A 113,197-nucleotide genomic window follows, 5' to 3' on the forward strand; every position below is an offset into this window, starting at 1 on the left:
GGGTGGGCGCCGTCCAGGCGTCGAGTCCGGCGTCGCGTGCCATCGTCCGCGTCCGCAGCGAATGCCACGGGTCGCTGACCAGGACCGCCGAATCGATGCCCTGCGCCCCCATCGCCTCACTCACCGCCTCGATGCTGAGCAGGGTGTCGGACCCTTCCTCGACCGCGGTGATGCTGTCGGCGGGGACGCCGCGCGAGATCAGATAGTTCTTGCCGGACGCCGCCTCGGTGTACTCGTCGCCCTCCTGCTTGCCGCCGACGGTGATGACCTCGGGGGCCACCCCTCGCTCGTACAGCTTGTACGCCTGCTCGAGCCGGGCCTCGAACACCGACGACGGGATTCCCGAGTACTGGGCGGCGCCGAGCACGACGATCGCGTCGGCGGCCGACGTGTCGTCGATCCGCGCGACCTGCCACACCCGGACCGCGGTGCCCAGCACCAGCGCGGCGGCGAGGAGGACCACGCCGGCGATGATGCGGCGGGTCCACCGGGCCAGCGTGCCGGCGAACCCCAGGCGCGCAGGACGGCGCGGGAGGTCGTGGCGTTCGCGGCTCGGTGCAGAATTCACTCCCTGATTCTGCCAGCTGTCGCCGAACTGTCCCGATGACGACTCGCCACACCCGATAGATTTGCTGCCATGCCACTCGCACCGCGCCTCGAGCAGACGCCGTCGTCCCGCCCCCGACTTCCCCGTGCTCGGCGGTTCGCCGCCCTCGGCGCCGTCTCCGCGCTCCTGACTCTCGTGGCGATCCTGTTCTCTCCCGCGATCGCCGCGGCGGACGCACCGTTCCGTCTTCCCGGTCAGATCACGGACACCGTCGGAGTGCTCGACGCCGACCAGCAGAGCGACGTCCAGGCCGCGATCGACCAGCTGTACGACGAGCACAAGGTGCGGTTGTGGGTGGTGTACGTGCCCGACTTCAACGGTCTCGGCGCCGGTCCGTGGGCGGATCAGACTGCGCAGGCCTCCTCGCTCGGCGACCGCGACGCCCTGCTCGCGGTCGCGACGGTCGACCGCGAGTACGCCCTCATCGCGCCGGACGGACTGTCGGAGATCACCAGCGACGAGGCCGAGTCGATCCGGGTGGATGCGGTGGAACCCGCCCTGCGCGAGGAGGATTGGGCCGGAGGCGCCATCGCAGCGGCGGGTGGCCTGGGCGACGCGATGACTCCGGGCGAAGGAATGTCGGTGCGCACTCTGCTGATCGGCGGCGGTGTCGTCGTCGTGGGTGCGGGGGGTGTCGTGCTGTATTCGCGGAAGAAGAAGCACGACCGCACCCGGGCCGGTGTCGAGGCGGCGCGCAGCATCAGCCCCGAGGACACCGCCGCGTTGACGGCGCTCCCGCTGCCGACCCTGGACGAGCGCGCCAAGGAGGTGCTCGTCGAGACCGACGACGCGCTGCGCACGAGCCAGGAGGAACTCGAACTGGCCCGCGGCGAATTCGGCGAGCAGGCCACGGCGTCGTTCACGGCGGCGTTCGACACGGCGAAGGCGACACTCGCGGCCGCGTTCACCGTACGTCAGCGGCTCGACGACGCGATCCCCGAGACCCCGCAGCAGCAGCGGGAAATGCTCATCGACATCATCACCTCGTGCGGGCGCGCCGACCGCGAACTCAACGAGCGGGTCCAGGAGTTCGACGGGCTCCGGGACCTGCTGATCAACGCCCCCGACCGGCTCGACGCGCTCACCCGCGACATGGTCGCGCTGACCGTGCGGATCCCCGACTCCACGCAGACTCTCGCCACCCTGCAGACCGAATTCCCGGCCGCTGCACTCGCTTCCGTCGCCCACAACGTGACGATGGCGGAGGAGCGGCTCGCGTTCGCGGAACGGGCCGTGGCCGACGGCCGGGACGCGATCGCCCTGCCGCCCGGGAAGCAGGGACCGGCGGTGTCGGCGATCCGCGGAGCCGAGGGCGCCCTCGAACAGGCCCGGACTCTACTCGACGCCGTCGACCACGCCGCGGAGAACATCCGGCACGCCATCGCCACGCTGCCGGCCGCGATCGCCGACGTGGAGGCCGGAATCGCGGCCGCGGCCCAGTTCACCGAGCAGGGCGGGGACCGGCTCGCCTCGGCACGCGCCGCGGCCGAGGCAGCACTGGCGGCGGCCCGCACCGCCGCGGACACCGACCCGCTCGGCAGCTTCACCCAGATCGTCACGGCAGACGCGGAACTCGACGCCGTCCTCGCCGAGGCGCAGGAATCCCGGCAGCAGGCCGAGCGTGCGCAGCAGCGTCTCGAGCAGGACATCGTGGCCGCGCAGTCGCAGGTCACGGCAGCGTCGGACTTCATCGGCACCCGACGCGGCGCGGTGGGAGCGGACGCCCGGACCCGCCTCACCGAGGCGCAGCGGCACCTGGCGGGCGCGCAGCAACTCCGCGCCACCGACGCCTCCCGCGCGCTTCAGCACGCCCAGGCCGCGGCCGGCCTGGCCGCCGACGCACTGCGCCTGGCGCAGAACGACGTGAGCCGCTGGGAGTCCCGCCAGCACCCCGGACCCGGAAGCGGTGGCGGGAATGCCACCGGAGCGATCCTCGGCGGCATCCTGATCGACAGCATCCTGCGCGGCGGATTCAGCGGCGGCGGGAATTGGGGAAGCCGGGGCTCCGGCGGCGGCCGCAGCAGCGGCCCGCGGTCCTTCGGCGGGCCGAGCAGCTCCGGCCGGATCAGTGGGGGCGGCCGATTCTGACGTCCTCCCGAGTCTTCGTCGCACTCGCCTGCGTCGCGGCCACCGCCTGCGGCGGCCTGTCGGGCTGCGCGGTCGGGGACCCGGCCGAGGACGACGTGATCCCGCTATCGGCTGAGGCCTATCGCAGCCGGGAGGACGACGCGGCGGGTGGGCGGATTCACGTGCGGATCGCGAACACCGGCGATGCGCCCGTCGCCGTGACATCCGTGGCGTTGGACAGTCCCGGCTTCGAGGCGGCGCCCGCGACCCGGCGCGAGGTCGAACTCGGCCCCGGCAACCGGATCGATGTCGAGACCGAGTACGGCCCGGTGCGCTGCGACACGTCCCCGGAGTCGGCGTACGCCCTGATCGGTGTCGCCGATCGGGACGGCTCACCCGTGCGGGTGCCGCTCGCCGCCCCGTACGACGTCCTCGCCCGCATTCACGACGGCGACTGCGCCGCAAAGGATCTGGCGCGGGCCGTACCGGTGACACTGGTCCCGGCGGCGGCTCCGCCCGAGCCGACCGCGCCCCTCCCCGCCCAGCTGATCGTGAGCCGGGGAACGGCATCGGGTGACGTCCGGGTGGACGAGATCGGCGGCAGCGTCCTGTATGCGCTGCACGGCGCGCTGCCCGCCACCATGCGGGCGGACGAGGACCGGCTGAGCGTCGACATCACGATCGACGCGGCGCGCTGCGACCCCCATGCCCTCGCGGAGGCGAAGAAGCCCTTCGTCTTTCCGCTGTGGATCGCCGTCGGCTCCTCGGCACCGGAATACTCGCGCATCCCGGTGTCCGAGGAGAACCGGCGAATCCTGACGAACTATCTGACCGCCACCTGCGACGCGCGCAGGTGACAGCGGATCAGGAACCGATGAGGCGCTGCGCCAGGTAACCCTCGACCTGGTCGAGCGCGACCCGCTCCTGAGCCATGGAGTCACGCTCACGCACGGTCACGGCGTGGTCCTCGAGCGTGTCGAAGTCCACGGTGATGCAGAACGGTGTGCCGATCTCGTCCTGACGGCGGTAGCGGCGGCCGATCGCGCCGGCGTCGTCGAACTCGACGTTCCAGTGCTGACGGAGCGTCGCGGCGAGATCCTTGGCCTTCGGCGTCAGGTCCGCGTTACGCGACAGCGGCAGCACCGCGGCCTTCACCGGCGCGAGACGACGGTCCAGACGCAGCACGGTGCGCTTGTCGACGCCGCCCTTCGCGTTCGGCGCCTCGTCCTCGGTGTACGCGTCGACGAGGAACGCCATCAGCGACCGCGTGAGACCGGCTGCCGGCTCGATGACGTACGGCGTGTAGCGCTCACCGGTGGCCTGGTCGTAGTAGTTGAGGTCGGTGCCGGAGTGCTTCGAGTGGGTCGACAGGTCGAAGTCGGTGCGGTTGGCCACACCCTCGAGCTCGCCCCACTCGCTGCCCTGGAAGTGGAAGCGGTACTCGATGTCGACGGTGCGCTTGGAGTAGTGCGACAGCTTGTCCTGGGCGTGCTCGTAGAGGCGCAGGTTGTCCTTGTTGATGCCGAGCCCGGTGTACCAGTCCATGCGGTAGTCGATCCAGTACTGGTGCCACTCTTCGTCCTCGCCGGGCTTGACGAAGAATTCCATCTCCATCTGCTCGAACTCGCGGGTGCGGAAGATGAAGTTTCCGGGCGTGATCTCGTTGCGGAAGCTCTTGCCGATCTGGCCGATACCGAACGGCGGCTTCTTGCGCGACGTGGTGAGCACGTTCGCGAAGTTCACGAAGATGCCCTGCGCGGTCTCCGGGCGGAGGTAGTGCATGCCCTCTTCGCTCTCGACCGGGCCGAGGTACGTCTTGAGCATCATGTTGAAGTCGCGGGGCTCGGTCCACTGACCGACCGTGCCGCAGTCGGGGCAGGCCACGACGTCCATCGGGACGTCGTCCGGGTTGTCGAGGCCCTTCTTCTCCGCGTACGCCTCCTGCAGGTGGTCCTGACGGTGGCGCTTGTGACAGTTGAGGCACTCGACCAGCGGGTCGTTGAACACGCCGACGTGACCGGACGCCACCCACACCTCGCGGGGCAGGATGACAGAGGAGTCGAGGCCGACGACGTCCTCGCGGCTGGTGACCATGTTGCGCCACCACTGCTTCTTGATGTTCTCCTTGAGCTCGACGCCCAAGGGGCCGTAGTCCCAGGCCGACTTCGTGCCTCCGTAGATCTCACCGCACGGGTAGACCAGGCCACGACGCTTGGCGAGATTGACGACGGTTTCGACTTTGGACTTCGGTGCCACTCGGGTGCTCTCCATCTGGGTAATAGATGCATGGTTCACGTGCGCTTTTCGGAGCCCAGCCTATCTGCCCGACCGCGGTCGGTTCACCCACCCGGTTGACATGCGTATTCGTGCATATCAAAATGGAATCGATTTGCAATAAGGTGAGGGTGATCCTCCCGGGCCGACGGCCTCGCGGCCACGGTCCCGTCCATTGTCCGGCACACCGAAGGAGATCACTGGTGAGCGTCATCGATCCCGGGGATCTGCATCCGTTCGAGGCGGCGGCGCCCGCTCCCGTGCCGTCGAAGGAGACCCTTGCGGCGGCCGGCGACATCCTGCGCGCCCTCGCGGCCCCCGTCCGGATCGCGATCGTCCTCCAGCTCCGCGAATCGGAACGGTGCGTGCACGAACTCGTCGGGGCACTCGGAGTCACCCAGCCACTGATCAGCCAGCATCTTCGCGTGCTCAAAGCCGCGGGCGTCGTCCGCGGCGAACGCACGGGACGTGAGGTCCTCTACCGCCTGGTGGACGACCACCTCGCCCACATCGTCGTGGACGCCGTCGCGCACGCCGAGGAAGGACAGAAGCCTTGACCCAGAACACCGGCCAGCGCAAGCCCGTCGTCGTGGGAGTCCGCGCTACCAAGCAGCGCAGCGCTATCTCCGCGCTCCTCGACGACATCGAGGAGTTCCGGTCGGCGCAGGAACTGCACGACGAACTCCGCAAGCGCGGCGAGGGCATCGGGCTGACCACCGTCTACCGCACCCTGCAGACTCTCGCCGACGCCGGAACGGTCGACGTCCTGCGCACCGACACCGGTGAATCCGTGTACCGGCGCTGCTCGTCCGGACATCACCATCACCTCGTCTGCCGCGCCTGCGGCTACACGGTCGAGGTCGAGGGACCGACCGTCGAGCAGTGGTCGCAGTCGATCGCCGACGCCCACGGCTTCTCGGACGTCAGCCACACCATCGAGATCTTCGGCCTCTGCAAGGACTGCATCGCGACGCAGTGAGCGTCAGGGGATCAGCCCCTGACGGGCGGTGTCGGCCCCGCTCAGCACGAGAAGCAGCATCGTGGTCAGCGCCTCGTCCTCGAGCCCGGCGGCGGGGAACGTGTAGCGCAGGATGACGTCCGCGAGCCGGCCGTGACCGAACACCGCGATCGAACCGAACTGCAGTGCGCTGTTGCGTTCCGCGACCTTCTTGTGCAGCGACGCGCTGACCGGACGATCCCAGGCCAGCACGCACGTCATCGACAGCACGTCGAGGCCCTCGGTGAGGGTCATCGCACTGATCGAGCACAGCGCCCCGGCGTACTCGAAACTCAGCGAACCGTCCTCCGCCCGGGTGACGGTGGCGAAGTGCTCGAGCGCGTCCGCCGCCCGCGCCAGCAGCGCGGGCGCCCCGTCGACGGTCATTTCACCCCACCGAACCGACGGTCACGCGACGCGTACTCGACACACGCCGCCCACAGGTCCCGGCGGTCGAAATCGGGAAACAGCTTCTCCTGGTACACCATCTCGGCGTAGGCCGACTGCCAGATCAGGAAGTTGGACGTGCGCTGCTCGCCGGACGGCCGGAGGAACAGGTCGACGTCCGGCATGTCCGGCTCGTCGAGGTACCGGGCCACGGTCGCCTCGGTGATCTTCTCCGGATCGAGTTGCCCCGCCGCGACCCGCCTGCCGATCTCCTTCGCCGCGTCCGCGATCTCCGCGCGGCCGCCGTAGTTGACGCACATGGTCAGGTTCATGACCGTGTTGTGCTTCGTGAACTCCTCGGCGATCTCGAGTTCCTTGATGACGCTGCGCCACAGCTTGGGCCGGCGGCCCGCCCACCGTACGCGCACCCCCATCTCGTGCATCTCGTCGCGACGACGGCGGATCACGTCGCGGTTGAAGCCCATCAGGAAGCGGACCTCCTCGGGGCTGCGCTTCCAGTTCTCGGTGGAGAACGCGTAGGCCGACAACCATTCGACGCCCATCTCGATGCACCCGCAGACGGCGTCCATCAACACGGCCTCGCCGCGTTCGTGGCCCGCGGTCCGGGGCAGTCCCCGCTCCTGCGCCCAGCGGCCGTTGCCGTCCATCACCAGCGCGATGTGCCGGGGCACGAGTTCGGGTTGCAGGCCCGGCGGGCGGGCGCCCGAGGGGTGCGGGTCCGGCGGCCGGATCTGGCGCTCGGCCCCGGAATCATGCGGGGCTCGAGGTTCGCGTCGTCGAATCACGGTCCCCATCCTGCCTGACCGAATCCTGCACCCCTACCGCCGCATGCGGTCGTGCGCGTTCGATCAGCGGGAGAGTGCGGAGTTGCCGTTCGAGGTGCCACTGCAGGTGCGCCGCGACCAGACCGCTGGCCTGCCCCCGCAACGACTCGGGCACGTCCTCCGTGCTCGCCCAGTCGCCGCGGATCAGCGCATCCATCAGGTCGAGGACACCCGGTGACGGCGTGGCGGCGCCCGGCGGCCGGCAATGGACGCACACCGCTCCCCCGGCGGCCACGTGGAATGCCCGGTGCGGTCCGGGGGCGCTGCACCGCGCGCAGTCGTCGAGGGCGGGAGCCCATCCCGCAAAACCCATGGCCCGCAACAGGAAGGCGTCGAGGATCAGCTCGCACGGGCGGTTGTGCTCGGCGACGGCCCGCAGCGCCCCGACCGTCAGGCGATGCAGTTGCGGCGCCGGGGCCCGTTCCTCACCGGCGAGTCGCTCAGCGGTCTCGAGGATCGCGCACGCCGTGGTGTACCGGGAGTAGTCGTCGACGATGTCGGTCGCGAACGCGTCGACCGTCTGGACCTGGGTGACGATGTCGAGGTTGCGGCCCGGGTAGAGCTGCACGTCGATGTGCGCGAACGGCTCGAGCCGGGCGCCGAACTTGGACTTCGTGCGGCGCACCCCCTTGGCGACCGCGCGCACCAGACCGTGCTGCCGGGTGAGGAGTGTGACGATACGGTCGGCCTCGCCCAGCTTGTGCTGGCGCAGGACCACCGCATTGTCTCGATACAACCTCACCGGTCCAGTCTCCCACGTCGAGGCGACCGCATTCCGCAGGCCGAGCCGCGTGCGACGGTCAGGGTTCGGTGCGCCCGTCGTGCACGGCGTCGACGACGTCGCGGACTCCGTCGATGACGAGTTGCGGCTGCTCGATGTTGATGTTGTGGCCGCTGTTCGTGTTCGTGACATGCGTGGCACCCGGGACGAGTTGTGCCAGATCCGCCTGCGCCTTCGGCTGCACGGCGTCGAGGGCCGGGCCGTAGCCGGGATCGATGTCGGCGGGGAGGCTTCCGTTCGCAATGCCCTCCGCGATCTGCGGCGCCACCGAACGGTCGGCGGAGAGGACGACGAGCGGCTGGGGCCGAATCGGTTCGGCGGCGCGGATCTCGTCGAAGCTGCGGACGAAGTCGACACGCTCGAGGTCCGGGTACTCGTCGAGACTGTCCTGCTGCGGGGTGTTGAGCCGCAGGAACTCCTCGAACTGCTCCGGCGGCAGGAGTGTCTGCAACTCCTCCGACTGCGCGTCGATCAGCACCATGCCCGCTACCTCGTCGGGATGGGTGCCGGCGAAGAGTCTCGCGATCTGACCGCCGTAGGAGTGGGCGGCCAGCACGTAGGGGCCGGGGCCGGCCTCGCCGGTGGCGCCCAGCAGCGACCGGAGGTCGGCGACCGCGTCCGTGGTGGTGATCGGCTGCGGAACCGGGTCGCTGCGGCTCAATGCGTCGTCGCCCAGCACGACTCCCGGCCGGTCGTACGAGCAGACTCGGGTGAACTCGGCGACCCCGTCGAAGGCCGAGGTGCTCGCCGGATCGGCCGTCGTCGTCCACTGGTCGGCACCGAACCGGAGACCGGACACGAACACGACGGTCGGTGCGCCTGTGCCCGCACACTCGAGATGGATGTGCCTACCCCCGCCGATGTCGACGGTGCCGGCGAAATTTTCGCTCGTGCCGCCGTCGTCGCTCGCTCCACACGCGGCGACGAGCACCACGACCCCCAGAGTGGGGAGCCACCCCGACAACCGCGGCCACATCGGCACGACACACCTCGAAACCCGTTCGGAAACGCAGACCGCTTCCGGGTGATCCGTACCCCGCTCTCCCCGGATCAAACCCGGACGCCGCCCGGCGTCAGCTGAAACGCTGCTCGAGGTGCACCGTCACCTCCTCCCCGGCACTGTCCTTACCGATCAGCGTGCACAGTGCGATCTTCAGGGGAAGCCAGTGCGGACCTTCACCCGAGGGCATCAGGGTCGCATTGAACGGGTGGCCGTCCATGGTCCCGCCGACCTTCACCGGCCGCCGCGTTCCGAGAAGTTCGGCGGAGTCCGGCACGGTCACGTACGTCGCGAACGCCCCGTCCTTCTGGATCGGCGCCGTGAAGGTGTGCGCGAGTGGTTGCGGGGTCTTCGGTGCGGGCATTCGTGGCTCCTCCGGTCAAGTGTGATGGTGCGGTCGAAGGTAGGACTCCCGGAGCCGGCCGGAATCATCGGTCGTGAGCAGGATCACGTCGCCCGGTCACACCTGGAACCGGTACCCCATCCCGGCCTCGGTGATGAGGTGACGCGGATGGGACGGGTCGTCCTCGAGTTTGCGCCTCAGCTGCGCCAGATACACCCGCAGATAGTGGGTCTCGGTGGCGTACGCCGGCCCCCACACCTCCCGCAGCAGTTCCTTCTGTCCCACCAGCTTGCCCTTGTTGCGCACGAGCATCTCGAGCATTCCCCACTCGGTGGGTGTCAGGTGCACCTCGGCCCCCGCCCGCCGCACCGTCTTCGCCGCCAGATCGACCGTGAACGAATCCGTCTCCACCACAGGTTCACTCGTGTCGACGACCGTCGTCGCCCGGCGGGCGGCCGCACGCACCCGGGCCAGGAACTCGTCCATCCCGAACGGCTTGGTGACGTAGTCGTCGGCGCCGGCGTCGAGGGCTTCGACCTTGTCGGCGGAGTCCGTCCGCGCCGACAGCACGATCACCGGTGCGGGGCACCATCCGCGGAGGCCGGCCAGCACCTCGGTGCCGTCCATGTCGGGTAGCCCGAGGTCCAGCACGATCACGTCCGGCGGCCGCTCGGCCGCGGCGCGCAGGGCGGCCGCACCGGACGCGGCCGTCACCACGTCGTACCCGCGCACGCTCAGATTGATCCGCAGGGCGCGGAGAATCTGCGGTTCGTCGTCGACGACGAGGACCCTCGTCATGAATGCTCCCCTCCCGCCCGGGCCAGTTCCACCACCATCGTCAGACCGCCGCCGGGGGTGTCGGTGGCGCTGATGGTCCCGCCCATCGCGTCGACGAATCCGCGGACGACGGAGAGTCCGAGCCCGACTCCCGTGGTCGTGTCGCGGTCCCCCAGCCGCTGGAACGGGGCGAACAACTCGTCTGCCCGCCCACGCGGAATTCCCGGCCCCGTGTCGGCGACGGTGATGACGGCGCGGTCTCCCACCGCCGCGGCACCGACCCGGATCACGGAGTCCTCACCGTAGCGGAGTGCGTTGTCGATCAGATTGGCGAGCACCCGCTCGAGCAGGCCCGAATCCGCCATCGCCGTGACCGTTCCGACGTCGACTTCCACCCTTTCCCGGGCCCTGGTCCCGGTCCGGCCGCCGATTCCCAGACCCACCAGCGCCCGGTGCACCACCTCGTCGAGGTACACCGGCCGCAGCGTCGGGGTCACCACTCCCGCCGCGAGGCGGGAGGAGTCGAGCAGGTTGCCGACGAGAGAGGTCAGCACGTCGGCCGATTCCTCGATGGTCGCGAGCAGTTCGGCGGTGTCCTCCGGGGAGAAGTCGACGTCGTCGCTGCGCAGGCTGGACGCGGCGGCCTTGACCGCGGCCAGCGGGGTCCGGAGGTCGTGGCTGACGGCGGACAGCAGCGACCGCCGCAACCGGTCGGCCTCGGCCAGCGCCTGCGCCTGACCCGCCTCCTGCGCGAGTTCGGTCTGGCGGATCATGCCCACCGCCTGGTTGGCGACGGCGAGCAGCACCCGACGGTCCCGGGCGTGCAGTTCGCTGCCGCGCAGGGCGAGCGCGTATTCCCCTTCCCCCACCTCGCAGACGGTGTCGGCGTCGTCGGCGCTCACCGGTGGGTGCGGCCCGACGGACCCCACCGGACCGCGGTCGCGGTGCAGCACGCTGACCGAATCCTGGCTGTAGGTCTCGCGCACCTTCTCGAGCAGCGTGTCGAGGTCGGCGCCGCGCAGCACCGACCCGGCGAACAGTGCCAGCAACTCGGCTTCCTGCGACGCCCGGCGGGCTTCCCGTGACCGCTTGGCGGCCGCGTCGACCAGGACCGCGACGGCGACGGCCACCACGAGCAGCACGACCGTGGTGATGAAGTTGTCCGGTTCGGCGATGGTGAAGCTCCGCACCGGCGGCGTGAAGAAGTAGTTGAGGAACAGACCCGAGATCAGCGCGGAGAACGCGGCGGGGGCGACACCGCCGAGCAGCGAGACGAGCAGCACCACGATGAAGAACAGGGCCCCCTCGCCGACCAATCCGAGCCGACGGTCGACGGCACTCATCACCAGCGTGGCCACGGTCGGTACGAGGACCGCGGCGATCCAGGCGATCGCCGTGCGCGAACGGGATCCCACCGGCGACAACCGCCTCGGGCGGTGGGATTCGCCGTGCGTCACCATGTGCACGTCGATCGACCCGGACTGTTGCACCACGCTTGCGCCGATGCCCTCGTCGAAGATCCGCGCCCACCGTGAGCGTCTCGACGTGCCCAGCACCAGTTGTGTGGCGTTCGCGGTCCGGGCGAAGTCGAGCAACGTGGTCGGGACGTCGTCGCCGACGACGCTGTGCAGACTCGCGCCGATATTCGCGGCGAGGGTCCGTACCTTGCCCATCTCCGGGGCCGAGACACCCGCGAGGCCGTCGCCGCGCACCACGTGCACGACGATCAGTTCGGCGCTGGATCTCGACGCGATCCGGCCGGCGCGCCGAACCAGCGTCTCCGATTCCGGTCCGCCCGTCACCGCGACCACCACCCGTTCCCGGGCCTCCCACGTGTCGGTGATCTTGTTCTCCGCACGATATTTCGCGAGTGCGGCATCCACCTGGTCGGCCACCCACAGCAGCGCGAGTTCGCGGAGTGCGGTGAGATTCCCTTTCCGGAAGTAGTTGCTCAGCGCCGCGTCGACTTTGTCCGCGGCATAGATGTTGCCGTGGGACAGCCTGCGGCGCAGAGCCTCCGGCGTGATGTCGACCAATTCGACCTGGGTGGCGGCGCGCACAACCTCGTCGGGAACCGTTTCCTGCTGCACCACGCCGGTGATCCGTTGGACCACGTCGTTGAGGCTTTCGAGGTGCTGGACGTTGAGCGTCGAGAGGACGTCGATCCCCGCGGCGAGGAGTATCTCCACGTCCTGCCAGCGTTTCTCGTGGACGCTGCCCGGCGTGTTCGTGTGCGCGAGCTCGTCGACGAGGACCAGCGCCGGTCTGCGGGCAAGTACCGCCTCGACGTCGAGTTCCCGGCCGAGCGTGCCCCGGTAGGCGATCAGCTTGGGCGGAATCAGTTCGAGGTCGCCGAGCTGCGCCGCCGTGCGGTCGCGGCCGTGGGTCTCCACCACGGCCGCGACCACGTCGCACCCCCGCTCCCGGCGGCGGTGCGCCTCACCGAGCATCGCGAACGTCTTGCCGACGCCCGGTGCGGCTCCGAGATAGATGCGCAGTTCACCGCGGCGGCGTTCGACGTCCCGGCGCTCGCCGTCGGTTCCGGTACCACTCACCTCGCCATCATCCACCAGCGGTCGCGGCCGTGCACTCAGGAGCGGTCCGGCCGAGGGCCAGGTTCAATTCGAGGACGTTCACCCGTTCCTCACCGAGGAAGCCGAGTTGCCTTCCCTCGGTGTTCTCGTCGACGAGTTGCCGAACCCGGGTCTCGCTGAGGCCGTTCTCCGCCGCCACCCTCGGCACCTGCAACGCCGCATATGCGGGGCTGATGTGCGGGTCGATGCCCGAGCCGGAACCGGTGACCGCGTCCGCCGGTACCTCGGCGGGGTCCACCCCTTCCCGGGTGGCGATCACCGTGTGCCGGTCGGCGATGAACGTCGCCAGGATCTCGCTGCTCGGCCCCTGATTGGTGGGCAGGGCGGTGGCGGGGTCTCCCGGCGCGAACGGATCCTGATCGGCCACCGACCCGGTGACCCGGTTGTGGAAGAACGGATCCGGCTCCCCCGCCGGCACCTGCGGGTCGACACCGACCCACCGGCTCCCGACGACGCAGCCGGTGCTGTCGCGCACCGGAGACCCCTCGGCCGCTCCGGCGCCGATCCTGCTCACCCCCCACACTGCGGCGGGATAGAGCACACCGAGGACTGCGGTGAGTGCGAGCAGGACGAGTAGTCCGGCCCAGGTCTGCCGGAGCAGGCCGATGAGAAATCGCATGCGGGATCACCCAATTCCGGGAATGAGACGAACGACGAGGTCGATGAGCCAGATACCGGCGAAGGGTGTGATCACACCGCCGAGGCCGTAGATCAGCAGGTTGCGGCCCAGCAGCGTCGACGCGGACGACGGACGGTAGCGAACGCCTTTCAGCGACAACGGGATCAGCGCGACGATCACCACGGCGTTGAAGATCACCGCCGACAGGATGGCCGATTCCGGGGTGGCCAGCCGCATGATATTCAGCGTGTCCAGCTGCGGATAGATGCCGCTGAACAGGGCGGGGAGAATCGCGAAGTATTTGGCCAGGTCGTTGGCGAGCGAGAACGTGGTGAGCGCACCGCGCGTGATGAGCAGTTGCTTGCCGATCTCGACCACCTCGATGAGCTTGGTGGGATCCGAATCGAGATCCACCATGTTCCCGGCTTCTTTCGCCGCCGACGTGCCGGTGTTCATCGCCACCCCGACGTCCGCCTGGGCCAGCGCCGGAGCGTCGTTGGTGCCGTCCCCGGTCATCGCGACGAGCCGGCCGCCCTCCTGTTCTTTGCGGATCAGCGCGAGCTTGTCCTCGGGTGTCGCCTCGGCCATGAAGTCGTCGACTCCGGCCTCGGCCGCGATGGCCTTTGCCGTCAACGGGTTGTCGCCGGTGATCATCACCGTGCGAATCCCCATGGCCCGCAGTTCCGCGAACCTCTCGGCGATGCCCGGTTTCACCACGTCCGACAGCGCGATCACGCCGAGGACGGTCGCCGTGTCTCCGCGGACGGTGGCGACCACCAACGGCGTTCCCCCGGCCTGCGCGATCTGGTTCACGCTGTCGGTGACCGCGGGCGCCGCGTGCCCGCCGAGCGCCTGCACCCAGGTCAGCACGGCGTCGCTCGCGCCCTTGCGGATCCGGGCGCCGTCGATGTCGAGTCCGCTCATCCGGGTCTGCGCCGTGAACGGCACGAACTCCGCTGCTCTCTCCACCTCGGACGGTGCCGGGTCCAGCCCGAAGTCGCGGGCGCACAGGTCCACGATGCTGCGACCCTCGGGGGTGCCGTCCGCGAGGCTGGACAACCGTGCGGCCGTGGCCAACTCGATCGCGGAAACCCCCGGTGCGGGATGCAAGGCCGTGGCCTGCCGGTTACCGAACGTGATGGTGCCGGTCTTGTCCATCAGCAGTGTGTCGATGTCGCCGGCGGCTTCCACCGCCCGCCCCGACATCGCCAGGACGTTCCGCTGCACCAGCCGGTCCATCCCGGCGATGCCGATGGCCGACAGCAGGGCCCCGATCGTGGTGGGGATCAGGCACACCAGCAGCGCGATCAGCTTGATCGGATCCTGCTCCTGGCCCGCGTACAGGCCCATCGGACCGATCGCGACGACGGCCAGCAGGAAGATGATCGTCAGCGACGCCAGCAGGATGTTCAGCGCGATCTCGTTCGGCGTCTTCTGCCGTGCCGCCCCCTCCACGAGGGCGATCATCCGGTCCACGAACGACTGTCCGGGGGCCGCGGTGATGCGGACGACGATCCGGTCGGAGAGCACGGTCGTGCCACCGGTGACGGCACACCGGTCGCCGCCGGATTCGCGGACGACGGGCGCCGATTCGCCGGTGATGGCCGACTCGTCCACGGTCGCAATGCCGTCGACGACGTCGCCGTCGCCGGGTATCACCTCCCCCGCCTCGACGACGACCCGGTCACCGACGGTGAGTTCGGTACCCGCCACCGACTCCACCCGGCCGCTCACCGTGATCCGGTGGGCGACCGTGTCCTGCTTCACCTTCCGCAGGCTCGCCGCCTGCGCCTTGCCCCGCCCCTCCGCGACCGACTCGGCCAGATTCGCGAACAACACGGTGAACCACAACCAGGCGACGACAGCCCACGAGAACACCGACGGGTCGGCGACGGCCATGACGGTGGTGACGACGGAACCGACGAACACCACGAACATCACCGGGTTGCGGGCGAGGTGCCGGGGGTCGAGTTTGCGCAGGGCGCCCGGTAGCGCCGTCACCAGCTGAGCGGGGCTGAAGATTCCCGCCTTCACGGGCGCCGGGTCGTGGCCGCCCCCGGGCGTCGTGGTAGCCGCCTCGTTCTCGGGACGACTGGTCACGTTCACACTCACTGCAGAGCCTCCGCGATCGGTCCCAGCGCGAGGGCCGGGAAGAATGTCAACGCCGCGACGAGCACGACGGTGCCGGTGAGGAGCCCGGTGAACATCGGGCCCGCCGTCGGCAGGGTTCCGGCGCCCGCGGCGGTCTTCTTCTGCGACGCCAGGGATCCGGCGAGCGCGAGGACGAAGATGATCGGCAGGAACCGGCCGAACAGCATGCACAGGCCGAGAGCGGTCTGGAACCAGTCGCTCGTCACCGTCAGCCCGCCGAACGCACTGCCGTTGTTGTTCGAGGCCGACGCGAATGCGTACAGCACTTCCGAGAACCCGTGGATGGATCCGGGACTTCCGGGGTCGCCGCTGTTGCCCTGGTAGCCGGTGGTCGAGGACAGGATCACGGTGATCCCGGTGCCGATCAGGACCAGCGCCGGCATCACCAGCACGGACAGGGCGGCGAGCGTGATCTCCCGCTGCCGCAGCTTCTTGCCCAGGTATTCGGGTGTGCGGCCGACGAGGAGTCCGCCGACGAAGACGGCGATCAGGGCGAGGACGAGAATTCCGTAGAGCCCGGTGCCGACACCGCCGGGCGCGATCTCACCGAGCAGCATGTTGAGCAGAACGGCTCCGCCGCCGAGTGGCGACAGGCTGTCGTGCGCCGAATTCACTGCGCCCGTGGACGTTCCGGTGGTGCTCACGGCGAACAGTGCCGTCCCGGGAATTCCGAAACGAACCTCCTTGCCTTCCATCATCGCGCCCGCGGCGGTGGCGGCGACGCCGCGCCTACCCGACTCCGCGGCGAGCGTGACCGCGAGGAGCGACCCCCACAGGATGCCCATCACGGCGAGCAGGGTCAGCCCCTGCTTGCGATCGCCGACCAGGGTGCCGAACGTGCGGGTGAGGGAGACCGGGATCAGCAGGATCGCGAGGATCTCGACGATGTTGCTGACCGGCGTCGGGTTCTCGAACGGATGCGCCGAGTTGGCGGCGAGGATCCCGCCGCCGTTGGTGCCGAGTTCCTTGATCGCTTCCTGTGAGGCGACGGGTGCGAGCGCGTTGGTGACGGAGTTACCGTCCAGACCGGTGGACGCGAAGCCCGGGTGGAAGGACTGGATCACGCCCTGGCTCAGCAGGATCAGTGCGATCACGAAGGAGAGCGGCAGCAGAATGCGCAGGCTGCCGCGGGTGAGGTCCACCCAGAAGTTGCCGATCTCACCGCCGCGCGACACCCGGACGAACCCGCGGATCAGCGCCACTGCGACGGCCATGCCCACCGCTGCGGACACGAAGTTCTGCACGGCGAGCCCGACCGGCTGGGTCAGGTTGCTCATCGTGGTTTCGGGCGCATACGACTGCCAGTTGGTGTTCGTCACGAACGACACGGCGGTGTTGAACGCCACCGCGGGACCGACCCCGGAGAGGTCCCCGGACAGCGGCAGCACTCCCTGGATGCGCTGCAGGGCGTAGAGGAACAGCACACTCGCCACCGAGAATCCCAGCACGCTGCCCGCGTAGCCGTACCAGGTCTGCTCAGTGTGGGGGTTGATGCGGCACAGGCGGTACAGCACGGATTCGACTCGCAGGTGACGGCGTGATTCGTACACGCGCGCCAGGTAGTCGCCCACCGGCACGTACGCGACCGCGAGTACCGCGAGGACGAAGGCGACCTGCAGTCCGGCCGCCAGGGCAGGCGTCATCAGAACCTCTCCGGGTCGATGAGCGCGATCAGGAGGTACACGACGAGCGCGGCGGCGATCGCGACGAGCGCGACCGCGAGGATTCCGGCGCCCGTCATTTCACGCGTCCAGTCTGCAGGGCGCGGAGAACGAGCGCGCAACAGGCGAATCCGCCGAGGACGAGCGCGACGTAGGCCACATCGGCCATGTGAGGATCCCTCTTCGTACTGATCCTGCGGTTCAGCGCAGGCATGACACCCCACGGCTGCGGGGTGTCATGCCAGCATCACGCCGGATCTCGGCGAAAGAGGCGGCGCTGACGATGCGCTTACGGGACTCCTCCGGCTCTTGACGCTTTCCTTACGCCGTCCGGGTCAGCCGCGACACGGACGCGGGCACGGGTGTGCCGCTCGCCACCCACGGTGCCGGGACGGGCGCACCGGCGACCGATCGAACCGGGACCACGCCGGCCCAGGCGCTGCTGGTTTCGGAGGGTTCGCCCGGTGGTGCGTCCCGCACCTTGACGGTCCACTGCCCCGGCGTGATCGGGAGGGCGAGGGCCAGTGTCGCGGCGAGTTCCTTGCGCCGGTGCCCCCGGACCTCCGCGCTGCGGCCGGGGATCAGCACGTCCGACAGCGCATTCAGTGCGTCGGCGGATTCGTCTTCGCCGAGGGTGACGAGGTTGCCCCGCACCACCGCCGAACGGTAGTTGGCGGACGAGTCGAACAGGGTGTCCGCGACGACGATTCCGTCGAGCATCGCGACGCACAGCGCCGCCGGTGCGCCTGCCGCCACCTGCCGCAGCGCGCCGGCCCCGGTGGAACCGTGCAGCAGGATCCTGTCGCCGTCGCGGGCGTACAGCATCGGCACGGCCCACGGCAGCCCGTCGACGACGGTGGCGAGGGTGCCCATGGGCGCGGCGTCGAGGACGGCGTCGAGTTGCGCTCGTTCGGTGCGGGCACGGTCCGGGTATCTCATGATCTTGTCCACGAGACCATCCTCACCCCCATGTGGATCACCATCCAGATCCACAATCACCATTATCGACAGACCAGTATTGTCGGGGTCATGCCCCGGATCAGCCCCGAAGTGCACCTGACGTTGCGACTCCCCGACACCGACTCGCCGCTTCGGCACCGCATCGCGGAGTCGATCCTCGACGAGATCCGCGTGGGTCGCCTGCGGCCCGGCGACCCACTGCCCTCCACGCGGGCGCTGGCCGAACACCTGACGGTCGCGCGGGCGTCGGTGGTCGACGCCTACGACGAACTCTGCTCGTCCGGATACGCGAACGCCCGCGCCGGCTCCGGCACGCGGATCGCACCGGGCGCCGACGTGGCGGCCCGCGCCCACGTCGCCTCGCACACGATCACCCGAACCTCGGAGCGGGCGTCCTCCGCCGCCCCCGAGAAGCCGGCGGCGCTCTGGGATCTCACTCCGGGTCACCCCGATCCCGCCCTGATCTCCACCGTCGACTGGCGCCGGGCGTGGCGGTCGGCCGCCGCCGCGGCCGTGACGTCGGACCTCCCGGGCCCCGGCGCACACCCGGAGCTGCGGCGGTCCCTCGCCGAGCATCTACGCCGCACCCGGGGGATCGCGGCGCACCCCGACGAACTGGTGATCGTCCCCGGAGTGGGCGCCGCGCTCCGCACCCTCGTCGCCGCAGCAGGACTCGGCGGAAGAGACGTGGTGTTCGAGGAGCCCGGCTACAGCCGGGCCCGCACCGTCCTCGACCGCGCGGGGGTGCGGACGCGCTGTGTGTCCGTGGACGGCGACGGCCTCGACCCCGCGCTGCTGCGTGCGTCCGACGCCGCGGCCTACTGCACGCCTGCCCATCAGTATCCGATGGGTGCCCGGATGCCGGTGGGCCGCAGGGCCCGGCTCGTGGCCGACGCCGCGGCGTCCGGAACGGTGATCATCGAGGACGACTACGACGGCGAGTTCCGCTACGACGTGTCGGCGCTGCCCGCCCTGCGCAGCATCGACCGCGGGTCCGAATGCGTGGCGTACGTGGGCACCGCGTCGAAGATCCTCACGCCCTCGATCCGGGTGGCGTGGGTGATCGCCCCTCCGGCGCTGCGGCCGGTACTCGTCCGGGCCCTCGACGCGAGCGGTGAGGCGTGCTGCTCGATCACTGCCCTCGCGCTGGCGCATTTCATCGACTCGGGAGCGCTGTCCCGGCACCTCGCCCGCGCCTCCCGCACCTACTCCGCCCGGCGGGCGGCCTTCGTCACGGCGCTGCAGCGGCAACTGTCCGCGGTCCACACGGGCGGTGTCGGGCTCGCCGGCATCGAGGCCGGTCTCCACGTCGTCCTGACGCTGCCCGGCTCCGTCGACGACGTCGCTCTGTCGGCTGAGCTGCGGGAACACGGTATGACGGTCCCGAGCCTCGCCGACTACCGCACCATCCCGGACGGACCGCGGGGACTGGTGTGCGGGTATGCCCGGCTGCCCGAATCGCGGGCCCGCGGGGCAGCCGAGGCGATCGGCCGGGTAGTCCGGCGACATCTCGGCTGATACTGTTCGTTCGAACGAACAGTCACGGGGAGGGGCGACATGAGCGCGGAACACCTGGACGATCGACGGCAGCGCGACGACGACGGGGATCGGGCCCCGGGACTCGTCGAGCAGGTGACGGCGCTGACCTCCGGCGCCACGACGTCGGTCGCGGCCACCCGCGCCGCCCTCGACCGCATCGACGCGAGCCAGCCGACGCTCAACGCGTTCAAGGTGATCCGTCGGACCAAGGCACTGGCCGAAGCCGCCGAGGCCGACCGCCGGATCGCCGCCGGTGAGCGCCTGCCGCTGCTCGGGGTCCCGATCGCCGTGAAAGACGACGTCGACGTGGCCGGCGAGCCGACCGCGTTCGGGTGCCCGGGCGACTTCCCGCCCGCAGCGCGCGACTCCGAGCTGGTGCGACGGCTGCGCGCCGCCGGCGCCGTGGTCGTGGGCAAGACCAACAGTCCCGAGCTGGGACAGTGGCCGTTCACCGGCGGATCGGCCTTCGGGTACACCCGCAATCCCTGGAACGGTGACCACACCCCCGGAGGGTCGTCCGGCGGCGCCGCGTCGGCCGTGTCCGCCGGTGTGGTGTCCGCGGCGATCGGTTCGGACGGCGCCGGGTCCATCCGCATCCCCGCCGCCTGGACCAACCTCGTCGGGATCAAACCGCAACGCGGCCGAATCTCCACCTGGCCTGCTGCCGAGGCGTTCTACGGCCTCACCGTCAACGGTCCGCTGGCCCGGACGGTCGCCGACGCGGCCCTGCTTCTCGACGTCGCATCGGGACCGCACGAGGGCGACCTACACACGCCCGCACCGGTCACCGTCAGCGACGCGGTCGGCCGCGACCCCGGACCGCTGCGCATCGCGCTGTCGCCGCGGATTCCGTTCACCGCAACCCCCACGTCTCTGCATCCCGAGGTCCGCCAGGGCGTCGCACGGATCGCCGAGGCGCTGCGCCGGCTCGGGCATCGCGTCGTGGTGGACGACCCCGACTACGGGATCATGTTCGGGCTCGGCTTCCTCCCGCGGTCGATGGTCGGCATCGACGACTGGGTGCGGAAGGTCCCGGACCCGTCACTCGTCGACCCCCGCACGAAGGGCAACGCCCGGACCGGACGACTGTTGCGCGGGGCGCCATTACGCGCCGCCCGCGCCGCCGAGCCGAGGATGCAGCGACGGGTCGGGGCGATCTTCGACAAGTACGACCTCGTCCTCGCCCCGACCACCGCGACTCCCCCACCGAGGGTCGAGGGGATCGACGGCATCAGCTCGTGGGCCACGGACAAGGTGATCACCGCGGTCTGCCCGTACGCGTGGCCGTGGAACGTGCTGGGCTGGCCCAGCGTGAACGTCCCGGCCGGGTTCACGTCCGGCCACCTGCCGACCGGAGCCCAGCTGATGGGACACGACGGTGCCGAGCCGCTGCTGGTGTCGGTTGCGGCCCAGCTCGAGTCGGTGCTGCGGTGGGACCTGGAACGTCCCGAGAGGTGGTGGTGACCGATGGCTTCGACGGACGTCCGTGACCGCATCCTCGCGGCGGCGCTGCACATCGTCGGCACGGATGGCATTCCGGGCGTGACCAATCGGCGGATCGCCGCGCAGGCCGGGGTGTCGCTCGGCTCCATCACGTACCACTTCCCCACGCAGACCGACCTGTTGCGCGCCGCGCTGTCCGGGTTCGTGACGGAGGAGACGCAGCGCCTGTCCGATCTGGCGGAAGGATACCGGGACAAGGGGCTGAGCCTCGAGGACGCCGCGGCACTCACCGGGAAGGTCGCGAAGGACCTGGCGTTCTCCGCCGAGCGGATCGCCCCGTTCGAGCTGTACATCCAGGCGGGACGTGACCACGAGCTGCGTCAGGCTGCCGCCGAATGTTTCGCCGCGTACGACGATTTGACGGTGACGATCCTCACCGCCCTCGGCGTCCCGGACGCGGCGTCCGTCGCGCCGACCATCGTCGCCACCATCGCCGGCCTGCAGCTCAGGAGACTCGCGACCGGAATCGACGGCGATCAGGACTTCGCGACGTCGGTGCTCCTCCTTCTGAGGGCCGCTGGCGCTGTGAGTGGTTGACGAGTCCCAGTGCTCGTCAACCGCGCACGGGCGGCGCAGCCGCCTAGAACCCCAGGCGGCCTAGCTGTTTCGGGTCGCGCTGCCAGTCCTTGGCCACCTTGACGTGCAGTTCGAGGAAGATTTTGGTGCCGAGCAGCTTCTCGATCTGCAGCCGGGCCTTGGTCCCGACCTCGCGGAGGCGGGCGCCGCCCTTGCCGATCACGATGCCCTTCTGGGACGGGCGTTCGACGTAGAGCAGGGCGTGGACGTCGAGCAGTTCGCCCTGCTTCTCGGTGCGTCCCTCGCGGGGGATGATCTCCTCGATGACCACGGCCAAAGAGTGCGGGAGTTCGTCGCCGAGCCCCTCGAGTGCGGCCTCGCGGATGAGTTCCGCCATCAGCGTCTCTTCGGGTTCGTCGGTGAGCTCGCCGTCCGGGTAGAACGCCGGGCCCTCCTCCATCTTCGACGCGAGGACGTCGACCAGCACCTCCACCTGCTCACCGGAGGCGGCGGACACGGGCACGACATCCGTCTCGGGACCGAGGAGCTTGGACACGGCCAGCAACTGCTGCCCGACCATGTCCTTGCTGACCTTGTCGATCTTCGTGACGATGCCGACGAGCGTCGTCTTCGGCGCGATCTGACGGACCTGCTGCACGATCCACCGGTCGCCGGGGCCGATCTTCTCGTCCGCCGGGATGCACAGGCAGATCACGTCGACCTCGGAGTAGGTGTCGCGCACGAGGTCGTTGAGGCGCTGGCCGAGGAGCGTCCGGGGGCGGTGCAGACCCGGCGTGTCGACGAGGATCAGCTGCGCGTGGTCGCGGTGCACGATGCCGCGGATGGTGTGGCGGGTGGTCTGCGGACGCGAAGACGTGATCGCGATCTTGCTGCCCACCAGCGCGTTGGTCAGCGTGGACTTGCCCGTGTTGGGCCGTCCGACGAAACAGACGAATCCGGAACGGAATTCGGTTTTACTCATGTTGCTCCTCGATCACGGATCCATCGGTTCGCGCGAAGACGACGGCCGCCTGCGCACTGACTTCGTGTAGGGCGGCGATGCCCGGGTCTTCCGCGCTGCCGCCGATCACGACTGCGGCCTCGAAACCCTCGGCGCCACTCGACACCGCCGCCGCGACGGCCGCCTGCAGCGCGGTCAGCGACAACGCCGCCAGCGCGACCGCGCCCGCCGCGTAGGTGCGGCCGTCGAGATCGCGGACGGCGGCGCCCTGACCACTTCCGGTGCGGCCGAACGCTCCTCGCGCGAGCACGACCAGTTTGGCGTCTTCGTCGCCCAGTTCAGTCATCGTCGTCCTCCCGGTCGCCGTCGCCACTGTCGTCGTCCTCGTCGATGGGGGCGCGTTGCACGAAGACCGTGCTGATGCGCACCCGTCCGCGCACGTCGGGTGAGCCCTCGCCGCGCAGGACGAGACCGTGCGACACGACCTCCGACCCCGGGAGCGGCACCCTGCCGAGTTCGTAACCGATGAGCCCACCGACTGTTTCGACCTCGTCGTTCTCCACCTCGATGCCGAACAGTTCACCGAGATCCTCGATCGGCAGACGCGCGGAGACCCGGTACATGCCGTCGCCGAGATCCTCGACCGGCGGTGTCTCGTCCTGGTCGTATTCGTCGGCGATCTCACCGACGATCTCTTCGATGACGTCCTCGATGGTGACGAGCCCGGCGACCCCGCCGTATTCGTCCACCAGGATGGCCATGTGGTTGCGGTCGCGCTGCATCTCGGCGAGCAGGCTGTCGAGGGGCTTGGAATCGGGCACGAACACGGCGGGCCGCATCACGTCGGCGACGCGGACGCTGCGTCCGCCGTCGCGCGAGTGGTACGTCTCCTGCACGAGATCCTTGAGGTACACCACCCCGAGCACGTCGTCGACGTTCTCCCCGATCACGGGGATCCGCGAATGTCCGCTGCGGACAGCCAGCGACGTCGCCTGTCCGGCGCTCTTGTCGTTCTCGATCCACACCATCTCGGTGCGCGGCACCATCACCTCGCGGGCGGACGTGTCGCCGAGTTCGAACACCGACTGGATCATCCGGCGTTCCTCGTCGGCCACCACGCCGCGTTCCTGCGCCATGTCGACGAGTTCGCGCAGTTCGATCTCGGAGGCGAAGGGGCCGTTGCGAAATCCCTTACCCGGGGTGATCGCGTTACCGATCAGGATCAGGAGGCGGCTGATCGGGCCGAGCAGAGTTCCGATGACCTGCAGGGGAAACGACGTGATCAACGCGATCGAGTAGGCGTGCTGGCGGCCCAGTGTCCGGGGGCCGACCCCGATCACCACGTAGTCGACGAGCACCATGATGATCGCCGTGAACGTGAGCGCCCACACCGGCTCGAGGAGATCGGACAGGCCACCGACGAGCACCACCGTCGCCGTGATCTCGCACAGGATGCGCAGCAACACCATGAGATTCACGTAGCGGGGGCGATCCGACAGGATACGGAGCACGCGGGTGGCGCCGGGGCGATCCTCCTTCGCCATCTCCTCGATGCGCGCGGACGAGATCGTGTTGAGTGCGGAATCGACGGCGGCGAAGACACCACCGAGCGGGACGAGGACGATCGCGAGGACGATCAGCGCGATGGCGCTACTCACAGAAGACCCTTCACGTGGCGGTTACTGGTCGGGTGAGTCGAAGAAGCCGGCCTTGCCGAGCAGCTTCTGATCCCGGGCAGCGAGTGCGGCGTCACGTTCGGCCCTGCGCAGATCCTCGTACCAGTCCTCGAGCAACTGGTTCTGCAGCCCGAACATCTCCTTCTCCTCCTCCGGTTCGGCGTGGTCGTAGCCGAGGAGGTGGAGCACACCGTGCACGGTGAGCAGAGCGAGTTCGTGGGCGAGCGGGTGATCGGCCTTCTCGGCCTGGTCCGCGGCGAAGGACGGGCACAGCACGATGTCACCGAGCATCGACGGTCCGGGTTCGGGCGAGTCCGGGCGACCGCCGGGCTCCAGCTCGTCCATCGGGAACGACATCACGTCGGTGGGACCGGGCAGGTCCATCCACCGCATGTGGAGGTCGGCCATGGTGGCCGAGTCCACGAGGACCATCGACAACTCGGCCGCGGGGTGCACGTCCATCCTCGCGATCACGAAGCGGGCAACGCTGATCAGCTCCTCTTCGGAGACGTCCATGCCCGATTCGTTCGAGACTTCGATGCTCATGTGTGTCGCTTCCTCCTGGTTCCGGCGACACTCACCCTACCGTCGTGGAGAACGCGAGTGCGCCGCTCTCCGCTGTGCGCGGTTCCCGAGCTCGACCTTGCCGTCCCGGTCCGCCTCGAAACGCTCGTACGCGTCGACGATGTCGGACACCAGCCGGTGCCGGACCACGTCGCTGCTGTTGAGTTCGGCGAAGTAGATGTCGTCGATGTCACCGAGGATCTCGGTGGCCGCGCGGAGCCCGGACCGGGCACCGCCCGGCAGGTCCACCTGCGTGACGTCGCCGGTGACCACGACCTTGGAGCCGAAGCCCAGCCGGGTGAGGAACATCTTCATCTGCTCGGCGGTGGTGTTCTGCGCCTCGTCGAGGATGATGAACGCGTCGTTGAGCGTGCGGCCACGCATGTACGCCAGCGGCGCCACCTCGATGACACCCGACTGCATCAGCTTCGGGATGGCCTCGGGGTCCATCATGTCGTGGAGCGCGTCGTGCAGCGGGCGCAGGTACGGATCGATCTTCTCGTGCAGCGTGCCGGGCAGGAACCCGAGCCGCTCGCCCGCCTCGACCGCGGGGCGGGTGAGGATGATCCGCGACACCTGCTTGGTCTGCAGGGCCTGCACCGCCTTCGCCATGGCGAGGTAGGTCTTGCCGGTACCGGCGGGCCCGATGCCGAACACGATGGTGTTGGCGTCGATCGCGTCGACGTAGCGCTTCTGGTTCAGCGTCTTCGGCCGGATCGTCTTGCCGCGCCGCGACAGGATGTCGAGGGTCAGGACCTCGGCGGGTGATTCGCTCAGCCCCTGCGTGAGCATGCCGACCGTGCGACGCACCGCGTCGGGGGTCAGGGGTTGCCCGCGACCGACGATAGAGCCCAGTTCGGCGATGACCCGTTCGGCGAGCGCAACGTCGCCGGGCCGTCCCGTCAGCGTGACGGCGTTGCCGCGTACATGGATGTCTGCGTCCAGGACCCGTTCGAGAGCGCGCAGATTCTCGTCGGAAGAACCGAGGAGAGGCGGGACCGTTTCGGGTGGGAGATCGATACTCGAACGCACGGTGCGTTCCGCCGGACGCGTGGCGCCGAACGTCTCGCCGTTCTGGTCTTGTTCGCTCACGTGAGGAATATGGCCTTCTTCCCGGTTCCTGGTTGGTCACGACGGTCGTCGTGCTGAGGGAAGTCTATCGCTCGCAGGTCACAGCGCCCACCCGATTACGCGACGCCGTCACGACTTCGGGACATTCGGATGCCCGCCCGGTCACTGCCGCGCCTCGCCCGCCGACGCGGACCCCGTCGGCGGGCGTCAGCCCGAGCACTCACCGGCGTCGGACAGCAGGGCGTCCCGCGAGATCTTCCAGCAGTCGGTCTCGGGATTGAGGAACGCGTAGTGGTCTTCGCCCTCGACGACATGCAGCGCGACCGGGTCCCCGGCTGCCTGCGCGGCCTCGCTGTACCGCACACTCACCTTCGCCGGAACCTGCGCGTCCTCCGTGCCGTGCACGCACACCACCGGCACCCCGGTGGGGATGCGGTGCCGTGGGGACGCGGCGCGGTACCGATCGGGATCTTCGTCGAAGGGGACGCCGAGGAGATCCTCGATGTAACCGATCCGCCGGCCCCGCTCCCCCGCGGACGCGAGGTCGAGGGCGCCCGCCTGGGACACGATCCGCTCCGGCCGGACCGTCGTCTGCCTCTCCCCGGCGAGCCACACTGCGAGCTGTCCACCGGCGGAGTGGCCGACGACCCGGACCTTCGACAGGTCGAACGGGACGGACGACTGCTCGGCGACCGGACCGGCGATCGCGTCGAGCGCGGCGAGAACGTCGGCGGACATCTCGTCCCACCGGCCGCCCGCACCGAGCCTGCGGTATTCGATGTTCCAGACGGCGACGCCGTGGCGGGCGAGGTCGACCGCGAAGCTCGTGCCCAGGTTCAGGTGGTACTTCCCGCTCCAGAAACCGCCGTGGACGACCATCACCACTGGGACCGCGGCGGCCACGGGCTCCTCGGGCGGGTAGAAGTGCCCGAACTGCTGCGGTTCGGTTCCGTAGGCGATGCGAATGCGGTCCACGGACAGTCAGGCTAGCGGGGCCGCGCCCCAGCGGTCCGTGAGGACACCGATGGCGCCCAGCGCGACGGCCGCGGCGGTCGAGGTCCGCAGAACGTGCGGACCGAGCAGCACCGGGACGGCGCCGGCGTCCGTCAGTGCGGCGATCTCCTCCTCTGAGATACCGCCCTCCGGACCGACGACGAGCACGATCTCGGCCGCCGAACGCAGCGGCAGCTCGGCGAGGCCCTGGGTGGCCGCCTCGTGCAGCACGGCGACGACGCCGCCCCGGCCGACCACCTCACGGACGACGGCAAGCATTCCCGCGGTGCGGTGCAGTTCCGACACCTCGGGGACGATCGCCCGCCGGGACTGCTTGGCGGCGGCGAGAGCCGCGCTACGCCAGCGAGCGACACCCTTCGCGACCTTGGGGCCCTCCCACCGCGCCACGCAACGCGACGACTGCCACGGCACGATCGCGTCGACCCCGGCCTCGGTGGCCAGCTCGACCGCCAACTCGGACCGCTCCGCCTTCGGAAGCGCTTGCACCACAGTCACACTCGGCGACGGCGCCGACACCTGACGACGCTCGTGAACGGTGAGTTCGAGCCGGTCCTTCCCGGCCCCCGTCACCTCGGTGTCGGCGAGACCACCCCGGCCGTCAGCCAGCACGATCCGCTCCCCGACACCGATCCGGCGCACCGTCGCGGCATGCCTGCCCTCCGGGCCGTCCAGAACCGCGGTACTCCCCACCTCGGGCAGCGGGTCGAGGAAGAAGACCGTCGCCGCCACGGTCAGCGACCGCTGAACGCTTCACGCAGGCGTGAGAACAATCCGCCGCTGTGCTGCGACTGGGTGGAGACCACCTCGGCGACGTCGCGGTCGCGCAGGTCCTTGAGTTCGCGGAGAAGCTTCGTCTCCTTGTGGTCGAGGCGCGACGGAACCACGACCTCGAGGTGGGCGTGCACGTCGCCGCGGATGCCGGAACGCAGCTTCGGCATGCCGTGCCCGCGCAGGACCGTCACCGATCCCGGCTGGGTTCCCGGCTCGATGGTGATCTCCTTGGGTCCGTCGATAATCGTGTCGATCGTCACGGTCGTGCCGAGCGCGGCGTCGATCATCGGAACCCGGATCGTGCAGTGCAGGTCTTCGCCGTCACGCACGAACACCTCGTGTGCCTGCTCGACCACCTCGACGTACAGGTCGCCTGCCGGTCCGCCGCCGGGGCCGACCTCGCCCTGCGCGGCGAGCCGGATCCGCATTCCGCCCGCCACGCCCGCGGGCACCTTCACCGTGATGTCGCGGCGGGCGCGCACCCGGCCGTCGCCGCCACACTTGTGGCAGGGGTCGGGGATCGTCTCGCCGGCGCCGCGGCAGGTGGGGCACGGCCGCGACGTCATGACCTGGCCGAGGAACGAACGCTGCACCGACTGGACCTCGCCCGCACCGCCACAGGTCTCACAGCGCACCGGCTTGGAATCGCCGTTGGTGCCCGCACCGGTGCAGCTGTCGCACAGGATCGCCGTCTCGACGGTGACCTGCTTGCTCACGCCGGTCGCGCATTCCGCCAACGTCAGCCTGGTGCGCAGGAGGGAATCGGCGCCCGGCTGGACGCGGCCGCGCGGCCCGCGGCCTGCACCGCCCCCGCCGCCGAAGAACGCTTCGAACACGTCGCCGAGGCCGCCACCGAAACCACCGCCGAAGCCGGCACCGCCTCCGCCGCCACCCGAGGAGAGGGGGTCGCCGCCGAGGTCGACGATGCGACGCTTCTCCGGATCCGACAGCACCTCGTAGGCCGTCGAGATGTCCCGGAACCGGGCCTGCGCCGCCTCGTCGGGGTTCACGTCGGGATGCAGTTCCCTCGCAAGCTTGCGGTACGCGCGCTTGAGCTCCTGATCGGTCGCCTTCTGATCGACGCCGAGCGTTGCGTAGTAATCCCGTGCCACGTTGAGTCTCTCGTCCTTCTCTACTTCGTTATCTCGCTACCGGTACCTGTGCTCGCCCCGCGGCGGGCTGTCGCCGGGGCCGGCCGTCACCGCTCGGCGAGCACCTGGCCGATGTATCTCGCAACGGCTGCCACCGACGCGATTGTTCCCGGATAGTCCATTCGGGTGGGTCCGAGCACGCCCATTCCGCCGAGCACGGTGCCTGCCGCACCGTAGCCGGTCGAGATGACGGAGGTGCCGCGCATCTGCTCCACCTGGGTTTCCTCACCGATCCGCACCGTCACGGTGCCCGCGTCCTGCGTGGCGGCCAGCAGTTTGAGCACCACCACCTGCTCCTCCAGCGCCTCGAGGACCGCGCGCAGCGAACCGGGGAACCCGCTGATTCCCGAGAAGTCGGCAGCGTTGCGGGTCAGGTTCGCGGTGCCGCCGAGGACCAGCCGCTCCTCGGGATGCTCGACGAGCGTTTCCACCAGCACGGTGGCTGAACGGATCACGGCGTCGCGCAGATCCTCCGGGGCCTCGTCGGCGAGTTCGGAGACGGCGATGGACGCCGCCGCCAGCCGTTTCCCGTCGAGGGCGCCCCCGAGCAGTCCGCGCAGACGCGCCAGGTCCTGGTCGTCGAGCACGTCGCCGAGTTCGACGATGCGCTGATCCACTCGACCCGAATCGGTGATGAGCACCAGCAGCAGTCGGGCGGGCGTCAGCGCGACCACCTCGAGGTGCCGGACCGACGACGCCGAGAGTGTGGGATATTGCACAACCGCGACCTGGCGTGTGAGTTGCGCGAGGAGGCGCACACCGCGCCGGAGAACGTCGTCCAGGTCGACCCCGGACTCGAGGAAATCGAGGATCGCGCGCCGCTCCGCGGTCGACAGCGGCTTCACGTCGGCGATGCGGTCGACGAACTGCCGGTAGCCCTTGTCCGTGGGAACACGGCCGGAACTCGTGTGCGGCTGGGCGATGTAGCCCTCGCTCTCGAGGAACGCCATGTCGTTGCGGACCGTCGCACTGGATACACCCAGGTTGTGCCGCTCGACCAGCGCCTTCGATCCCACCGGCTCCTGGGTCGAGACGTAGTCGGCGACGATGGCGCGGAGAACCTCGAACCGTCTGTCGTCCGTACTCGACATCGCCGTCCACCTCCAGTTCTCGATCATCGCGAGCAGCGGCGTCACCGAACCTTCGTTCGGATCGGCCGCCACATCCCCTGAGCTACGTGCAGCTGCACGTGCATCTCGGCTCGGTCCAGTCTAATCGCCGCGCCGCCGATACCGGTTCAGGCCTTACTGTGGTGACCGGAGACGAGCAGAGGCAACGACCACGGGCGGATGACGAGGCGATGATTTTCAAAGGTGTCATGGACGGCAAGCCGTACCCGGACCACGGGTTGTCGCTGCGCGACTGGTCCAAGATCCCACCCCGCCAGGTGCGGCTCGACGAGATCGTCACCACGACGAAGGTTCTCGAGCTCGATCGGCTGCTGTCGGAGGACTCGACGTTCTACGGCGACCTGTTCCCGCACGCGGTCCAGTGGCACGGGGTGCTCTACCTCGAGGACGGGCTGCACCGGGCCGTGCGCTCGGCACTGCGAAACCGCGTCGTGCTGCACGCCCGCGTCTTCGACTACGACGAGATGCCCGGCATCGTCACGGCCTGAGCGGTCGAGGGCTGAGCGGTCGAGGGCTGAGCGTCAGCGCAGCACCGTCCGGACCACGGCGTCGGCGAGGAGCCGCCCGCGGTCGGTCAGCACCAGGTGCTCGCCCTCGCGCACCAGCAGTCCGTCGGCCACCACGGTTTCGGCGGCGCGCTGCTCCGCGGCATCCAGCTCCGCCACCGGGAGTCCCGTCCGCAGCCGCGCGGTGAGCATCACCCGCTCGACGTGGACGTCCTCCGTGGTCAGCTGTTCGCTCCCACCGACGGGCAGACTTCCCGCCGTCAGCTGGTCCGCGTAGCGCGCCGGGTGCTTGACGTTCCACCAGCGCACACCGCCGACGTGGCTGTGCGCGCCCGGCCCGGCGCCCCACCAGTCCCCGCCGTCCCAGTACCCCAGGTTGTGCCGGCAGCGTGATTCCCCCGTCGCGGCGTCTGCCGATGCCCAGTTCGACACCTCGTACCATGTCAGGCCTGCGTCGGCGAGCCGCGCGTCGATGCGCTCGTACCGCGACGCCAGGACGTCGTCGTCGGGCGCGGGCAGTTCCCCGCGGCGCACCTTCCTCGCCAGCGCGGTGCCGTCCTCGACGATCAGCGCGTAGGCGGATACGTGGTCCACCCCGGCGGACAGCACGGCGTCCAGCGAGAGGTCGAGGTCCTCGTCGCGCTCCCCCGGCGTTCCGTAGATGAGGTCGAGATTGACGTGCTCGAATCCGGCGGCCCGGGCCTCCTGCGCCGCCGCCACCGCACGTCCCGGTGTGTGGGTTCGGTCGAGCACCTTCAGCACGTGTTGCGCCGCCGACTGCATGCCCAGTGAGATCCGCGTGAATCCGCCGGAGAGCAACCGCTCGAAGAACTCCGGCGACGTGGACTCCGGGTTCGACTCGGTGGTCACTTCGGCGCCCTTCGCGAGGCCGAAGCTCGAGCGGACCGCACCGAGAACGTCCGCCAGTCCGTCGCCGCCGAGGAGTGACGGTGTGCCACCGCCGACGAACACCGTGTCGACGGCCGGGGCGCCCGTCATCTGCGCGGCGAGGTCGAGTTCGCGGCGCAACCCCTCCATCCACGACTGCGGCGACGCCGACGTCCCCAGCTCGCCTGCCGTGTATGTGTTGAAATCGCAGTATCCGCAGCGTGTGGCGCAGAAAGGCACGTGCACGTAGATCCCGAACGGGCGGCTCCCCACCCCCGCCAGCGCACTCCCGGGCAGCGCGAATGCCGCCGCCTCGTCGCGTCCGAGCGTGGGGGTATTTGTTCCGTTCACCCTTCCAGTGTCCATGGTCGGCTCACCTCCGGTGTCCACCCGACCGTCGCGGGCCCCTCCTCGTGATATTTCCCGCAAAAATGGTGGAAATCGGTGCCCGGCTCTGCGTGAGCGATCTGACGTGGCACAATGGTCGGCATGACCGGACCCGGAGTGCGACTTGTGGCGCGTCGTCACGTCGATCTCAAGCGTGTCTGCAGCTGTTGTTGTCTGCCCTCTATCGCGCAGTAATTCAGCCTGTCAGCCCGTTCATCATTCTTCTCGACTTCCGGCCGGATTCGAATGCCCCGAGCGAGGACCAGCCCTCCTCCTCGGCCTCAGCCGGTGCATCTTGAGATTCAGGAGTGCTCCATGACGTCGACCACCGACGCCTCCCCCGCTGCCGTCGACGCAGCACCCGCGCGTACGCGCACGGCGAAGCCGGCCCGGCGACGCGCCGAAGGCCAGTGGGCCCTCGGCTATCGCGAGCCCCTCAACGCCAACGAGCAGGCCAAGAAGGACGACAACCCGCTCAACGTCCGGGCCCGCATCGAGAACATCTACTCGAAGCAGGGCTTCGACAGCATCGACAAGGGCGACCTGCGTGGCCGCATGCGCTGGTGGGGTCTCTACACCCAGCGCGAGCAGGGTTACGACGGCACCTTCACCGGTGACGAGAACATCGACCTGCTCGACGCCAGGTACTTCATGATGCGGGTCCGCTGCGACGCGGGCGCCCTCAACGTCGAGCAGCTGCGGACCATCGCCGGGATCTCCACCGAGTTCGCGCGCGACACCGCCGACCTGTCCGACCGCGAAAACGTCCAGTACCACTGGATCGAGGTCGAGAACGTCCCGGAGATCTGGAAGCGCCTCGAAGGCGTCGGGCTCAAGACCACCGAGGCATGTGGTGACTGCCCCCGCGTCGTCCTGGGTTCACCGCTGGCAGGCGAGTCGCTGACCGAGGTCCTCGACCCCACTCCCGCGATCGACGAGATCGTCCGCCGCTACATCGGCAAGCCCGAGTACTCGAATCTGCCGCGCAAGTTCAAGACCGCGATCTCCGGTCAGCAGGACGTGGTGCACGAGATCAACGACGTCGCGTTCGTCGGGGTCAACCACCCCGAGCACGGTCCCGGCCTCGACCTGTGGGTCGGTGGCGGACTGTCCACCAACCCGATGCTGGCGCAGCGGGTCGGCGTCTGGGTGCCGCTCGACGAGGTTCCCGACGTGTGGGAGGCCGTCGTGTCGATCTTCCGCGACTACGGCTACCGCCGGCTGCGGAACAAGGCCCGCCTGAAGTTCCTGGTCAAGGACTGGGGCATCGAGCGGTTCCGCGAGGTCCTCGAAACCGAGTACCTGAAGCGCAAGCTCATCGACGGTCCCGCGCCGGAGAAGCCCACCCGGCCGATCGACCACGTCGGTGTGCAGAAGACCCGCAACGGTCTCAATGCCGTGGGCGTCGCACCGATCGCGGGTCGCGTGTCGGGCACGATCCTGGCCAAGGTCGCGGACGCCGCGGAGCGGGCGGGCAGCGACAAGATCCGCTTCACGCCGTACCAGAAGCTGATCATTCTCGACGTCGCCGACGACAAGCTCGAGCAGCTGATCGCCGACCTGGACGAGGTGGGCCTGCCCGCGCGTCCGTCGCACTGGCGCAAGAACCTGATGGCGTGCTCGGGCATCGAGTTCTGCAAGCTGTCGTTCGCGGAGACGCGGAAGCGCTCGCAGGTGCTCGTCCCCGAACTCGAGCAGCGGCTCGCCGACATCAACGCGCAGCTCGACGTGCCGATCACGATCAACATCAACGGCTGCCCGAACTCCTGCGCCCGCTCACAGGTCGCCGACATCGGGTTCAAGGGGATGCTCGTCGACGACGGCGAGGGCAACCAGGTGGAGGGCTTCCAGGTCCACCTCGGCGGCAGCCTCGGATTCGATTCGGCCTTCGGCCGGAAGCTTCGCCAGCACAAGGTCACCAGCACCGAACTCGGTGACTACATCGATCGCGTCGTCCGCCAGTTCGTGAAGCACCGCAACGAGGGTGAACGCTTCGCGGAATGGGTCGTGCGCGCAGACGAAGGAGACTTGCGTTGAATCTCGCCACAGCCACACAGGACGACCTTCGGCTCCTTGCCGCGCAGGGGGCGGCAAGTCTGGAGGGTGCCTCCGCGCACGAACTGCTGCGATGGACCGAAGAGACGTTCGGGGCCGGGGCGAGCGAAGTGACGGGGTATCGGAACAGCTACATCGTCGCGTCGAACATGCAGGACGGCGTTCTGGTCCACCTCGCCGCCCAGGTCCATCCCGGTGTGGACGTGCTGTTCCTCGACACCGGTTACCACTTCGCGGAGACCATCGGCACCCGCGACGCCGTCGAGCAGGTGTACGGCGTCAACGTGATCAACGCGCGGGCCGAGGCGAGTGTCGCCGAACAGGATGCGGCGGAGGGCAAGGATCTGTTCGCCCGCGAACCCAACCGGTGCTGCGCACTGCGGAAGGTCGCCCCGTTGAAGAAGACCCTCTCCGGCTACAAGGCGTGGGTGACCGGCATCCGGCGCGTCGAGGCGCCCACCCGCGCGAACGCCCCCCTGATCTCGTTCGACGACGCGTTCGGTCTGGTGAAGATCAACCCGATCGCCGCGTGGTCCGACGAAGACATGCAGTCCTACATCGACGAGCACTCGGTTCTGGTGAATCCGCTCGTCGACGAGGGCTATCCGTCCATCGGGTGCGCTCCGTGCACCAGCAAGCCAGCCCCCGGCAGCGATCCGCGCAGCGGCCGCTGGGCCGGTCAGGCCAAGACAGAATGCGGGTTGCACGCCTCATGACCATCGACATCTCCACTTCCCTCGCCGAATCCGCCGTCCGGCCGCAGTTGGACGGGTCGCAGTTCGACACGCTCGACGCGCTCGAGTCGGAAGCCATCCACATCTTCCGTGAGGTCGCGGGCGAGTTCGAACGCCCGGTGATCCTGTTCTCGGGCGGCAAGGACTCCACGGTGCTGCTGCACCTGGCGATCAAGGCGTTCTGGCCTGCGCCGCTGCCGTTCGCGCTGCTGCACGTCGACACCGGACACAACCTGCAGGAGGTCCTCGACTTCCGCGATCACGTCGTGTCCAAGTACAACCTGCGCCTGCACGTGGCGAAGGTCGAGGACTACCTGGCCGACGGCCGGCTCACCGAACGCCCTGACGGGATTCGCAACCCCCTCCAGACCGTTCCCCTGCTCGACGCCATCGCCGAGAACCGTTTCGACGCGGTCTTCGGTGGCGCCCGGCGCGACGAGGAGCGTGCCCGGGCCAAGGAGCGCATCTTCTCGCTGCGCAACAGTTTCGGCCAGTGGGACCCGAAGAAGCAGCGCCCCGAACTGTGGAACCTGTACAACGGCAAGCACTCCCCCGGTGAGCAGGTCCGCGTCTTCCCGCTCAGCAACTTCACCGAACTCGACATCTGGCGGTACATCGCCCGTGACAACGTCGAACTGGCCAGCATCTACTACGCGCACCAGCGCGAGGTGTACCAGCGCGACGGCATGTGGATGACGCCCGGTGTGTGGGGCGGACCGTCCGAGGGTGAGGACCTGCAGACGCTGTCGGTGCGGTACCGCACCGTCGGCGACGGGTCCACCACGGGCGCAGTTCTTTCCGAGGCCGGCGACAACGAGGCGATCCTCGCCGAGGTCGCAGCGTCCCGGCTGACCGAGCGCGGCGCGACCCGTGGTGACGACCGAGTTTCCGAAGCGGCTATGGAAGACCGCAAGCGAGAGGGCTATTTCTGATCATGAGCAACCTCCACGTGCGTAGCCCGCGAAGCACGCAGTTGCTTCGGCTTGCCACCGCCGGCAGTGTGGACGACGGCAAGTCGACCCTCGTCGGCCGTCTGCTGTACGACACGAAATCGGTTCTCGCAGACCAGATCGACGCCGTCACCCGGGCGTCGGTCGACAAGGGGCTGTCCACCCCCGACCTGTCCCTGCTGGTCGACGGCCTGCGCGCGGAGCGTGAACAGGGCATCACGATCGACGTGGCGTACCGCTACTTCGCGACACCCAACCGCACCTTCGTGCTCGCGGACACCCCCGGCCACGTGCAGTACACCCGTAACACCGTCTCCGGCGCCTCCACCGCGCAGTTGGTGATCCTGCTGGTCGACGCGCGTAAGGGCGTCATTTCGCAGACCCGCAAGCACGCCGCCGTGCTCGCGCTGCTCGGCGTGCCGAAGCTGGTGCTCGCCGTCAACAAGATCGACCTGGTCGAGAACCCCGCCCAGGTGTTCGCGGACATCTCCGAGGAGTTCAACGCTCTGACCACCTCGCTGGGGTGGGCGTCCGAGGACGTCGTGGAGATCCCCGTCTCCGCACTGCACGGCGACAACGTGGCCGTCCGCTCCGAGAACACCCCGTACTACGACGGCCCCACCCTGATCGAGCACCTCGAGTCGATCCCGGTGGACGCCGAACCGCACCGCGTCGGCCTCCGTTTCCCCGTGCAGTACGTGATCCGTCCCCGGACGGCGGAGTTCCCGGACTACCGCGGGTACGCCGGGCAGGTCGCCGCCGGTGAGGTGACTCCGGGCGACGAGGTGGTGATCCTGCCGTCCGGTGTTCGCACCACGGTCACCCGCATCGACACCGCGGACGGCGAACTCGACAGCGCCCACGCCGGCCGCAGCGTCACTCTCGTGCTGGCCGACGACGTCGACGTCTCCCGCGGCGACGTCATCGCCTCCCCCGCCGACGCCCCGGAGCCGCTCGGCGAGTTCGACGCGACGGTCTGCTGGCTGGCCGAGAAGCCGCTGCGTCCCGGCGCGCGCCTGCTGCTCAAGCACGGCACCCGCACCACGCAGGCCATCGTCGGCACACTCGTCGAGCGTTTCAACGAGCAGGAGCTCACCTCGGAACCCAGCCCGGAGTCGTTGGAACTCAACGAGATCGGCAAGATCTCGGTGCGCGTCGCCGAGCCGATCGTGGCGGACGACTACACCGTGAACCGCCACACCGGCAGCTTCCTGCTGATCGACCCGGCCGGCGGCAACACGCTCGCGGCCGGCCTCGTCGGAGATGCCATCGCAGCGGTGGAGCTCGGCGAGCGCGTCTAGTGCGATGACCCCGCTGATCGCTGTCGCCCACGGCAGTCGCGACCCCCGCAGTGCGCGGGTGGTGGCGGCTGCCGTGTCGGCGCTCCGGGCGGTGCGACCGGACCTCGACGTCCGGTTGTGCTTCCTCGACCTCAACGCGCCGTCCGTGGACCAGGTGCTCGACGCGGTCGCCGCCGAGGGGCATTCCTCCGCCGTGGTCGTGCCGATGCTTCTGGGTAGCGCGTTCCACGCCCGCGTCGACCTTCCGGCGCTCCTCGACGCCGCCCGCCTCCGTCACCCCCACCTGCACGTCCGCCAGGCGGACGTTCTCGGGCACGATGCGCGGCTGGTCGAGGCGGTCCGTGACCGTATCGGCGAGGCCGGCGGTTCCGTCGGCGAGTCCGGTCTCGGGATCGTCCTCGCCGCGGTCGGCTCGTCCGACCCGGCCGCGAACGACCGAACCCGTGAGCTGACCGAATCGGTCGCCGCGGGCACCCGATGGTCGGGGGCGGTGACGTGTTTCGCGACGTCGGCGGAACCGACGGTGCAGCAGGCGATCTCGATGCTGCGGCAGGCCGGTGCCGCGCGCATCGTGGTCGCACCGTGGTTCCTGGCTCCGGGACTGCTCACGGACCGGTTGAGCCGTGCGGCGGAATCCTGCGGACCGGGCATCACCTACGCGGCCACCATCGGACCGCACCCCCGACTGCTCGACGTCATGCTCGACCGGTACTCGCAGACACACACGGAGCTGCAGCGGTGCCGGGCACTGTCGGCCTGAGCGCGTCGATCACCGCACGCCCGGCGTCCCGGCTCCCGACCGCTATCCGCGCGTCGCCATTGGGGTAGGTGCGCGCGTGGATGCCGGCACGGGTGAGAGCGTCACCGACTTCCGCTCCGGGGATGTACAGGAAGTTGGCCCGACTGCGCGGGACGGGAATTCCCATCGCCCGCACCGTGCGCCACAGTTCCTCCCGTTCGGCGACGATGGCAGCCACCCGGGCGCGGAGCTCGTGCTCGGCGGCGTACGACGCCATGACCGCGGGAACGGCGGCGCTGCCCATCCCGAACGGCAATTGCAGCGTTCGAACCGTCCGCGCCAGAGCCGCATTCGCGAAGCCGAAACCGATACGCAACCCGGCCAGACCGTACGCCTTGGAGAACGTTCGCAGGAACACGACGTTCTGATGTTCGGCGATGATGCGATGCACGTCCAGGACCAGTGGGCGGTCGACGAACTCCACGTAGGCCTCGTCGAGGACGACTATCACCCGGTCCGGCACACGACGGAGGAATTCCGCCAGCTCGGCGGTGTCGACGAGCGTCCCGGTGGGGTTGTGCGGACGGCAGACGACGACGAGCCGGGTGCGGTCGTCGATCGCGGCCGCCATCGCGGCCAGATCCTGCCCGCCGTCCGGGAGAATCGGTACCGGCACCGCGTCGAGTGCCGCGATGCGCGCCATGATCGGGTACCCGTCGAACGTCGGGGCGGTGAACACGATCCGCTCCCCCGGCCCGGCGACCGAGCGCATGATCTGCAGTGCGACGCCGGTGGCACCGGCGCCCACCACCACCTGATCGGCGTCGAGCCCTTCGTGATCCGCGATGACCTCGATCAGCCGGTCGGGCAGGAACTCCGGATACCGATGCGCCCGGCGCATCACACCGTCGAGCGCGTCGAGCACCGAGGGCAACGGGGCGAACGGGTTCTCGCTGAGCGCGAGATCGAATCTCACACCGGGTCCCGCGACGGTCGGCGTCGTCATCTCACACCCCCGCCGGGGCGGCGCCCCATCGAATCGCCCCGGCCCCGGCGAAGTCGCCCGCGTGCGCGAACGCGGACATCATCACCAGCGAACCGTTGGGGATGCGGCCTGCCCGGTTCTCGACGTCGAGGGTGACGGGGATCGCGGCGCCGAACAGGTTCCCGCATTCGTCGAACGTGTCGGGGTGTCGTTCCGCCGGTAGCTCGAGCGCGTCCCGCCAGTTGCGGAGGAACAGCCGGTTGGGCTGGTTGGTGACCAGGGTGTCGATCGCATCCGGGGTGATGCCGATCTGCTTGCACACCGCGAGCGCTACCTCGGGGACGAGCCGGTTCCCGCGGGCGAAGACCTTCGCGATCCTCGATTCGGTGAACCCGATGTGCAGTTGGCCGGTGCCCGCCTCCCAGTACTTGCGGGGCGGATCGACGGCGGCCGTCATGTCCCCGGCGAACTCGGGGTAGGTCCGGCACTCGAGCCCGAGCACCGGCGCGGCCTCCGACTTCACCAGCAGGCATGCGCCCGCGCCGTCACCGGGCACCGCCGACTGTGCCAGCGCGCGCACGTCCGATTGCGTGAAGATCTGGCCGGCGCTGTTCTGCACCGACACGATCAGGGCGGTCGACGCGTCGCCGGTCTGCATGATCTGACGTGCCAGTTTGATCATGTACACGAACGACGCGCAGCCGCCGTTGTGCAGGTCCACCACCCAGTCCGGGGTGATTCCCATCCGGCGCGCGAGTTCTCCGCCGGTGCCCAGGATCGGGACGTCGGGCAGCTGGGTGTGGGTGATGAGAATGTTCACGTTGGCGACGAGTTCGGAGCCGTTCCGCTCGACCAGCGGGGCGATCGCACGTTCCGCCATGTCGACGGCGTTCTCGTCGCTCGCGATGTGGTGGCGGAATTTCGGCGCCCGGAACATGATGTTCTCGGCGAGCCGGTCGGAGGCGGCGAACTGGGCGAAATAGTCTGCTCCCACCCGGTTCTCGGGTAGGTAGCCGGCAATGTCGATCAGGCTGACGGTGTCCATGTCTCACTCGCTCATCCAGGTCGGGGTCACGGGCAGGTCGTTCGCCCACCGGTATTCGCAGATCGCCTTGAGATTGCTCATCTCCAGTTGGTGTCCGGCGGCGAACATGTCCCAGAAGTCGCCCACCCACGGAACCCGGTCCGCGGGGGCGGTCTCGGGGTAGGGATTGTCGTCGTAGAACGGGTGGTGGCAGTTGGTCCACAACACGACGGATCCGTCGACGTCCAGGACCGTGCGCGCGTCCACCACCCGCATCAGATACACCATCCACAGGTGTTTTCCCTGGTCCCAGGCGCAGTGATAGTCGACGGTCATCGCGGCCGGGTGTGCCACGGTGCGCGTGTAGATCTCGGTGGTGTCGCCCAGGCGGTCGTACGCGAGCCACAGCCCGGGTTCCCCGGCCGGGGTGAATCCCCGGAGGCTGTACGTCCATTCCTCGAGGCTGCGGGTGTGGGAGAGGTAGCGGAACACCTCGTCCGGCGGGCAGTCGATGTATTCGTTGACAGTGCAGTACTTTCCGAACACCTGGTCGTGCGGATACACCGACCTCAGCATGTCCATGATGATCGGTGTCGTCGCCTGACGGTCGGAGGTCTCGATGCGGACGAGGCCGGGCAGGTCGGCGGGAAGTTCGGGCAGCGGGGTGATCTCTCGAGCGGTCATCGGCGTACTCCTTCTCGGGATTCGGATCTCTCGGTCGGCTGTCGGGCGGGCAGGAACGGCAGGAACGGCGGCAACTCGTCGGCGTCGCAGGCGACTTCGATGACAGCGGGCCCCGCTGAGTCGGCCGTGGCGCGGAGCGAGTCGGCCAGGCCGGCGTGCGTGTCGACCGTGTGGGACGGCAAGCCGGGAAACAGTGCGCCGACTCCCGCCGCGATGTGTGCGGGACGAAACCGGCTGTAGGTGTAGGTGCCCTCGAAGTACACCTGCTCGCGGGTCAGGCACATCGCGTGGGCGTTGTTGTTGAACACGACGAACGTGACCGGCACGTCGTACTCGACCGCCGTGTGGATCTCGAGCCCGTGCGCGTAGAACGCACCGTCGCCGGCGATCACGAACGTGCGGCGGCCGCGCGAGAAGGCGGAACCGATCGCGGCGCCGAACGTGTAGCCCATCCCGCCCATGCCGAGCGCCACCACGAACCGGCCTCCGGCGGTAACCGGAAGGTGATGCACCACAGCGGCACCCGTGTTTCCTGCGTCCGCGAACACATCGGCGCCCGCGGGCATCACCGCGGCGAGCGCCTTCACCGCGTCCGTGTAGCGCAGACCCGATGTGCCGGACGGCGGCACGTCGATCGGTGTCGGATCGCACTGCGCGACGGGCGCACGCGTCGCCGCCGGTCCGATCTCGGCGACGAGCCCACACAATGTCGCCCGCAGATCCCGCGTCGACACGTGATGGGTCTGCAGATACGGCGTCGCCGAACCGACGCTGTACACCAGCGTCTTCTCGAGCACCGCATCCAGACCTCCCCGTGCCATCACCGGCAGTCGCGTGCCGATGAGCAGGCAGACGTCGGAATCCTGCAGTGCGTCCACGACATCCGGATTCCCCATCGCGCCGGTGACCCCGAGTCGCCCGGGCGCCGCAGGATCGAGCACGTCCCTCGCGTCGGGCGTGACGGCCACCTGGGCACCGAGCACGTGGGCGAGTTCCGCGAGTTCCGTTCGCGCGCCGGCTCGCGCGACCTCGTCGCCGGCGATGACGGTGATGCGTCCGTAGTCGTCGCGCAGCGCTTCGGCGAGCCACGTGAGGTCCGTCGTGGTGGCGCGAGGTGTGGTCGTGACCGTTCGGCGCGGTTCCGGGAACTCGCCGATCGCCTGCTGAATGTCCTTAGGCAGCAGGAGAACCGCCGGTCCGCCGCGGCGCGCGGCGGCCAGCGCCTCGGCGAGTTGGCGTGCGAGGTCGAGCGGCGAGTCGACGCGCGCGCAGTACACGGATACCTCACCGAACAACCGGGACGCATCGATCGACCCCGCCAGTCCACTCGTGTCCTGGAATGCGCCCATCCCTTCGAGCGTCGTCGGCGGTTGCCCGACCAATGCCAGTATCGGCACACGGGACGCGAATGCCTCACCGAGACCGGCGATCACATTGAGCGCACCCCCGCCCGACGTCGCGGCGACCACACCGATCCGGTTCGACGTCCTGGCATACCCGTCGGCCATCGTCGTCGCCGAGAACTCGTGTTTGGCGACGACGCCATCGACGTCGCGGGAGCGATGCAGCGCGTCGTACAGGTCCTCGATGTTCGCGCCTCCCACTCCGAAGACGTGCTCGATACCCTCTGCGGCCAGCGCCGCGACGATGTAGTCGGCGACGCGCATGGTGCGACCGGTTTTCCGTGGCTCGTGATCCGTGAGATTCATCGGCAGACCCCCGTGTCGTGGATCGGACGGGGCGACCTGCGGTCACCCACTGGATATACACACGAACCACGGACCGGCCGGGTTCACCGGTGGCAGAACATTTTTCCGGAAAACGTTCGTGATGAACGAAACACGGCGGTGGGGCGAGCAGGAGGTATGAAAACCGACCCGACTTCCTGGCGGCCCGCTCACAACGCCGTGGTCAGTAATACCTGATGGTCGTCGTCGGATCGGACGTCGATGCTCGCGATCGCGTCGACGGGCAGGCTGGTGGTGGCTGTGGGCCGCACCGTCCTGCCCGCCTCACCGGTCCAGGTGGCCAGTGTGGTGACCACTCCGGAGCGGTCGGTGACAGTCAGCGCGTACCCCTCGGTGTCGGCGCCGTAGCGACCGTCGCCGGGCCACGTGTCCTCGTAGGAGCACTCGACGAAGATGACCGTGCCCCAGGACGTCGACGCGACGGATGCGCTCGCGGTGATCGTCGTCGGGACCACGGGCGTGAACACCGCCTGGGTGTTGTTCGCGGGATTCGGGACGGGCATGGCCGTCACCGGGGCGGCCGGTCGGTGGTCCTGCGTCACCAGCACCCCGACGGGGACTGCGACGGCGACCACGGCGGCCGCCGCGGCGAGGGCCGTCGCCGCTCGCCGGTAGCGTCTGCGCCGCTGCACCGTGCCGACCAACTGGGTCAGCACACGCGGTGCGGGCGACTCCTCGTCCTCGGACGCATCGGTCCCGGGCAGCGTGCCGAACGCCTCTTCCGGTGTGATCAGGGCCAGCAAACCGGGCATGCCCGCCAGTTCGGACACGGCCTGCGAGCACTGTGCGCAGTGGGCGAGGTGGGCCTCGTATTCGCGCCGATCGCTCGGGGACATCGCGCCGAGGACGTATGCGGCGTCCCAGCGGACGTAGGGATCCTCGTGCGACTCGAAGTCGTCGAACGTCATCGGGTCACCCCCATTTCCTGCAGAGCCAATCGAAGGGCCCGCAAGCCGTAATGCATGCGGGATTTCACCGTTCCCTCCGGTATTCCGAGTTCGTCGGCGATCTGGTTGGTCGACATTCCCCGGTAGTAGCCGAGCACGAGGACCGCACGATGGTCGGGGCTGAGCCGGGCCAGCGCATCACCCATCATCCAGGCGTCGAGTGCGCCGTCCGAGCTGTCCGGGGCAGCGCGTTCGGGTGTGGAGCTCATCCCGATCTCACGCTGGGAGCGGGCGCTGCGGTGCTCGTCGAACACGAGGTTCCGGGCGACCGTGAACAACCACGCCCGAGCCGACGACTCCGACTGGTCGAGCACGTTCGGATGCTTCCAGGCTCGCAGCAGTACCTCCTGCACGATGTCCTCGGCGCGGGCGCGGTCGCCGGTCAGCCGCAGGGCATATCGCCACACTGCGGGGGCATGCTCCTCGTACAGGGCGTGCATCAGCTCGGTCTGGGCATCCGGCATCGGTCACCACCTCCCAGCAGTACACACGGTTCAACCGCGCCTCCGGTTCACCGCGCCACCGAAACACGGGAAAACCCCAGGTGAGCCGGGTCGCAACGGCCGAAAACCCTTGGCCCGTAGATTAGGAGGTGTTCAGTGCCACGGCGGCGTGGACGAGCGCCTGGAACGCCTCCTCGTCGATCGTGTCGCCCTCGTGGAAATCGATGGCACGCCGGGTGTTGCCTTCGAGGCTGGAGTTGAAGAGTCCGGACGGGTCGTCCAGCGAAGCACCCTTGGCGAACGTCACCTTCACCGCATTCTTGTACGTCTCACCGGTGCAGATCATTCCGGAGTGCGACCACACCGGAACTCCTCTCCACTTCCACTCCTCGACGATGTCGGGGTCGGCCTTCGTGACGAGGGCGCGGATCCGGGCGAGCGCCTCGCCCCGCCAGTCACCCAGCTCCTCGATGCGCGCATCTATCAACTGCGAGGGCGAGTCGCCTCCGCCTCCCTCGTCCGAGCCGCTCGTCCGCTTCTTCATGGTGGACCGTCGCTCTCCTTCTGGCTGTCGTCACTCGCCGTCACTCGAGTATCCATCGCACATCGTGCCGGGATCGGCTACCGACCGATTTGCCTCTGGCGCGTCGACGCCGTCCTGGACCAAACTGGAATGGAGGTGAGGAGCAGCCCCATGAGCACAGCACGGATTCGACGCGGCATCGTGGCAGGCATCGACGGATCGGACGGCGCGCTGGAGGCGGCGGCGTGGGCGGCATCCGCGGCGAGGCGCTTCGAGGAGCCGCTGCGCCTCGTCCACGTGTTACCCAAGCATCCGAGTTCCGCGGACGGTCACCCCGAAGGAGATGAGTTCCTCGACGCCGCCGAGCGCACCGTCCTGGACGGGCAGCGGGACCTGGACGTGGAGCGCAGTACCCACCCCGGCCCGCCCGCCCACGCGTTGGTGGAACTGTCCAAGACGGCCCGGATGCTGGTTCTCGGGCCCGCGGCCACGAGCGAGATGAAATCGGTGGTTGCCGGTTCCGATGTCGTGCGGGTGTCGAATCGAGCCGAATGCCCGGTCGTCGTCTGGCGCGGCATCCAAGGCCACGAGGTCAGCGAAACCCGGCCCGTCGTGGTGGGGGTGGACGGCAGCGAACTGAGCGACATGGCAGTGGCCCACGCGTTCGAGTTCGCGGCGTTCTTCGGCGCTCCCCTCGTCGCGGTGCACACCTGGGCCGAGCACTCCACCCTCGGTGCGTGGTACTCGGAGGAAAGACGCTTCACCGACTGGTCCGATCTGGTCCAGCACGAGGAGGCGTGGCTCGCCGAGAGCCTCGCCGGGTGGCGCGAGAAATATCCCGATGTCGAGGTCACGCGCTGCCTCGAGCGTGGTGGGCCGATGAAGGTACTCCTCGAGTACTCGTTCGGTGCACAGTTGATCGCGGTCGGCAGCCACGGGCGAAATCCGTTCACCGCGTCGATCGTGGGCTCGACGAGCCAGAGCCTCATCCACCACGCCCGGTGCCCGGTGCTCATCTGCCGAAAAGGCTGAACACCGGATCCGTTTCTCCCCTTCTCGATCAGCCTGATTCATATTCACGCTTCGCGGCGCCATTTCCCCGGCGGGGCGCGACGCGGACCGCGGCCGTTGTACAGCGACCACGGCTCGGGCCGCTGCAAACGCGGCGTGTCAGCGAGCGGAGGTACGGAAACAGACGTCGCTGACCGGCCGTGTTGTGCACGTAGTCGACGAACGCGAGGAACGGCTGGCCCGCGTCCACCGCCTCCAGGCGTCCGGGCACCGTGTCGAGGTTCTCGAGCCCGCCGACCGCCGAGTCGAGGTCTACACCGCGAGCCGCGAAGGCGGCAATCGCCGCCAGTGCGTTGTCCACCTGGTGCACTCCGAGTAGCCGGAGCCGCACCAGTTTCCGTGCCCCGGCGCCGTGAAGTGTGAACGACGTGCCGCCCTCGTCCGCATGCACGGCGGCCGCGTGGAAGTCGGCCGCCGCCGTCCTCGACGAGAACGTCACGCGGGGCACGGCGACGGTGGCGGCGAGGCGGCGTCCGAACTCGTCGTCGATGCCGATGGCTGCCGCGGCGCAGTGCCCCGGTTCGAACAATCTGGCCTTCGCCGCGAAGTACGCGTCCATGTCGGGTGAAAGTCCAGATGGTCGCGGGCGAGGTTGGTGAACACCCCCACCCGGAAGGACGTTCCGTCGATTCGGTGCAGAGCGAGGCCGTGGCTCGACACCTCCACCGCGACGGCGCCGATCCGGTGCTCGGCGAACGCGGCGAGGGTCTGCTGGAGTTCGCACGCCTCGGGAGTCGTCCGGGTCGCGGTGCGTGACCCGTTCGGTCCCCGGACGGTGATCCCCGTCATCATGCCGGTGGCGACACCTGCGGCACGCAGTCCCGCGTCCAGCAGATACGCGGTGCTGGTCTTCCGGTTCGTCCCGGTCACGCCGTAGACGTCGAGTGCCTCGGACGGATTGCCGTAGACCCACGCCGCCAACGGACCGAGGAGAAGCCGCGGATCGTCCACGACGACCGTCGGCAAGACGTCCGACCCGCGGTCGCTGAGCATCGCGACAGCAGCACGCGACGCGGCCTCGACCGCGAACTCGATCCCGTGACGGCGCCGACCCGGCAACGCCGCGTATACGTCGCCGGCCCGGACGAGACGAGAGTCCTGGCTGATCCCCGTCACCGCTGCCTCGCCGGACCCGAACAGAGTCGCCGAGCGGCCGAGGCGGCGCACCATCTCGCGCAGCAGCTTCGGCGGGGTGCACCGCGGGCAGTCGACGCTCACGCTTCCAGTGCACCACTGCCGTGCAGGTCGCGGCGACGGAACCGCATCATCCGGCCGCTACCCGGCGGCTACGTCGCTCCGCGGCTCGTCGAGGATTCCGCGTGCCGAACTGTAGGCCGAGCGCACGTCCGGCACCCGGCCGAGTGTGGCGAGGTATTCCTCCATCGCCTTCCGGGCGTAGGCCGTCCCCTCCGCCTCACTCGGAAGAGAGTCGCCCGTCGCCCGCCGCCACGTCGCGAGTTCCAGCGCCAGCTCGGCCTGTGTCCCGGCGAGGTCCTCGGTGTCGGCCAGGTTGTCGCGCTCGCCGGGATCGGCGACCAGGTCGTAGAGTTCCCGGCTCGGACGTGGCCCGAGATGCTCGGTGCCCAGCGCCGCACCGGACAGACTGTTCTCGATGTCGAGGGGCAGATCGAGCTTGGGCCGGGGTGCGTAGTTCTCGATGTAGCTGAACTGCTTGGTGCGCACCGCGCGAATGGGATCGAAGCTGTCGTGGAAGGTCTTCTCCGTGAACAGGACGTCGCGCGCCGTCGCCTCCGACCGGCCCAGCAACTGCCCGGCGTGGGAGACGCCCTCCACCGCCGCGGGGATCGGGATCCCGAGCAGATCGAGGAGGGTGGGAACCAGATCCACCCCGCTGAACAGGTCGTCGTAGACGCGGGGCGCCGCCCGCAGCCTTCGCGGTGGCCGGATGATCGTCGCAATTCCCGTGCCCGGCGCATACAGTGTCGACTTCGCACCGGGGAACGCCTCGCCGTGGTCGGTGAGGAACACGACCCACGTGCTGTCGTCGAGCCCCTCGTCGTCCAGCGTCTGCAGCAACCTGCCGACGGCCGCGTCGGCCACCTCGATCGACCCGTGGAATCCCGCCAGATCCGCACGGACCTCCGGCCGGTCGGGCAGGTACGACGGAACGTCGAAACCCTCCGGATCGGCGGGGACATACCGGTCGACCGGGTACGGGCGGTGGGTCTCGAAGAAACCCGCGGTCAGCAGGAACGGTTGCGGAGGGAACCGCGCCAGCCACCGCGACGCCCGATCGGTGACGTATTCGCAGTACGAGTTCGTCACGTCGTACTCGTGGAAGCCGAGCCGCTTGGGGTACGCGGTCTCGTGCTGCATCCCGAACAGAGCCGTGTACCAGCCCGCCTCCGCCAGCAGGGACGGCAGCGTTCGGACGTCGTCGTGGTACCGCCAGCCGTGGTGTGCGAGGCCGATCAGACCGTTGCTGTGCGGGTACCGGCCCGAGAACAGGGCGCCACGCGACGGCGAGCACAGCGGCGCCGCCGCATGCGCGTCCGTCAGCAGCACACCCTCCGCGGCGAGCCGGTCCAGGTTCGGACTCCGCACCCCCGACGCGCCGTAACACCCGAGGTGACGGCCCAGGTCGTGCCAATGCACGATCAGAACGTTGTCACGGACGGGATTCACCGGGGTCGCCACAGTCGCCTCCTACATCGGCGGGGAGTTACAGGGAGACCGGAACTTCGGCCTCCGGGAGTTCGGGTGCCCGCGTCGCCCGCGCGTACACGGTCTCGCCTTCCTGCAGGCCGAGCGCCGCGCTGTCGCCGCGAGTCACCTGCGCGGAGAACGGTTCACCGGTCGCCTCGTTACGCAGATCCACCCGCACCTCGAATCCCAGGTGCACCACGCGCTCGACGGTGGCCCGGGTGACGCCGAGCGATTCGGCCGTGCCGGCCTCCCGCGCGAGGGCCAGGTCGGGATCGCGGCCGAGACGGATGTCGTGCGGTCGGACCAGCTGACCGTTGAGCTTGGCCACCGACCCGAGGAACGACATCACGAAGTCGTTGCGCGGACGGTCGTAGAGGTCCTCCGGTTCGCCGATCTGCTCGATCCGGCCCTTGTTGAGGACCGCGATCCGGTCGGCGACGTCGAGCGCCTCCTCCTGGTCGTGGGTGACCAGCACGGTGGTCACGTGGACCTCGTCGTGCAACCGGCGCAGCCACGTACGCAGGTCCGTGCGGACCTTCGCGTCGAGTGCGCCGAACGGCTCGTCGAGGAGAAGCACCTTCGGGTCCACGGCCAGGGCCCGCGCGAGCGCCATCCGCTGACGCTGACCGCCCGACAGTTGCGCCGGATAGCGGTGCTGGAACCCGTCGAGGCCGACGATCTCGAGAAGCTCGTTGACCTTCCTGTCGATCTCCGGCTTGGGCCGCTTGCGGATCTTCAGACCGAACGCGACGTTGTCGCGCACCGTCATGTGCTTGAACGCCGCGTAGTGCTGGAACACGAAGCCTATGTCCCGCTTCTGCGGGGAGACGTCGGTGACGTCGTTCCCGCCGATCACGACGGTGCCGGAGTCGAGGGACTCCAGTCCGGCGATGGACCGGAGCAGCGTCGACTTGCCCGAACCACTGGGCCCGAGGAGCGCGGTCAGCGAACCCGAGGGGATGTCGATGGTGACGTCGTCGAGAGCAGCAAAGGACCCGTAGTTCTTCCGGGCGCCGGTCACGGTAATCATGTGGTGCTCCTCTTGCGGTCGAGCAGAGTCATCAGAAGCAGGGTGATCAGCGCGATGCCCATCAGCAGGGTGGCTGCGGAGTACGCACCGAACGTGTTGTGGTCGTCGATGTAGCGCGAGTGCACGAGCAGGGTCAGGGTCTGCGACACCCCGGGAAAGCCCGAGGACACCATAATCACCGCACCGAACTCGCCCAGCGAGCGGGCGACGGTGAGGACCACACCGTAGGTCAGGCCCCAGCGGATGGCGGGCAGTGTGATCAGCCAGAACGTCTGCCAGCGGCTCGCGCCGAGCGTCGCGGCGGCCTGTTCCTGTTCCTCGCCGATCTCGTGCAGGACGGGTTCCACCTCCCGCACCACGAACGGCAGTGTCACGAAGAGGGTGGCGATGACCATGCCGGGAAGCCCGAAGATCACCTTGAACCCCAGCGATTCGATCCCGCCGAACCAGCCGTTGGCACCCCACAGCAGGATCAGTGACACACCGACCACGATGGGTGAGACGGCGAACGGCAGGTCGACCACCGCCTGCACCAGGCCGCGGCCGGGGAAGCGGCCCCTCACCAGCGCGAGTGCCGTGACGATCCCGAACACCACGTTGACCGGGACGACGATGGCCACGATCAGCAGGGACAGGTTGAGCGCGGAGATCGCGGCGGGGGTGCTGATCGACTGGATGAAGGCGCCGATCCCGTTCTCGAACGTACGGAACAGGATGATGACGATCGGCACCACCAGCAGGCCGAACAGGTAGAGCAGCGCGACTGCGCGCAGGGTGATCCGGGTGGACCCAGAGAGCTTCATTCCGCCTGCTCCTCACGACGCTGCCCCCGGCTGGCGAAGACCCGGAGGGCGAACAACGTCACGAACGCGATGGCCAGGAGAGCCACCGACACGGCCGCCGCGGCGGCCGGCCGATCGATTTCGATCTGCTGTTGAATGTACTGGGAAGCGACCTGTGTCTCTCGGGGAATGTTTCCGCCGATCAGGACGACGGATCCGTACTCGCCGATCGCGCGGGCGAACGCGAGCCCCGCACCGCTGATGATCGCCGGGGTCAGGGTGGGCAGCACGACTCTCCGGAAGATCGTCACGTTGTCCGCGCCGAGTGAGGCCGCGGCCTCCTCGACTTCCCGGTCCACCTCGATGAGCACCGGCTGCACCGAGCGGACGACGAACGGCAGCGTCACGAACGCCAGTGCCACGATCAGACCGGGCTGCGTGGCGTTGAGGTGGACGCCGATCGGGCTCTCCGGGCCGTACAGCGACAACAGCACGATGCTGGCCACGATGGTCGGCAGCGCGAACGGCAGGTCGATCAGCGCGTTGACGGCCCGCTTGCCGGGAAACTCGTCGCGCACCAGAACCCATGCGATGAGCGTGCCCATGATCACGTTGATCACGGCCACCACCACCGACACCACGACGGTGACGCGCAGGGACGCCAAGGCCACGGGCGAGGTGATCGCGTCCACGAAGCCGCCGATTCCGTCGCCGAACGAGGCGACGGTGAGCGCGGCGAGGGGCAGGACCACGATGATGCTCAGCCAGAGCGTCGCGATGCCGATGCCGAGGGGTCCCACCGCACCGGTGACCCGGGCGACCTTCTTGCGCGTAGGCGGAACGGGCGGAGGCTGCACCGTGGTGCCGCGTCCGCCCGTCGCCGTCGTCGTGTCGCTCATGTCGGTCTTACTTGGTTGCGTTGTCGTAGATCACTGCGATGGACCCGGTGTCCTTGGCGAACACCTCGGAGTCGACCTTGGACCAGCCGCCGAGATCGGCGATGGTCCACAGCTTGGCCGGCTCCGGGAACTTGTCGGCGAACTCCGTGGCCACCGCGGGATCGACCGGGCGGAATCCGGCCTCGCCCCACAGCTTCTGCCCGTCGGGGGTGTAGAGGAAGTCCTTGAACGCGTTGGCCTTCTCCAGGTTCTTGCTGTTCGACAGCACCGCGACCGGGTTCTCGATCTTGAACGTGGTCGGCGGGGTCACGTGCTCGACGGGGTCGCCGTTGCCCTCGATGAACAGCGCCTCGTTCTCGTAGCTGAGCAGCACGTCGCCGGTGCCCTGCAGGAACGCCTCCGACGCCTCGCGGCCCGACTTCGGCTGAATCTTCACGTGGTCGTTCACCAGCGAGGTGATGTAGGCCAGACCGGCCTCCGGGTCCTGACCGCCGTTGCTCTTCGCCGCGTACGGTGCGAGCAGGTTCCACTTCGCGGATCCGGAGCTGAACGGGTTGGGGGTCACGACCTCGACGTCGGGACGCAACAGGTCGTCCCAGTCGCGGATGTTCTTCGGGTTGCCCTCACGCACGACGATGGTGACGACCGACCCGAAGGGAATTCCGTTGTAGGCGTCCTGGTTCCAGCTCTTGTCCACCAGGCCGGCGTCGACGAGGCGGGTGATGTCCGGTTCGACGGAGAAGTTGACGAAGTCGGCCTCGGCGCCGTCCTTGACCTTGCGGGACTGGTCACCGGAGGCACCGTAGGACGGCTGGAAGGCCACGCCCTTGCCCTTGTCGGTGGCGTTGAACGCGGGGATCAGCTTGTCGAAGCCCGGCTTCGGCACGGCGTACGCGTACAGGTTGATGGTGCCCGCACTGCCGTCGGCACCGGCCGAGTCGCTGCCGACGGTGTCGCTGGCGCCGCCGCTGCACGCGGTCAGCGCCACAGCTCCGAGCGTCACGAGGGCCGTGAGAAGACTACGAGAACGGCGTTTCATGGGAGAAACCTTCCTGGGGATCTGTCACAGAGGGGTGGTGCACAAACGTGGGAGGGGGTTCGAGAGGAGGAACACAGGGATCGCCCGAGCGGGCATCAGGAATGCGAACGAAAATCAGCAGCGCGAGACCGATCGAACGGGTGCGGTGTCACCCGTACGCATTGCTGTGTGCGAGGAGAAATCAACAACAGTCGATGTCGGCGACTGCGAGCATGCCGACAGCGATCAACGCCAATTCATGGCGGACCTGGTGTACAGCGGCTTCAGACACGCCGTGGACTGTAGCAGAGGCTGAACCAACCGCCCACATCGAACGGGATCTACCGGGTGACCAGCCATGCGACGACGACGAGGACGAGCAGCGCGAGCAGCGCGAGTGTGACGCGTGAGCGCGGCATCAGGGTTCCTCCACCTTCGAGACGTCCCGCCTGAGCAGGACGAAGACTGCGGCCAGGCCTCGATCGAGCAGCCACGCCAGTCCTCGGCACACCGGCACCATCACCAGCAGCACGAGAGCGACCTGCGGAACGAACGGGAGCCCGGCGATCCACAGCTCGAAGCCGTCCCACCAACTCGCCATCCGGTCCACGGTGCCACCCTATCGTTCGCCGGCACCGAGTCGGCGCACAGGTGGACGCCGCGACGACGACAGCCGATGATAAGCAGATGGTGTCTCTCGATGCGCACTCGGACGACCAGCCCCGCTCCGCCGCGCATCGTCACCGTCGCGCGTTTCCGCCGATCGACGATTACGCATTCCTGTCGGACTGCGAGAACACGTGCCTGATCGCACGGAACGGCGCGGTCGAGTGGATGTGTATCCCCCGGCCCGACTCCCCCAGCGTCTTCGGCGCCGTCCTCGACCGCAGCGCCGGCCACTTCCGGATCGCACCGTACGGGCAGAACGTGCCCGCCGCCCGCCGCTACCTGCCCGGGGGACTGATCGTCGAGACGACGTGGCAGACCCCGACAGGGTGGCTCATCGTCCGCGACGCACTCGTGCTCGGCCCGTGGCACAACGTGGAGCAGCGGTCCCGCTCCCGCCGCCGCACCCCCACGGACTGGGATGCCGAACACATCCTGCTGCGGACCGTCAAATGCGTGAACGGCACCGTGGACCTCGAGATGAGCTGCGAGCCCGCGTTCGACTACCACCGCGGCGACGCAGTGTGGGAGTACACCGGCAAGGTCTACGAGGAAGCCACCGCCACCTGCACGTCGAGCGGTCCGGGCGACCACCCGACACTCCGGCTGACCAGCAACATGAAGCTCGGGCTGGAAGGGCGCGAGGCCCGCGCCCGGACCCGGATGGTCGAGGACGACAACGTGTTCGTGGCACTGTCCTGGTCGCACCTGCCTGCGCCGCAGACGTACGACGAGGCTGCCGAGAAGATGTGGCAGACGGCGAAGTTCTGGCGGGAATGGATCACGACCGGCCGCTTCCCCGACCACAAGTGGCGTGGCTACCTGCAGCGCAGCGCCCTGGCCCTGAAGGGGTTGACGTACGCCCCCACCGGCGCGCTGCTCGCCGCGTCGACCACGTCGCTTCCGGAAACCCCGGGCGGTGAACGGAACTGGGACTACCGCTACGCGTGGGTCCGCGATTCGACGTTCGCGCTGTGGGGTCTGTACAGCCTCGGACTCGACCGGGAGGCCGACGATTTCTTCGCGTTCCTCTACGACGTGTCCAGTGCCGACGACGGCAAGTACCGGCCGCTGCAGGTGATGTACGGCGTCGGCGGCGAGCGGACCCTCGTCGAGGAGGAGCTGCCGCATCTGTCCGGCTACGACGGCGCGCGTCCGGTCCGGGTCGGAAACGGCGCGTACGACCAGGATCAGCACGACATCTGGGGAACGATTCTCGATTCCGTGTACCTGCACGTGCGATCGCGCGAGCGGGTGCCGGAAACGCTGTGGCCGATGCTCAAACGTCAGGTCGAGGAGGCGATCGAGCACTGGCAGCTCCCCGACCGCGGCATCTGGGAGGTGCGCGGCGAACCACAGCACTTCACGTCGTCGAAGATCATGTGCTGGGTGGCGCTCGACCGGGGCGCGAAACTCGCCGAGCAGCAGGGCGAGACGAGTTACGCGGACCAGTGGGCCGAACTCGCCGACGAGATCAAGGCCGACATTCTCGAGCACGGCGTCGACGCACGCGGAGTCCTCACGCAGCGGTACGGCAGCGACGAACTCGACGCCTCACTCCTCCTCGCTCCGCTCCTGCGGTTCCTGCCCGCCGACGACGCGCGTATCCGCGCGACCGTGCTCGCCATCGCGGACGAGCTGACCGAGGGCGGGCTGGTGTTGCGCTACCGGGTGGAGACCACGGACGACGGGCTGACGGGCAAGGAGGGCACGTTCACGATCTGTTCGTTCTGGCTCGTGTCGGCGCTCGTGGAGATCGGTGAGCTCGACCGCGCGAAGCGCCTGTGCGAGCGGCTCCTCGGGTTCGCCAGCCCCCTCGAGTTGTACGCGGAGGAGATCGATCCCGGGTCGGGACGGCACCTGGGCAATTTCCCGCAGGCGTTCACCCATCTGGCGTTGATCAACGCGGTCGTTCACGTCATCCGCGCCGAGGAGGCCGCGGCGAGCGGCTTCCACCCTGCCCACTACGCGGTGTGATCAGGCCGAGGACCTGCGACTGCGGTTACTCCGCGAAACGGTGTAGCAACCGCTCCGCGTCGGCCGCGATCTGCCGCACCACGACACCGGCCGGCCGCTCCGACGTGACGAGACCAGCCGCCTCCCCGGCGTACACGACACCGAGGTCGGGATTCGCGGGGTCGTAGGCGGCGGCGAGTTCGGTGTCGGGGGCGTGTGCGCCGTGCCAGCGGGACGTGAACTCGTTGCTCAGGGCCCGCCCACCCCATCGGGCCGGCCACGGCTGGCTGCGCGCCTGGTCGAACACCGACGTGTACACGGTGTCGGCGCTGCCCGCCGCGATCAGCTTGTCGCGGGCGTACTCCGGTCCGATGGTTTCGGGGCTGGCCAGCAACGCGGTCCCGATCATCGCGCCTTCCGCGCCTGCAGCGAGAACAGCGGCGAGACCGCGGCCGGTCGCGATGCCGCCGGCCGCGAGCACGGGCAGCGCGGTGGCGTCCAGGATCTCCTGCAGCAGCGGCAACGTCCCGATCCGGCCGGTGTGGCCGCCCGCCTCGGCGCCCTGGGCGATGACGAAGTCGACGCCCGCCGCCTCCACGACCCGCAGATCGTCGACCGTGTTCACCTGCGACATCACGAGCGCCCCGGTGGCGTGCACCCGCTCCACGTAGGGGGCGGGATCACCGAACGACAGCGACACGACCCGCGGCTTCTCCGCCAGCGCGGCGTCGAGCAGAGCGTCGTCGTCGTCGAGCGCCCAGGTCATCAACCCGATACCGAAGGCGTCGCCGCCGATGCTCCGCGCGACCGCCGTCTCCTTCGCCACCCACTCCGGGGTGGCGTAGCGCGCCGCGCCGAGCAGGCCGAGCCCACCCGCCTTCGACACCTCGCCGACGAGGGCCCCGCCGGCCCGTCCGCCCATCGGGGCGCCGAAGATCGGTACCTCGATTCCCAGTGTCCGGGTGAGCCAGGTTTCGAGGGCCACGTGCCGCACCTACTTTCGATCAGACGTCGACGGAGGAGAACCAACCGAGCGATCGCGCTACTTCTTCGGCTTGTCCCCGACCGATTCGGACGACAACGCGGCCACGAAGGCCTCCTGCGGAACCTCGACCCGGCCGATGGTCTTCATCCGCTTCTTGCCTTCCTTCTGCTTCTCGAGCAGCTTGCGCTTACGGCTGATGTCGCCGCCGTAGCACTTGGCGAGCACGTCCTTGCGGATCGCGCGGATGTTCTCACGCGAGATGATCTTCGAGCCGATCGCCGCCTGGATCGGCACCTCGAACTGCTGCCGGGGAATCAGCTCACGCAGCTTCGACGTCATCCGTCCGCCGTACGCGCCGGCCGCGGAGCGGTGCACGATCGACGAGAACGCGTCGACCGCCTCACCCTGCAGCAGGATGTCCACCTTCACCAGGTCGGCCTGCTGCTCGCCGGCCTCCTCGTAGTCGAGGCTGGCGTACCCCTTGGTCCGCGACTTCAGGGCGTCGAAGAAGTCGAACATGATCTCGCCCATGGGCATCTCGTAGCGAAGCTCGACCCGGGTCTCGGACAGGTAGTCCATGCCGCCGAGTTCACCGCGCCGGTTCTGGCAGAGCTCCATGATCGCGCCGATGAACTCGCTCGGCGCGATGACGGTGCACTTCACCATCGGCTCGTAGACCTCGCGGATCTTGCCCTCCGGCCAGTACGACGGGTTGGTGACGACGTGCTCGGAGCCGTCCTCCATCACCACCCGGTACACCACGTTCGGCGAGGTCGAGATCAGTTCGAGCCCGAATTCGCGCTCGAGGCGGTCGCGGGTGATCTCCATGTGCAGCAGTCCGAGGAATCCGCAACGGAAACCGAACCCGAGCGCCACCGACGTCTCCGGCTCGTAGGCCAGGGCGGCGTCGTTGAGCCGCAACTTGTCCAGGGCGTCGCGCAGCACCGGATAATCCGAACCGTCGAGCGGATAGAGGCCGGAGTAGACCATCGGCTTGGGGTCGCGGTAGCCCACGAGGGGTTCCGTCGCACCGCCGCGCGCGGCGGTGACCGTGTCGCCGACCCGCGACTGCCGGACGTCCTTCACACCGGTGATGAGGTAACCCACCTCGCCGACGCCGAGGCCGATACTGGCCTTCGGTTCGGGCGAGATGATGCCGACCTCGATCAGATCGTGGGTGGTGCCCGTCGACATCATGGTGATCTTCTCGCGCGGCGAGATCCGGCCGTCGACGACGCGCACGTAGGTGACGACTCCGCGGTAGGCGTCGTACACGGAGTCGAAGATCATGGCGCGCGCCGGACCGTCGGGGTCGCCGACGGGGGCGGGGATCTGCCGCACGACCTCGTCGAGCAGTTCCTTCACACCCACGCCGGTCTTGCCGGACACGCGCAGCACGTCACCCGGTTCGCACCCGGTGATGTGCGCGATCTCCTCGGCGTACCGGTCGGGGTCGGCGGCGGGCAGGTCGATCTTGTTGAGCACCGGGATGATGGTGAGGTCCTTCTCCATCGCCAGGTACAGGTTGGCGAGAGTCTGGGCCTCGATACCCTGCGCGGCATCCACCAGCAGGACCGCACCCTCGCAGGCCTCGAGTGCGCGCGAGACCTCGTACGTGAAGTCGACGTGCCCGGGGGTGTCGATGAGGTGGATGACGAACTCCTCGTCGCCCACCTTCCACGGGAGCCGCACGTTCTGCGCCTTGATCGTGATGCCACGCTCGCGTTCGATGTCCATGCGGTCGAGGTACTGGGCACGCATCTGCCGCTCCTCGACCACACCGGTGAGCTGCAGCATGCGGTCGGCCAGCGTCGACTTGCCGTGATCGATGTGCGCGATGATGCAGAAATTCCGGATCCGGGCAGGATCCGTGAACGTCTTGTCGGCGAAACTGCTGATGGGGGACCCCTTACCTGGACCGGCACCGGCCCGGTTCCGGACCACTGTCACCTGTCAGGATATCCAAGCCACCGCGTTGCGGCTGCCGCGGCATACACGCACTAAGCTCGGCGGCCATGGCGAGCACGTGGAGCAGCATCGGGAAGACGTTGGGCCGACTTGCCCGGGACAAGGGCCCGCAGCTTCTCCAGCAGCTGCAGAAGTCCGGCGCGCTGGACCGCGCGGCCGGTGTCCTGACCGGGTCGACGGCCGCCGCGCCGAAGCCGGCCCCGGGTCGTCCGGTCACCGCGAACTCCGCCCCGACAGCCCATCGGGCACGGAGGGTGGAGTACTCCCCCGACCTGGACGGTCGCGCGGATCCCGGCGAAATCGTCTGGACGTGGGTGGCCTACGAGGGGGATCCGAGCCAGGGCAAGGACCGCCCGGTGCTCGTCGTCGGACGCGACGGCGACACCCTGCTGGGGTTGATGCTGTCCTCGCAGAGCAAGCACGACGGCGACCGGGACTGGATCGGGGTCGGCGCGGGGGCGTGGGATGCGGAGGGCCGTCCGAGCTGGATCCGCCTGGACCGGGTGCTGGACGTGCCGGAGGCGGGGATCCGCCGGGAGGGTGCCGTGATGGCCCGGGACACGTTCGAGATCGTGGCACGCCGTCTGCGGGCGGACTTCAGCTGGCAGTGACGCGGTCACCGGCCGAGATCTTCGGCGATCATCTCGGCGATCGCGGTCATCGCGAGCGCGTTGGGGTGTGCCGGTTCGGCGGGTGACTGCGGCAGGATGCCCTCGAACCATCGCTGTCCCGCCGGCGCGCAGGCGTCGTGCCCACCGTCCACGGCGGCCGTCGCGATGTCGACGTAGTGCACGCCGTACCTGGCCGCGGCCTGGGCGTAGATCTGGTTGAACCGTGCGAAGTATCGCTCGAGCCAGACCGCGTCCGCGTCGGACACGGGCAGGTTCGGCCAGCAGCCGCGTCGTCCGACGGAGCCGCCGTGCCCGATCAGGTAGACCTCGGCGTTCGGCGCCTTCGCGACGATCGCAGCCACCACGGCGTCGACCTGGGGCGCCATCTGCGCGATCCCCTCGACCGTGAGTTCCTCCGCCCGTGGGTTGTTGCGGCAACCGGCATCTGCGCCGGGAACGACGGCGCCGCAGCGCACCGACACGGGCAGGTGATTGGAACCGCCCCCGCCGATGCTGAGCGTCACGACGTCGGTGTCCGGGCGGAGCGCGTCGATCTGCGGCGGAGCGAATCCCGTCCCCACGAACTGCGGCGTGCTGATCACGTGGGCGGGTTTCGCGGCGGAACAGGTGACGTCGATGACGGTGGCCGCGCCGATCAGCCGCGCCAGCTTCGCCGGGTAGTTCAGGTCCGGTGATCGCAGGCACAGGTCGCGGTGCTCGGAGAACTCGATGAGCGGCCCGGCCGCCCGGGAGTCGCCGAGTGCCACATATGTCGGTCCCCGCTGCGGCGCGTCCTCGGCGGACGCGGTCGCCGGGACCGCCCCGGTGAGCGCGAGAACGACGCACGTGGAAATTGCGGCTCGCAGAGCGCGCCGGTCCGGGACGGGTCGGTGGGTGCTCAGCTCTGCAGTCGGTCGTACCGGCCGAACAGCGACCGGTACACCAGCGCTCCCACCGCGCCACCGATCAACGGGAACACGATGAACAGCCAGACCTGAGCGAGCGCGCCGTTCTGGTACGGCGCGACGGCGAGACTGCGGGCGGGGTTGACGGACGTGTTGTCGATCGGGATCGACACGAGGTGGATCACGGCGAGCGTGAATCCGATGGAGACACCGGCGAGGGGGACGTCGGAGATCTGGTCGGTGGATGCGAGGACCACGAACACGAGCAGCGCGGTGAGCAGGACTTCGATGATCATCGCCGCACCGATGCCGTACCCGTTCTCGATGACCCCGCCGAGCGGCCCCTTGATGGCGGACGGGCTGTGGGCGCCCCAGCCGTTGGCGCCGAGACCGTCGGTGGCCCGGTTGTACGAGGGCAGGCTCTGCGCGATCGCGTAGACCACCACTCCGGCGACGAGACCGCCGATGACCTGTGCCACGACGTACAACCCCGCCTTCGCGACGGACAACCGGCCGAGCGCGAGGTGTCCGACGGTGACGGCCGGGTTGACGTGGCAGCCCGAGATCGGGCCGATGGCGTAGACGAGGAAGAGGAGCGTCAGTCCGAATGCCAGTGCCACACCGAGGTTTCCGACCTTGGCTCCGGCGAAGACCGCCGTACCCACCGCCGCGAAGACCAGTACGAACGTACCGACCGCCTCTGCTACGTATTTCTTGAGATCCGAGATCGGTTCGACTTCTACGTATTCCTGTGCGGTTGGAGACATTGAACCCACCTTCGTCGAAATGGATCGTTAGTCATGCTTTCCACAGAGAGATCTGGCTGGCACTTTACGCCAGGCGTGTGATCTCCACGACGACTTCGAGATCTGTCGCCCGGCCACCGGAGAAGATGCCCTTGAGCGGCGGAACGTCCGCGTAGTCCCGTCCGATACCCACCGACACGTGCTGTTCGTTCACCGCGACGGCGTTGGTGGGGTCGTATCCCCACCATGCACCGGTCCACGCCTCGACCCACGCGTGACTCTCCCCCGCCACCGTGTCGTCCACCGCCGCATCGGGTTTCGGGTGCAGATAGCCGGACACGTAGCGACTCGGAATTCCCATACTGCGCAGAAGGACCAGCGTCAGGTGCGCGTAGTCCTGGCACACGCCCTGCCGCTCGGCCCAGGCGTCGACCGCGGACGTGTGGACGCCCGTCGTGCCCGGAACGTAATCCATCTCCCGATGCACCCAGTCCGCCGCCGCGACAACGGCTTCGTCGGGAGTGCGGCCCTTGCGGAGGTCCCGGGCGATCGTGTCGAGCTTGCGGCTGCGCGGCACGAACGTCGTGTTGCTCAGCTGTTCGTTGAACCGGTCGGTGAGCGGAGGGCTGGCCAGCTCGTCCCAGTCCACCTTCTCCTCCGGCTCCCAGAACGGTTCGGTCTCGACCACGGACAGCCCGGTGACCTCGAGTTCCTTGTGCGGCGCATGGAGATCGAACGCGGTGACGGCGGTGCCCCAGTAGTCGGTGTAGCGGTACGACCGCGTCGCCGGCGTCGTCTCGACCCGGTTCAGGATCACCGTCTGCCTGCTGTCACCGCGAGGGGTGAGTCGCGCCTCGTTGTACGAGGACGTGACCGGTGCGTCGTAGGCATACCCGGTGGTGTGCACGACTCTCATACGCCAGCTCACAGCTCTCCCTCCACGACGGCTTCGCCGCCGACGGCCCGTGCATCGGTCCACGCCACCCACGGCGCGGCGTGAAAATACTGCAGCGCGATGGCTTCTCCGAGCTCGCGGCAGGTTTCCTGCAACCCCGCGAGCCGATCCTGGAGATCCTCGAGGAGCACGCCGGGCGGCAGGAACTCGAGTTCGCTGCGGGCCCTGCCGAGGAGACGCTGCGCCTCGGCCCTGGGTCCGACGCGGCTGTCGGGCTGGTGGTCGAGTTCGGCGAGGCACAACTCCGCCTGCCGGATGGCGTGGAACACCGACCGCGGAAACAGCCGGTCCAGCAGGATGAACTCGACCACCCGGTTGGCGTCCAGCGCGCCGCGGTATGTGCGCAGGTAGGTGTCGTGGGCTCCCGCGGAGCGCAGCACCGTCACCCACGCCGGCGAGGACGGGCGGTCGCCCGCACGGGACAACAGCATCCGCGCGAGCATGTCGACGCGTTCGATCGAGCGGCCGAGCAGCAGGAAGCGGTATCCGTCGTCGCGGCTCATCGTCGAATCGGCCAGACCCGCGAACATCGCCGCGCGTTCCTCCACGTACCGGAAGAACTCGTGCGGCCCGAGACGCTTGGACGCCCGCTCCCGTTCGGCGAGGCCGTTGTACGTGGTGTTGAGGCACTCCCACATCTCGCTGGACGTGACCTCCCGGGCACCCCGCGCGTTCTCGCGGGCGCTGGCGAGGGAGTCGATGATCGAGCCCACCTGGTTGCGGCTGAACGCCACCAGTTCCGTCACCGACCGGACGTCGAGTTCGGTGTCGGGCGCTTCGATGCCGAGCACCCGCAGCAGCAACCGGGACGTGCGGTCCGGGTCCACCGAGGCGTCGTCGAGCAGTTGATGCACGGCGACGTCGAGAATGCGGGCCATGTCGTCGGCCCGCTCGACGTACCGGCCGATCCAGTACAGCGATTCCGCGTTCCTCGCGAGCATCAGCGATCACCTCCCTGGCCCTGTTGCTGTTGCTGTTGCTGTTGCTGTTGCTGTTGCTGTTGTTGCTGCAGTTGAGTCGTGCTGAGTTCGGGTCCCTGCTCGGCCTCGGCGGACTGCGCAGGCTCGGCCACGAGCTCCTCACCTGCGAGTTCCCGCTCCTCGTCGGAGCTCCTGCTCGCGAGCACCCACGTGTCCTTGCTGCCGCCGCCCTGGCTGGAGTTCACGACGAGGGACCCCTCGGGCAGGGCCACGCGGGTGAGCCCGCCCGGCAGCACCCACACGTCGTCACCGTCGTTGACCGCGAAGGGCCGCAGATCGACGTGCCGGGGAACCAGTTCGTCCCCGACCTTGGTGGGCACCGTGGACAGCTGGACGACGGGCTGCGCGATCCACCCGCGCGGGTCCGCCTTGATCTTCCGGGCGATCGTGTTCAGTTCCTTGGGTGACGCGTCGGGGCCGAAGACGATGCCGTAGCCGCCGGAACCCTCCACCGGTTTGATCACCAGTTCGTCGACCCGGTCCAGGACCTGTTCGCACTCCTCGTCGAGCCAGCACCGGAATGTGTCGACGTTCGCGAGCAACGGCTTCTCACCGAGGTAGTAGTCGATGATCTGCGGGACGTAGGTGTAGACGAGCTTGTCGTCACCGACCCCGTTGCCGACGGCACTCGAGATGACGACGTTGCCCGCCCGGGCCGCGTTCAGCACGCCGGCCACCCCGAGCACGGAATCCGGGCGGAAATGCATGGGGTCGAGGTAGTCGTCGTCGATGCGGCGGTAGATGACGTCGACCTGGCGTTCGCCCTCGGTCGTACGCATGTAGACCATGTTGTCGCGGCAGAACAGGTCGCGGCCCTCGACCAGTTCGACACCCATCTGGCGCGCGAGCAGCGAATGCTCGAAGTACGCGGAGTTCGCGACCCCGGGCGTCAGCACCACGACGGTCGGGTCGGCCTCGTTGAGGGCGGCGGAAGCGCGCAGCGCCCGCAACAGATGGGAGGCGTAGTCGCCGACGGACCGCACACGGTGTGACATGAACAGGTCGGGGAACACCCGCGCCATCGTGCGGCGGTTCTCCATGACGTACGACACTCCCGACGGCGAACGCAGGTTGTCCTCCAGTACGCGGAACACCCCGTTCTCGTCGCGGACGAGGTCGATTCCGGCGACGTGGATCCGCACCCCGTTCGGCGGGACGATCCCGGAGGCCGCCCGGTGGAAGTGCTCGCACGAGGTGACCAACCGCTTCGGCAGCACGTGGTCACGCAGGATGCGCTGTTCCCCGTACACGTCGTCGAGGAACATCTCGAGCGCCTGCACGCGCTGCTTGATGCCTTTCTCGAGACGCGTCCACTCGGCAGCGGCGATGACCCGAGGAACCAGATCGAGCGGGAAGGGTCGCTCCTGACCGGACAGCGAGAACGTCACGCCCTGGTCGATGAACGCCCTGCCGAGGGCGTCGGATCGGGCGGCGAGATCGGCTCGGTCCGCGGGCTCGAGCGCCTTGAAGACGCCTTTGTAGGGCGGGCGGACGGTGCCGTCGCGGTCGAACATCTCGTCGAACGCCAGCCCGTAGCGCCCGATGTCGGTGTACCCGTCGAACACGTGGGCGGGTTCTGCGGGCTTGCGCGGCCGGGCGGTCACCCGCGTCCGCGGCTGGGTTCCCGATGCCTTCGCACCCGCCTGCGTGCTTCCTCCCGATTTTCGGACGGGGGCTTTCGAGGTTGCCGACGATTTCGTTACTGTTGACGACTTCGATGCTGGGGGCGTCATCCCAGACATGCTGCTACATGTACACCCCTTCAGCAGCACAGCCGCAGGATTTGTCGGCGCGTCCGGCGCCGGTTTGAGATCGGACACCGATCACTGGTAATCTCGCCTGTCGGTGCATATGTGTGCGCCCAGAGCTTTCTCGACCGTAACCAGCTTAAGACGACAGGATTTTACGCGTGGCCAACATCAAGTCCCAGGTGAAGCGGATCCGTACCAACGAGGCGGCCCGACTCCGTAACCAGTCGGTGAAGTCCTCGCTGCGCACGGCGATCCGCTCGTTCCGCGAGGCTGCGGCGGCCGGTGACAAGGACAAGGCCAACGAGCTCCTCGTCGCCACCAGCCGCAAGCTCGACAAGGCAGCGAGCAAGGGCGTCATTCACGCCAACCAGGCTGCCAACAAGAAGTCTGCTCTCGCGCAGGCGATCAACAAGATCTGACGGTTCTTCCGTCGTAGGCTCTCCAACAGCCGCTCGATCCTCGGACCGAGCGGCTGTTGTCGTGTCTCCGTCAGACCTGTCGTAGCCGGGAGACGCGGCCCACGGCACTCTCGACGGCGTAGTCCGCGTCGGCCGACGCGCCCTTGACGTCGGCGTTCAGGGCGGCCACGATGCGCAGCGCCTCCCCCACCGACGTCGGTGTCCAGCCCTTCGCGAGGGCCTGCGCCTTCTTGATCTTCCAGGGCGGCATACCGAGTTCCGACGCCATCCGGAACGGGTCTCCCCGCCCCGCCGGGGCCACCCGGGCGATCGAGTGCACCGCATCGGCCAGCGCGTCCGCCAGCAGCACGTGCGGCACGCCACGCAGCATCGCCCAGCGCAGCGCCTCGATCGCGCCCGCGGTGTCGCCGGCGACGGCCTTGTCCGCGACGTCGAATCCGCTCACCTCGGCCTTGCCCGAGTAGTACCGCTGGACGGCGGCGACGTCGATCTTTCCGCCGGTGTCGGCCGTGAGTTGCGAGCACGCGGCGGCCAGTTCGCGCAGATTCGAGCCGACTCCTTCGAACACGCTCTGCACCACTTCCGGCGACACCCGCACCCCGAGGGTGCGGAACTCGCCGCGAATGAACCCGATCAGGTCGCCCGACTTCAGTTTGGCGCAGGGGTGCACCACGGCTCCGAGTTTCTCCAGCGCCCCGGTCATCGCTTTCGCACGTCCGCCGCCCGAGTGCAGGACCACCAGGACGACGCCCGGTGGCGGGTCGCCGGCCGCGTCCAGGATCAGTGCCACGGCGTCCTTGCCCGCCTCCGCCGCGGCCTCCAGCACCACCACGCGATCTTCGGCGAACAGCGAGGGGCTGAGCAGTTCGGCGAGTTCGGCCGCCCCAGCATCACCCGCCCGCAACCGGTTGACGGGAAGCTCCGCGCCCGCGGCCACGTCCGCGTTCGCGCGGACGTGGCCGATGACCTGCGCCACCGCGCGTTCGACGAGGAATTCCTCGTCACCGAGGACCAGATGGAGCTGTTCGAGCTGAGTTGGAGTGCTCACGCGAAGATCGTGCCACGTGGGGCGGACACGGTCGCCGACACCCCGGGAACCGGGACCGAGCAGGCCGAACACGGGCGATCGCCACGCAGCGGTCGCGTCGGCGGTGGACACTCGATCATATGACCGCGGAAACCGAGGTGGACGGCGTCACCCGCGAAGACTACGCGCACATGATCGACCTCGACGACGATCGCGCGGCAGGGCACCGGTACGAGCTGAGTTTCCGGTACACCTGCCGCGACGGGCTGCTCCTCCGATGGTCGGTGCAACTGGTGACCCGCTGCTCGGCCTCCGGGCACGCCGAGACACTGTTCGCGGGTGGTCGATCCGTCCTCGAACCCGCATCGCCCTCGCATCGCGACGTTGCGGCGGCCGGCTCCGACGGCGACTTCGACACGGCGTGCGACTTCTACGAACACCGGTGGCGGGCCCTGCTCGACCCGGCGGGCGGCAGCCCGCGAGGTGAGAACGAGCAGCGTCACCTGTCCGACGCGCTCACCCTGTACGGGCGTACGTGGCGCAACGCCGCCGGCCGGGCGCTCGCCGACCGGCTCGCGTCGTTCGCCGAGGTCACCGTGCTCGCCCTGGGCACCGACCCCGCGTTCCACGTCATGCGCCGCACCGCCGCCCACTACCCCGATCCGGTCGTCCTCGCCGTCTACCAACCCGTCGGGCAGCGCATCGACCTCACCCTGGTCGACACCGCGACCGTGGAGGCGTTGATCGACGACCCCGGTCCGTTGCGCACCGGACCGGACACCAGCGCAGGCGCCCTGCTCACGGGCATAGGATCCGCCGGACTGCTGCATCCCGGCTATATCGGCTCCACCACCGCCGGTGTCACCGAGCCGACTCCGCCGCCCCCGGTCAGCTGACCACTTCGCGCGTCAGGAGGTCGACCACCGCCGCCAGCGTGCCGACGCGCCCGAACTCGGCCCGTTGCCGCTCGGCGCCCGTGCCCTCCCGCAACACGGTGTCGAGCCCCGACTCGAGGAACGCCCGATCACTCGCGCCGAGCCCCGGGTCCACGTACTCGTTCAGCATTTCCAGCTGCAGGCGGATCGGCTGGGACCGATCCGCGGCCGGGCTCGTGCATTCGCCGTCGAGTCCGTCGCGAGCCGCGCGCCACAACTGCGCCCGCAGCAGCTCGCCGCGCAGCCACGGCACGGTGAGGCCGTCCTCCAGCGACCGCAGCGCCCACCCGACGAGCCCCTTCACGACCACCGCGAAGAGCGCCGCGTGCGCGGCGGTCATGGCGACGTCCGCGATCCGGACCTCGATGGTCGGTTGCTTGTCGGAGAGCCGGACGTGCCAGTAGATCATTCCCCGATCCATGGCGGCACCGGTTCCGATCATTGCGCCGACCGTCGCCTCGTACTGGTCCGCGGAATCGAAGTGGGGCGGCGGTCCCGCCGACGGCCACCGCGACCACATGATGTGCCGCCAACTGTGATACGCGGTGTCGTGCCCACTGTGGAACGGGGAGTTCGCGGCGAGCGCGAGCAGCACGGGCAGCCAACTGCGGACCAGGTTGCTCACCTGCACACCCACGTCGCGGCTCGGGATCCCCACGTGCACGTGGCAGCCGCACGTGGTCACCGTGTCCACGATCGACCCGAAGTGGCGGGCCATCTCCTCGTACCGCGGGCTCGGGGTGATCGCCGGGGGCAATCCCTCGACGATCAGGGACGTCCCGCTGGGCAGCAGCAACAGGTCGCGGCCCGCGGCGGCCTTCGCCAGCCGGCGGCGCAGGCTGCGCAGCTCCTCGTGCAGTTCCTCCCCGGTGTGGCACACACCCGTCGCCGTCTCGATCTGGCATCGGGCGAGTTCACGCTGAAGCCCGTGAATGTCGTGGCCGGCCTCGGCCACCACGTCGGGTCCCGCGGCGGAGAGGTGACCGGACTCGTCGACGAGGAAGAACTCCTCCTCGACTCCCACACTGAGGTCGCGACCCGATTTCGTTGCTGCAGGGCTCATTCAGGAGGTATCCCCCCGTTCCGCGGATACGAAACCGGGCCGCCGCTCAGGTGAAACCGATGACTTCCTCACCCCAGGCCCGGCGGAGTTCCCGGTCGGGATCGGCGACGACCGCGTCGTTCTTGCCGATCAGCAGGGTCGTGCGATCCGCCTCGTCGTACCGCGGCCAGCCGACCTCCTCTCCCGTTCCGTCCGGGGTGCCCTCGGTGGCGAACGACAGCCACCGTCGCTGGATCCGCTCCGACACGTGACCGGCGGTTCGGTGCCCACCGAGCTTGAACGTGGGGTCGTGCGGAACCACGCCGAAGTTCCCGAAGACGTACGGCACCTCGGTGCCGTGGGTGGCGCCGATCCGCGCGGCGCGCAGGAACGGTGTCGCGTAGTCGAAGCGGTACAGCCAGGTCGGGGCGACGCGGCTGTGCGCTTCCGCGATCCACAGCGTCGGCATTCGGAACGCGGCGTCCCGCGAGATCTCCATGGCCGAGCGTTTCTTCGGGTAGTCGGGATATGCGGCCGCCACCTCGTGCTCCTCGTCTGCCGGGAGGTCGGGGTGATCGGCGGCGATCGCCACGAACATCTGGTGCACGGTGTCCGGGGTGATGGGCATCAGGGGCGACTTCATGAGCCGGAACATCGACGCCTCGTCCTTGTTCGTCCCGATCAGCAGCGGAATCCGGTGTGCGAGGCCTGTGCGGAATGCCGCGACAGGGTGGTGCGGGACCACGTCGCCGTCGACGGTCGGGGCAACCGCCAGGGTGCCGGGGACCCGTGCGGGCACCTGCTGGACGAGTTCGACGCAGGCCTTGGTCAGCACGTCGACGGGCAGGTCGCGGAGTCGGCTCGCGTCGGCGGGCGCGATGTCGAGCAGCTCGAGGAACGATTCGGCGATGCTCGCGGCGCGGTCACTGCCGTAGACGGACGTCGCGGGCGAACTCTCGGCGATCGCACGGTGGAACAGTCCCTCCGCCGGTGGGGACGTCATCAGCGTGGTGACCGCGCCGCCACCGGCGGACTCCCCGAACAGGGTCACGTCACCCGGGTCGCCGCCGAACGCCGCGATGTTGTCGCGGACCCAGGTCAGTGCCGCGATCTGATCGCGTAGGCCCAGGTTCGTGTCGAACGGGTGCTTCTCGGTCGAGAACGAGGAGAAGTCCAAGAATCCCAGCGCACCGAGCCGGTAGTTGAATGTGACGACCACGACGTCGCCGCGTTCGACCAGACGAGTCGGATCGAACATGCGCTGTCCGGACGAACCGAGGTAATACGCCCCGCCGTGGATCCACACCATCACCGGCCGCGGTCGCTCCGTGTCCGTCGCGGGGGCGAAGACGTTCAGGGTCAGGCAGTCCTCGTCGATGGTCAGTCCGGGGTCGATGGGCAGCGGGCCGTGCTCGTTCTGCGGTGCGATCGAACCGAACCGGGAACAGTCGCGCACCCCGGTGAACGGTTCGGGCGCGCACGGGGCGCGGAGCCGCCACTCGCCGACCGGCGGCGCGGCGTAGGGAATGCCTTTCCATGACCGGACGCCGTCGAGGCGGACACCCCGCAGCGTCGCCTGGCCGATGGTCACCTGTGGGTCCTCGGTGCGCGAAACCATGCCGTCATCTTCGCCCGGGACGACCGCCCCCGGAGTCCGATCGGGAATTCCTCCGGCCCGGGACCTGCAGCGACCGCCCTCTCTGGCAGACTGAATCAGTGAGCCGGGCGCATGCCCGCACGCTGGAGGAACCGATGCGAGACACAGTGCCCGATACGACGCGCTCGCAGGCTGTCGGCAGGTCGGCCGCGACGTTCGCGATCCTCGCCGATCTTCTCTACGCGGGTCAGGATTTCGGGCACGTCCACCAAGCCATCTGCGACGCCGCGCCACTACTCGTCGAGGGCTGTGACCACGCGAGCCTGATGCTCCGGGAGGGATCCCGCTACGTGACGGCCGCGGCCAGCGACGACGTGGCCGCCCGCGTCGACGAGTACGAGCGCGACGAGAACGAGGGACCGTGCGTCGATGCCATCGTCAGCGACACGCCCCAGTTCGAGACGGACCTCTCCACCACGTCGCAGTGGCCGCGGCTGTCGGCGCGGGTGCTGGCCCACACGCCGGTGCGCGGTGCGGCCGGATTTCGCATGGTCATCCTCGGGCGCAAGGTCGGCGCCCTCAATCTGTTCTCCGACACGGCGGGGGCACTCAACACCACGTCCGTCGAGCAGGGCATCATGCTCGCATCGTTCGCGGCGGTGGCGCTGGCGGCCGTCCACGAGCACGCCGAGGCCGAGACACTGCGGGCAGGCCTGGCCAGCAACCGTGAAATCGGGAAGGCCGTGGGTCTGCTGATGGCGTTCCACAACATTGCCGAGACTCAGGCGATGGAGATTCTCCGCACCACCTCGCAGGACATGAATGTCAAACTGGCGAAGGTGGCGCAGGAAATCGTCGCTCACCATCACCGGAAGGTGACCTGACCGCTGTCGGTCAGTCCACCTCCGGCGCATCGGGGTTACCCGCGATGCCGAGCATGGACAGGAGCATGCGGCAGTCTTCGGCGTCGAGTGACTGGGCAGCAACGACCCGCTGCGCCCTCCACACCTGCCCGGCGTCGAGCTCGTCGTCCACATCGAGATCTGTCCGCTCCGATTCCGACATTCGCCCTCCAATGCGGGTGCGTTCCAAGACCGTTCACCTCAGGCATCTGCCACCGGATGGTAGTCGGTGTTTCGGTGTCGCATACGCACATCGGGAATCGAAGTCGAAACGATACGGACGTCGTTCCGCCGCCGTCGCACCGAGCGTGCCGAGCGGCACACTCCGGAGACGAAAGTGACAGCGGCACAACATATATCAGGACGTTGCCAGCGCCCGCAGCGGCTCACTCAACTCGTTGGCGAAGAATTCGAAGAAGCCGTCGACGTCCGGCCCCGCGTTGATCAGCGCCAGATGATCGAACCCGGCATCGACGAAAGTGCCTGCCACCTCGAGGTGCCGCCGGACGTCCGGACCGCACGCCATGGCGTCGCGGACGTCCTCGGTGCGGATCGACGCCGCCGCCGCCTCGAAGTTGATCGGATTCGGCAGTTCCGCTTGAACCTTCCATCCGGTCAACCCGAACCGGAACAACCGATGCGCCGACTCGACCGCGGATTCCTCGTCACGCGCCCATGCGAGGGGCACCTCCCCGTACTTGGGCCCCGACCCACCGGCCCCGGCATAGGCCTTCACGAGGTCCGGATCCGCTTCGGTGGCGAACAGTCCGTCGCCGAGTTCCGCGGCGATCCCGACTGCCTCCGTGCCGCCCGCAGCGACCGCGATCGTGGGCGGCACGTCGGGCAGATCGAAGACGCGTGCGTCGTCGAGGGTGAGGTGCTTGCCCTCGTACGAGTGGTAGCCGCCCGACCACAGCAGGCGGATGATGTCGATCGCCTCACGAAGCATCTGGTGCCGGGTGGTCACCGACGGCCAGCCGCCACCGACGACATGTTCGTTCAGCCGTTCCCCCGAACCGAGTCCCAGGGTGAACCGGCCCTCGCTGAGGACGGCGGTCGTGGCCGCGGCCTGCGCGATGATCGCGGGGTGATATCTGACGAACGGGCAGGTGACACCGGTCGCCAGACCGATCCGGTCGGTCCGTGCCGCGGCGGCCGCCAGCATCGACCACACGAATCCCGAATGTCCGTGACTGTAGAGCCAGGGGTGATAGTGATCGCTCACCTCGACGAAGTCGAAGCCGGCCCGTTCGGCTTCCACCGCCTGCCGCACGATCTCCCGCGGATCGAACGTCTCGGCCATCAGCTTGAACCCCACCTGCATGTCGTCGTCCCTTCCTCGAGTTCTGCGAAGGTTTCCCGGATTCGGGCGCGCTCACACAAGGCGACCCAGCGACGACGGCCAGATCGGCGCCCACAGCACCAGCACGCCGATCGCGATTCCCGCCAGCACCAGCCGGGGTCCGCGTCTGTGTAGCGTGACACCGAGCGCCACCACGGCACCGAGGACGATCGCCGCACCGGCGGGCCCGGAGGGCACCGGAATCGACGCACCCGGAATCCGCGCGCCCCGCTCGGCCACGGTGACGAGCCACCACAGCGGCCACTGGGTCACGCGCACCACCACTTCCGCGACGGGAACACTGACCCCTGCGATCAGCGCGGTGACCGCTCCGGCCACGGTGATCACGCCGACCACGGGGGCGACCAGGATGTTCGCGCAGACGGACACCAGGCTCACCGTCCCCGCCATCGCGGCCACGATCGGAGCGGTGACGGCGAAGGCGGCGACGGACACCGCCACCGTCTCGGCCACTGCCCGCGGCCAGCCGCGGCCCACCAGCACGTCGACCCCCACCGGCGCGATCACGATCAGCCCTGCAGTGGCGGTCGCCGAGAGAACGAAGCCGAAGTCCACCGCCAACCCCGGTGACCACGCCAGCAGGGCGATGACACCCGCTGCCAGCGCGGGCATCGCCTGTTTCCGCCGTCCGGTCACGAGCGCCAGCAGGGCGACCGAGCCCATCGCCGCGGCGCGCAGCACGCTGGGTGACGGTCGCGCGATCACCACGAATGCGATCAGCGCCGCGCCAGCCAGCGCCGCACCCGCGCGGGGACCCAGTCCCACCCCTCGGACCACGAGCAGGACCGCTCCCAGCAGGATGCTGACGTTCGCCCCGGACACCGCCGTGAGATGGGTGAGTCCGGTCGCGGTGAAGTCGTCCTTCACCTCCCGGGGCAGCGCCGAGGTGTCGCCGACCACCAGCCCCGGCAACAGTCCTGCCTCGTCGGCAGGCAGGACGGCGGCGGCAGCGGCGAACCGCGCACGCAGAGCGCCTGCCCACCGCTGATGCGGTGGCGCGGGACCGACGTCCGCGGGCGGTCCGGACACCCGGACCGCGGCCAGGCTCAGGTCCCGGTGCCGCGGAGGGCTCACCTGCCCGCGCAGGACCACAACCTGTCCCGGCAGCAGTCCGAGCCACCCGTCCGCCGGGGCGAGGACGACCACCGCACCGCCCGAGTGGATCGTCTCGGTGGCCCGGCGGATCTCGACGACGTTCGCGTTCACGAGGACGTGTCGTCCGAAGCCGGCGATCTCCCGGGGATCGTCGGCAAGGGTGACGACGAGCGTCACCCACGTCTCGTTCCGGGCGAGTTCGGTCATCGGGTGCCGTTCCGCGGCCTGAACCCGCCAGGCCACCCCTGCAGCGCAGCAGGACCCGAACAGCAGTACCGCCAACGTCCCGGCCGTCCACCGTCCCGGCCCCCGCAGGGCGCATCCCGCGGCGAGGAGAACCGCCGCTCCCGACAGGATCGCCACGAGGACCCCCGCCGCCCGGGAGCCTCCGAGGATACCGATCAGCGTTGCCGCCCAGCACATCCCGGCGAACGGAAGAAGCCGCAAGTCGAGGAGCCGCGGTTCGTTGTTGCGCATCACAGGGTGACCTGGCCGCGCAGTTTCTCCAGCCGCACCGGCCCGATCCCGTCCACCTCCCCCAGTTGCGAGATGTCGGTGAATTTGCCGTTAGTCGTTCGCCACGCGACGATCGCCGCCGCCGTGACGGGTCCGACACCGGGAAGTGCGTCGAGTTCTGTCTCCGTCGCCGTGTTGAGGTTCACGAGCCCTCCGCCCGTGGCGGCCGGTGCGCCGACGGGCCCCGGCGATCCTGCGGAGGCACCCCCCACCGCGCTCGGTGGCGCCTGGGTGGTCGCGGCACCTACGAGCACCTGATCGCCGTCCGAAAGTCGTTGAGCCAGATTCAATCCGAGGGTGTCACCGCCGTCGCGCACTCCCCCGGCAGCGGCGAGAGCGTCCGCGACCCGGGAGCCCGGTGGCAGCCGAACGAGACCGGCCGACGCCACCAGTCCCACGACGCTGACGACGATCTCCTCCGCCGGGGCGGGTGCCGACGCCGCCGCGGCGGGAGTCGTCGTCGCCGGTGCCGGAGTCAGGGAATGCACTCCGGCGGCGGGTAACGACGGAACGGCCTGCGTCTCCGGCCGATCGCTGCGCACGCCGAGCACGGTGGCCGTCGCGACGACGATTCCCACCACGATCAGCACCAACGCCCCGGTCCGCCCGGGATCGAATCGTGCGTCCCGCCATCGGTCCGGCAGCGAGAATCCGCCCCGGTGGCGGTCGGCGGACCACGTCGTGTCGCCGTCGAGGACGTTTCCGCTCGGCTCGGCCAGCCACTCCGGCGCCGCCGGTGTGTCGGGCGGCACCGCATCGCGTTCCCCCGACGTCAGGAACGCGAGCCGGGTCCGGCCCCTCGAACGTTCTTCCCTGATGCCCATGGAGTCGACGGTAAAGTGCGCCGCCCACAGAATCGCCGCGACGACCAGGCTTTCCGAATCGGCCTGTGGATCAGTGCGAAGTTGTGGATGAATCGCGGTCTTCGTGGTGCAGGGCGGGTTCCGGGCACAGCACGATGCCGATGGCGCCCACGCCCACGTGGGCGCCGATCACCGAGCTGAAATCGGTGACGACGAGGTCACTGACCTGCGGAATCCGGTCCTTCAGCTGCTGCGCCACCGCTTCGGCGCGCTGCCGGGCGTGCATGTGATGCACAGCGACGGCCGTCCTGTCCAGACCTGCCAGCTCCACCGCGGCGTCGACCATCCTGGCCATCGCCTTGGTCGACGTGCGCGTCTTCTCCTTCAGGACCAGCCGGCCGTCTACGAGATGCAGCACCGGTTTCATCGCCAGTGCGGTACCGAGCAGTGCGGCGGCGGTGCCGATGCGTCCTCCGCGTCGCAACTGATCGAGCCTGTCCACGACGATCAGGCAACGCCCGCGGCTCGCGACGTCGACCGCCCGCCGGTACGCCGTCTCGAGGTTCGCACCGTCCTTCGCGGCCCGCGCGGCCTCGAGGACCGGGTAGCCCAATCCCATTCCGGCGGACTGGGAGTCGACGATCCGCACCCGGCCGTCGAATTCCTGTGCCGCCTGACGACCTGCCTCCCACGTTCCGGACAGCTGCCGGGAAATGTGCACCGCGAGAACGCCTGCGCCCTCACTCAGCTCCAGCGCTGTCGCGTACGCCTCGGACAGCTCGCTCGGCGACGCGCCCGACGTGGTGACGCCGGCAAGATCCTCGGGGAGCGCGTCGATTCCCTCCCGGAAATCCTGGCCGCCGCTGAGGACATGGAGTGGGACCACCTGGATCCCGTACTGCTCGACGAGTTCGGGCGGGATGGAGGCCGAGGAATCGGTGACGACGACGACGGGCATCGGACTACTCGGCTCCGCTCGACACCGGGTCGGCCGGAACCGCACCCTCGGCGGAGTCGGGAACGACTCCCGCCGCGCGGAGCGCGGTCAGCATCGCCGCGGCCACCCCGGTGTGTCCGTCCCAGCCCCAGTGGATGCCGTCCGGATTACCCCGATCGCTGAAGACGTTGGCGCGCACCGCCTCCGCCAGGTCGACGAGGGGCACGTTCTTCTCCTCCGACCACGCGGTGATGGCGGCAACGGCACCGGGGCGGCCCGCATGCACCTTGCCGTAGGCCTCGCTGCGATGCACGGACGGCAGGGTCCCGATGACGGGCAACTCGGGGCGCATGTACTCGAGCGCCGCCCGTGAGCTCTCCAGATATTCGACACTCAGCCGCGGGGGCAACGCCACCGGCCATCCCAGCGGGGACAGCCTGGGCTGAAGCCACTGGTAGCCGGCCCGCACGACGCGGCGCAGCGCGGGCGGGCGGACGTAACGCAACTGTTCCCGAAGCGCCGTCGGGAGCGGGGACGGAAGGGAGTCCATGCCGCCGACCGCGAACACAACGGCACCGGCGCGGGGAACCGCCGACCACACGCGTGGGTCCTGGGTAAGCGCCCACCACACGTCGCGGCTGGTCCAGCCGATCCGCGCCACCAACTCGACATCCCAACCGAGTTGACGTGCAACGATATTGGGCCAGATGTCGGGGTGGTCGGACGGGAGACCGCCCTTGGGTCCGTAGTACGACAGCGAATCGGCGAGCACGAGCAGGACGGGGCGTTCCCCCGAGCCGGCATCCACGTCAGAGGACGTCACTGGCCACACTCGCAGAAGCGTTCCACACGTCGAGGCGCCAGTTGAGCGAATCGGGGTTTCCGTACGCGCTCAGCTGCACCCAGCTGGTGTTGCCCAGCCCGCCCAGCACCGGCCATCGGTCGACGGGCAGATCCAGCAGGGCGGCGGTCAGCGCGGCGATCACACCGCCGTGCGCAACCAGGACCACCGGCTTCTCCGCCCAGTCCTCGTGCTTCTCGACGAGTTCGGCGACCACCGGCTTGCTGCGGCGGGCGACGTCGATGCGACTCTCCCCGCCGGGCGGTGCCCACGTCGCGTCGCCGCGCCACGTGGCGCGGGCGCCGGGCGTGCGGGCGTCGACGTCGAGGTGCGTGAGCCCCTGCCAGTCACCGAGATGCGTCTCGCGGAGGCGCTCGTCGATCTGCACCGGCAGACCGGCGTTGTCGCCGACCTCCACCGCGGTGTCGTAGGCCCGCCGCAGATCGGAGGACACGATGGAGATCGGTCTGCGACCGACGAGCGCGGTGGCGGCGGCGCGGGCCTGCGACCGCCCCAGCTCCGACAGTTCGGTGTCGAGCTGACCCTGCATGCGATTGTCGGCGTTGTACTCGGTCTGCCCGTGGCGAAGCAGGATCAGACGTCGCGGGGCGCGGGGGGCATCCGTCACAGCTCGGACTCCTCCGCCTCGGCGGCGGTGCCCGCACCGTTCGCGTCGGCCGGGCCGTGCAGCCCGAGACCCTCGACGGGCACGGTCGGGCAGTCCTTCCACAGCCGGTCGAGTGCGTAGAAGTTGCGCTCCTCGTTGTGCTGGACGTGGATCACGACGTCCACGAAATCGAGCAGTGCCCAACGGCCTTCGCGGGTGCCCTCGCGCCGCACCGGCTTGTGACCTGCCTCACGCAGTCGATCCTCGATGTTCTCGACGATCGCGTTGACCTGTCGCTCGTTGGGGGCGGAGGCGATGACGAAGCAGTCGGTGATGACCAGCTGCTCGGAAACATCGAGCACCACCACATCGGAGGCCAGCTTCTCGTCGGCAGCCACTGCCGCGATGCGTGCCATCTCGATGGCTTCGGTCGTTGCGCTCACGCGATGTTCTCCCAGTTCGGTTCGAAAAGTGCTGACTAACTCTTGGTCTTGTCCGGGGCCGGTTCGGACATCGTCGTCGCGCCGTCGAGGCGCTCGGAGTCCGGTGGCCGGTACAGGTTCCGTTTGGAGATGTACTGGACCACACCGTCCGGCACGAGGTACCACACAGGACGGTGTCGACTGGCACGCCGCCGACATTCCGTCGAGGAGATCGCCAGAGCCGGGATCTCGATCAGCGTGACCGCGTCCTCCGGCAACGCGTCCAGGTGACCGGCCAGATGTTCGGTGTTGAGATCGAATCCCGGGCGCGACACCCCGACGAACTTCGCCAGCGAGAACAGTTCCTCCCAGTCCTGCCAGGACAGGATACTCGCCAGGGCGTCCGCACCGGTAATGAAGTACAGCTCGGCGTCCGGGTGGTAGCTGCGCAGATCACGCAGAGTGTCGACGGTGTAGGTGACCTTCTCCCGGTCGACGTCCACCCGGCTGACGGAGAAACGCGGATTCGACGCGGTGGCGATGACCGTCATCAGGTACCGGTCCTCGGCCGGGCTGACGCCCTTGCCCTGCTTCTGCCAGGGCCGGCCGGTGGGCACGAAGACGACCTCGTCGAGGCTGAATCGATCTGCCACCTCACTGGCTGCCACGAGGTGACCGTGATGAATGGGGTCGAAGGTGCCGCCCATGACTCCCAGGCGGCGCCGACGCGCGCCCGCTGCTCCCTGTTCCACGAGTGACGAGCTTACGTGTTCACACCGGCAGCAACCCGGCGACCACCGACGCCAGCTGCTGAGCGGATCGGCATTCGTGCATGCTGATGACCTCGTTGTACACCTTCGCCGCCGAGTCGCCCGTCCCCCACTGACCGCGGGGCTCCGGGTTGAGCCAGTGCGCGTGCTTCGCCACCGACACGAGCCGGGCCAGGGCCTCCAGATTCGGGTCGCGGTAGTTGTTGCGGCCGTCGCCGAGCACCAGCAGCGACGTCCGCGACGTGATGCTCTGGGTGAACCGTTCGGCGAACACCCCGAACGCGTTGCCGTAGTCGGAGTGCCCGTCGTAGCCGACCAGGTCGGCTTCCCGGATCATCCGCGACATGGCGCTGCCGAGGTCGGCTCCCGCGTCGAAGAAGCGGGTGACCTCGTCGGTGGTGTCGATGAACGCGAACACCCGCACCCGGGAGAACTGCTCGCGCAGCGCATGGACGAGCAGCAGGGTGAAGTGGCTGAAACCCGCGACCGAACCCGACACGTCGCACATGACGACCAGTTCGGGGCGCGCCCGCCGGGGCTTGCGCTGGACGAGGTCGATGGGCACACCGCCGGTGGACATCGACTTGCGCAGGGTCCGGCGCAGGTCGATCGAACCGGTTCGGTTGCGGCTGCGCCGCACGGCCAGGCGGCTGGCGAGCAACCGGGCCAGCGGGGTGACGTTGCGTTTCAGCGCCGTCAGTTCGGCGTCGGACGCGCGCAGGAAGTCCACTTCCTCGGCCAGCCGGGGCACGCCGTACGACGCCACCCGTTCCTTGCCGAGGTTCTCGGCCGACCGTCGCCGCGTCTCCGTCTCGATCATCTTCCGGAAGTCGGCGATCCGCTGGGCGGCGGTGCGCTTGGCCACCTCGGATTCGTAGCTTTCCGTCGTTCGGGCTTCGCCGTCCTGCTGATTGCCCAGGAGTCCGTCGAGGATCTTCTTCAGCAGGGTTTCCGGTGCGACGTCCCGCAGCGCCTGGTACGCGGAGAACGACGGGCCGTTCGCCGACTGGTACTGCCCGAGTTCCTCGACCATCTGCGCGGTCAGGAGTTCGGTGAGCTCGATCGCCTCCGGCGACCCGTCGGTGAGGAGTTCGACGATCAGCTCGCGCAGTGCCTCGTAGTCGATCTCACCCTTGGCGTTCCGCGGCAGACTCGTGTCGATGGCCCCGTCCGCCCGGCTTCCGACAGCCGCCGGGAACCAGAGTTCGAACAGCGCGTCGAACGTGGGCCGGTGGGTGGGTCGCCGCAGCAGCGCGCACGCGAGACCCTCGCGCAGTGATTCGCGGTCGAGCAGGTCGAGGACCGACATCACGCGACCGGCGTCGACAGTCTCGGACGGTCCGACCATGATGCCGCGCCGCCGCAACGCCTCGACGAAGTCGACGAGATGCCCCGGCAGCCCGTGCGGCGCCGCGGGACCGCCCGGCTTCGACCGGGACGCGAGTGGACCACCAGCAGCCATGGGGAGTCCTTCAGTTCAGTCGCAGCTCGGCAGCGGCCCGTAGCTGGTCGGATTGGTGTTTGAGGACGACACCCATCGTGGCGCGGACGGCGTCGTCGTCGAGGGTGTCGAGCCCGAGCGCCAGGAGTGTGCGACCCCAGTCGATGGTCTCGGCGACCGACGGCAGCTTCTTCAGCTGCATGCCGCGCAGCACGCGGATGGTCCGGACCAGCTGCTCGGCCACAGCCTCGGGCAGCTCCGGTACCCGGCTCGCGAGGATCCGCCGCTCGAGTTCGGCGTCGGGGAAGTCGAGATGCAGGAACAGGCAGCGGCGCTTGAGTGCCTCCGACAATTCGCGGGTGGCGTTCGAGGTGAGGACGACGAACGGCTTCCGCGTAGCCGTGATGGTGCCCAGTTCGGGGACGGTGACCGCGAAATCGCTGAGCACCTCGAGGAGCAGGCCCTCGATCTCGACGTCGGCCTTGTCGGTCTCGTCGATCAGCAGCACCGTCGGGTCCTCGCGCCGGATCGCGGTCAGCAGCGGCCGCGACAGCAGGAACTCCTCCGAGAAGACGTCCGCCTTGGTGGAGTCCCAGCTGTGGTCGCTGCCCGCCTGGATGCGCAGGATCTGCTTCGCGTGGTTCCACTCGTACAGCGCGCGTGCCTCGTCGACACCCTCGTAGCACTGCAACCGCACCAGCTCGGCGCCGGTGGTCTCGGCGACGGCGCGGGCGAGTTCGGTCTTACCGACTCCGGCGGGACCCTCGATGAGTAGGGGTTTTCCGAGCCTGTCCGCGAGGAACACCGCGGTCGCGGTGCCCTTGTCGGACAGGTACCCGGTTTCGGCGAGCCGAGCGATGACGTCGTCGACGCTCGCGAAGAACGGCGTCGTGGTGGGAAGTGCGCGATCCACGCTCGCTCCTTTCAGAAGGGGTGACGGGCAGAGGGGGCTGAGGGAAAGGGGTGGGCGAAGGTCTAGACCGGGCGGGTGTGCCCGTCACCCCAGACGATCCACTTGGTGGAGGTCAGTTCGGGGAGCCCCATCGGGCCACGCGCGTGCAGTTTCTGCGTGGAGATCCCGATCTCGGCGCCGAATCCGAACTGCTCGCCGTCGGTGAAGGCGGTGGACGCGTTGACCATGACGGCGGCGGCATCGACCCGGGCGGTGAACTCGCGGGCGGCGGCGAGGTCGGAAGTCACGATGGCCTCGGTGTGGCCGGTTCCGTAGCGGTCGATGTGCTCGACCGCGGCATTCAGGTCGTCGACGACCTTGAGCGCCACGTCCAGGGTGAGGTACTCCTCCGACCAGTCCGACTCGGTCGCGGGCACCAGTCCGGGCAGGTCCCCGTGGACCGTCACGCTGTGCGTCTGCAGGGCCTGCAGCAGCTTCGGCACCGCCGTCTCGGCGATCGCGGCGTCGATCAGCACCGTCTCCGCGGTGTTGCAGACACTCGGTCGCCGCGTCTTGGAATTGAGCAGGATCCGTTCGGCCATCTCGAGGTCGGCTGCCGAGTGGACGTAGACGTGGCAATTGCCGACGCCCGTCTCGATGGTCGGGACTGTCGCGTCACGCACCACGGCGCTGATCAGGCCGGCGCCGCCGCGGGGAATGACGACGTCCACGAGGCCGCGGGCCTGGATCAGGTGCGTCACGCTGGAGCGGTCGTCGCTCGGCAGCAACTGCACCGCGTCCTCCGGCAGCTGCTGCGCCGCCAGCGAGGCCCGCAACGCCACCACCAGCGCCGCGTTCGACTTCGCCGCGGACGAGGAGCCGCGCAGCAGGGCCGCGTTGCCGGACTTCAGTGCCAGCCCGAACGCGTCGACGGTGACGTTGGGGCGGGCCTCGTACACCATGCCCACCACGCCGAGCGGGACCCGCAGCTGACGAAGTTCGAGACCGTTGGGGAGCGTCGAGCCGCGCACCACTTCACCGACCGGGTCGGGCAGACCGGCCACCTGGCGCAGTCCGGACGCGATCCCCTCGATCCGCTCCGGGGTCAGCCGCAGGCGGTCGAGCAAGGAGTCCTCGGTGCCCGACGCCCTGGCCGTCTCGATGTCGGCCGCGTTGGCGGCGAGGATGTCGGCGGAGGCGGCGAGCACGGCGTCGGCCGCCGCGTGGAGCGCCGCATCCTTCTGCGCGGTGGTGAGCAGCGCGAGGACCCGCGACGCGGTGCGGGCGCGACGGGCCGCTGCGTGGACGGCTTCACGGGTATCCACCGTGGCACCGGCCGACGAGGTGGAAGTCACTGCAGTCATGAAGACAGCCTATATACAGGGGCCTGTACACCGCGGAGCGGGAACGACCGGGAATGATTTGGTCCCCCGCGCAGGTTGCGACTGGTCGAGACCATCAGAGGCAGGAGTGCTGAAGTGAGCGTGTTGTTCGAACCCATCACCTTCCGCGGAGTCACCGTCCCCAATCGGGTGTGGATGGCGCCGATGTGCCAGTACTCGGCCGACGTGACGGGCCGCGATGTGGGAGTGCCGGGCGACTGGCACCGGACGCACCTCGTGACGCGCGCTATCGGCGGCGCCGGCCTGATCCTCACCGAGGCGACGGCCGTCAGCCCGGAGGGCCGCATCAGTCCCGCCGACCTCGGCATCTGGAACGACACCCAGACCGAGGCCTTTGCGGAGATCAACGCACAACTCGAGTACTTCGGCGCGGTCCCGGGCATCCAGCTCGGTCACGCCGGGCGCAAGGGCTCCGCGCACGTCCCGTGGCGCGGGGGCGGGAGCCTCGACGGCGACGATCGGCTGTCCTGGCAGACGGTGGCGCCGAGCGCGATCGGTTTCGGCGACCACACCCCGCCGGCCGCGGCGACGACCGACGACATCCGGAAGGTGGTCGCCGATTTCGCGGCCGCCGCCGAGCGGGCGTCGCGGGCCGGTTTCAAGGTGGTGGAAATCCATGCGGCACACGGCTATCTGCTGCACCAGTTCCTCTCACCGGTCAGCAATCGTCGCACCGACGAGTACGGCGGCAGCTTCGCGGGCCGTATTCGCCTCCTGCTCGAGGTCGTCGACGCGGTACGCGGGGTCTGGCCGGCCGAGTTGCCCGTCTTCGTCCGGGTCTCGGCCACCGACTGGCTGTCCGAGGAGCCCGGCCTCGACGCGGACAGCTGGACGCCGGATCAGACCGTTTCCCTCGTGCAGGCCCTCGCCGATCTCGGCGTCGACCTGGTCGACGTCTCCAGCGGCGGCGTCGCGTCCGCCCGGATCCCGATCGGGCCCGGCTACCAGGTCCCGTTCGCCCGCCGCATCCAGAACGAGACCACGGTCCCGGCCGCCGCCGTCGGGCTCATCACCGAGCCGGAGCAGGCCGAGCGGATCGTGGAGTCGGGAGAAGCCGTCGCCGTGTTCCTCGGGCGCGAACTGCTGCGCGACCCGTACTGGCCGCGAAAAGCCGCACTGGTATTGAATGCCCAGGTGACGCCGCAGATTCCGGCGCAGTACGCACGGGCGTACTGAGGCTCGGGCCGACAAGCCCGCACATCCTTTGCTACGGTAATCGCTCTTACAGCTGGTAGTCCCGCACCCCGGACGGTGGGGCGGGACCGAGCCACGAGCCAGAGCCGATCGGCGGGGGCCGCATCGCGCCGAAGGGCCGTGGGTTGCCGAACCCGACCAGCAATCGCCGTGCGGGCGACGAAAAGATGCGTGCATCAGGTACGTGCCCCGCGCGGGTGATAACTGCGCTGGGGAGCGCACGACATGAATGCACCAGATCACTCGATCACGTCGGCCGAGGTGGCCGAATCACCTGATGTCACGGTCACCGACGAGGCCTCCGTCAAACGAGCCGTCAAGGCCACCATGCTCGGTAACGCCATGGAGTGGTTCGACTTCGGCGTGTATGCCTACCTCGCGACCACCATCGGCAAGGTGTTCTTTCCCGAGGCCAGCGGTACCGCACAGCTGCTGTCGACGTTCGCGATCTTCGCCGCGGCGTTCATCGTCCGTCCCCTCGGTGGGCTGTTCTTCGGGCCGCTCGGTGACCGGATCGGCCGCAAGAAGGTGCTCGCCACCACGATCATCCTGATGGCGGGCAGCACGTTCGCCATCGGCCTGATCCCGAGTTACGGATCCATCGGGCTCGCGGCGCCGATTCTGCTGGTGCTGTTCCGGCTCGTGCAGGGATTCTCGACGGGCGGCGAGTACGGCGGTGCCAGCACGTTCGTCGCCGAGTACGCGCCGGACAAGCGCCGCGGGTTCTTCTCGAGCTTCCTCGAATTCGGAACCCTCGCGGGGTATGTCGCGGCCGCGGGCCTGGTCACCATCATCAGCACCGTGGTCAGCGCCGACGCGCTGGTGGACTGGGCGTGGCGAATTCCGTTCCTGCTCGCCGGTCCGCTCGGCCTGATCGGCCTCTACCTGCGGCTGCGGCTCGAGGAGACGCCTGCGTTCCAGCAGATGGAGCAGGCCGAAGAGCGTTCGCTCGCAGACGAATCCACGGGACGCAAACTGCGCGAGACCCTGGTGGAGAACTGGCGTCCGCTGGTGCTGTGCGTCATCCTGGTCGCCACGTACAACATCGCGCACTACGGCCTGCTCAGCTACATGCCGACGTACCTGTCGAACACGCTCGGCTACGACGAGTCGCACGGCCTCGTCCTCACGATCATCGTGATGCTCATCATGATGGTGTGCATCAGCTTCGTCGGAAAGCTGTCCGACCGGGTGGGTCGTAAACCGTTGCTGCTGGCCGGTTTCGTCGGATTCTTCGCGCTGTCGCTGCCCGCGTACCTGCTGATCGGTGTCGGGCACTACTTCACCGTCTTCGTCGGCCTCGCGATCCTCGGCGGGCTGCTGCTGCTATTCGTCGGCGTCTTCCCGTCGGTCCTTCCCGCGCTGTTCCCCACCGGAATCCGCTACGGCGGGCTGGCGATCGGATACAACCTCGCGGTGTCGATCTTCGGTGGCACCACCCCCCTCGTCCTCACGGCGCTGCAGGACGCGACGGGCAGTGACCTCGTCGCGCCGATGTACATGATGGTCGCGGCCGTCATCGGCGGTATCGCGGTTCTGCTCATCTCCGAGACCGCCCGGAAGCCGCTGGAGGGTTCGCCGCCCGCCGTGGCCACGGACGCCGAGGCCCGCCGCATCCTGAAGCGTCTCCGCCGCACCAAGGGCGACGCGTCCGCGACACCCGCACAGGAGACGGCAGCCGCCGACGCGGGTTAGTCTCGGGACATGTCCGCTCCCAGGGTCGCCGTGGTCGGCAGCATCAACATGGACCTGCTGACGGCGGCCGAGCGGTTGCCCGCGCCGGGAGAAACGATCCTGGGCAGCGCCTTTGCCGCCACCCCCGGTGGCAAGGGCGCCAATCAGGCGATCGCCGCGGCGCGGGCCGGTGGCGCCGTGACGTTCATCGGCGCCGTCGGCTCCGACGTGTTCGCTCTCGACCTGCGGCAGGCCCTGGTGGACGCCGAGGTCGACACGCGGTACCTGCGCGAAGTGGACGGGCCGAGCGGGATCGCGGCGATCACCGTCGACGCCGCCGGTGAGAACAGCATCGTCGTGGTTGCGGGCGCCAACAGCACCGTGGTGGATCTGACGACGGCCGAACTCGCGGCCGTCGCGGACGCCGACGTCCTGCTCTGCCAACTCGAGATACCCCTGGGCACCGTGCTGGCCGCGGCGGCGCACGCCGCGGCACACGGTACCGTCGTGATGTTGAATCCCTCACCGGCGCAGACACTTCCGCCCGAACTCGTCGAGCTGGTCGACGTACTCCTCGTCAATCAGACCGAGGCCGGGCAACTCGGCGCCGAGGTCATCGGCGCCGTCGCCCACGTCGTGACCACGCGGGGGTCGTCCGGCGCGGACTACGCAGGCAGCGACGGCACCGCGATCCACGCCGACTCCCCCGAAGTCGAGGTCGTCGACACGACCGGGGCGGGCGACGCGTTCGCCGGCGCCCTGGCCGTCTCGTGGCGGCGCGGGCCCGCGGCCGCCGTCCCGTTCGCATGCACGGCGGGCGCGCTCGCCACCACCCGCAGAGGCGCGTCCACGTCGTCACCGACCCTGGCCGAGATCGAGGCGGCACTGCCCGGCTGAGCGCTCCTACCGCCGCCCGGATCCTCCGTGTCACCCGTGTCGGGCACCATGGGGGCATGACGACCGCCACCGAACCCGCACTACGTGACGAGGCCGAACGGCTGCTCCGCGAGCTGGCAGGCGAGCACGCCACCCTCCGCGACGACCAGTGGACGGCGATCGAGGCGCTCGTGGTGGGCCGCAGACGGGCGCTGGTCGTCCAGCGGACGGGCTGGGGCAAGTCGGCGGTCTACTTCATCGCGGCGAAGCTCCTGCGGGCGCACGGGCACGGCCCCACGGTCATCGTGTCGCCGCTCCTGGCCCTCATGCGGAACCAGGTGGCCTCCGCCGAGCGGGCGGGCGTGCGCGCCGCCACCATCAATTCCGGCAACGTCACCGAGTGGGACGACATCCACGCCCGGGTCGCGGACAACGAACTCGACGTGTTGCTGGTCAGCCCCGAGCGTCTCAACAATCCCGACTTCCGCGACCAGGTGCTCCCCTCCCTCGCCGCCGACGCGGGCCTCGTCGTGGTCGACGAGGCGCACTGCGTGTCGGACTGGGGTCACGACTTCCGTCCCGACTATCGGCGGATCCGCACGCTGATCGCCGAACTGGGCGAGGGAATCCCCGTCCTGGCCACCACGGCCACGGCGAACGACCGCGTCGTCTCCGACGTCTCCACGCAGCTCGGGGTGGGTGGCGCCGAAACCCTCGTCCTCCGCGGCGGCCTCGAACGCGAGTCGCTGCACCTGTCGGTCGTGCAGATTCCGGAGGCCACCGCCCGGGCCGCGTGGCTCGCCCAGAAGCTCGACAGCCTGCCCGGCTCGGGCATCATCTACGCACTCACCGTGTCGGCGGCCCGGGATCTGGCGAGCCTGCTGTCCGAGCAGGGCCACACGGTCGCCGCATACACCGGGCAAACCGACGCCGCCGAGCGCGAGACCCTCGAGCAGGACCTGCTCGGCAACCGGGTCAAGGCCCTCGTGGCGACGTCCGCGCTCGGCATGGGATTCGACAAGCCCGACCTGGGGTTCGTCGTGCACCTCGGTGCGCCGTCGTCCCCCATCTCCTACTACCAGCAGGTCGGGCGTGCCGGACGGTCCACCGACCGCGCCGAGGTCATCCTGCTGCCCGGATCCGAGGACAGGCAGATCTGGAGTTATTTCGCCTCGGTGGCGTTCCCCCGGGAGCACGTGGTGCGGCGGGTGATCGAGGTCCTCGACACCGAGCGGCCGCAGTCCACGCAGGCGCTCGAGCCGCTGGTGGAGCTGGGCCGCACCCGGCTCGAGATGGTCCTGAAGGTCCTCGACGTGGACGGTGCCGTACGCCGGGTGCGCGGCGGCTGGGTGGGCACCGGGGAGCCCTGGACGTACGACGCCGACCGGTACGAACGCCTCGAACGCGCCCGCGAGTCCGAGCAGCAGGCGATGATCGACTACCAGCGGATCACCACGTGCCGGATGGCGTTCCTGCGCGAGCAGCTCGACGATCCGGGTCTGGCGGCGGGCGCCTCGGAGTGCGGGCGGTGCGACAACTGCACCGGAGTGCGCCACGACGCGACCGTGGACGCCGAGGCGGTACAACAGACCAGAACGCGCCTCGAGCGCCCAGGCGTGGACCTGGCGCCCCGTAAACAGTGGCCCACGGGCCTCGCGAAGCTCGGCGTGACGCTGTCCGGGAAGATCACGGATGGCCCCGAACCGGGGCGTGTCCTGGGCCGGCTGTCCGACCTGGGCTGGGGTCAGCGGCTGCGTTCCCTGCTCGACGAACCGGACGGGCCCGCCCCCGACGCCGTCCTGAAGGCCTGCATCCAGGTGCTGGCCTCCTGGGACTGGACCGAGCGGCCCACCGCTGTCATGGCCGTCGAATCCGCCACCCATCCTCTCCTGTCGGCGTCGATCGCGGGGCAACTCGCCGCCGTCGGACGCCTCACCGACCTGGGAGTTCTGCGGCTGCGCCCGGAGCATCCGCCGGTGTCCGCGGCCAACTCCGCCTACCGGGTGGCCGGGCTCGTCGACGCCTGGGAGGTCCCCGGCCTTCCCGACGGCGCCGGCCCGGTGCTACTCGTCGACACCCTCACGGACACCGGCTGGACCCTCACGATGGCCGCCAGGACGCTGCGCGCGGCGGGTGCCGCGTCGGTCCTCCCCTTCGCGCTCGCGAGTCTCAAATAGGCGAAGTGTGTCGCTTGCGGTTCACCCAAAAGTTACATAATGTGATGAGCATCACTTTGCACGTCTCACCTGCAAGGCTCCGCCACCTGAACTGTCCAATTTCGCGAGGCACGTGAAATCGAAGGGGATGGTTGTTAGGTTCGAATTTCCAATGACGCCTGTTCAGAAGAGTGCCATCCCGACCACCGCGCCGGACGCGGTGTTGTTCAGAAGTCCAGAGATCACTGACGGAGTCCGGCTCTGGGAGATCGCCAGGAACACGGAAGTGCTCGACCTCAATTCGAGCTACGCATACCTGTTGTGGTGTAGAGATTTCAGCCGCTCGTCGGTCGTCGCAGTCGTCGACGAGCGCGTCGTGGGTTTCGTATCAGGGTTCATCCGCCCCGAAGCCCCAGCGACGCTGTTCGTCTGGCAAGTAGCCGTAGACGCAGACCAGCGCGGCAAGGGAATTGCAGGTCGCATGCTGAGCGCGCTGCTCGACCGACTTGCACCCGAAGGGATTACCCATCTCGAAACGACGATCAGCCCCGACAACGAGGCCTCGATCGCGCTGTTCACAGCATTGGCGCGTCGCCGAGATACGGCGATCAACAAGCAAGAACTGTTCTCCCCAAACGATTTTCCCGATGGACACGAAGCCGAAGATCTGTACACGATCGGCTAAGAGCATGCCCCGGAGGAATGCAGCAACATGACTAACTTCGATACGAACATTTTCGACAACCTCGAATCCGAGGTTCGCAGCTACAGCCGCGGCTGGCCCGCCGTCTTCGAGTCGGCGTCCGGATCGTGGATCCGTGACGAGAACGGCCGCGACTACCTCGACTTCTTCGCCGGTGCCGGTTCGCTGAACTACGGCCACAACAACCCGGTCCTGAAGTCGGCGCTCGTCGACTACATCGTCAGCGACGGCATCACGCACGGTCTCGACATGTCGACCGTGGCCAAACGCGACCTGCTCCAGACATTCCAGGACAAAATCCTGAAACCCCGCGGTCTCGACTACAAGGTCCAGTTCCCCGGACCCACCGGAACCAACACGGTCGAGGCCGCACTGAAACTGGCGCGCAAGGTGACGGGTCGTTCGTCGATCATCAACTTCACCAACGCTTTCCACGGCATGACGCTCGGCGCCCTGTCGGTCACCGGCAACTCGATGAAGCGCGCCGGCGCCGGAATCCCGCTGGTGCACGCCACCCCGATGCCGTTCGACAACTACTTCGACGGAGTCACCGAGGACTTCCACTGGTTCTCCCGCGTGCTCGACGACTCGGGCAGTGGCCTGAACCGTCCGGCCGCCGTGATCGTCGAGACCGTGCAGGGTGAGGGCGGCGTCAACGTCGCTCGTCCCGAGTGGCTGCGCGCCCTCGCGGACCTGTGCGCCGAGCGCGACATCCTGCTGATCATCGACGACGTCCAGATGGGCTGCGGACGCACCGGGCCGTTCTTCTCCTTCGAGATCGCCGGCATCACCCCGGACATCGTCTGCCTGTCGAAGTCGATCGGTGGCTACGGTCTCCCGATGGCGCTGACGCTGTTCAAGCGTGAGCTCGACGTGTGGGGTCCGGGCGAGCACAACGGCACGTTCCGCGGCAACAACCCGGCGTTCGTCACGTCGAAGGTGGCGCTGGACCACTACTGGTCCGACGACACCCTTCACCAGTCGACGCTGAAAAAGGGCGAGAAGATCCACCAGGCGTTCACCGATCTGGCGAACCAGTTCGAGGGCTCCGTCTCCACCCGCGGTCGCGGCCTCGTCCAGGGCCTCGTGTTCGACGAGCCGGAGAACGCGGGCAAGGTCTGCAAGCTCGCCTTCGACGAGGGCCTGCTCGCGGAGACCTCCGGACCGTCGGACGAGGTGGTCAAGCTCCTGCCGGCGCTCACCATCACCGACGAGGAACTGGACCACGGACTCGCGATTCTCGCCGACGCCACCGGCAAGGTTTGCAGCTAGAGAGAGGACTGACACTCACATGATCGTTCGCACCACCGCAGAAATCACCGACACCGAGCGCGACATCACCAGCGAGGACGGAAACTGGCGCAGCAAGCGCATCATCCTCGGCGGCGACAAAGTGGGCTTCTCGTTCCACGAGACCACGATCAAAGCGGGCTCGGTCAACGAGTTCCACTACGCCAACCACGTCGAGGCCGTCTGGCTCGTCGAGGGAACCGGCAAGTTGATCGACCTCGACAACGACAAGGTCTACGAACTCGGCCCCGGTTCGATGTACCTGCTCAACGGTCACGAGCGTCACCGTGTCGAGCCCGACACCGAAATGCGCATGCTGTGCGTGTTCAACCCGCCCGTCACCGGGCGTGAGGTCCACGACGAAAACGGTGTCTACCCGTTGGTCGAGGTTCCCGCGTAAGTTCGACCCCATGGCCGACGACGCTGCTGTTCCAGCTATAGCCATCGGACCCGCCCCGGACCCGCTCCTCGAGGATGCGGTGCGCCGGGGCGGCGCCCGTGTGGCACCCCTCGAGTCCGCGGACGCCCTGGTCTGGACCGCGGGTCCGATCGGGTTCCCGGACCCGCTTCCCGAGAACATCCGCTGGGTGCAGTTGAACTCCGCGGGTGTCGAGGAGTGGTTCGCCGCGAAGGTGATCAGACCCGACACCACCGTGCAGTGGACGTCGGCGGCGGGCGCGTTCGCCGCCACCGTCGCCGAGCACGCTCTGACGCTGCTGCTGGCCGGGGTGCGGGCACTACCGGAGCACCTCGAGGCGAAGACCTGGCGTCAGCAGGAGTTCTTCTCGAAGATCGGCACCCTGCGGGGCACCACGGTCGCCATCGTGGGTGCCGGCGGAATCGGCCGGGCACTGATCCCGATGCTCGCGGGTGTCGGGGCCGACGTCATCGCGGTGAATCGCTCCGGAAGCCCGGTGCCGGGCGCGATCGAGACGCTCCCCACCACCCGTCTCGGCGAGGTGTGGGCCCGCGCGGACCACTTCGTGCTCGGGGCTCCCGCCACCGACGCCACGCACCATCTGGTCGGGGCGGCGGAGTTCGCGCAGATGAAGCCGACCGCGTGGGTGATCAACGTCGCGCGCGGCTCGCTCGTCCACACCAACGCACTGGTGAAAGCGCTGCGGGACAGAACGATCGGCGGTGCGGGACTCGACGTCACCGATCCCGAGCCGCTTCCCGACGGCCACCCGCTGTGGGATCTGCCCAACGTGATCATCACCCCCCACGATTCCAACCCGCCTGCGGTCCGGCCCCCGGCGTTCGCCGAGCACGTGGCACTGAACGTCGCCCGCTTCGTCGCAGGTGAGAATCTCACCGCTCTGATCGATCCTGTCGTCGGGTACTGAGCCGGCGCTACCCTGGAGTGCGTGTTCGCCCGACTGATCGACGTACTCGGTGGCCGGCGCCTGTGTGTGATCACCGGCGCCGGCATCTCGACAGACTCCGGAATTCCCGACTACCGGGGTCCGGAGTCGCCGCCGCGCAATCCCATGACGTACCAGCAGTTCACCGGGGACCCCGACTTCCGCCGCCACTACTGGGCGCGCAACCACCTCGGCTGGCGGCACATGGACGCCGCCCGGCCCAACACGGGCCACCGCGCGCTGGCGGGGCTCGAACGGGCCGGTGTCGCGCGTGCCGTCATCACCCAGAACGTCGACCTGCTGCACACCAAGGCCGGCAGTCGCCGGGTGATCGACCTGCACGGCACGTACGCCCAAGTCCGGTGCCTGGCGTGCGACGCCCTGATCTCGCGGGCCACGCTCGCCGACCGGCTCGAGCGTGCGAACCCCGGTTTCGCCGAAACCGTCGCTGCCGCACAGGGAGTGGAGATCGCACCGGACGCCGACGCGGTGATCACCAGCACCGAGCATTTCCGGATGGTCGACTGCGAGGCGTGTGGCGGACTTCTCAAACCCGACATCGTGTACTTCGGCGAATCCGTCCCGAAACCGAGGGTCGCCGCCGCCTACGACGTGGTCGACGAGGCCGAGGCGCTCCTGGTGGCCGGCTCGTCGCTCACCGTCATGTCGGGACTGCGGTTCGTCCGGCACGCCGCCAAGCGCGGAATCCCCATCGTCATCGTCAACAGGGGGACGACACGCGGCGACGAGTTCGCCACCCTCACCCTCCACGCCGGTTGCTCGGAGGCACTCACCGCACTGCTCGACGCGTCCTCCGCGCTGCCCGCGTGACCGTCAGAGCGGCACCAGATCGTCCGCGTGGACGACGGGGCGCTGCATCTCCGCGGGCAGTTCCTGGGTCGACTTGCCCAGGATGTCGCTGATCTCGGCGGAGTCGTACGCCACGACACCCCTGGCCACGGGACGCTCGTCGGGGCCGAGGAGCGACACGACGTCGCCGCCGTAGAACCGCCCCGACACCGCGCTGATCCCCGCGGGCAGCAACGACCGCCGTTTGGTGACGACGGCACGCACAGCGCCCTCGTCGATGTGCAGGATCCCCTGCTCGTCCGCGGCGTGGCGTACCCAGAACTTGCGCGCCGACAACCGGGACGGCCGGGCCGCGAATGCCGTCCCCACCCCGGCGTCCCGTAGCGCTGGCCCGGCGTCCGAGGCGGCGGCGAGCAGTACGGGCACGCCGGCATCGGCCGCGAGGCGCGCTGCCGACAGCTTGGACGCCATCCCGCCGGTGCCGAGAGCGCCGCCCGAGCCTGCGACCACCCCGTCGAGATCCTCCGGGCTGTTCACCTCGGGAATCAGCGTCGCATTGCCCTTGCGGGGGTCGCCGTCGTACAGCCCGTCGACATCCGACAGCAGGACCAGCGCGTCGGCGCCGACCAGGTGCGCGACCAGCGCCGCGAGCCGGTCGTTGTCGCCGAAGCGCAGCTCCGCCGTCGCGACGGTGTCGTTCTCGTTGACGATCGCGACCGCGTGCAGCGCGCGCAGGCGGTCGAGAGTGCGTTGCGCGTTGCGGTGCTGCGCGCGGCGGGCGATGTCGTCCGCGGTGAGCAGCACCTGCCCGACGGTGCGCCCGTACCGGGCGAACGACGTGCCCCAGGCGTGGGCCAGCGCCAGCTGGCCGACGCTCGCGGCGGCCTGCTTCGTCGCCAGGTCCCGCGGCCGCTTGGTCAGCCCCAACGGGGCCAGACCCGCGCCCACTGCCCCGGACGACACGACGACCACGTCGGAACCGGCACGCATCCGTGCCTCGATCGCATCGGCCAGCTCGTCGAGGCGACGGACGTCGAGCCCGCCGACCAGACTGGTCAGCGCGGACGATCCGATCTTCACGACAATGCTGCCCGCCGACGCGATCGTGCGCCGGGTGGCGCTCACTGGTCTTCGGGGTCGAGGCCTTCGAGACCGCGACGGACCCTGGATGCGTGCTTGCGTTCGGTCGCGCCGATGCGCTCGACCTGATCCAGACGCGGGTCGGTACCGCGGCCGGTGCGGGTGAGATCGACGCCGGCCGGTGTCTGGGGCTCCCAGTCGAAGCTCACGTTGCCGATCGTGACGGACGCTCCCGGCTCCGCACCCTGCTTGACGAGCTCGGTCTCCACGCCGAGTCGCGCGAGGCGGTCGGCGAGGTAGCCCACGGCCTCGTCGTTGTCGAACTGCGTCTGCCGCACCCAGCGCTCCGGCCGCGTGCCGCGGACGATGAACCCACCGGGGATCTCGGGGTCGGCGACGACGCTGAAGCTGTTCTCGTTCGCGATCACCGGGCGGATCACCTGACGCTTCGGCTCGGCCTTCGGGTGCGCCTCACGGTAGTCCGCAACCAGCTTCGCCAGCGCGAACGTCAACGGGCGCAATCCCTCTCGGCTGACGGCCGAGATCGTGAAGACAGGCCACCCGCGGGCCTCGAGATCGGGGGTGACCATCTCGGCCAGCTCGGCCGCCTCCGGCACGTCCGCCTTGTTCAGGATCACGATGCGGGGCCGGTCCGCGAGGTCACCGAGCCCGGCGTCGCCGGACAGCGCGCCCTTGTACGCGGCGAGTTCCGCCTCGAGTGCGTCGATGTCGGAGATCGGGTCGCGGCCCGGGTCGAGCGTCGCGCAGTCGACGACGTGGGCCAGCACGGCGCACCGCTCGAGGTGGCGCAGAAAGTCCAGTCCGAGCCCGCGGCCGTCGCTCGCGCCGGGGATCAACCCGGGCACGTCGGCCACCGTGAACGTGGTGTCGCCGCTCGATACCACACCGAGGTTCGGCACGAGCGTCGTGAACGGGTAGTCGGCGATCTTCGGCTTCGCCGCCGACAGCACGGACACGAGCGAGGACTTACCCGCCGACGGGAACCCGACCAGCCCGACATCGGCCACGGACTTCAGTTCGAGGACCAGTTCCCGCTCGACGCCGTCCTCACCGAGGAGCGCGAAGCCCGGCGCCTTGCGCGCCTTCGACGACAGGGCCGCGTTGCCGAGTCCGCCGCGGCCACCCTGGGCGGCCTCGAAGCGGGTGCCGACACCGATGAGGTCGGCGAGGATACGCCCGTCCTCGTCGAGGACGACGGTGCCGTCGGGGACCTTCAGGATCAGGTCGTCGCCCTGGGCGCCGTCACGGTTGCTCCCCATCCCCTGCTTGCCGTTGGTGGCCTTCGCGTGGGGGTGGAAATGGAAGTCGAGGAGGGTGTGGACGTTGCCGTCCACCTCGAGCACGACGTCACCGCCACGCCCGCCGTTGCCGCCATCCGGGCCACCGAGTGGTTTGAACTTCTCCCGGTGTACGGAGGCGCAGCCATTGCCGCCTTTTCCGGCGCTGACGTGCAGCACGACGCGGTCAATGAATCGGGACATGACTGCCGGATCCTTCCTCAGCCAATTGTGTTGATCTCACTCTTGAAAAAGACAATAGGGGCGGACCGGGTATCACGACCCAGGTCCGCCCCTATTGGGAGCTTGAAACGTCCCTCACGGGACGATGCATACTCGCGGCAGGACTAGGCCTCTGCCGCCGCCGGAACGATGTTCACGGTCTTGCGTCCACGCTTGGTGCCGAACTCGACGGCACCGGCAGAGAGCGCGAAGAGCGTGTCGTCGCCGCCACGACCGACGTTGACGCCGGGGTGGAAGTGGGTTCCGCGCTGACGCACCAGAATCTCGCCGGCGCTGACGGACTGGCCGCCGAAACGCTTCACGCCGAGTCGCTGAGCATTTGAATCGCGACCGTTACGGGAGCTGGATGCACCCTTCTTATGTGCCATGTTCTTGACCCTCCTCGGGTGAAATCAGCTCTGAAGCTCTAGCTACTTGATGCCGGTGACCTTGAGGACCGTCAGCTTCTGCCTGTGGCCCTGACGCTTGTGGTAGCCGGTCTTGTTCTTGAACTTGTGGATCCGGATCTTCGGGCCCTTGGTGTGCTCGACGACCTCACCCGTGACCGAGATCTTGGCCAGCTTGTCGGCGTCGGTCGTCAGATCGGATCCGTCGACGACGAGAACGGGAGCAAGCGAGACAGCAGTGCCGGGCTCACCCTCGATCTTCTCGACCTTGACGAGGTCACCAACAGCGACCTTGTACTGCTTTCCGCCGGTCTTGACGATCGCGTACGTTGCCATCGGAGGGCTACCCCTTGCTTCTTCGAACTTGCTCGCGCCACAGTGTGCGCGACTGGTCTGGTGTGACGGCTAGCTCGGTCGAGATCGCGCAGCCTTCACAGGTGAGGGCACAGCTGACCTTCATCGCCGAGTAGCGACTGGTCAAGGTTACAGGAAGGCAACCGTTCCGTACAAACCGGCGTCGATTGCCTTCCCGCGCTCCCTCGTCAGTTGTCGGCGTCCACCGGCGGGCCGGCGGGACGTGCCGCCGCCCGGCGGCGCCGCGGCCTACGCGGCGCTGCCTGCGCATCCGCGCCATCGGGCGAGGACGCGGGCGGTCCGCTCACGGCCGAAGCCGACATGGCCGGTTCCGGCTCCGGTGCGTGCTCCGCGCCGGTCTCCGATGTCGGGATCACGAACACGGTACCGGCGCTCGGGGTTTCGGACACCGGCGCTGCCGCTGCCCTCGACACCCGACGACTCCTGCGCCGCGGCGGGGCCACCGGCTCCGGTTGGGGCTCGGGCTCGCGCTCCACGACGGGTTCCGGGGTCTCGGCGACCGGAGCCGCTTCGGCCAGCGCAGGTTCGACGACCGGCTCTTCGGCCACGGCTTCCTCGACGACAGCTTCCTCGACGACGACTTCCTCCGCCTCGGGTGCCACGACGGCTTCCGCGGCGACCGCTGCCGGGGCCTCGGCCACCGCTTCTTCGATGCCGGGCAGGTCAGCCGCCGGCGTCTCCGTCTCGGCGGCGACCGGCTGCTCGGGCTCGGGAACCGCCGCCGCGGGCTGCGCGGCGGATTCCGCCTCGTGTCCGCTGTGTGCCTGCGCGGCCTCCTCCTCGTGATGGTGGTGTGCCATCGCGAGAGCGACCGGGTGGGCCCGCTTGACGGTGGCGTCCACCGTCGGGGTCTCCTCGTGCACGGGAGGCTGCGACGTCTCCCCGCCGGACGACTTGTCGCGTCCGCGCTTCTTGCGGGAGCCACCGGAGTCGCCGCCGCGGGACGACCCGCCGCGCGCACCGTTGTCCTCGGAGGCTTTCACCTCGATCGGCTCGGCGTGGACGATGATGCCCCGGCCGTGGCAGTGCTCACACGTCGTCGAGAACGCCTCGACGAGTCCGGTGCCCAGCTTCTTCCGTGTCATCTGGACCAGGCCGAGCGACGTGACCTCGGACACCTGGTGGCGGGTGCGATCCCGGCCCAGGGCTTCCGTCAGCCGTCGCAGCACGAGGTCGCGGTTCGATTCGAGCACCATGTCGATGAAGTCGACGACGATCATGCCGCCGATGTCGCGCAGGCGCATCTGCCGCACGATCTCCTCGGCCGCCTCGAGGTTGTTCCGGGTGACGGTCTCCTCGAGGTTTCCGCCGGCACCGGTGAACTTGCCGGTGTTGACATCGACCACGGTCATGGCCTCGGTGCGGTCGATCACGAGCGTGCCGCCGGACGGCAACCAGACCTTGCGGTCGAGCGCCTTCGCCAGCTGCTCGTCGATGCGGTGCGCCACGAAGACGTCGACACCGTTGTCCGACGTGTGCTGCTCGAGCCTCGGCATGAGATCGGGGGCCACGGACTTGATGTACGACTCGACCGTCGACCAGGCCTTCTCGCCCTCGATGACGAGCTTGGAGAAGTCCTCGTTGAACAGGTCGCGGATGACCTTCACGAGAAGGTCGGGCTCCTCGTACAGGGCCTGCGGGTTACCGGACTTGCCGGATTCCGCCTTCGCGGCCTGCGCTTCGATCCCGGCCCACTGGTCCTGCAGACGCTTCACGTCGCGAGCGAGTTCCTCCTCGCTCACACCCTCCGACGCGGTCCGGATGATGACTCCGGCGTCCGAGGGCACGATGTCGCGCAGGATGTCCTTGAGGCGCTTGCGCTCCGTGTCGGGCAGTTTGCGGCTGATGCCGGTGGACGTGCCGCCCGGCACGTACACCAGGAAGCGGCCCGCGAGACTGATCTGCGTGGTCAGCCGGGCACCCTTGTGCCCGACCGGGTCCTTGCTGACCTGAACCAGCACCTGATCGCCCGGCTTGAGAGCCTGCTCGATCTTGCGGGAGTTGCCGCCGAGCCCGGCGGCCTCCCAGTTGACCTCACCCGCGTACAGCACGCCGTTGCGGCCGCGGCCGATGTCGATGAACGCGGCTTCCATGCTGGGCAGCACGTTCTGGACGCGTCCGAGGTACACGTTGCCGACCATCGATGCCGACGCCGACGTGGTCACGAAGTGTTCGACGAGGACGCCGTCCTCGAGCACGGCGACCTGCGTCGTCGCGTGCGGTTGCCCGGTGGCGATGCGGTCGCGCACCACCATCACGCGGTCGACGGCCTCGCGGCGGGCCAGGAACTCCGATTCCGTGAGGATCGGCGGACGCCGGCGGCCGGCATCCCGGCCGTCACGGCGACGCTGACGCTTCGCCTCGAGCCGCGTCGAACCGGTGATGCCCTGGACCTCGTCCTTCGAGCGGCTCTTGTTGCGAGGTTCACGCTCGTGGACGACGGTGTTCGGCGGATCGTCCTCGGACGTGGCCTCTCCCGACCCCTCGCCACCGGACTTGCGGCGACGACGGCGACGGCGGCGACGGCTCGACCCGTCGGAGTCGCCCTCACCGGCCTCTTCGTCACCGGACTCCGCCTCGGCCTGCTCGGCCTCAGCGGGCTTCTCCTCGGATTCCTTCTTCGGCTTCTCTTCGAGCTCCCGAGCCGGTGTCTCGGCGGCCTTCTCCTCGCGCGCGGATTCCCGCGCGGATTCCTCGGCCTCGGGACCCTCGGTGTCGGTGTCGGTGTCCTGCTCGTTCTGCTGTTCGCCCCGTCCGCGACCACGGCCGCGGCGGCCGCGGCGACGACGACGCGGCTGATCGCCGTCGACGTCGGACTCGTCCGACTCGGTCTCGGCGGTTCCGGTGTCCGTGGCCTTCGCGGTCTCGGGCACCTCGTCGTGCGATTCGACGACGGGCGGCTGCTCGGTGGTGGGTTCCGGGGTCCCGGCGTCCCGGCGACTGCGGCGGCGACGCGGCGGGGTCTCGACCGCCGCGAGGTCGGGCTGCAGGAAGAGCGGGACCTGCGAGACGGCGGGCGGGGTCTCCACGGCGGGCTCGGCGGCGGGCGCCTCGACCTGGTAGGACGCGGTGGTGAACAGGTCACGTCCGAGGTCGCGCTCGGAAACCGCGGCCTCCTCCGCGACGGGTTCCTGGGCGGGAGTTTCCTCGGCGGGAACCGCCGGAGCGGGAGTCTGCTCGACCGCCGCTTCCTCGACGTCGGCAGCCGCGACCGGTTCCGGCGCGACCTCGACGGCCGGGGTCTCCGCGACCGGTTCGGCCGCTGCGGGTGGCTCGGTGGGAGCGTTCTGCGCAGCGGTGAAAGCTGCGTGCACACGCTCGGCGACCTCGCGTTGCAGGCTCGACTGCGCGCTGCGCAGTTCGGTTCCGAGGGCCGCAGCCTCGGCGAGAACCTGCTTGCTCGTCACGCCCAGCAACTTCGCGAGGGCGTGAACGCGAATCTTCTCCGGAAGAGCGGGAACCGCGCTCCCGGCGGTGGCCGATTCGTTCGGCTCTGAATTTGTGGGCGGCGCTTGATCGGCCACGTAGTCTCCTCAGCCCCCGGGCGCGTCCACTCCCGTGTCTGGGGGTGTCACGCGGCCACGCGAGGGCGCAGTATGTGTACTCGCGCCCCAGATGTGAGCGCGAGATTGTCTGGTCTCGCTCCACACAGCGCGTGCAGTGTCCGTTTTCACTGCACACCCATGTAGTGCCTTGCGGATGGCCGTCGTCCGCGGCGCGAGCGCCTGATCATCCAGCGTGCCGAAACGCCCAGGTATTTCCTGTTGACGCAGGGGCAGCGATGAAGGGCATCGAGCCGTGGTGTCATCCGGTCGAAGCCACGTGGTGCACAAATTGCGGTCCGACCACCCTCAGTATCCCACACGTGTGCCGCAGTCCGTGCCAGCGGCGCACGTATCGGTCTGGAACATGTTCCGCACGCGAGGGCGCCGCCGGCCCGGAGGGCAGGCCGGTGGGTCGAGGGGTGGGTGGAGAGGTAGATCAGTTGGCGGCGAGGTGCGGGAACCAGAGGGCGATCTCGCGCTCGGCCGACTCGACCGAGTCGGAGCCGTGCACCAGGTTCTCCTGGGCTTCGAGCCCGAAGTCACCGCGAATCGTGCCCGGAACGGCCTTCTCGACGGGGTCGGTGCCGCCGGCGAGCTGACGGAACGCCGCGATCGCCCGCGGACCTTCGAGCACTGCCGCGACGAGCGGGCCGCCCGTGATGAATTCCAGCAGGCCCGGGTAGAACGGGCGGCCTTCGTGCTCGGCGTAGTGGGCGGCTGCGATGTCGCCGGGAGCGGTGCGCAGGTCGAGCGCGGAGATCGTCAGACCTTTCCGCTCGATACGACCGAGGATTTCTCCTACATATCCGCGGGCAACGGCATCGGGCTTGATCAGTACAAGGGTGCGCTCAGTCACGGCGCACAGCCTAAATGGTCAGCCCCGCTGCCCCGGCAGCAGGCCCCGCTCCATTCGCTGGCGGACATTCCGGCGGAAGTAGAGAAGGTATCCCCACAGGATGGCGAAGACCACTCCGACCGAGCCGATCGACACGTGGACGAAGAACCCGAGCAGGAGCCCCACCTGCAACAACAGGTTGTACTTCATCGCCCAGGGGCGGCCCTGCAGGCCCGCCCCGAGAATCATGAGCACCGCCAGCCCCACGAGGTACGTTCCGGACCACCAGGTCAGTCCGCCGCCGACCGTCGCGACGACCGGCAGGGCGAGAAGCACCACGATCGCTTCCAGAATCAGAGATCCCGCGACCACACCGCGGAATCCCTTCCACGGGTCCTTGGTCGGCGGCCCGAACTCCGGTTCCGAAGCACTCGAGTCTGGCTCGCTCACGCTGGGTCCTTTCCGAAGAGGGTGCGGGCCGCACCGGCGGTCACCACGGATCCGGTGACCACGACGCCCGCCCCCGATACTGCTTCACCGGGCTCGGCGACCTCCTCGGCCAGTCCGATGGCCGTTTCCAGCGCGTCCGCGAGTGTGGGCGCCACGACGACGCGTTCGTCGCCGAACTTGGCGACCGCGAGATTGGCGAGATCGTCGACGTCCATGGCCCGCGCCGAACCGTTGTTCGTCACGACGAGCTCGTCGAACACCGGTTCCAGCGCCGACAGGATGCCGTCGACGTCCTTGTCCCCCATCACGCTGACGACGCCGACCAGCTTGCGGAAGTCGAACTCGGCGGTCAGGGCGGCGGCGAGCGCACGAGCCCCGTCCGGGTTGTGCGCGGCGTCGAGGAAGACGGTCGGGGCGCTGCGCACACGTTCGAGCCTGCCCGGATTGACGACCGACGCGAACGCCTCCCGGATGGCCTCCTGGTCGAGCTGCCGTTCCGGGCCCGCACCGAAGAACGCCTCCACGGCCGCGAGCGCGAGCGACGCGTTACGCGCCTGGTGCTCCCCGTGCAGGGGCAGGAAGATGTCGGTGTAGACCCCGCCGAGGCCCTGGAGTTCGAGCTGCTGGCCGCCGACCGCGATCTGCCGGGCCAGCACCGTGAACTCGGAGCCCTCCCGCGCGACCGCGGCATCCACCTCGACGGCCCGGCGGAGCAGCACCTCCATCACTTCCGGCGTCTGCTCGGCGAGGATCGCGACGGCGTCGCGGGGCACGAGCGCGTCCTCGCGGCCCTTCTTGATGATGCCGGCCTTCTCCTCGGCGATCCCGGCCAGGTCGTCGCCGAGATACTCGGCATGATCGAGGCTGATCGGGGTGATCACCGCGATCTCGCCGTCGATGACATTGGTTGCGTCCCAACGCCCGCCGAGACCCACCTCGACGACGGCGACGTCGACAGGTGCCTCCGCGAACGCGGCGTACGCCATCGCGGTGAGCACCTCGAACTTGCTCATCGCCGGGCCGCCGGCCGCCTGCGACTGCTGGTCGATCATCTGCACGTACGGTTCGATCTCCCGGTACGTGTCGACGTACCGGCGGGGCGACACCGGGCGCCCGTCGATGCTGATGCGCTCGGTGGCGAGCTGCAGGTGCGGGCTGGTGGTGCGGCCGGTGCGCCGGTGCAGCGCCGTGAGCAGCGCGTCGATCATCCGCGTCACCGACGTCTTACCGTTGGTGCCGGTGACGTGGATGGCGGGATAGCCGTGCTGCGGCGAACCCAGCACGTCCATCAGGGCCGCGATCCGGGTGAGGGACGGCTCGATCTTCGTCTCGGGCCACCGCTTGTCGAGTTCCGCCTCGACCAGTGTCAGCTCCGCGAGGTCGACAGGACTGACTTCCTCCGGCGTGAAGTCGGGCGAGGTCACGCGCCTTCCAGCTCCTTCAATCGCTTGGTGATGCGTTCGATTTCTTCCGTCGCGATCTGCTGACGCGTACGGATCTTCTCCTTGACGGCGTCGGGGGCCTTGGCCAGGAACGCCTCGTTGGACAGCTTCACGGTGGTTCCGGCGAGTTCCTTCTGCGCGGCCGCGAGATCTTTCTCCAGCCGCGCCTTCTCGGCGCCCAGGTCGACGTTGCCCGACGTGTCGAGATCGACGGTGACGGTCGCCTTGCTCAAGCGCACCTCCACCGACGCGGACACCGCGAAACCGTCCTCCGGGTCCGTCAGACGCGCCAGCGACGTGACCGCGGCGAGCTGCGTGTCCAGATCGGCCTCGGCGATGCCGCTGATCCGCGCGGGCACCCGCTGCGAGGGCTTGAGCCCCTGGTCGCTGCGGAATCGGCGCACCTCGGTCACCAGTCGCTGCATGTCCTCGACACGCTGCGCCGCAACCGCATCCGCGGCGGTCTCGCTCGACTGCGGCCAATCCGCCACGACGACGGATTCGTTCTCGGTGAGCGCCTTCCACAGGGTCTCCGTGACGAACGGGATCACCGGGTGGAGCAGGCGCAACAGGGCGTCGAGGACGTTGCCGAGCACGGCCCGCGTGTTCGCCGCGACCGTGTCGTTCTCGGCGAACTGCACCTTGGCCAGCTCGAGGTACCAGTCGCAGACCTCGTCCCACGCGAAGTGGAACAGTGCCTCGCACGCCTTGCTGAACTCGTACCGGTCGAATGCGGCGTCGACCTCCCCGCGCACCTGCTCGAGGCGGTCGAGGATCCACCGGTCGGCGTCGGTCAGTTCGCCGCGTCCGGGCAGTGGTGCCGGCGCGGCCCCGTTCATGAGGGCGAACTTGGTCGCGTTGAACAGTTTGGTCGCGAAGTTCCGCGACGATTGCGCGTGGTCCTCGCCGACGGACAGGTCGCTGCCGGGGTTGGCGCCGCGGGCCAGCGTGAAGCGGAGCGCATCGGCGCCGAAGCGGTCGACCCAGTCGAGCGGGTCGATGCCGTTGCCCCGCGACTTCGACATCTTCTTACCGAACTGGTCGCGGACGAGGCCGTGCAGGAACACGTCCTGGAACGGCATCTGCGGTCCGGACTTGCCTTCGCTGAACACCCCGTCGCTTCGCTCGCCCCGCCCAGTGATGGCGTCGTCCTCCGACACATACGTGCCGAACATCATCATCCGCGCCACCCAGAAGAACAGGATGTCGTAACCGGTGACGAGAACACTTGTGGGATAGAACTTCTCGAGCTCGGGCGTCTTCTCGGGCCAGCCCATGGTCGAGAACGGCCACAACCCGGAGGAGAACCAGGTGTCGAGGACGTCGGGATCCTGCACCCAGCCCTCGGGCGCGGTCTCGTCCGGTCCGAAGCATGCGACCTCGCCGTCGGGGCCGTACCAGATCGGGATCCGGTGACCCCACCACAGCTGACGCGAGATGCACCAGTCGTGCATGTCGTCGACCCAGGCGAACCATCGCGGTTCCTGACTGGCCGGGTGAATGACCGTGTCACCGTTGCGCACCGCGTCGCCGGCGGCCTTCGCGAGGGACTCGACCTTCACCCACCACTGCAACGACAGGCGCGGCTCGATGGACTCACCGGTGCGCTCGGAATGTCCGACACTGTGCAGGTAGGGCCGCTTCTCCGCGACCACGCGACCCTGCTCGGCGAGCGCCTCACGCACCTTGACCCGTGCCTCGAAGCGGTCGAGACCGTCGAATTGCGTTCCCGTGTCGGCGATCTTGCCGGTCTTGTCCATGATGGTCGGCATGGGCAGGTTGTGCCGCAGGCCCATCTCGAAGTCGTTGGGGTCGTGCGCAGGCGTGATCTTGACGGCGCCGGTGCCGAACTCGGGATCGACGTACTCGTCCGCGATGATCGGGATGTCGCGCCCGGTGAAGGGGTGCTCGAGCGTCGTTCCGATCAGGTGCCTGTAGCGCTCGTCGTCGGGGTGGACGGCCACGGCGGTGTCGCCGAGCATCGTCTCGACACGGGTGGTCGCGACCACGACGTGCGGCTCGTCGTCGTTCAGGGAGCCGTACCGCAGCGAGACCAGCTCGCCCTCGACGTCCTCGAACTTCACCTCGATGTCGGAGATCGCCGTCTGCAGCACTGGCGACCAGTTGACGAGACGCTCGGCCCGGTAGATCAGGCCGTCGTCGTACATGCGCTTGAAGATGGTCTGGACGGCGCGGGACAGCCCATCGTCCATGGTGAACCGGTCGCGGCTCCAGTCGACGCTGTCACCGATGCGGCGCATCTGGCCGCCGATGGTGCCACCGGACTCGCGCTTCCAGTCCCACACCTTGTCGATGAACAGCTCGCGGCCGAAGTCTTCCTTCGTCTTGCCGTCGACGGCGAGCTGCTTCTCGACCACGGTCTGCGTCGCGATGCCCGCGTGGTCCATGCCGGGCAGCCACAGCACCTCGTAGCCCTGCATCCGCTTGCGGCGGCTCAGCGCGTCCATCAACGTGTGGTCGAGCGCGTGACCCATGTGCAGGCTGCCGGTCACATTGGGCGGCGGCAGGACGATGGAGTAGCCCGGCTTGTCGCTGTGCGGGTCCGCGCGGAAGTAACCGGCGTCTACCCAGCCCTGATACAGATCGTCCTCGACGGAACTGGGGTCCCAGCTCTTCGGGAGGGCATCGGCACGGTTCTGGGGATTTTCTGGAGCTGCACTGGTCACCCGTCGAGTCTAATGAACGCACGGACGACCGACGACGGGGCTACCGTCCGCCTCGCTACTGGTCGCTGAACAGCGCGCGGTGCACCTCGGTGGCGGTGCGATGCTCCGGGTCGACGGGGCGCAGCGCCTCGCCTGCGTCCTCGCCGCCTGCCTGGGATCCTGCGGTGGTGTGCAGCTCGGAGAAGAGCTGCACGTGGTGGTCGTTCAAGGGATTCCTCCGGTTCGTCTGCCGCATCCAGTGCAGCAACCACTCGAGAGTGTCGAGTATGCATCGAGAATGCCGCCGATCGGCGGCGACACGGCGATCGGCGCGCCGGTGGTGTTCACCCACACGCCGGCTGAAGGCTCAGCCGGCCCGCCGCGCCACCACACAGGCGAGGTAGAGCGTCATGCCCAGACCCGGTTCGTCCAGCGGGCGACCGAGGAGCCGGGCGATCTTGTCGAGCCGGTTGGCGAGGGTATTGCGGTGGACGTGCAGCCGCTTCGCCGCCCGGCTGGAGTTGAACCCGCACTCCCCCCAGGCGATCAGCGTCTCCTGCAACTGCGGCCAGTCGTTGTCGGTGGCCAACGCGCCGAGCACGGCCCGTGACAGCCTGTCACGGGTCTCCGCAGGTATCACCGAGACGGCCTGATGGAGGCGGAACCGGTCGATGTCGTAGACCTGGCCGCGTGGGTCGAGAACCGCGCCGAGCCGGAGCGCGTCGTACGCGTCCTGGGACGACAGATTGAGTTGCTCGACCCCGTGCGCGATCGAGCCGATCCCCACTCGGGTGTCCCATCCTCGTTCCCGGATCTGGGACACATACTTCCGGCACCGGTCCGTCAAAGCCGCATCCGCAGCCGGGATCGGTGCGGTCACCACGGTGGTGACCGCGATGACCTGCCGGGCGAGCGGTGCGACCAGATCGGTCGCGGAGTCGAACGTGTCCTGCACGGCGCGCAGGACCTCGAGGGACACGGACTGTCCCTCCACGGCGGCGTCGTCGGTGTGACTGTCGTAGCTGATCAGCACCATGACCCGGGGACGGCGCAGGTCGTATCCCAGACCCGTTGCCCGCCGGGAGATCTGGGCCTCGGTGAACGTGGAGCGATGCCAGTCACAGATGTCGCGGAGCAATTCTTCCGCTGCCCGCTCGTAGGTCAGCCGGGTACCGATCCGCGAGGCCTCCTGCATCAGGATTTCGGTCTGCCGCTTGACCACCAGCCCGAACTGTTCGACCTGCTCGGGTGAACCGGACAGCCCGATGGTGCCCACCACGTCACCGTCGATGACGAGCGGAATGGTGACGCCGGGCAGACTGCCGACGAGGTCGCGGACGTCCGCTGCCGAGTGCGCGATCATGCGCCGTGCACGGATCACCTCGATCGATGCCTCGTGGAACTGGCCGATGCGACGTTCGTCCCCGCTGCCGACCACCGTTCCGGCCGCATCCGTGATGAGCACGTTGAACCCGATGACGTCGGTGATCTCGTTCGCGATCTGTTGCGCCAGAGCCTCACTCAGCATCGACTGCCCTTCCGAACGCTTGTGGGAGTTGTGCACATCGCACAATTGGGTATCGATCTCAGTGTAGATCAAGGGCAACTCGCCTAGTGACTACGGTCACACGACGTTCCTACGATGGGTTCATCCCAACTAGGAGTTCACATGGCAATCCTCGACTGGATACTTCTCGGTGCCTACTTCCTGCTACTCGTCCTGATCGGCGTCCAGACCATGCGACGCGTCAAGTCGCCGGACGATTTCGCCGTGGCAGGCAACCGGATCATCTGGCCGGTCTTCTTCGGCAGCCTGGCCGCAGCCTTCCTCGGCGGCGGAGCATCGCTCGGCGTCGCCGGCGCCGCCATGCGTGACGGATACGTGTACATGTTCGCCTTCTGCGCGTTCGGCGTTCAGACGGTGCTCGTCGGCTACTTCGTCGCGCCCAGACTCAAGAACTACATCGGCGCCCACACCCTCGGCGACATCATGGAGACCCACTACGGCCGGCCTGCGAGACTGGTCACCGGCGTACTGTCCGTCGTCCTGTGCGCCGGCATCCTCGGCGCCCAGGCCCTGGCCATCGGCACCGTCGTCAACGCCACCCTCGACGTGCCCACCGTGCCCGCGGTGATCATCGGGATGGGAGTGGTCATTCTCTACTCCTCGTTCGGTGGGGCGTGGGCGGTGATCCAGACCGACCTGCTGCAGTTCGTCTTCCTCGGAGTGCTCCTGCCGGTGGCGCTCCTCATCGGGCTCGACGCCGTCGGCGGACCGTCGGCTCTCCTGGACAGCGTTCCCGCCGAGCATCTTTCGTTCATGGGCGACTACTCCCCCGCACAGTTCCTCACGCTCTTCGCGGCACTACTGCTCGGCGAGACGCTGGTCCCGCCGTACGCGCAGCGGACGTTCTCCACCCCCGACTCGCGGCACGCCCGTAAGGGCTACGCACTGGCCGGGTTCTTCTCGTTCTTCTTCTTCTTCACCTCGGCGTCTCTCGGGTTGATCGCACTCGTCCTGTACCCGGACATCGAAAGCGATCAGGCGCTTCCGACCGTGGTGATGAATCTGATGCCGGTCGGCGTTCTCGGATTGGTGGTGGCGGCGCTGATGGCGGTCGTGATGTCGACGGCCAGTTCCTACCTCAATTCCACCGCCGTCGTCCTGACCAAGGACATCTACCAGCCGCTCAGCCCCACCGAGCTGCCACCGTCGAGGCGGCTCACCGTCGAGCGGGCCACCAGCGTCGTCGTCGGTGCCGGAGCGACCATCTTCGCCCTCAGCGTCCCGTCCATCGTCGACGCCCTTCTCTACAGCTACACCCTGTGGGCTCCGACGGTCATCGTCCCGTTGTTCGGCGCCGTGCTGTTCGGCGTGCGGTCCGCTCCGGCGGCACTCTCGGCGATCACGGCGGGCGCGATCGTCACCGCGGTGTGGCAGTGGGGCCTCGACGCTCCGTTCGGACTGGACGGGCTGGTGCCCGGCGTCGTCGCCAACCTGCTCGTCTTCGTCACGGTCGCCATGGCCACCTCGTCCCGCTATCCGCGCCGGCAGCAGCCTGCCGTCCGCGTCACCGAAGGAGAATTCGCATGATTCCCACCCTCCTCTATTACGGGGTGCCCACCGCCGTCGTCACCGTCACCCTCTGGGTCGGATTTCTCGGCTGGCGCTTCTACGTCAAGGAAGTGCTGCGCGGCGACAGCGGCGACACCACAGCGGGTGAGCCCGACCATGGGTGACATCGTGGACGTTCCCGGGGTGACCACCGGCACCAGCCCGTACCCGTCGGCGCGCAGGGTCGGCGACCTCGTGTTCGTCTCCGGCCAGGTCTCGTTCGACGACACCGGCAACGTCGTCGGCACCGATGTGGTGGAGCAGACCCGCCACTCCCTCACACGACTCGACAGGGTCCTCGCCGCGGCAGGCGCCACCCTGCACGACATCGCCTCGGCCACGGTGTATCTCGCGAACGCCGACGACGCCCCGGGCTTCAACGAGGAATGGAAGCGCTGGTTCGCCGCCGAGCACCGCCCGGCCAGGGCCACCGTGGTCGCGGCCCTGCTGGACCCGCAGCTGCTCGTGGAGATACAGGCCGTCGCCGTCACGGGCCGGGGTTCGACCGAAGAAAAGGAAGCGGAATGAAGGTGGCAGTACTCGGAGCAGGGGTCGTGGGAGTCGCGACCGCCCACGCTCTCGCCGAACGCGGACACGAGGTTCATGTGTACGACCGACGCAGCGAGGTCGCGTCCGACACCAGCGCGAGCACCGCCGGACTGATCGCCCCCGGTCACTCCTACGCGTGGGCGTCGCCGTCGGCTCCCACCATGCTGGTCCGATCGTTGCTCGGCGCGTCGACCTCGATCCGCGTCCGTCCCCGGGCGGACGCCGAACTCGCCCGGTGGGGTGTGCGATTCCTCCGCGAGTGCACGGCCTCCCGGGCGCGGTCGAACACTCTCGCGAAGCTCCGCCTGGCCCGGTACAGCCAGCAGCTGATGGACGAACTCACCGCCCGCGAGAACCTGGAGTACTGCCAGACACGGAACGGCGTGCTGTACCTGTACCGGGAGGAAGCGGAACTCGAGCAAGCGCGGGTGAACTCGCAGCTGCTCCGCGACCACGGACAGCTGCAGGACGTGCTGGGACCCGAGGAGATCGCGGCCGCGGAGCCCGCCCTCCGGCACGGGACGGCCACGTTCGCCGGGGCGATCCACGACCGCACCGACGGCACCGGCGACCCGCACCGATTTGCGGTGGGGCTCGCCGAGGAAGGCGGTCGGCTGGGGGTCCGGTTCCACCTGGGCACGTCCGTCGTGGCCCTCGAGTCCGACGGTGCGGCCATCACGTCGGCCGTCACCGATCGGGGCCACATCCGCGCGGATGCCTTCGTCCTCGCCGCCGGGGCCGCGAGTGCTCTCGTCGCGAGGAGTGTCGGTCTGCGACTGCCCGTCTACCCTGCCAAGGGATACACGCTGACCGCGACCGTCAAGGACCCCGAACGCGCGCCGGTGGTGGGCGGCATCGACGAGAAGACACTCGTCGCCTGGTCGCGGTTCGGTGACGAGCTGAGAATGTCGGCCACCGCGGAATTCGTCGGGTACGACCGCAGTCACTCGCCCGCCGACTACGCGGGCATCGTGGACGCCGGGAACGAACTGTTCCCCGGCGCGGTGGACTGGGACACGGCCAGATACCGGACGGGCCTTCGCCCGATGACGCCCGACGGCCCGCCGATGATCGGGCTGGGGCGTCACGACAATCTCTACTTCAACACCGGTCACGGTCACGTCGGCTGGACCATGGCGGTCGGCTCGGCCCGCATCCTCGCGGATCTCGTGGACGAACGGCGACCGGACATCGACCCGAGTCCGTACTCCCCGATTTCGTCGCGCCGGCATCCGAGCGGACGAGGCGCGTAACGAAGTGCACTGACCCGACGACTATCCGAGCGTGCCTCCGGAAACGGCGGCGCACCGACCTCGCTGACCGCAACCCCCGACTGCGGTCAGCGAGGTCGACACGACAGATGCTCTATTCGCCGCGTTCGGCGTGACGCTTGGCGAACGCCAGTTGCATTTCCCAGCCCGCGACATTGCCTTCGTAGGCGGCCGCGCGGCGCTCGGCATTCGGGTACAGGGCAGCGAATCCGGTCTCGACGACGCGGAGGAGCGTGCCGCCGTCCCGCTCCGACAGGAAGAACTCGACCAGGGTGGACGTGCCCTCCACGAGCGGCTGCGCGGGATCGTCTCCCCCACGGAACGAGACGTAGTGCGGTGCGTCGGACTTGACGGGAAGTATCGGGAAGCGCCCGTACGGGGGAAAGTCCACGACGAAGACGTCGCCTTCGTGTGTGATGGTCGTCTTGCCGGGTTCGCCGTCGCCGATGAACCAGCCGGGTTCACTCACCAGCCGGAACACCCGCTCGATGGGGGCGTCGATCTGGATCTCGCGCTCGATCCTGTCCTGGGATGCGTCCGGAACGCTCATGATCATCCTCACCTCTCGACAATGTGCTACCTCACGGTTGCATATCGGCGGCTACTTGCGCAACCTTCTGGTTGCACTAGCGGGGTGGGGGCAGGAAAGACGCGTCCGGGCGCCCGCCCGTCGCCGGAAGGCGATGGGGCGGGCACCCGGGGAACGTGTCAGCTGAAGTGCGCCAGCAGGGCGTCGCGCTGACGGTCGCCGAGGCCACGGAGGCGGCGGGTCGGAGCGATCTCCAGGTTGGCCATGATCTCCTGGGCCTTCACCTTGCCGATCTTCGGCAGGGCTTCCAGAATGGCGCTGACCTTGGTCTTTCCGATGATGTCGTCGACATCTGCCTTGGAAAGGACCTGCTTGAGGGTGATGTCACCGGACTTGAGCTTGTCCTTGAGCTCTGCGCGTGCCTTACGAGCGGCGGCGGCCTTCTCGAGAGCTGCTGCCCGCTGTTCGTCAGTGAGCTGGGGAAGTGCCACGATGTCTCCTTCATTCGGGGTACGTATCGAACACCGTAGCGAGAGAACCGCTACTTCACCGCATCCATCGGACGTGTCGCGCGTCCTGTCCGATTCGACACGCCCCGGCTCACGGGTCCGACGACGCGGAAAATGCCAGGACGCGGGCGGCGCGCTGTGTCATGCTCGACGTGTTCCGTTCGGTTCACACATCGAGTTCAGGAAGGACGTAGCGATGCGCGCACTGCCCGCAGCCCACGCACCCCGGTTGCAGCCGTCACGCACGGGCGCCGCCTCCTCCTTCCCCGCCGGCCGGCAAGGCGAATGCGGGATCATGCCCGCCCCGAAGACTTACCGCTCCACCCGGCACGCCTGACTCGACTTCCGTTGCCCGGCGTGCCCCCACCGCCGCGAACCGACGACAGAACCGAGATCTCCCGTGAGGCACTTCTCCCGTAACCCGTCCGGCAGCACCCTCGACGCCCGCAGTTGGTCGCGCGCGGATGTGCTGGTCCTCAATGTCACGTACGAGGCCCTCTGCGAGATCCCCGCGGAGCGCGCCGTCGTGCTGATCAGTGTCGGTGCGGCCGAGACGGTCGCGGATCGGGAGCCGCCGTTCCCGATCCGCTCGCAGCACGTCGAGATCAGCCTGCCGCGGACCATTCGTCTGCTGCGCTACGTCCACGTCCCGCATTCCGTGCTGGTGACCGACAGCAGCCGCGCGACGTTCGCGGGCGTGTTCCGGCGCGACCGCAATCGGTGCGGCTACTGCGCCGAGCCGGTCGCGACGACCATCGACCACGTGCTGCCGAGGAGCCGCGGCGGCCCGAACACGTGGGCCAACCTCGTGGCCTGCTGCATCCCCTGCAACCAGAGGAAGGCCGACCGCACACCGGAGGAGGCGGGAATGCCGCTCCTCTGGGAGCCGAAGGCGCCCCGGCACATCGAAAAGGCGCAGCGGCAGATCTGGAGGGAGCTCGCGGCGGTCTAGCCGCGAGCTCCCCGCACCCGATCGATCTTCTCCCGGGAAGGGGAGATTTCCCGATGACCGACGTCCTGGACACGACCCTGTCCACCCTGCTGCCTGCCTCCGACGACCCCGCGGGCTGGGTCGCCGCCGCCTGCCGCGCCGACCCCGAGCCGGACCGGTGGTTCCCGTTCCCGACAGAGGATTTCGCGTACGCCCGCGACGTCTGTCATCACTGCGCACTGCGGATGCGCTGTGAGTTGTTCGCCAGGGCCACCGGTCAGACCGGCGTGTGGGGTGGCAAGGAATTCGATCGGGGCCGCGAGAAGCGGACGTGAATCCACCTGGGCGCGGCCCCGGTCCGCCGGCTACCGGCCCCGGTCCGCCGGCTACCGGCCCCGGTCCGCCGGCTACCGGCCCCGGTCCGCCGGCTACCGGCCCAGGATCTCGGGCAGCGCGACGTCCTCGCCCCGCACGTGCTCGGACAGGAACGACAGCACCACCTGGTACCAGACCTTCGCGTTCTGCGGGGTGAGGATCCAGTGGTTCTCGTCCGGGAAGTAGAGGAAGCGGTGTTCGGTGCGACCGTCGTCGTCCGCGGGCAACCCCGACTCGGACAGCAGCTCGAACCACAGCCGCAACCCCTCGCCGATCGGTACGCGAAAGTCCTTGTCGCCGTGAATGACCAGCATCGGGGTCACGATGTCCGCGACGTACAGGTGCGGCGAGTTCTCCACCGCCATCTCGGGCGTCATCTCCCGCTGCCAGTACCAGGCGGCGTCGGTGGTGGGGCCGAACTGGTCCAGCGCCCAGAGGCTGGCGTGGGTGACGATCGCCTTGAACCGGTCGGTGTGTCCGGCGATCCAGTTGGCCATGTATCCGCCGAACGATCCGCCCATCACCGCGGTGCGCTTCTCGTCGATCTCCGGCAGTGCCACCGCGGCATCGGTGATCGCCATGAGATCGGTGAACGGGGCCTTGCCCCACTTACCCCAGCCCCGCTCGACGAATTCCTGCCCGTAGCCGGTGGACAACGCCGGATCCGGCAGCAGCACGGCGTACCCCCGCGCGACCAGGAGCCACGGGTTCCATCGCCACGACCAGGTGTTCCACGAACCCAGGGGGCCGCCGTGCACCCACAGCGCGAGAGGCACCGGCGCGTGGGCGGAGGCGCCGGTCGGCACCGCGAGCCATGCGCGCAGCGCCGCGCCGTCAGCGGCGACCGTCTCGACCTCGGTCAGCGTGCCCGGCAGCTCGGGGAGGTCGGCGGGCGCCTTCAGCAGTGACACGGCACCGGTGGTGATGTCGATGCGCACCGGGTGCGGCGGCGCCGCGTACGACGCCCGCAGCGCGAACACCGTCGACCCGTCGGGGGCCACCTGCAGGTCGGTGTACGCGCAGTCGTCGGTCGTCACCCGCGTGGGGTCCGCGCCGTCACGGAGCAGGAAGATCGGTGCGCGCCCACGGTCGTCGGCGGTGACGAGGAGCCCCGAACCGTCGGACAGCCAGACCACGGACGTGGCCCACCGATCCCACCCCGGCGCCACCTCGGTGACGATGCCACTGTCGAAGCTGTAGCGGTGCAGCGTGAATCGGGGCGCGGAGTCGGGGGTCGCATGCGATTCCCGCGTGAATACGACGTGCCGTCCGTCCGGGGAGATCACCGGGTCCGACAGATCGGCGTCGGCGTCGTCGACGAGGACCGTGCGCGCCCCCGTCTCGGTGTCGACGCGCACCAGGATGTTCCGGATCGACGCGAGCGGACCGGGAACCGTCCACGACGTCACGACGAACGCGCCGTCGTCGCTCAGCGCGTAGTTGGCCTCCCGCAGTGCCGGACCCGGCATCGGGGTGAGGTCGGTCAGCTCCGGCTCCTGCCCGTTCTCCGCGAGCGCGTCCAGTGGGGCGGACAGGAGGTGGGGCACGTCGGGACCGAGATCGTGGTCCCAGTAGCGGATCGGGTAGCCCGTGTGCAGGATCGCCGAGACCTTCTTCTCCTTGCGCTCGGTGCGCACCCGCTCGTCGTCGGCGGACTCGCCGGATCTCCCCAGAACCCCGGTGGTCACGACGAAACGCGGCGCGCACCGTGCGGCGCGCACCCCGGTGATGCCGCCGCCTCGGCGCGCGACGACCACCGCCTCGCCGCCCCGCGCGGGCAGTCGCCACAGGTCGTCGGGAAGGTCGTCCTCGTCCTGCGTCGGACGGGAGGACGTGAAGAGGAGATCGCCGTCGCTGGTGAACGTCGAGTTGGACTCCCCGCTGCGGCCACGGGTGAGCCGGCGCGCCGCGAACTCGCCGGTGGGATCGATCTCCCACAGGGCGGTGACGTACTTCGTCGCCTTCTCGCCGAGCGTCGACTGCGCCACGACGAGCCTTCGCCCGTCCGCGGACAGCGCGAGGCTTCCGATGCGGCCGAGCGCGAGGTAGTCGTCGAGGTCGTCGAAAGGAGTTCCGGCGTGGAGTTCAGGAATCGCGGTCACGAGTCGTTGGTATCACGAACCGGGCCCACACCGTCGGACATCCGCGTCTCAGGCGAGCAGGGGCGCGACCCGCGGCGGGATCTCGTTCAATGCGTACGGCAGGCTCAATACGGTGCTCCACGCCATCGCCTCGGCGGCGGCGTCCTCGAGCGTGATCGTGCGTCCGGCCTTCACCACCTCGAGTTCCTGATAGATCGGCGTCTTGTCGAGTTCCGCGCGCAGCTTGTCGCCGTAGCCGCCGCCCGCGTACCAGACGAGGAGGTCGACGTTCGCGAGCGACAGCTGCTCCGTGCTGATCTCGGCGAAGTTGCCGGTGATCTGCTCCGTCACAGGGGGGTTCACGAAGCCGAGTTCGGTGAAGAAGCGGACCTTCGGGTCCTCCGGACCGTACACACCGAACTGCCCCGGACCCTTGAGCGCGCCGACGAGGACGGTCTTTCCCGCGAACGCCGGGTTGGCGGCCCGGACGTCGTCGAATTGCGTCTCGACGGAGGATACGAGCTCGGCCGCCTTGTCCTTCTTGCCGAGCGCGTCGCCGAGGATCCTCGTCTGGTCCTGCCACGGAACACCGTAGTCGGCGAAGTCTGCGGGCTGCGCCACCGTCGGCGCGATGGCGCTCAGCTTGTCGTACTGGGCCTGGGTGAGGCCCGAGTAGGTGCCCACCACCAGGTCCGGGGCGACGGCCGCGACCTTCTCGAAGTCGATGTTGGTGGACGCCGTGCCCACGATCTCGGGCTGCGTGTCACCGAGGAGGTCCTGCGCCCACGGCCACACGCCGTAGGCGTAGTCGCCGTACCAGTCGAACGTGCCGGCCAGCGTGCCGCCGAGCGCGAGGATCGTGTCCTGGTCGTTGTAGCCCACACTGACGATGCGTTGCGGGTCGGTCGGCACCTGGGTTTCGCCGTACTTGTGGGCGATGACGGGGCCCGACGGCTCGCTGCCGGAGCCGTCGCCGTCGCCGTCCGAGCTGCTGCAGGCCGCGGCGAACGCGAGCAGCGCTCCCCCGGTGCCCACGAGGAATCCGCGTCGGCTCAGGCCGATCCTCTGTTGACCCATGTTCATGCGGCGACCCTCTCGTCTACCAGGTACTACGATCCACTTAGGTAAGGCTTGCCGAGCTTAGCCTAAGGGGTCGCGGACGGGTTCCCGCCACATCGCCCACACCGTCGGCCCGCCGTCCGGGATCCGGATCTCGCCGGTGACGTCGAAGCCGAATCGCTGGTAGTAGGAGATGTTGTCTTCCTTGCTGGACTCCAGATACGCCGGGAGCCCCTCGGCGTCACAACGGTCCAGCCGCGACCGCAACAGCGCCTTCCCGTAGCCGCCGCCCCGTCCCGCGCTCGACGTTCCGATCGTCGCCAGATACCAGTGCACGGGATCGACCGGGTGTGCGTCCTCGACGGTTCCGCTCACCGCGGCCCCGACGCCCAGCCGGGAGCCGAACGCGCGGACCAGCCCCGGCAGGCTGCGGAGCGACGACAACGTGGACTGCTTCCAGCCACCGGGCGGATCCCACATGGCGGCCCCACGAACCACGCCGTCGTCGTCCTCGGC

112 protein-coding genes and 1 pseudogene (2 of these 113 running past the window's edge) are annotated in these 113,197 nt (G+C 68.8%); 36 read left to right on the top strand and 77 right to left on the bottom strand.

Annotated elements, in window-relative coordinates:
* Positions 1 to 568, bottom strand: the 5' portion of a protein-coding gene (locus FND50_RS24075; RefSeq protein WP_144287344.1) for a YdcF family protein. 125 nt of this gene lie to the left of the window's left edge; 568 of the gene's 693 nt are visible here — the first part of the coding sequence; its start codon is at positions 566 to 568; its stop codon lies off the left edge, out of view.
* Positions 569 to 637: 69 nt separating this feature from the next.
* Here FND50_RS24075 and FND50_RS24080 point away from each other — a divergent pair, with 69 nt between their 5' ends.
* Both FND50_RS24080 and FND50_RS24085 read left to right on the top strand, forming a co-directional pair.
* Positions 638 to 2,695: a YgcG family protein gene (locus FND50_RS24080; RefSeq protein WP_144287345.1), complete on the top strand. Its 2,058-nt coding sequence runs from the start codon at positions 638 to 640 to the stop codon at positions 2,693 to 2,695.
* 95 nt (positions 2,696 to 2,790) lie between these two features.
* Complete coding sequence (locus tag FND50_RS24085; RefSeq protein ID WP_260850674.1) at positions 2,791 to 3,531, top strand: hypothetical protein; 741 nt, start codon at positions 2,791 to 2,793, stop codon at positions 3,529 to 3,531.
* A 7-nt stretch (positions 3,532 to 3,538) separates the two neighbouring features.
* On the opposite strand, the gene FND50_RS24090 is transcribed toward FND50_RS24085, so the two are convergent.
* Positions 3,539 to 4,930 carry a glycine--tRNA ligase gene (locus FND50_RS24090; RefSeq protein WP_005571613.1) on the bottom strand — a complete coding sequence of 464 codons (1,392 nt, stop codon included), beginning with the start codon at positions 4,928 to 4,930 and terminating at the stop codon, positions 3,539 to 3,541.
* A 221-nt stretch (positions 4,931 to 5,151) separates the two neighbouring features.
* Between FND50_RS24090 and FND50_RS24095 the strand changes: the two genes are divergently transcribed.
* Together FND50_RS24095 and FND50_RS24100 are read left to right on the top strand one after the other, a co-directional pair.
* Positions 5,152 to 5,505 carry a helix-turn-helix transcriptional regulator gene (locus FND50_RS24095; protein ID WP_005574847.1) on the top strand — a complete coding sequence of 118 codons (354 nt, stop codon included), beginning with the start codon at positions 5,152 to 5,154 and terminating at the stop codon, positions 5,503 to 5,505.
* A complete protein-coding gene (locus FND50_RS24100) occupies positions 5,502 to 5,927 on the top strand; it encodes a Fur family transcriptional regulator (protein WP_005261219.1) in 426 nt (141 codons plus the stop codon). The genes FND50_RS24095 and FND50_RS24100 overlap by 4 nt, the downstream gene beginning before the upstream one ends.
* Positions 5,928 to 5,930: 3 nt before the next feature.
* Here the strand turns inward: FND50_RS24100 and FND50_RS24105 are convergent, their stop codons facing one another.
* The 12 genes from FND50_RS24105 to FND50_RS24160 form a co-directional block, all read right to left on the bottom strand.
* Positions 5,931 to 6,332, bottom strand: a complete 402-nt coding sequence (locus tag FND50_RS24105; protein WP_005247889.1) for a hypothetical protein — start codon at positions 6,330 to 6,332, stop codon at positions 5,931 to 5,933.
* The gene (locus FND50_RS24110) at positions 6,329 to 7,138 is read right to left on the bottom strand and encodes an isoprenyl transferase (RefSeq protein WP_144287346.1); all 810 of its coding nucleotides are present in this window, start codon (positions 7,136 to 7,138) and stop codon (positions 6,329 to 6,331) included. The genes FND50_RS24105 and FND50_RS24110 overlap by 4 nt, the downstream gene beginning before the upstream one ends.
* The gene (gene recO, locus FND50_RS24115) at positions 7,104 to 7,919 is read right to left on the bottom strand and encodes a DNA repair protein RecO (RefSeq protein ID WP_037205523.1); all 816 of its coding nucleotides are present in this window, start codon (positions 7,917 to 7,919) and stop codon (positions 7,104 to 7,106) included. The genes FND50_RS24110 and recO overlap by 35 nt, the downstream gene beginning before the upstream one ends.
* 58 nt (positions 7,920 to 7,977) lie before the next feature.
* Positions 7,978 to 8,934: an alpha/beta fold hydrolase gene (locus tag FND50_RS24120; protein ID WP_144289150.1), complete on the bottom strand. Its 957-nt coding sequence runs from the start codon at positions 8,932 to 8,934 to the stop codon at positions 7,978 to 7,980.
* Positions 8,935 to 9,031: 97 nt separating this feature from the next.
* Positions 9,032 to 9,322 (bottom strand): DUF1905 domain-containing protein, encoded by a 291-nt coding sequence (locus FND50_RS24125; protein ID WP_144287347.1) that lies wholly within the window; start codon positions 9,320 to 9,322, stop codon positions 9,032 to 9,034.
* Between the two features lie 96 nt (positions 9,323 to 9,418).
* Positions 9,419 to 10,099, bottom strand: coding sequence for a response regulator (locus tag FND50_RS24130; RefSeq protein ID WP_007299508.1), 681 nt, complete (start codon positions 10,097 to 10,099; stop codon positions 9,419 to 9,421).
* A complete protein-coding gene (locus FND50_RS24135; RefSeq protein WP_144287348.1) occupies positions 10,096 to 12,633 on the bottom strand; it encodes a sensor histidine kinase KdpD in 2,538 nt (845 codons plus the stop codon). The genes FND50_RS24130 and FND50_RS24135 overlap by 4 nt, the downstream gene beginning before the upstream one ends.
* Before the next feature lie 7 nt (positions 12,634 to 12,640).
* Entirely contained in the window at positions 12,641 to 13,291 is a 651-nt protein-coding gene (locus FND50_RS24140) for a potassium-transporting ATPase subunit C (RefSeq protein WP_144287349.1), read from the bottom strand.
* Positions 13,292 to 13,297: 6 nt separating this feature from the next.
* Positions 13,298 to 15,403, bottom strand: a complete 2,106-nt coding sequence (gene kdpB / locus FND50_RS24145) for a potassium-transporting ATPase subunit KdpB (protein ID WP_144287350.1) — start codon at positions 15,401 to 15,403, stop codon at positions 13,298 to 13,300.
* Positions 15,400 to 17,085: a potassium-transporting ATPase subunit KdpA gene (gene kdpA / locus FND50_RS24150; RefSeq protein WP_144287351.1), complete on the bottom strand. Its 1,686-nt coding sequence runs from the start codon at positions 17,083 to 17,085 to the stop codon at positions 15,400 to 15,402. Before kdpA ends, kdpB begins: the two co-directional genes overlap by 4 nt.
* Positions 17,085 to 17,183: a potassium-transporting ATPase subunit F gene (locus FND50_RS24155; protein WP_005561976.1), complete on the bottom strand. Its 99-nt coding sequence runs from the start codon at positions 17,181 to 17,183 to the stop codon at positions 17,085 to 17,087. Before FND50_RS24155 ends, kdpA begins: the two co-directional genes overlap by 1 nt.
* Before the next feature lie 241 nt (positions 17,184 to 17,424).
* On the bottom strand, positions 17,425 to 18,054 hold the full coding sequence (locus tag FND50_RS24160; RefSeq protein ID WP_144287352.1) for a pyridoxamine 5'-phosphate oxidase family protein: 630 nt from the start codon (positions 18,052 to 18,054) through the stop codon (positions 17,425 to 17,427).
* Positions 18,055 to 18,072: 18 nt separating this feature from the next.
* Between FND50_RS24160 and FND50_RS24165 the strand changes: the two genes are divergently transcribed.
* From FND50_RS24165 to FND50_RS24175, 3 genes are read left to right on the top strand one after another with little or no spacing between them, the layout of a single operon-like run.
* On the top strand, positions 18,073 to 19,581 hold the full coding sequence (locus tag FND50_RS24165; protein ID WP_144287353.1) for a PLP-dependent aminotransferase family protein: 1,509 nt from the start codon (positions 18,073 to 18,075) through the stop codon (positions 19,579 to 19,581).
* A 39-nt stretch (positions 19,582 to 19,620) separates the two neighbouring features.
* Positions 19,621 to 21,066 (top strand): amidase, encoded by a 1,446-nt coding sequence (locus FND50_RS24170; RefSeq protein ID WP_144287354.1) that lies wholly within the window; start codon positions 19,621 to 19,623, stop codon positions 21,064 to 21,066.
* Positions 21,067 to 21,069: 3 nt separating this feature from the next.
* Positions 21,070 to 21,642 (top strand): TetR/AcrR family transcriptional regulator, encoded by a 573-nt coding sequence (locus FND50_RS24175; RefSeq protein ID WP_144287355.1) that lies wholly within the window; start codon positions 21,070 to 21,072, stop codon positions 21,640 to 21,642.
* A 43-nt stretch (positions 21,643 to 21,685) separates the two neighbouring features.
* Here the strand turns inward: FND50_RS24175 and era are convergent, their stop codons facing one another.
* The 9 genes from era to hrcA form a co-directional block, all read right to left on the bottom strand.
* Positions 21,686 to 22,603, bottom strand: a complete 918-nt coding sequence (gene era, locus FND50_RS24180) for a GTPase Era (RefSeq protein ID WP_005247923.1) — start codon at positions 22,601 to 22,603, stop codon at positions 21,686 to 21,688.
* A complete protein-coding gene (locus tag FND50_RS24185; RefSeq protein ID WP_144287356.1) occupies positions 22,596 to 22,928 on the bottom strand; it encodes a cytidine deaminase in 333 nt (110 codons plus the stop codon). Before FND50_RS24185 ends, era begins: the two co-directional genes overlap by 8 nt.
* Positions 22,921 to 24,240: a hemolysin family protein gene (locus tag FND50_RS24190; RefSeq protein WP_144287357.1), complete on the bottom strand. Its 1,320-nt coding sequence runs from the start codon at positions 24,238 to 24,240 to the stop codon at positions 22,921 to 22,923. Before FND50_RS24190 ends, FND50_RS24185 begins: the two co-directional genes overlap by 8 nt.
* Positions 24,241 to 24,261: 21 nt before the next feature.
* On the bottom strand, positions 24,262 to 24,804 hold the full coding sequence (gene ybeY, locus FND50_RS24195; protein WP_005247928.1) for an rRNA maturation RNase YbeY: 543 nt from the start codon (positions 24,802 to 24,804) through the stop codon (positions 24,262 to 24,264).
* Between the two features lie 36 nt (positions 24,805 to 24,840).
* Positions 24,841 to 25,914 carry a PhoH family protein gene (locus tag FND50_RS24200; RefSeq protein WP_005247930.1) on the bottom strand — a complete coding sequence of 358 codons (1,074 nt, stop codon included), beginning with the start codon at positions 25,912 to 25,914 and terminating at the stop codon, positions 24,841 to 24,843.
* A gap of 186 nt (positions 25,915 to 26,100) precedes the next feature.
* Positions 26,101 to 26,868, bottom strand: coding sequence for a S9 family peptidase (locus tag FND50_RS24205; protein WP_144287358.1), 768 nt, complete (start codon positions 26,866 to 26,868; stop codon positions 26,101 to 26,103).
* A 6-nt stretch (positions 26,869 to 26,874) separates the two neighbouring features.
* Positions 26,875 to 27,636, bottom strand: a complete 762-nt coding sequence (locus FND50_RS24210; protein ID WP_005261239.1) for a 16S rRNA (uracil(1498)-N(3))-methyltransferase — start codon at positions 27,634 to 27,636, stop codon at positions 26,875 to 26,877.
* A 2-nt stretch (positions 27,637 to 27,638) separates the two neighbouring features.
* Positions 27,639 to 28,790 (bottom strand): molecular chaperone DnaJ, encoded by a 1,152-nt coding sequence (gene dnaJ / locus FND50_RS24215; protein WP_005247937.1) that lies wholly within the window; start codon positions 28,788 to 28,790, stop codon positions 27,639 to 27,641.
* Between the two features lie 86 nt (positions 28,791 to 28,876).
* Entirely contained in the window at positions 28,877 to 29,920 is a 1,044-nt protein-coding gene (gene hrcA / locus FND50_RS24220; RefSeq protein ID WP_005247940.1) for a heat-inducible transcriptional repressor HrcA, read from the bottom strand.
* Between the two features lie 209 nt (positions 29,921 to 30,129).
* Here hrcA and FND50_RS24225 point away from each other — a divergent pair, with 209 nt between their 5' ends.
* Positions 30,130 to 30,447 (top strand): type II toxin-antitoxin system VapB family antitoxin, encoded by a 318-nt coding sequence (locus FND50_RS24225; protein WP_005261240.1) that lies wholly within the window; start codon positions 30,130 to 30,132, stop codon positions 30,445 to 30,447.
* A gap of 33 nt (positions 30,448 to 30,480) precedes the next feature.
* Here FND50_RS24225 and hemW read toward each other — a convergent pair whose 3' ends face one another.
* Positions 30,481 to 31,719 (bottom strand): radical SAM family heme chaperone HemW, encoded by a 1,239-nt coding sequence (hemW, locus tag FND50_RS24230; protein WP_397492435.1) that lies wholly within the window; start codon positions 31,717 to 31,719, stop codon positions 30,481 to 30,483.
* Between the two features lie 123 nt (positions 31,720 to 31,842).
* On the opposite strand from hemW, the gene FND50_RS37860 reads away from it, so the two are divergent.
* From FND50_RS37860 to FND50_RS24260, 6 genes are all read left to right on the top strand, one after another.
* Positions 31,843 to 31,935 (top strand): Ms4527A family Cys-rich leader peptide, encoded by a 93-nt coding sequence (locus tag FND50_RS37860; protein WP_397492437.1) that lies wholly within the window; start codon positions 31,843 to 31,845, stop codon positions 31,933 to 31,935.
* 120 nt (positions 31,936 to 32,055) lie between these two features.
* Positions 32,056 to 33,777 (top strand): nitrite/sulfite reductase, encoded by a 1,722-nt coding sequence (locus tag FND50_RS24240; protein WP_144287360.1) that lies wholly within the window; start codon positions 32,056 to 32,058, stop codon positions 33,775 to 33,777.
* Positions 33,741 to 34,511, top strand: a complete 771-nt coding sequence (locus tag FND50_RS24245) for a phosphoadenylyl-sulfate reductase (RefSeq protein ID WP_144287361.1) — start codon at positions 33,741 to 33,743, stop codon at positions 34,509 to 34,511. The genes FND50_RS24240 and FND50_RS24245 overlap by 37 nt, the downstream gene beginning before the upstream one ends.
* Complete coding sequence (gene cysD, locus FND50_RS24250; protein WP_005261244.1) at positions 34,508 to 35,461, top strand: sulfate adenylyltransferase subunit CysD; 954 nt, start codon at positions 34,508 to 34,510, stop codon at positions 35,459 to 35,461. The genes FND50_RS24245 and cysD overlap by 4 nt, the downstream gene beginning before the upstream one ends.
* Before the next feature lie 2 nt (positions 35,462 to 35,463).
* Positions 35,464 to 36,780 (top strand): sulfate adenylyltransferase subunit 1, encoded by a 1,317-nt coding sequence (locus FND50_RS24255; RefSeq protein WP_144287362.1) that lies wholly within the window; start codon positions 35,464 to 35,466, stop codon positions 36,778 to 36,780.
* Positions 36,781 to 36,784: 4 nt separating this feature from the next.
* A complete protein-coding gene (locus FND50_RS24260; protein ID WP_144287363.1) occupies positions 36,785 to 37,540 on the top strand; it encodes a sirohydrochlorin chelatase in 756 nt (251 codons plus the stop codon).
* On the opposite strand, the gene FND50_RS24265 is transcribed toward FND50_RS24260, so the two are convergent.
* From FND50_RS24265 to FND50_RS24295, 7 genes are all read right to left on the bottom strand, one after another.
* Complete coding sequence (locus FND50_RS24265) at positions 37,476 to 38,525, bottom strand: aminotransferase class I/II-fold pyridoxal phosphate-dependent enzyme (protein ID WP_144287364.1); 1,050 nt, start codon at positions 38,523 to 38,525, stop codon at positions 37,476 to 37,478. The genes FND50_RS24260 and FND50_RS24265 overlap by 65 nt on opposite strands.
* A gap of 1 nt (position 38,526) precedes the next feature.
* Positions 38,527 to 39,549, bottom strand: a complete 1,023-nt coding sequence (locus FND50_RS24270) for a 3-oxoacyl-ACP synthase III family protein (RefSeq protein ID WP_144287365.1) — start codon at positions 39,547 to 39,549, stop codon at positions 38,527 to 38,529.
* A gap of 3 nt (positions 39,550 to 39,552) precedes the next feature.
* The gene (locus FND50_RS24275) at positions 39,553 to 40,212 is read right to left on the bottom strand and encodes an SRPBCC family protein (protein WP_144287366.1); all 660 of its coding nucleotides are present in this window, start codon (positions 40,210 to 40,212) and stop codon (positions 39,553 to 39,555) included.
* Positions 40,209 to 41,921, bottom strand: a complete 1,713-nt coding sequence (locus tag FND50_RS24280; protein ID WP_144287367.1) for a thiamine pyrophosphate-binding protein — start codon at positions 41,919 to 41,921, stop codon at positions 40,209 to 40,211. Before FND50_RS24280 ends, FND50_RS24275 begins: the two co-directional genes overlap by 4 nt.
* 188 nt (positions 41,922 to 42,109) lie before the next feature.
* Positions 42,110 to 42,868, bottom strand: coding sequence for an anti-sigma factor (locus FND50_RS24285; protein WP_144287368.1), 759 nt, complete (start codon positions 42,866 to 42,868; stop codon positions 42,110 to 42,112).
* On the bottom strand, positions 42,865 to 43,371 hold the full coding sequence (locus tag FND50_RS24290; RefSeq protein ID WP_005247969.1) for a sigma-70 family RNA polymerase sigma factor: 507 nt from the start codon (positions 43,369 to 43,371) through the stop codon (positions 42,865 to 42,867). The genes FND50_RS24285 and FND50_RS24290 overlap by 4 nt, the downstream gene beginning before the upstream one ends.
* Positions 43,372 to 43,492: 121 nt before the next feature.
* Complete coding sequence (locus tag FND50_RS24295) at positions 43,493 to 43,894, bottom strand: DUF1801 domain-containing protein (protein WP_144287369.1); 402 nt, start codon at positions 43,892 to 43,894, stop codon at positions 43,493 to 43,495.
* Between the two features lie 150 nt (positions 43,895 to 44,044).
* On the opposite strand from FND50_RS24295, the gene FND50_RS24300 reads away from it, so the two are divergent.
* Positions 44,045 to 44,905 (top strand): universal stress protein, encoded by an 861-nt coding sequence (locus FND50_RS24300; protein ID WP_144287370.1) that lies wholly within the window; start codon positions 44,045 to 44,047, stop codon positions 44,903 to 44,905.
* Between the two features lie 133 nt (positions 44,906 to 45,038).
* On the opposite strand, the pseudogene FND50_RS24305 reads toward FND50_RS24300, so the two are convergent.
* From FND50_RS24305 to FND50_RS24340, 8 genes and pseudogenes are all read right to left on the bottom strand, one after another.
* Positions 45,039 to 46,162: pseudogene (locus tag FND50_RS24305) on the bottom strand (Mur ligase family protein); the annotation flags it as partial.
* A 57-nt stretch (positions 46,163 to 46,219) separates the two neighbouring features.
* Positions 46,220 to 47,602: a sulfatase gene (locus FND50_RS24310; protein WP_144287371.1), complete on the bottom strand. Its 1,383-nt coding sequence runs from the start codon at positions 47,600 to 47,602 to the stop codon at positions 46,220 to 46,222.
* A gap of 25 nt (positions 47,603 to 47,627) precedes the next feature.
* Positions 47,628 to 48,641 (bottom strand): sulfate/molybdate ABC transporter ATP-binding protein, encoded by a 1,014-nt coding sequence (locus FND50_RS24315; RefSeq protein WP_144287372.1) that lies wholly within the window; start codon positions 48,639 to 48,641, stop codon positions 47,628 to 47,630.
* Positions 48,638 to 49,444, bottom strand: a complete 807-nt coding sequence (gene cysW / locus FND50_RS24320) for a sulfate ABC transporter permease subunit CysW (protein ID WP_144287373.1) — start codon at positions 49,442 to 49,444, stop codon at positions 48,638 to 48,640. The genes FND50_RS24315 and cysW overlap by 4 nt, the downstream gene beginning before the upstream one ends.
* The gene (gene cysT / locus FND50_RS24325; protein ID WP_144287374.1) at positions 49,441 to 50,322 is read right to left on the bottom strand and encodes a sulfate ABC transporter permease subunit CysT; all 882 of its coding nucleotides are present in this window, start codon (positions 50,320 to 50,322) and stop codon (positions 49,441 to 49,443) included. Before cysT ends, cysW begins: the two co-directional genes overlap by 4 nt.
* A 7-nt stretch (positions 50,323 to 50,329) precedes the next feature.
* Complete coding sequence (locus FND50_RS24330) at positions 50,330 to 51,361, bottom strand: sulfate ABC transporter substrate-binding protein (RefSeq protein WP_144287375.1); 1,032 nt, start codon at positions 51,359 to 51,361, stop codon at positions 50,330 to 50,332.
* A 181-nt stretch (positions 51,362 to 51,542) separates the two neighbouring features.
* Entirely contained in the window at positions 51,543 to 51,671 is a 129-nt protein-coding gene (locus FND50_RS37865) for an Ms4533A family Cys-rich leader peptide (protein ID WP_368681004.1), read from the bottom strand.
* 87 nt (positions 51,672 to 51,758) lie between these two features.
* A complete protein-coding gene (locus FND50_RS24340) occupies positions 51,759 to 51,941 on the bottom strand; it encodes a hypothetical protein (RefSeq protein ID WP_005247996.1) in 183 nt (60 codons plus the stop codon).
* An 86-nt stretch (positions 51,942 to 52,027) separates the two neighbouring features.
* Here FND50_RS24340 and FND50_RS24345 point away from each other — a divergent pair, with 86 nt between their 5' ends.
* Positions 52,028 to 53,983, top strand: coding sequence for a glycoside hydrolase family 15 protein (locus FND50_RS24345; RefSeq protein ID WP_144287377.1), 1,956 nt, complete (start codon positions 52,028 to 52,030; stop codon positions 53,981 to 53,983).
* A gap of 25 nt (positions 53,984 to 54,008) precedes the next feature.
* Here FND50_RS24345 and FND50_RS24350 read toward each other — a convergent pair whose 3' ends face one another.
* Both FND50_RS24350 and lepA read right to left on the bottom strand, forming a co-directional pair.
* Positions 54,009 to 54,947, bottom strand: coding sequence for a nitronate monooxygenase family protein (locus FND50_RS24350; protein ID WP_144287378.1), 939 nt, complete (start codon positions 54,945 to 54,947; stop codon positions 54,009 to 54,011).
* Positions 54,948 to 55,004: 57 nt separating this feature from the next.
* Positions 55,005 to 56,897: a translation elongation factor 4 gene (gene lepA, locus FND50_RS24355; protein ID WP_005575144.1), complete on the bottom strand. Its 1,893-nt coding sequence runs from the start codon at positions 56,895 to 56,897 to the stop codon at positions 55,005 to 55,007.
* Between the two features lie 65 nt (positions 56,898 to 56,962).
* On the opposite strand from lepA, the gene FND50_RS24360 reads away from it, so the two are divergent.
* Positions 56,963 to 57,526, top strand: a complete 564-nt coding sequence (locus FND50_RS24360; RefSeq protein ID WP_144287379.1) for a type II toxin-antitoxin system PemK/MazF family toxin — start codon at positions 56,963 to 56,965, stop codon at positions 57,524 to 57,526.
* Positions 57,527 to 57,531: 5 nt separating this feature from the next.
* Here the strand turns inward: FND50_RS24360 and FND50_RS24365 are convergent, their stop codons facing one another.
* From FND50_RS24365 to FND50_RS24385, 5 genes are all read right to left on the bottom strand, one after another.
* Entirely contained in the window at positions 57,532 to 58,293 is a 762-nt protein-coding gene (locus FND50_RS24365; protein ID WP_144287380.1) for an SGNH/GDSL hydrolase family protein, read from the bottom strand.
* A gap of 131 nt (positions 58,294 to 58,424) precedes the next feature.
* Entirely contained in the window at positions 58,425 to 59,198 is a 774-nt protein-coding gene (locus FND50_RS24370; protein ID WP_144287381.1) for an aquaporin, read from the bottom strand.
* A 64-nt stretch (positions 59,199 to 59,262) separates the two neighbouring features.
* The gene (locus FND50_RS24375) at positions 59,263 to 60,093 is read right to left on the bottom strand and encodes a transglutaminase family protein (RefSeq protein ID WP_011594353.1); all 831 of its coding nucleotides are present in this window, start codon (positions 60,091 to 60,093) and stop codon (positions 59,263 to 59,265) included.
* 8 nt (positions 60,094 to 60,101) lie between these two features.
* Positions 60,102 to 61,073: an alpha-E domain-containing protein gene (locus tag FND50_RS24380; RefSeq protein ID WP_005248011.1), complete on the bottom strand. Its 972-nt coding sequence runs from the start codon at positions 61,071 to 61,073 to the stop codon at positions 60,102 to 60,104.
* Positions 61,073 to 62,716, bottom strand: coding sequence for a circularly permuted type 2 ATP-grasp protein (locus tag FND50_RS24385; RefSeq protein ID WP_144287382.1), 1,644 nt, complete (start codon positions 62,714 to 62,716; stop codon positions 61,073 to 61,075). Before FND50_RS24385 ends, FND50_RS24380 begins: the two co-directional genes overlap by 1 nt.
* A 305-nt stretch (positions 62,717 to 63,021) precedes the next feature.
* Between FND50_RS24385 and rpsT the strand changes: the two genes are divergently transcribed.
* Positions 63,022 to 63,282 carry a 30S ribosomal protein S20 gene (gene rpsT / locus FND50_RS24395; RefSeq protein WP_005248015.1) on the top strand — a complete coding sequence of 87 codons (261 nt, stop codon included), beginning with the start codon at positions 63,022 to 63,024 and terminating at the stop codon, positions 63,280 to 63,282.
* 70 nt (positions 63,283 to 63,352) lie between these two features.
* On the opposite strand, the gene holA is transcribed toward rpsT, so the two are convergent.
* The gene (gene holA, locus FND50_RS24400; RefSeq protein WP_005261272.1) at positions 63,353 to 64,330 is read right to left on the bottom strand and encodes a DNA polymerase III subunit delta; all 978 of its coding nucleotides are present in this window, start codon (positions 64,328 to 64,330) and stop codon (positions 63,353 to 63,355) included.
* A gap of 119 nt (positions 64,331 to 64,449) precedes the next feature.
* Here holA and FND50_RS24405 point away from each other — a divergent pair, with 119 nt between their 5' ends.
* Positions 64,450 to 65,205 carry a hypothetical protein gene (locus tag FND50_RS24405; protein WP_144287383.1) on the top strand — a complete coding sequence of 252 codons (756 nt, stop codon included), beginning with the start codon at positions 64,450 to 64,452 and terminating at the stop codon, positions 65,203 to 65,205.
* Here FND50_RS24405 and FND50_RS24410 read toward each other — a convergent pair.
* On the bottom strand, positions 65,198 to 66,307 hold the full coding sequence (locus tag FND50_RS24410) for a glutamate--cysteine ligase (RefSeq protein WP_144287384.1): 1,110 nt from the start codon (positions 66,305 to 66,307) through the stop codon (positions 65,198 to 65,200). The two genes, FND50_RS24405 and FND50_RS24410, sit on opposite strands and share 8 nt — an antisense overlap.
* 46 nt (positions 66,308 to 66,353) lie before the next feature.
* Positions 66,354 to 67,904 (bottom strand): carboxylesterase/lipase family protein, encoded by a 1,551-nt coding sequence (locus FND50_RS24415; protein WP_144287385.1) that lies wholly within the window; start codon positions 67,902 to 67,904, stop codon positions 66,354 to 66,356.
* 134 nt (positions 67,905 to 68,038) lie between these two features.
* Between FND50_RS24415 and FND50_RS24420 the strand changes: the two genes are divergently transcribed.
* The gene (locus FND50_RS24420) at positions 68,039 to 68,767 is read left to right on the top strand and encodes a GAF and ANTAR domain-containing protein (protein WP_144287386.1); all 729 of its coding nucleotides are present in this window, start codon (positions 68,039 to 68,041) and stop codon (positions 68,765 to 68,767) included.
* Positions 68,768 to 68,777: 10 nt separating this feature from the next.
* Here the strand turns inward: FND50_RS24420 and FND50_RS36285 are convergent, their stop codons facing one another.
* From FND50_RS36285 to FND50_RS24475, 12 genes are all read right to left on the bottom strand, one after another.
* Complete coding sequence (locus FND50_RS36285; RefSeq protein ID WP_005261277.1) at positions 68,778 to 68,948, bottom strand: hypothetical protein; 171 nt, start codon at positions 68,946 to 68,948, stop codon at positions 68,778 to 68,780.
* A gap of 195 nt (positions 68,949 to 69,143) precedes the next feature.
* Positions 69,144 to 70,109, bottom strand: coding sequence for an LLM class F420-dependent oxidoreductase (locus tag FND50_RS24425; RefSeq protein WP_144287387.1), 966 nt, complete (start codon positions 70,107 to 70,109; stop codon positions 69,144 to 69,146).
* Positions 70,110 to 70,160: 51 nt separating this feature from the next.
* Positions 70,161 to 71,720: a ComEC/Rec2 family competence protein gene (locus FND50_RS24430; protein ID WP_144287388.1), complete on the bottom strand. Its 1,560-nt coding sequence runs from the start codon at positions 71,718 to 71,720 to the stop codon at positions 70,161 to 70,163.
* Positions 71,720 to 72,583, bottom strand: coding sequence for a ComEA family DNA-binding protein (locus FND50_RS24435; protein ID WP_144287389.1), 864 nt, complete (start codon positions 72,581 to 72,583; stop codon positions 71,720 to 71,722). Before FND50_RS24435 ends, FND50_RS24430 begins: the two co-directional genes overlap by 1 nt.
* A 70-nt stretch (positions 72,584 to 72,653) precedes the next feature.
* A complete protein-coding gene (locus tag FND50_RS24440; protein WP_144287390.1) occupies positions 72,654 to 73,520 on the bottom strand; it encodes a DegV family protein in 867 nt (288 codons plus the stop codon).
* Between the two features lie 4 nt (positions 73,521 to 73,524).
* Complete coding sequence (octT, locus tag FND50_RS24445) at positions 73,525 to 74,322, bottom strand: diglucosylglycerate octanoyltransferase (RefSeq protein WP_005261282.1); 798 nt, start codon at positions 74,320 to 74,322, stop codon at positions 73,525 to 73,527.
* Positions 74,309 to 74,968 (bottom strand): histidine phosphatase family protein, encoded by a 660-nt coding sequence (locus FND50_RS24450; RefSeq protein WP_144287391.1) that lies wholly within the window; start codon positions 74,966 to 74,968, stop codon positions 74,309 to 74,311. Before FND50_RS24450 ends, octT begins: the two co-directional genes overlap by 14 nt.
* Positions 74,965 to 75,390, bottom strand: coding sequence for a ribosome silencing factor (rsfS, locus tag FND50_RS24455; RefSeq protein ID WP_005248044.1), 426 nt, complete (start codon positions 75,388 to 75,390; stop codon positions 74,965 to 74,967). Before rsfS ends, FND50_RS24450 begins: the two co-directional genes overlap by 4 nt.
* Before the next feature lie 35 nt (positions 75,391 to 75,425).
* Positions 75,426 to 76,076: a nicotinate-nucleotide adenylyltransferase gene (gene nadD / locus FND50_RS24460; RefSeq protein WP_005261284.1), complete on the bottom strand. Its 651-nt coding sequence runs from the start codon at positions 76,074 to 76,076 to the stop codon at positions 75,426 to 75,428.
* 64 nt (positions 76,077 to 76,140) lie between these two features.
* Positions 76,141 to 77,601, bottom strand: a complete 1,461-nt coding sequence (locus tag FND50_RS24465; RefSeq protein WP_144287392.1) for a VWA domain-containing protein — start codon at positions 77,599 to 77,601, stop codon at positions 76,141 to 76,143.
* A gap of 10 nt (positions 77,602 to 77,611) precedes the next feature.
* Positions 77,612 to 78,493, bottom strand: coding sequence for a MoxR family ATPase (locus tag FND50_RS24470; protein ID WP_005261286.1), 882 nt, complete (start codon positions 78,491 to 78,493; stop codon positions 77,612 to 77,614).
* Positions 78,494 to 78,555: 62 nt separating this feature from the next.
* A complete protein-coding gene (locus tag FND50_RS24475; protein ID WP_005261287.1) occupies positions 78,556 to 79,836 on the bottom strand; it encodes a glutamate-5-semialdehyde dehydrogenase in 1,281 nt (426 codons plus the stop codon).
* 114 nt (positions 79,837 to 79,950) lie between these two features.
* Here FND50_RS24475 and FND50_RS24480 point away from each other — a divergent pair, with 114 nt between their 5' ends.
* From FND50_RS24480 to FND50_RS24520, 9 genes are all read left to right on the top strand, one after another.
* Complete coding sequence (locus tag FND50_RS24480; protein WP_144287393.1) at positions 79,951 to 81,051, top strand: NADH:flavin oxidoreductase/NADH oxidase; 1,101 nt, start codon at positions 79,951 to 79,953, stop codon at positions 81,049 to 81,051.
* Positions 81,052 to 81,294: 243 nt separating this feature from the next.
* The gene (locus FND50_RS24485; RefSeq protein WP_144287394.1) at positions 81,295 to 82,764 is read left to right on the top strand and encodes an MFS transporter; all 1,470 of its coding nucleotides are present in this window, start codon (positions 81,295 to 81,297) and stop codon (positions 82,762 to 82,764) included.
* A 9-nt stretch (positions 82,765 to 82,773) separates the two neighbouring features.
* Positions 82,774 to 83,640: a ribokinase gene (locus FND50_RS24490; RefSeq protein WP_144287395.1), complete on the top strand. Its 867-nt coding sequence runs from the start codon at positions 82,774 to 82,776 to the stop codon at positions 83,638 to 83,640.
* A gap of 56 nt (positions 83,641 to 83,696) precedes the next feature.
* Complete coding sequence (locus FND50_RS24495; protein WP_005575160.1) at positions 83,697 to 85,796, top strand: ATP-dependent DNA helicase RecQ; 2,100 nt, start codon at positions 83,697 to 83,699, stop codon at positions 85,794 to 85,796.
* Positions 85,797 to 85,947: 151 nt separating this feature from the next.
* Positions 85,948 to 86,460, top strand: coding sequence for a diaminobutyrate acetyltransferase (gene ectA, locus FND50_RS24500; RefSeq protein ID WP_005575162.1), 513 nt, complete (start codon positions 85,948 to 85,950; stop codon positions 86,458 to 86,460).
* Between the two features lie 27 nt (positions 86,461 to 86,487).
* The gene (ectB, locus tag FND50_RS24505; RefSeq protein ID WP_144287396.1) at positions 86,488 to 87,750 is read left to right on the top strand and encodes a diaminobutyrate--2-oxoglutarate transaminase; all 1,263 of its coding nucleotides are present in this window, start codon (positions 86,488 to 86,490) and stop codon (positions 87,748 to 87,750) included.
* Between the two features lie 19 nt (positions 87,751 to 87,769).
* Positions 87,770 to 88,168 carry an ectoine synthase gene (locus FND50_RS24510; protein WP_005261294.1) on the top strand — a complete coding sequence of 133 codons (399 nt, stop codon included), beginning with the start codon at positions 87,770 to 87,772 and terminating at the stop codon, positions 88,166 to 88,168.
* A gap of 10 nt (positions 88,169 to 88,178) precedes the next feature.
* Positions 88,179 to 89,114: a D-isomer specific 2-hydroxyacid dehydrogenase family protein gene (locus FND50_RS24515; RefSeq protein WP_144287397.1), complete on the top strand. Its 936-nt coding sequence runs from the start codon at positions 88,179 to 88,181 to the stop codon at positions 89,112 to 89,114.
* Between the two features lie 21 nt (positions 89,115 to 89,135).
* The gene (locus FND50_RS24520) at positions 89,136 to 89,963 is read left to right on the top strand and encodes an NAD-dependent protein deacetylase (RefSeq protein ID WP_005261296.1); all 828 of its coding nucleotides are present in this window, start codon (positions 89,136 to 89,138) and stop codon (positions 89,961 to 89,963) included.
* A gap of 3 nt (positions 89,964 to 89,966) precedes the next feature.
* Here the strand turns inward: FND50_RS24520 and proB are convergent, their stop codons facing one another.
* The 11 genes from proB to FND50_RS24575 form a co-directional block, all read right to left on the bottom strand.
* Entirely contained in the window at positions 89,967 to 91,067 is a 1,101-nt protein-coding gene (proB, locus tag FND50_RS24525; RefSeq protein WP_133984479.1) for a glutamate 5-kinase, read from the bottom strand.
* Complete coding sequence (gene obgE, locus FND50_RS24530) at positions 91,064 to 92,524, bottom strand: GTPase ObgE (protein WP_005572497.1); 1,461 nt, start codon at positions 92,522 to 92,524, stop codon at positions 91,064 to 91,066. Before obgE ends, proB begins: the two co-directional genes overlap by 4 nt.
* Before the next feature lie 143 nt (positions 92,525 to 92,667).
* On the bottom strand, positions 92,668 to 92,931 hold the full coding sequence (gene rpmA, locus FND50_RS24535) for a 50S ribosomal protein L27 (RefSeq protein WP_005248077.1): 264 nt from the start codon (positions 92,929 to 92,931) through the stop codon (positions 92,668 to 92,670).
* Positions 92,932 to 92,973: 42 nt separating this feature from the next.
* Positions 92,974 to 93,285, bottom strand: coding sequence for a 50S ribosomal protein L21 (gene rplU, locus FND50_RS24540; protein WP_005248081.1), 312 nt, complete (start codon positions 93,283 to 93,285; stop codon positions 92,974 to 92,976).
* A 206-nt stretch (positions 93,286 to 93,491) separates the two neighbouring features.
* On the bottom strand, positions 93,492 to 96,848 hold the full coding sequence (locus FND50_RS24545) for a ribonuclease E/G (RefSeq protein ID WP_144287398.1): 3,357 nt from the start codon (positions 96,846 to 96,848) through the stop codon (positions 93,492 to 93,494).
* Positions 96,849 to 97,305: 457 nt separating this feature from the next.
* Complete coding sequence (ndk, locus tag FND50_RS24550; protein ID WP_005248085.1) at positions 97,306 to 97,725, bottom strand: nucleoside-diphosphate kinase; 420 nt, start codon at positions 97,723 to 97,725, stop codon at positions 97,306 to 97,308.
* Positions 97,726 to 97,743: 18 nt separating this feature from the next.
* The gene (locus FND50_RS24555; RefSeq protein ID WP_005248087.1) at positions 97,744 to 98,154 is read right to left on the bottom strand and encodes a DUF4233 domain-containing protein; all 411 of its coding nucleotides are present in this window, start codon (positions 98,152 to 98,154) and stop codon (positions 97,744 to 97,746) included.
* Positions 98,151 to 99,578 carry a folylpolyglutamate synthase/dihydrofolate synthase family protein gene (locus tag FND50_RS24560; protein ID WP_005261300.1) on the bottom strand — a complete coding sequence of 476 codons (1,428 nt, stop codon included), beginning with the start codon at positions 99,576 to 99,578 and terminating at the stop codon, positions 98,151 to 98,153. Before FND50_RS24560 ends, FND50_RS24555 begins: the two co-directional genes overlap by 4 nt.
* Complete coding sequence (locus FND50_RS24565; protein ID WP_144287399.1) at positions 99,575 to 102,283, bottom strand: valine--tRNA ligase; 2,709 nt, start codon at positions 102,281 to 102,283, stop codon at positions 99,575 to 99,577. The genes FND50_RS24560 and FND50_RS24565 overlap by 4 nt, the downstream gene beginning before the upstream one ends.
* A gap of 55 nt (positions 102,284 to 102,338) precedes the next feature.
* On the bottom strand, positions 102,339 to 102,491 hold the full coding sequence (locus tag FND50_RS37090) for a hypothetical protein (RefSeq protein ID WP_231137662.1): 153 nt from the start codon (positions 102,489 to 102,491) through the stop codon (positions 102,339 to 102,341).
* A gap of 138 nt (positions 102,492 to 102,629) precedes the next feature.
* The gene (locus FND50_RS24575) at positions 102,630 to 103,790 is read right to left on the bottom strand and encodes a sugar diacid recognition domain-containing protein (RefSeq protein WP_260850680.1); all 1,161 of its coding nucleotides are present in this window, start codon (positions 103,788 to 103,790) and stop codon (positions 102,630 to 102,632) included.
* A 141-nt stretch (positions 103,791 to 103,931) separates the two neighbouring features.
* On the opposite strand from FND50_RS24575, the gene FND50_RS24580 reads away from it, so the two are divergent.
* Genes FND50_RS24580 through FND50_RS24590 form a run of 4 tightly spaced genes read left to right on the top strand, consistent with a single transcriptional unit; the run spans position 103,932 to position 107,179 of the window.
* Complete coding sequence (locus FND50_RS24580) at positions 103,932 to 105,356, top strand: sodium:solute symporter (RefSeq protein WP_144287400.1); 1,425 nt, start codon at positions 103,932 to 103,934, stop codon at positions 105,354 to 105,356.
* Complete coding sequence (locus FND50_RS36290) at positions 105,353 to 105,502, top strand: hypothetical protein (protein ID WP_172651184.1); 150 nt, start codon at positions 105,353 to 105,355, stop codon at positions 105,500 to 105,502. Before FND50_RS24580 ends, FND50_RS36290 begins: the two co-directional genes overlap by 4 nt.
* Complete coding sequence (locus FND50_RS24585) at positions 105,495 to 105,905, top strand: RidA family protein (protein WP_144287401.1); 411 nt, start codon at positions 105,495 to 105,497, stop codon at positions 105,903 to 105,905. The genes FND50_RS36290 and FND50_RS24585 overlap by 8 nt, the downstream gene beginning before the upstream one ends.
* On the top strand, positions 105,902 to 107,179 hold the full coding sequence (locus FND50_RS24590) for a D-amino acid dehydrogenase (protein WP_144287402.1): 1,278 nt from the start codon (positions 105,902 to 105,904) through the stop codon (positions 107,177 to 107,179). Before FND50_RS24585 ends, FND50_RS24590 begins: the two co-directional genes overlap by 4 nt.
* A 112-nt stretch (positions 107,180 to 107,291) precedes the next feature.
* On the opposite strand, the gene FND50_RS24595 is transcribed toward FND50_RS24590, so the two are convergent.
* Positions 107,292 to 107,753, bottom strand: a complete 462-nt coding sequence (locus FND50_RS24595) for an SRPBCC family protein (protein WP_144287403.1) — start codon at positions 107,751 to 107,753, stop codon at positions 107,292 to 107,294.
* 152 nt (positions 107,754 to 107,905) lie between these two features.
* The gene (gene mihF / locus FND50_RS24600) at positions 107,906 to 108,217 is read right to left on the bottom strand and encodes an integration host factor, actinobacterial type (protein ID WP_005248100.1); all 312 of its coding nucleotides are present in this window, start codon (positions 108,215 to 108,217) and stop codon (positions 107,906 to 107,908) included.
* Positions 108,218 to 108,431: 214 nt separating this feature from the next.
* Here mihF and FND50_RS36295 point away from each other — a divergent pair, with 214 nt between their 5' ends.
* From FND50_RS36295 to FND50_RS24610, 3 genes are all read left to right on the top strand, one after another.
* Positions 108,432 to 108,572 (top strand): hypothetical protein, encoded by a 141-nt coding sequence (locus FND50_RS36295; RefSeq protein ID WP_155756001.1) that lies wholly within the window; start codon positions 108,432 to 108,434, stop codon positions 108,570 to 108,572.
* Positions 108,573 to 108,635: 63 nt separating this feature from the next.
* Entirely contained in the window at positions 108,636 to 109,187 is a 552-nt protein-coding gene (locus tag FND50_RS24605) for an HNH endonuclease (protein ID WP_144287404.1), read from the top strand.
* Positions 109,188 to 109,240: 53 nt separating this feature from the next.
* Positions 109,241 to 109,501, top strand: a complete 261-nt coding sequence (locus FND50_RS24610) for a WhiB family transcriptional regulator (RefSeq protein WP_144287405.1) — start codon at positions 109,241 to 109,243, stop codon at positions 109,499 to 109,501.
* Between the two features lie 93 nt (positions 109,502 to 109,594).
* On the opposite strand, the gene FND50_RS24615 is transcribed toward FND50_RS24610, so the two are convergent.
* The 3 genes in view from FND50_RS24615 to FND50_RS24625 are tightly spaced (at most 57 nt apart) and all read right to left on the bottom strand, a layout consistent with a single transcriptional unit that may run on beyond the window.
* Complete coding sequence (locus tag FND50_RS24615) at positions 109,595 to 111,643, bottom strand: prolyl oligopeptidase family serine peptidase (RefSeq protein ID WP_144287406.1); 2,049 nt, start codon at positions 111,641 to 111,643, stop codon at positions 109,595 to 109,597.
* 48 nt (positions 111,644 to 111,691) lie between these two features.
* On the bottom strand, positions 111,692 to 112,705 hold the full coding sequence (locus FND50_RS24620; RefSeq protein WP_144287407.1) for an iron-siderophore ABC transporter substrate-binding protein: 1,014 nt from the start codon (positions 112,703 to 112,705) through the stop codon (positions 111,692 to 111,694).
* A gap of 57 nt (positions 112,706 to 112,762) precedes the next feature.
* Positions 112,763 to 113,197 carry the 3' portion of a GNAT family N-acetyltransferase gene (locus tag FND50_RS24625; protein WP_043791586.1) on the bottom strand. The gene runs 192 nt beyond the window's last position, so 435 of the gene's 627 nt are visible here — the last part of the coding sequence; the start codon falls outside the window, past its right edge; its stop codon occupies positions 112,763 to 112,765.

Origin of the sequence: Rhodococcus sp. WB9 (assembly GCF_007558985.1) — a bacterium.
In the GTDB taxonomy this organism is placed as follows: domain Bacteria; phylum Actinomycetota; class Actinomycetes; order Mycobacteriales; family Mycobacteriaceae; genus Rhodococcus_F; species Rhodococcus_F opacus.

Excerpts from the sequence above, each read along its gene's own strand:
- FND50_RS24080 (WP_144287345.1), top strand. The coding sequence starts at position 638 with ATGCCACTCGCACCGCGCCTCGAGCAGACGCCGTCGTCCCGCCCCCGA.
- FND50_RS24105 (WP_005247889.1), bottom strand. The coding sequence starts at position 6,332 with ATGACCGTCGACGGGGCGCCCGCGCTGCTGGCGCGGGCGGCGGACGCG.
- FND50_RS24120 (WP_144289150.1), bottom strand. The coding sequence starts at position 8,934 with ATGTGGCCGCGGTTGTCGGGGTGGCTCCCCACTCTGGGGGTCGTGGTG.
- FND50_RS24125 (WP_144287347.1), bottom strand. The coding sequence starts at position 9,322 with ATGCCCGCACCGAAGACCCCGCAACCACTCGCGCACACCTTCACGGCG.
- FND50_RS24130 (WP_007299508.1), bottom strand. The coding sequence starts at position 10,099 with ATGACGAGGGTCCTCGTCGTCGACGACGAACCGCAGATTCTCCGCGCC.
- FND50_RS24140 (WP_144287349.1), bottom strand. The coding sequence starts at position 13,291 with ATGCGATTTCTCATCGGCCTGCTCCGGCAGACCTGGGCCGGACTACTC.
- kdpA (WP_144287351.1), bottom strand. The coding sequence starts at position 17,085 with ATGACGCCTGCCCTGGCGGCCGGACTGCAGGTCGCCTTCGTCCTCGCG.
- FND50_RS24155 (WP_005561976.1), bottom strand. The coding sequence starts at position 17,183 with ATGACGGGCGCCGGAATCCTCGCGGTCGCGCTCGTCGCGATCGCCGCC.
- FND50_RS24165 (WP_144287353.1), top strand. The coding sequence starts at position 18,073 with ATGTGGATCACCATCCAGATCCACAATCACCATTATCGACAGACCAGT.
- FND50_RS24170 (WP_144287354.1), top strand. The coding sequence starts at position 19,621 with ATGAGCGCGGAACACCTGGACGATCGACGGCAGCGCGACGACGACGGG.
- FND50_RS24175 (WP_144287355.1), top strand. The coding sequence starts at position 21,070 with ATGGCTTCGACGGACGTCCGTGACCGCATCCTCGCGGCGGCGCTGCAC.
- era (WP_005247923.1), bottom strand. The coding sequence starts at position 22,603 with ATGAGTAAAACCGAATTCCGTTCCGGATTCGTCTGTTTCGTCGGACGG.
- FND50_RS24185 (WP_144287356.1), bottom strand. The coding sequence starts at position 22,928 with ATGACTGAACTGGGCGACGAAGACGCCAAACTGGTCGTGCTCGCGCGA.
- ybeY (WP_005247928.1), bottom strand. The coding sequence starts at position 24,804 with ATGAGCATCGAAGTCTCGAACGAATCGGGCATGGACGTCTCCGAAGAG.
- hrcA (WP_005247940.1), bottom strand. The coding sequence starts at position 29,920 with ATGTCGAGTACGGACGACAGACGGTTCGAGGTTCTCCGCGCCATCGTC.
- FND50_RS24225 (WP_005261240.1), top strand. The coding sequence starts at position 30,130 with ATGATTTTCAAAGGTGTCATGGACGGCAAGCCGTACCCGGACCACGGG.
- hemW (WP_397492435.1), bottom strand. The coding sequence starts at position 31,719 with ATGGACACTGGAAGGGTGAACGGAACAAATACCCCCACGCTCGGACGC.
- FND50_RS37860 (WP_397492437.1), top strand. The coding sequence starts at position 31,843 with ATGACCGGACCCGGAGTGCGACTTGTGGCGCGTCGTCACGTCGATCTC.
- FND50_RS24240 (WP_144287360.1), top strand. The coding sequence starts at position 32,056 with ATGACGTCGACCACCGACGCCTCCCCCGCTGCCGTCGACGCAGCACCC.
- FND50_RS24245 (WP_144287361.1), top strand. The coding sequence starts at position 33,741 with ATGGGTCGTGCGCGCAGACGAAGGAGACTTGCGTTGAATCTCGCCACA.
- cysD (WP_005261244.1), top strand. The coding sequence starts at position 34,508 with ATGACCATCGACATCTCCACTTCCCTCGCCGAATCCGCCGTCCGGCCG.
- FND50_RS24255 (WP_144287362.1), top strand. The coding sequence starts at position 35,464 with ATGAGCAACCTCCACGTGCGTAGCCCGCGAAGCACGCAGTTGCTTCGG.
- FND50_RS24260 (WP_144287363.1), top strand. The coding sequence starts at position 36,785 with ATGACCCCGCTGATCGCTGTCGCCCACGGCAGTCGCGACCCCCGCAGT.
- FND50_RS24265 (WP_144287364.1), bottom strand. The coding sequence starts at position 38,525 with ATGACGACGCCGACCGTCGCGGGACCCGGTGTGAGATTCGATCTCGCG.
- FND50_RS24270 (WP_144287365.1), bottom strand. The coding sequence starts at position 39,549 with ATGGACACCGTCAGCCTGATCGACATTGCCGGCTACCTACCCGAGAAC.
- FND50_RS24275 (WP_144287366.1), bottom strand. The coding sequence starts at position 40,212 with ATGACCGCTCGAGAGATCACCCCGCTGCCCGAACTTCCCGCCGACCTG.
- FND50_RS24280 (WP_144287367.1), bottom strand. The coding sequence starts at position 41,921 with ATGAATCTCACGGATCACGAGCCACGGAAAACCGGTCGCACCATGCGC.
- FND50_RS24285 (WP_144287368.1), bottom strand. The coding sequence starts at position 42,868 with ATGACGTTCGACGACTTCGAGTCGCACGAGGATCCCTACGTCCGCTGG.
- FND50_RS24290 (WP_005247969.1), bottom strand. The coding sequence starts at position 43,371 with ATGCCGGATGCCCAGACCGAGCTGATGCACGCCCTGTACGAGGAGCAT.
- FND50_RS24295 (WP_144287369.1), bottom strand. The coding sequence starts at position 43,894 with ATGAAGAAGCGGACGAGCGGCTCGGACGAGGGAGGCGGAGGCGACTCG.
- FND50_RS24300 (WP_144287370.1), top strand. The coding sequence starts at position 44,045 with ATGAGCACAGCACGGATTCGACGCGGCATCGTGGCAGGCATCGACGGA.
- FND50_RS24315 (WP_144287372.1), bottom strand. The coding sequence starts at position 48,641 with ATGATTACCGTGACCGGCGCCCGGAAGAACTACGGGTCCTTTGCTGCT.
- cysW (WP_144287373.1), bottom strand. The coding sequence starts at position 49,444 with ATGAAGCTCTCTGGGTCCACCCGGATCACCCTGCGCGCAGTCGCGCTG.
- cysT (WP_144287374.1), bottom strand. The coding sequence starts at position 50,322 with ATGAGCGACACGACGACGGCGACGGGCGGACGCGGCACCACGGTGCAG.
- FND50_RS24330 (WP_144287375.1), bottom strand. The coding sequence starts at position 51,361 with ATGAAACGCCGTTCTCGTAGTCTTCTCACGGCCCTCGTGACGCTCGGA.
- FND50_RS37865 (WP_368681004.1), bottom strand. The coding sequence starts at position 51,671 with ATGTGGGCGGTTGGTTCAGCCTCTGCTACAGTCCACGGCGTGTCTGAA.
- FND50_RS24340 (WP_005247996.1), bottom strand. The coding sequence starts at position 51,941 with ATGGCGAGTTGGTGGGACGGCTTCGAGCTGTGGATCGCCGGGCTCCCG.
- FND50_RS24345 (WP_144287377.1), top strand. The coding sequence starts at position 52,028 with ATGGTGTCTCTCGATGCGCACTCGGACGACCAGCCCCGCTCCGCCGCG.
- FND50_RS24360 (WP_144287379.1), top strand. The coding sequence starts at position 56,963 with ATGGCGAGCACGTGGAGCAGCATCGGGAAGACGTTGGGCCGACTTGCC.
- FND50_RS24370 (WP_144287381.1), bottom strand. The coding sequence starts at position 59,198 with ATGTCTCCAACCGCACAGGAATACGTAGAAGTCGAACCGATCTCGGAT.
- FND50_RS24375 (WP_011594353.1), bottom strand. The coding sequence starts at position 60,093 with ATGAGAGTCGTGCACACCACCGGGTATGCCTACGACGCACCGGTCACG.
- FND50_RS24380 (WP_005248011.1), bottom strand. The coding sequence starts at position 61,073 with ATGCTCGCGAGGAACGCGGAATCGCTGTACTGGATCGGCCGGTACGTC.
- FND50_RS24405 (WP_144287383.1), top strand. The coding sequence starts at position 64,450 with ATGACCGCGGAAACCGAGGTGGACGGCGTCACCCGCGAAGACTACGCG.
- FND50_RS24410 (WP_144287384.1), bottom strand. The coding sequence starts at position 66,307 with ATGAGCCCTGCAGCAACGAAATCGGGTCGCGACCTCAGTGTGGGAGTC.
- FND50_RS24415 (WP_144287385.1), bottom strand. The coding sequence starts at position 67,904 with ATGGTTTCGCGCACCGAGGACCCACAGGTGACCATCGGCCAGGCGACG.
- FND50_RS24420 (WP_144287386.1), top strand. The coding sequence starts at position 68,039 with ATGCGAGACACAGTGCCCGATACGACGCGCTCGCAGGCTGTCGGCAGG.
- FND50_RS36285 (WP_005261277.1), bottom strand. The coding sequence starts at position 68,948 with ATGTCGGAATCGGAGCGGACAGATCTCGATGTGGACGACGAGCTCGAC.
- FND50_RS24425 (WP_144287387.1), bottom strand. The coding sequence starts at position 70,109 with ATGCAGGTGGGGTTCAAGCTGATGGCCGAGACGTTCGATCCGCGGGAG.
- FND50_RS24430 (WP_144287388.1), bottom strand. The coding sequence starts at position 71,720 with ATGCGCAACAACGAACCGCGGCTCCTCGACTTGCGGCTTCTTCCGTTC.
- FND50_RS24435 (WP_144287389.1), bottom strand. The coding sequence starts at position 72,583 with ATGGGCATCAGGGAAGAACGTTCGAGGGGCCGGACCCGGCTCGCGTTC.
- FND50_RS24440 (WP_144287390.1), bottom strand. The coding sequence starts at position 73,520 with ATGCCCGTCGTCGTCGTCACCGATTCCTCGGCCTCCATCCCGCCCGAA.
- nadD (WP_005261284.1), bottom strand. The coding sequence starts at position 76,076 with ATGGGCGGCACCTTCGACCCCATTCATCACGGTCACCTCGTGGCAGCC.
- FND50_RS24465 (WP_144287392.1), bottom strand. The coding sequence starts at position 77,601 with ATGGCTGCTGGTGGTCCACTCGCGTCCCGGTCGAAGCCGGGCGGTCCC.
- FND50_RS24475 (WP_005261287.1), bottom strand. The coding sequence starts at position 79,836 with ATGACTGCAGTGACTTCCACCTCGTCGGCCGGTGCCACGGTGGATACC.
- FND50_RS24485 (WP_144287394.1), top strand. The coding sequence starts at position 81,295 with ATGAATGCACCAGATCACTCGATCACGTCGGCCGAGGTGGCCGAATCA.
- FND50_RS24490 (WP_144287395.1), top strand. The coding sequence starts at position 82,774 with ATGTCCGCTCCCAGGGTCGCCGTGGTCGGCAGCATCAACATGGACCTG.
- FND50_RS24495 (WP_005575160.1), top strand. The coding sequence starts at position 83,697 with ATGACGACCGCCACCGAACCCGCACTACGTGACGAGGCCGAACGGCTG.
- ectA (WP_005575162.1), top strand. The coding sequence starts at position 85,948 with ATGACGCCTGTTCAGAAGAGTGCCATCCCGACCACCGCGCCGGACGCG.
- ectB (WP_144287396.1), top strand. The coding sequence starts at position 86,488 with ATGACTAACTTCGATACGAACATTTTCGACAACCTCGAATCCGAGGTT.
- FND50_RS24510 (WP_005261294.1), top strand. The coding sequence starts at position 87,770 with ATGATCGTTCGCACCACCGCAGAAATCACCGACACCGAGCGCGACATC.
- FND50_RS24515 (WP_144287397.1), top strand. The coding sequence starts at position 88,179 with ATGGCCGACGACGCTGCTGTTCCAGCTATAGCCATCGGACCCGCCCCG.
- obgE (WP_005572497.1), bottom strand. The coding sequence starts at position 92,524 with ATGTCCCGATTCATTGACCGCGTCGTGCTGCACGTCAGCGCCGGAAAA.
- rpmA (WP_005248077.1), bottom strand. The coding sequence starts at position 92,931 with ATGGCACATAAGAAGGGTGCATCCAGCTCCCGTAACGGTCGCGATTCA.
- rplU (WP_005248081.1), bottom strand. The coding sequence starts at position 93,285 with ATGGCAACGTACGCGATCGTCAAGACCGGCGGAAAGCAGTACAAGGTC.
- FND50_RS24575 (WP_260850680.1), bottom strand. The coding sequence starts at position 103,790 with ATGCTGAGTGAGGCTCTGGCGCAACAGATCGCGAACGAGATCACCGAC.
- FND50_RS24580 (WP_144287400.1), top strand. The coding sequence starts at position 103,932 with ATGGCAATCCTCGACTGGATACTTCTCGGTGCCTACTTCCTGCTACTC.
- FND50_RS36290 (WP_172651184.1), top strand. The coding sequence starts at position 105,353 with ATGATTCCCACCCTCCTCTATTACGGGGTGCCCACCGCCGTCGTCACC.
- FND50_RS24585 (WP_144287401.1), top strand. The coding sequence starts at position 105,495 with ATGGGTGACATCGTGGACGTTCCCGGGGTGACCACCGGCACCAGCCCG.
- FND50_RS24590 (WP_144287402.1), top strand. The coding sequence starts at position 105,902 with ATGAAGGTGGCAGTACTCGGAGCAGGGGTCGTGGGAGTCGCGACCGCC.
- FND50_RS24595 (WP_144287403.1), bottom strand. The coding sequence starts at position 107,753 with ATGATCATGAGCGTTCCGGACGCATCCCAGGACAGGATCGAGCGCGAG.
- FND50_RS36295 (WP_155756001.1), top strand. The coding sequence starts at position 108,432 with ATGCGCGCACTGCCCGCAGCCCACGCACCCCGGTTGCAGCCGTCACGC.
- FND50_RS24610 (WP_144287405.1), top strand. The coding sequence starts at position 109,241 with ATGACCGACGTCCTGGACACGACCCTGTCCACCCTGCTGCCTGCCTCC.
- FND50_RS24620 (WP_144287407.1), bottom strand. The coding sequence starts at position 112,705 with ATGAACATGGGTCAACAGAGGATCGGCCTGAGCCGACGCGGATTCCTC.